Below are 111,487 nucleotides of genomic sequence, written 5' to 3'. Positions count from 1 at the left end.
CTGGAAGCCGGTCCACTACCTGACCAACGTCTCGATCTCGGTCGGCGCGGTGATGGAGCCGGCCGGGATGGAGCGCGGCATCGGCATCATCACCTCAGCCTACCTCAAGGACGAGACCGATCCCGCCTGGGCGCAGGATGCCGGCATGAAGGAGTGGCGCGGCTTCATGGCGAAATACATCCCAGACGGCGACCTGAAGGATGCCGGCTACACCTTTGGCTACAGCGTGGCGCAGACCGTCATGCAGGTGCTGAAGCAGTGCGAGGGGGATTTCAGCCGCGAGAACATCATGCGGCAGGCGACCAGCCTAAAGAGCTTCGCCCCTGCCACCGTCCTGCCCGGCATCACGGTGAACACCACCGCCACCAACTATCACCCGATCAAGCAGCTCCAGCTCGCCCGCTGGACCGGCAAGACCTGGGAACGCTTCGGCGGCCTTATCGAAGGCGCGGATGTCTGATGCAGGCGGCGCGGGGCCTCCGCCCCGCGCCCCGTCCTTCAGCGCGCCGTGTAGCCGCCATCCACCTGCCAGCAGGCGCCGGTGACGAAGCCGGCGCGGTCGGAGCACATCCAGACCACCGCCTCGGCGATCTCCTGCGGTGTGCCCATGCGCGCCATCGGCACCCGTGCCATCAGCTGCTCGCCGCGCCGGCGCATGGTTTCCTCGGTCATCGGCGTCTCGATATAGCCGGGGCAGACGGCATTGACCCGGATGTTCTCCGGTGCATGGTCCACCGCCGCGGCCTTGGTCAGCCCGACGACCGCGTGCTTGCTCGCCACATAGGCCGCCGAGCCACCGGAGCCGATGAGGCCGAGGATGGAGGCTGTGTTGACGATGGCGCCGCCGCCCTGCTGGCGCATCTGCGCCACCTCATGCCGCAGGCAGCGCCAGACGCCGTGCAGGTTGACATCGATCAGGTCGAGCCAGGAGGCCTCCTCCAGATCGGCGGCGAGGACGCCAGCCGAGTTGAGCTGGTAGGGCGCGACCCCGGCATTGTTGAAGGCGCAGTCGAGGCTGCCGAAGGCCTCCACCGCCGCGGCGACCATCGCCGCCACCTGCGCGTCCTCCGTGACATCGCAGGCGATGGCGACGGCTTGGCCGCCGGCCTCCTCGATCGCCGCGACGGTGCCCTTCGCCGCCTCCAGGTTGCGGTCCGCCGCCGCCACCCAGGCGCCCTCGCGGGCGAAGGCGAGCGCCGCGGCGCGGCCGATGCCGGAGGCGGCGCCGGTCACCAGCGCCGACTTGCCCTCGAGCAACCCCGCCATCGCCTCAGCCCCCCGCCCAGTGATGCGCCAGCGCCAGCGCCGCCTGGCGCAGCGCCAGATCGGCCGCCGGGATGAACTTGCCCATGGTAAGGAAGGCGTGGATCTGGTCGGCCATGTGGACATGCGTCACCCGCACGCCATCCGCTTCCAGCCGCTTCGCGTATTCCATGCCCTCATCCACCAGCGGGTCGTAGCCGGCGGTCATGACATAGGCGGTGGCGACGCCTTTCAGGCTTGGCACGCGCAGCGGGCTCGCCTGCCACTCCACCCGCCGCGCCGGGTCCGGGGTGTAGTAATTGATGAACCAGCGCATGGTCTTGTCGGTGAGGATCAGCCCCTCGGTGAAGCGCTGATAGGCCGGGCGCTCGCCGGCCATGTCGGTCGCGGGATAGAGCAGCATCTGGAAGCCGATCTTCGGCGCGCTGCCGTCGCGCGCCATGATGGCGAGCACCGCGGCGAGGTTGCCGCCGGCGCTGTCCCCGCCGACCGCGATGCGCGACGGATCGACGCGCAGCGTCCCGGCATTCTCCGCGACGAAGCGCAGCGCCGCGGCACAATCCTCGACCGCCGCCGGATACACATGATCCGGCGCCATGCGGTAATCCACCGCGATGACGCAGCAGCGCGCCGCATTGGCCAGCAGCCGGCAGGGCTGGTCGTGGCTGTCGAGATCGCCGATCACCCAGCCGCCGCCATGCAGGTAAAGCAGGCAGGGCAGCGCCTCGCCGGCGAGGGTGCCGGCGCCGCGATAGCGCCGCAGCCGGATCTCGCCGAGCGGGCCGGGGCAGGTGAGATCCTCGAGCTCGGCGACCTCCTCCGGCTCGGGCGCCAGGACGGCGCGCGACTTGGCCGTCGCCTCGCGCGCCTCGGCCGGCGTCAGGTCCTGGATCGGCGGCCGGCCGAGTTCCTTGATGAGGTTGAGAACGGTGACGGCACCGGGATCAAGCGGCATCGGGTCATCCCACCCAGGAGAGTATGGCGTCCGCCACCTTATCCGGTCTGTCGAGTTCCGCGAGATGCCCCGCGCCCTCGATCAGCACCGTCTCGTTCGGGCCGCCGAGCCGCGCGGCGATGCGCGCGGCATAGCTTTGCGGCATCACCCGGTCCTCGCTGCCCCAGAGCAGCAGGGTCGGCGCCTTCACCAGGGGTAGGCGCTTCTCCAGCCGGGTATTGCCGAGCGGCCAGAAGATGCGCGCCGCCGCTTCGTTGGCGCGGGTCTGCTCGATCGGCCATTCGATGCTGTTGGCACCCTCCGGCATCGCCTTCAGCGCCTTCCATACGTCCGGATCGGCGCACATCAGGCCGGGCACCGCATCGGCGCGCTGCGCCCAGGGATCGGTCGGCGGGTCGCTCTCCTCGAACAGGCCGAAGGGTGCGATGAGGGCGAGGTGGCGCACGCTCTCCGGCCAGAGCGCCGCCATCTCGGCGGCCATGGAGGCGCCGACCGAGCTGCCGGCGAGATCGGCGCCGTGCAGCCCGGCCGCCTGGATCACCTGCCGCACCGCCAGGACCCAGTCGAGATGCGTGTCGAGCACGGTATGGCCGCGGTCGCCGCCCGGGAAGCCGGGCAGCGATGGCACGATCACCGTCCGCCGCTCGGCGAGCCGGTCGAGGAAGGGCACCCAGCGCGGCAGCCCGCCGAAGCCGGCGAGGAAGCCGAGCGGCGCGCCGCTTCCCTTGCGCCAGATGCGGGTGGGGAAGCCGTTTATGTCGACGGTCGAGACCTCGGGTCCGCTCATGCCTCCGGCCCTCTCACTCGGCCGCCAGCTTCGGCGAGAAGGCGGGCAGCGCCGCCTGTTCCGCCGCCGCCATCGGCTGCGGCCACCAGCGATCCTCCCATTCGGCGAAGCGCGTGCGCAGCCGCGGCATCACCGTCTCGGCGAAGATGCGCGTGTTGTACTGGGTCAGCTCCTTGCCCATGTTGCCGAACTGCATGAGCAGCATGAGATGGCCGACATGCAGGTCGTCGGCGAGGGCGTTGAGCTGCTCCAGTACCTCGTCGGGGCTGCCGATGACGACATAGCCGCGATCGACGAAGTCCTGCGTCGTCATGCCGCGATTGGTCTTGTCGCCCTGGATCAGGGTTTGCGCATTGGCCGCCTTGCGCACCTGGCTCTCGAGCCCGGCGCGCTGCGTCGCCTCCGTGCTGTAGCCGGCGGGCGCGGCGAAGCGCGGGTCGATGTGCAGGCAGCGGTTGAAGAAATACTCCGCCGGCTCGGTGTAGAGGTCGAGCGCCTGCTGCCGGGATTCCGCCACCGCCACCACCTGGGCGAAGCCGGCGCGATAGGGGTTCCGGTCCTTGCCGAGGCGCGCCATCTCGGCCCAGAAGCCGTCCATGGTCGCCTTGCCCGCCTTGTATCCGTAGTAGCTGAGGTAGCAGTAGACGTAGTCCATCTGGGCGCACCACTGCCAGGTCTCGACGCTGCCGCCGCCGGGGATCCAGATCGGCGGATGCGGCTGCTGCACCGGGCGGGGCCAGATGTTGACGTAGCGCTGCTGGTTGTAGCGGCCGTTGAAGGCGAAGGTGTCCTTCTCCGTCCAGGCGCGCAGCACCAGGTCATGCGCCTCCAGATACCGCTCGCGTAGCATGGACGGGTTCTGGCCATAGGCGAAGCAGGTGTCCATCGGCGTGCCCACCGGGAAGCCGGCGATCAACCGGCCGCCCGAGATCACGTCGAGCATGGCGAACTCCTCGGCCACCCGGGTCGGCGGGTTGTAGAGGGCGAGGCTGTTGCCCATGACGCAGATCGGCACCTGCGTGGTGCGCCGGGCCAGGGCGCTGGCGATGAGGTTCGGGCTCGGCATCAGCCCGTAGCCGTTCGAGTGGTGCTCGTTGACGCAGATGGCGTCGAAGCCGCAATCGGCGGCGTATTCGAGCTCGTCCATGAAGTCGTTGTACATGTGGTGGGCGCGCTTCGGATCGAACAGCGTGCTGTGGATGTCCACCCAGACCGAGGGATGCTTCTGCCGGAAGTCCTCCGGCAGCTCGGTATAGGGCATCAGATGGAACCACATGAGCTTCATGGACGGCCTCCGGTCATGGGCGCTGCTCGCCCTTGCGGGGGCGCGCCTTCTGCGGAAAGCCTAGCCTGCTACCGGATCGCAGGGGAAGGGTCCGCATGGCGCGCAACCAGCGGCGCATCCGGCGCGTCTGGCGAGATCGGCGGCAGGAGGGAAGACCCCGTGAGAGTCAGGCATCGCGGCGCAGGTATCGCGCTCCTCCTCGCAGCCCTGCCTTGCCTCTTCGGCGCCGCCGCCCGGGCCGAGACGCCGCCGCAGCGCTGCGCCCGCGCCGGCACCGATGATGCGACGCGCACCATCCCGGCCTCGCTGGTGCCGGCGGCGCAGCGCCTCTTCGACATCACCGCGCCGGCCGAGGCGGTGCAGCGGCTGACGCTCTATCGCTGCATGGATGGCAAGGTGCTGCTCTGCACCCTCGGCGCCAACCTGCCCTGCGGCAAGGCCAATCGCGCCCGCAGCCTACCGGGCGCCAGCCAGTTCTGCCGGCAGAATCCCGGCGCCGATGTCATCCCGGCCTTCGCCACCGGCCATGACACCCTCTATCGCTGGCGCTGCCAGGGCGGCGAGGCGGTGCCCGGCGAGCCGGTGGAGGCGTTGGATGCGCGCGGCTTCATCGCGCGCTACTGGACGCCGCTCGATTGAGGCGGCCGGCCGGGCCGCTCAGCCGCCCGCCTGCTCCTCCTGGCTGCTGACCACCACCGGCTCCAGCATCGCCTCGGCCTCGCGCTTCAGTCGACGATAACTGCGGGCCGAGAAGAACAGCATGGCCACGTAGAGCAGCCCGGCCGCCGTCAGCGCCGCCCAGGGCTCGGTCAGCAGCACCGCCACATAGGCGCCGACGCCGAGCAGCAGCGGCAGCACGTAATCCGCGCGGATCTTGAAATTCTTGAAGCTCCAGGCCGGCAGGGTGGAGACCATCAGCCCGCCGACCACCACCAGCAGCACGCCCGAGAGCAGCGGGTGCCGCGTCACCGCAGCAAGCCCCGGTAGGTCCCAGCCGCTGAAGGTCAGCGTGGCGAAAAGCGGGAAGAGCGCCAGCCCCGCCCCGGCCGGCGCCGGCACGCCGGTGAAAAAATTCTGCGCATAGGTTGGCTTCGGCGCCGGCTCGGCCAGCGGCGTGGCCGGCGGATCGACCAGGGCGGCGTTGAAGCGCGCCAGCCGCAGCGCCGAGCAGACGGCAAACAGCAGGCAGGGCGCGAAGCCGATGCCGCGCGCCTCGTGCAGCGTCCACATGTAGAGGACCAGAGCCGGCGCCACGCCGAAGCAGAGGAAGTCGGACAGGCTGTCGAACTCCGCCCCGAAGCGGCTGGTGCCCTTCAGCATCCGCGCCAGCCGCCCGTCCAGCCCGTCGATCGCGCCGGCGACGACGATCAGCGCCGCCGCCTTCTCCCATTGCGCATCCAGCGCCACGCGGATGGCCGAGAGCCCGGCGCAGAGGCCGAGCATGGTGAGGATGTTCGGTACCAGCCGGTTGAAGGACGGGCCCTTGTAGCGCGGCCGCGTCCGCGGCCGAAGGCGTCGCAGCCGTCCCCGCAGCCCCGGCGCCCGGCCCGCGGCGGGCCGGCCGCTGCCGCTCATGACGCCGGCCGCTCCGGCGCCAGGTCCGCGATCACCGTCTCGCCGCCGATCATGGTCTGCCCCTCCGCCACCAGGGGACGAACGCCCTCGGGCAGGTAGAGATCGGTGCGGCTGCCGAAGCGGATGATGCCGAAACGGTCGCCGGCCTGCACCGTATCGCCCTCGCGCAGGTCGCAAAGGATGCGCCGCGCGATCAGCCCGGCGATCTGCACCACCGCCATGTCGCGGCCATCGGGCAGCCGCAGGGCGATGGCGTTGCGCTCGTTGTCCACACTCGCCTTGTCGAGCGAGGCGTTGATGTACGTGCCGTGGCGATAGGCGATGCGCGTCACCACCCCCTCGGCCGGCACCCGGTTCACGTGCACGTCCATGACCGAGAGGAAGATCGCCACCCGCCAGCGCGCCGCCGGGCCGAGGCCGAGCTCCTCCGGCGGCACCGCCGGCTGGACGCTGACGACATGCCCATCCGCCGGGGCCAGGACCAACCGTTCCCGCTCCGGCGGCACCCGGTGCGGGTCGCGGAAGAAATACAGGCAGAACAGGGTGAAAAGGAGGCCAAGCCAGAACAGCCAGCCGCCCAGCAGCCAGCCGCCGAGCACCGCGACCGCGAGGCCGCCATAGATAAAGGGCCGGCCTGCCGGATGCGGCGGGGCCAGCACCAGCCGCAAACTGCGTCCGATCGCCATGATGGCGGTTTATGGTGTCTTCATCCCGGCGCGGCAAGCTGCCGCCGCCATGGAGCTTCTGACCCTCGGTCCCTTTGCCGTCACGCGCGACGGCGCCCTGCGGCCCCGCGAGGCAGGCCCACCGCCGGCCTTCCGCTTCCGCTGGCGCGGCCGGCCTTGCGAGGCGGCGGTGGAGGCGGATGGGCTGCGGCTGGTCGCCATCGCGGGCCGCATTCCCTCGACCGCCGAGCGCGGCGCCGACCGCGGCACGGCCTTCCGAACCATCGCCGCGCTGCCCGGCCTGCTGCCGCCGGGCTGGCGGCTGCGGCTGCTGCCCGATCACCGCATCCAGGTCGAGCTGGAAACGGTGGTGGCCTCGACCGCGACCAGCATGATCGCCGCCATGGTGCATTTCGTGCTGGCGCTCGATCCCTGCCTCGACCGGCTGGACTCCAACGCCCCGCCCGGCGCTCAGGGCAGGCTGAACACCTGACCGGGATAGATGCGGTTGGGGTCGCGGATCTGGTCCCGGTTCGCGGCATAGATCACCGTGTACCGGGTCCCCTGCCCATAGGTCCGGCGGGCGATCCGCCACAGATTGGCGCCCGGCTGCACCACCAGCCGGCCATCCGCGGGTGCCCCCTCCGCCAGCCGGTCGCGCTGGAAGGGTAGCTCGATCCGCGCCACCACCGCGCCGGCCTGCGCCAGCTGGTCGACCCGCAGCATGTGGCGGCCATAGGCGGGCTGCGCCGCCGGGCTGAGCGCCCAGCGCCCGGCCAGGTCGGCCTCGGCATCGCCGGCATGGACGGTCCCGACATAGACCCGCAGCCGGGCGCCGGGCGGCGCGCTGCCGGAGAAGCGCATCGCCCCGGCCTCGTCGTAATCAACCAGGTCGAGGCCGAGCCGCTGCCGTCCGGGCGCCGCCTCGGCCGGCAGTTGCAGCGGGCGCGGCGCGACGCCCGAGGCGGCCGCCGGCGGCAGCAGCATGGCCATGGCGCCGGTGGCATCCGGCACCGCCTCGGGCGGCCGGAGGCTGGCCGGCCGCGAGGCCGGGGCAGCCAGTTGCGGCTCCGGCACCATCAGCAACAGGGTGTCGCCCGAGCGCACCGGATCGCCGCCCGGGCTGCGGGCGACCAGGGAAAGCTCCCGCGGCCCCGGCGGCAGCGGATCGCCCGGCAGGATGACCCATTCGCCACGAGCATCGGCGCGGGTCCGGCCGAGCTCGCGCTCGCCATCCAGCAGCCGCACCTCGGCCCCGGGCGGCGCGCTGCCGGCGGTGACCAGCATGCCGCGGGCGCCCAGGCGCGCCACATGGAAGCGCGGCGCGACGGTGGCGGCCGGAACAGGCACTGCCTCAACCCTGAGGGGAAGAGATGCCACTGCCGTCGCGGCATCGGCCCGAAATGTCACAGGCATGGGGCGCGGCTTCGGACCTTCGGTCGTCTGGAAGCCCGGCAAGACGTTCGTCGTCAGCAGCCAGGCCAGGCCGGCCGTCGCAGTCACGGCCAAGCCGGCGAGGCCGACCCGCCCAAGCCTCATCGCCCCCGTCATCGCTCCTTCATCGCCGGCGATCACATCGCGCAGCCGGGATGCGCCGGTCCATCCCGGGACCCTCTCGCCGATGCGGCCGGCGCAGACAAGCGAGCCGATCCGGTCAGGCGGCCAGGATCCGGCCCGCGCACGGCGCCGCACGGCAGCATCCCATGGTACCGCAACCGTCGCGGCCGCCAAGTGAAGAGCTGCACCGGCGCCCCCTGCATGACCAGTGCCGGCGCCGCTATGCTGCATCGCCGGAGAAGCGGGAGCAGACGCGATGGACGATCAGGCGCTGGTCCAGGTGAAGGTCTGGGACGGCTGGGTCCGCCTGGTGCACTGGGGGATCGTGCTGCTCCTCGGCCTCTCCTGGCTGAGCGCCGAGAAGGGCTGGATCGATCTCCACATCCTCTCGGGCTGCACCGTGCTGACCCTGGTGCTGTTCCGCATCGCCTGGGGCTTCCTCGGCTCGGAGACGGCGCGCTTCCGGTATTTCCTGCGCTCGCCGCTGACGGCGCTCCGGCATCTCGCGCATTTCCCCCGGCCGGAGCCGGATCACAGGGTCGGCCACACTGCCGCGGGCGGTTGGATGGTGCTGGTGCTGCTGGCCCTGCTGCTGGTGCAGCCGCTGACCGGCCTGTTCTCGGCCGAGGAGCCGGAATTCAGCTATGGCGCCCGCGGCCCGCTCGCCGACCTGGTCTCAGCCGAGACCTGCGAATGGCTGACCGGGCTGCATGCGGCGAATTTCAACCTGATCCTGCTCGCGGCCGGGCTGCACATCCTGGCCGTGCTCGCCTATCGGCTGGTCAAGCGGCACGACCTGGTGCGGCCGATGCTGCGGGGCTGGAAATGGCTGCCCGCGGGCATGGCCTCGCCGCGCTTCGGCTCGCCCTGGCTGGCCACGGCGCTGCTCGCCCTGGCCGCCCTCGCCGTCTATGGCGTGACGCGGCTGGGCTGAGCGGGCGTCCCCGCCAACAGCCTCGGACGCCGGACGCGAACCTCCGGTCCGCTGGTGTCAACGGGCGCGGAAGGGCCGGTGGCAGGTACCGCAATATTGCGGGCCGAGCGCCTTGTACATCGTCGCAAAGCCCACCTTGTCGTCCTCGGCCGCCGCCTGCTTCATCTTCGCCAGCTGGCCGAGCAGCGCCTGATCGGTCGCCTCGAACTTGCCGAAATCCTGCCAGATGGCCGGCAGCGCCTTGGTGTCGCCGGTATCCGATCCGGGCGGGAAAAGCGCCGGCAGGCCGCGGAACCAGGTGATCATGTCGTCGATCCGCGGCTCGAGCGATTTCACCTCGCCGCCTGTCTCGACCACCGGCTTCATCGCCTCCATGTGCTGGCCCATGCGCTTCAGCCCGGCCCGGCGCTGGGCGATCACCTCGGCCGTGCCTGCAGCGCTCCCTTGGGCAAGCGCCGCCCCGGCGAGGGCCAGCAGGCCCAGCGCGACCAGCATCGTCGTCCTGCGAATCATCCTGACCCCCGTTCGATGCCACCATGTTCGGGGATTCACCTGCCCTGGCAAGCGAAGCTTTCGCCATGTTCGGGCCAGGAGGTGGACCAGGCGCGGGAAGGCAGCCGCTCATAGTCTGGTGCGATTTTCGCCCCTAACGCCTGCGGGCCAACAGGATCCATGCCAGGATGCCCCTTCCCTCGGAGAGCCTCATGCCCCAGCACATCCGTTCCGTCGCCGTCTTCTGCGGCACCCGCGCCGGCACCGATCCCTCGCATCTGGAGGCGGCGCGGCAGCTCGGCGCCGGCCTCGCCGCCCGGAACATGACCCTGGTCTATGGCGGCGGCGGCGTGGGGCTGATGGGCGCGGTGGCGCAGGGTACGCTGCGGGCGGGCGGCCAGGTGCATGGCGTGATCCCGGAATTCCTCACCCGCGTCGAGCGGCCCTGCGCCAACCTGACGCAGTTCGAGGTGACCAGCAGCATGCACACCCGCAAGACGCGGATGTTCGAGCTGGCGGATGCCTTCATCACCCTCTCGGGCGGGCTCGGCACGCTGGACGAGACGGTTGAGATCATCACCTGGCGGCAGCTCGGCCTGCACGACAAGCCGGTGATCATCCTCGACATCAACGGCTGGGCGCAGCCCTTCCTGGCGCTGGTCGAAAGCCTCATTGACCAGGGCTTCGTCGATGCGAGCAACCGCCGCCTCTACGCGGTGGCGCCCGACGTACCGGCGGCGCTCGGCCTGTTGCAGGCGGCGCCGCTGCCGGAAACGGCGGCGCCGGCGGAAAGGCTCTGACCCCCCATTGCCCCGCATCGCCGCCGGGTCTATATCGCCGCTCCCGCAGGGCCGATGCGCCGCGCGGCGCCCGACCGACGGAGCGTAGCTCAGCCTGGTAGAGCACTGTGTTCGGGACGCAGGGGCCGGAGGTTCGAATCCTCTCGCTCCGACCAAGTCGGGTATACCGGAAGCCCCGCCAGCCCTGCTGGCGGGGCTTTTCGCGTCCGGGGGCGGGACGGGCCGGCAAGGTGCCGTGGCAGCCTGAAGCGGCCGGCGAAACTGTCGCTGCCTGTTGTCCTGCCGCGGCTTCGCCGCGGCGGGCTGTGACGGATTTCGGGCAGAAGGGGACTCCATGGGGTCCCCGCAAAGCCGCGCAGCGGTTTTGCGGGGAGCTTAGCGCTGGCCCGCCGCCCAGAACATCAGCCAGCGCGCCGGCAGCGCCCAGACCGTGCCGGCGATGACGAAATAGAGCGCCTGCAGCACCCAATGCGTCCCGGCGAGCTGGTCGGCCAGAGTGACCGCCAGCCCGACATAGAGCACGAAGCCCAGCAGGCCGAGGGGGACGGCGATGGCGATGCGCGACATGCCGCGCCAATGCCCCGCGCGCATCAGGCTGGCAAGCGGCGGCCGCCCCGCCGGTTGCCGAGGCCCGCCGCGGATGCTTTTAGTCTCCGCTGCCCGCAGCGCCGCCCGCCGGTCCGGGCACCGCCGCCACAACGCCGCAGGACCGGCCATGACCGACACCCAGGACGAACTCGACCTCCGCGACCATATCCGCGGCATCCCGGACTTCCCGAAGCCCGGCATCCTCTTCTACGACATCTCCACCCTGCTGCGGCACGGCCCGGCCTGGCGCGCCGCCATGGCCCGGCTCGCGCGGCTGATCCGCCCGCACAAGCCGGACCTGCTCGCCGGCATCGAGAGCCGCGGCTTCCTCGTCGCCGCACCCCTCGCCCTCGAGCTCGGCCTCGGCTTCGTCATGCTGCGCAAGCCGCGCAAGCTGCCGGGCGCGACCGTCGGGCTGGACTACGCCCTCGAATACGGCACCGACCGGATCGAGATGCAGGCGGATGCGGTGCAGCCTGGCCAGCGCGTGGTGCTGCTCGACGACCTGCTCGCCACTGGCGGCACGATGGCCGCCGGGATCGGCCTGCTGCGCCAGGCCGGTGCCGAGGTGCCGGCCGTCGCGGCGCTGATCGAGCTCACCTTCCTCAAGGGCCGGCAGAAGCTGGACGTGCCCTGCGAGACCCTGCTGCAATACGACGACTGACAGGCTTGGCCGCCGCCATCGCAGCCGGACGCAACGCCATGCCGGGGAAGGAGACCGCGATGCCTGCTCGTCCAGACCCGTCCCGGCGCGACTGGATGCGGTCGGGTCTCGGCCTGCTCGCGGCCGGCGCCTTCGGCGGCCCGGCGGCGGCGATGCTGCCGGCGGCGGCGACGCTGCTGGTCCCGGGGCCGGCGGGCGGCCCGCTGGCGCGCATCGCGCATCCGCTTGGCGAAGCCCTGGCGCGCGGCGCCTCCACTGCGGTGCGGCTGAACGAGATGGTGCTCGGCGGGCCGGACGGCGTCACCGCCGCCAACCGCTTCGCCACGGAGGGCGCGCCGGATGGCCGCACGCTGCTGCTGCTGCCGGGCGCTGCGGCCCTCGCCCGCTTGGTGGGCGACCCGCGGGCGCGCTACGACGCCGCCGGCAGCCTGCCGGTCTGCGCGGTGCAGGGCACGGCCGTGGTCGTCGGCCGCACCGGCTTCGCCGGGGCCGGGGCCTCGCCGCGCCTCGGCTTCGCCGCGCCCGACATGGCCGGGGCGGCAGCGCTGCTCGGGCTCGACCTGCTCGGCCTGCATGCAAGCCCGGTGATCGGCCTGGCCGGCCTGGCGCCCGAGGCCGCGCTCGCCCAGGGGCTGGCCGAGGCGGTGCTGCTGACCGGCCCTGACCTTCCCGCCCGCCTCGCCGCCGCCGGCGCCCAGCCCTGGTTCACCCTCGAGCCCGCCGGGGCGCGCGACCCGCTGCTGCCCGCCGTGCCCTCGGTCCATGACTATGCGCTGGACGGTCCGCTGGCGCTGCGCGCGGCGCTGACCGCCGCCGCTGCCTGCGCCCGGCTGCAGGCGGCGCTGGTGCTGCCCGCCCTCACCCCCGCCAATCTCGTCGCCGCCTGGCGCAGCGCCGCGCAGCGCTGGGTGGAGGACGAGACACGGCAGGGCTTGGCGCCGGGGCTGCGGCCCCTGGCCGGCGCCGATGCCGCGCCGCTGGTCGCCGCCCTCAGCCCGCCGCCGGGCGCGACGCTGGCCTACCGCGAATGGTTGATGAAGCGGCTGAACTGGCGGCCGGATTGAGCGCGGTCCCGGCGCGCCGGCAGGCAGGCGGCGATCAAGGGGCCGCGTGCCGGGCGGCGAGCGCGGCGAGTTCCTGCAGCGCCGCCGCGGCCTCGGCACGGACCCGCGGCACCATCTGCTGCGGCGGCACGCCGGCACGGGGATCGAGGGCGATGCGCGCGGCCCGCTCCAGCGCCACCGCGCCGACCGCCGCGGCGGCGCCCGCCAGGTTGTGCGCGGCGCGGCGGTAGGCCTCGGCATCGCCGGCCCCCGCCGCCTGATCGAGCTCGCCCGCGAGGCGGCTCAGATCCTCCTCGAAGGTCTCCAGGATGCGCCGGAAATCCTCGGCCGGCAGGTCACGGGCCAGTTGCTCGGCGATGCTGGGATCGAGTGCGGTCACGCCCGCATGGGTGGCATCCCGCATCGCACCGGTCAATCGCGACGTATCACCCGTCGTTCAGCGCTGCGCCCAGGGGGTGCGCTGCCACAGGGTGCGGTACTCCCCCTCCTGCGCCCGGAGCCGCTTGAACCAGGCCTCGCCCGGCTCCCAGGCCGGTTCGGTGAAGCGGTCCTCGAGCTGCTTCACGAATTCCGGGTCGCGCGCGATATCCGCCGTCGCCTCGCGCAGCCGGGCCAGAATTGCGGACGGCGTGCCGGCGGGCGCGACCACGCCGCGCTCGGAGGCCATCTCCACCGGGATGCCAAGCTCCTTCAGCGTCGGCACGTCGCGGCGGAAGCGGCTGCGCTCGGCGCCGGCCTGCGACAGGATGCGGAGGTTGTCCGGCACCTGCAGCACGGCGCCGATATTGAGCCCCATGCTGTCCACCTGCCCGCCCAGCACGGCGGTGCGAAGCTGGGGATCGCCCTGGAAGACCACATGCGTCATGCGGATGCCGGTCGCGGCCTGCAGCAGCACCAGTTGCAGGTGGTCATCCGTACCGACGCCGGGCGAGGCGTAGGTGAGCTGCTCCGGCCTGGCGCGCGCGGCGTCGAGCAGCTCGGCCAGGCTGCGATAGGGGCTGTCGGCGCGGACGGTGATGGCGCTCGGGTCCCGCACCAGGTTGCCGAGCGGGGCGAAGTCGTCGAGCTTGAACTGCGCCGCCCGCTCGATCGGGATGGTGATCAGGCTGGGGAAGTTGGTGGTGCCGAGGGTGTAGCCATCCGGCTTGGCGCGCGCCGCCGCGGCCAGCGCCAGCTCGCCGCCGGCGCCGGGACGGTTGGTGACGACGACGGTGCCGCCGATCCGCTTCTCCAGCGCCCGGGCATAGCTGCGGGCATCCAGATCGGTGCCGCCGCCGGCGACGAAGCCGACCTGGATCTCGATCGGCTTCTCCGGCCAGCGCGGCTGGCCGAGCGCCGGGGTGGCGAGCGGGGCGGCGAGCAGGCCGGCACCGCCGGCGAGCAGGGCGCGGCGGGTCGCGGCGCCGCTCATGCCGCCTTCCCCTCATTCGAGTCGCGCCAGGCGATCAGCCGCCGCAGCCCCTCGCGCATATCCACTTCGGGCTTCCAGCCGATCGCCTGGAAGGCCGCCTCATGCGCGATGCGGAAGGCGCCGCCGCTGGTCAGCCGCACCTTGCCCGGCTCGTTGCCGACGAAGCGCGGCGCCAGCCCGCCGCCGGCCAGCTCGGTGACGAGCTGGACGAGCTCGAGCGTGGTGGTCGGCGCCGGGCCGGAGGTGTTGACCGCGACATCGGTCGCCGCGCTCTCGAAGGCCATGCGGTTGGCGCGGGCGAGGTCGCCGACATAGACGAAATGCTTGGTCTCCGAACCGTCGCCGAAGACCTCCGGCGGCTCGCCGCGCCGCACCTTCTCCAGCGTCTCGATGATGTAGAGCGCGTTGGCGGCGCGGTAGTGCTGCCGCTCGCCATAGACCGTGGAATAGCGCAGGACCACGTAGTCCTGGCCCCATTTGCGGAAGGCGTCGCGGCAGAGCTGCTCGCCGATGATCTTGCTGGCGCCGTAGAGGATGGCGGCGGGCGGGGCGCCGGCGCTGTGGAAGGGCGTGTCCTCGACCAGCTCGCCGGCGACGCCCGGCCCATAGCCATAGGTGGCGTTGGAGGAGGCGAAGACCACCTTCCCCACCTTGTTGGCGCGGCAGGCCTCGAGCGCGTTCTGCACGCCGCGGATGTTGACGTCGAGCCCGCCCCAGGGGTCGCGGTCCATCGAGAGGGTCATGTAGGCGGCGAGCTGCAGCACGCCGGCCATGCCCTCGGTCGCGCGCAGCAGGTCGGCGATGCGCATCACGTCGCCGCGGATCAGGCGCAGCCGCGGATGGTCCTTCAGATGCGCGATGGCGGCGTCCGAGCCGAAGGCGAAATTGTCGAACAGCACCACCTCGGCCGCGCCGTGGTCGAGCAGCTCGCCCGCCGTCGCGGAGCCGACGAGGCTGGCGCCGCCGACGATGCAGAAGCGGTTGCCGCGGATGGGGACGGCGGGGGTTCCTGGCATGATTCACTCCCTCAGGCTGGCGCGCATCCAAGCGCGGGCGGCGACGCGGCGCCAGGGGGTGTCGGCGTGAGCCGGGGAGTGGCCGCCTATGCCTGCCGGGCGGCGAACGGTACCGCCAGGCCGATGACGCGCCGCCGGGGCGGCGGCGGCGGGGGTGGCGGCAAGGGCTCGGTGCTGCCGGCGATGAAGAGTCCCATGCGGTGCAACGCCGCCCGCGCATCCGGCCGGTCGGGCAGCGTGCTCCAGGCTGCGACCAGGATCAGCGCCACGACCAGCGGCTCGAAGGGCGAGCCGGCGCGGCAGAGCGGCAAGGCCCAGGTGCCGCGGAAGGGCCAGAGCAGGCGGAGCCCGGCCGGGGTCAGCAGGTCGCCGAGCAGATGGCTGAGATAGCCGGCGACCAGCGGCTCCGCCCAGCGCGCCGGCAGCACTCCCTGATGCAGCAACCAGCCGCAGCCGAGCAGCGCCAGCAGGGAATGGGTGACGCCGCGATGCCCGAACAGCGCCGCCACCAGGTCCGAGACCGGCCGCAGCCGCCGCCCTACCCAGCTCTTCGGATGGTCGATATCCGGCAGCAGCCCGCCGGCGACGGCCAGGGCAAGCGCCTCGGCATCGAGCGGCGGGCGGCCGAGATGCGGCGCGACCGCGATCCAGGCGGCGGCGCCGAGGGCGACATGCGAACCCGCCAGCATGGCGGTGGGAACCTTCCTGCCCGGGCGCGCCGGGCCGGGCGCCATCGATAGGGATCAGCAAGCGGGGCGCCCGGCGTGCTATTCCGCGCCTTTGGCGGGATAACATGAGAACGCGCCTGAAGATTCCTCCGCAACGCGCGGATTGTCCAATCTTTTCCTGAAAAGCTCAGCCGCGTTCCGGGGCGATCCGCTCGAAGGCGAGGATCCTGGCCAGGAAAGGCTCGGGCAGCGGCACCGGCTTGTGCTCGCCGAGGGTGACGTTGACATAGACCATCCGCGCCCCGACCAGCAGCTGCCGCTCGCGGAAGCAGCCCATCCGGAAGGTCAGGCTGGTGCGGCCGAGTCGGGCGACGCGGGCGGCGAGCGTCAGCGCGTCGTCGTAGCGGCCGGAGCCGCGGAAATCGAGGGCGGCATGCGCGAGCACGATGTCGCAGCCATGGCTGCCGAGACCCTCGGGATGCTTGAAGGCGATGGCGCGCATGTATTCCGACAGGGCGACGTCGAAATAGGTCAGGTAATGCGCGTTGAAGACGATGCGCTGCGGATCGAGCTCCGCCCAGCGGACGCGCAGGGGATGGGTGAAGGCGAATTCCTCGAGCCGGGCCGGTGCATCGGACATGCGGGCAGCATAGGGCGGATCGGCACCAGGCGCAGCGAGGCAGCGGGCAGCGCCCCGCCTCAGCCGCCGGACAGCGCGCCGAGCGCGGCGAGGAAGCGCGCCGCCGCCAGCTCCGGCGGCCAGGGGCGCCAGGGCGCGAAATCCGGCTCGCCGCCATGCACGGCCTGCAGCGGGTCCGCCTCCACCACCGCGGCGCGGATGCCGAGCGTCCCGCGCACCTCGGCCCGCGTCCAGCCCGCGACATGCACCGCCTCGGCGGCGGCGAGGGCGATGTCGCAGGCCTTGTGCAGCCGCTTCGCCTCCGGCGTCCAGGCCGGCAGGGCGTAGCGCCGCGCGACGGCGGTGCCGAGCCGCTCCTGCAGCGCTGCGAAGCCGGCGCCGAGGAAGGGCTTGAGCGGCGAGATGCAATCGAAGCCGAGCAGCCCCTCCTCGGCATCGTGCAGCAGCTCGCGCCGCGCCTCCGCGCGCGTCAACCCGCCGCGCGCCCGGGCCCGGCGCAGCGCCAGCACGGCGAGGGAGTGCTGCGCGACCGAGAGCGGCGCGCCCGGCCAGATGGAATGGCCGCCCCAGCGAAAGGTGCGGGCGAGGCCGATCGCCAGGTCCTCGTCGGTCCAGTCGAAGGGCGTCGGCGACAGCAGGTCGAGCCGCCGGCCTGAGGGCAGCCGCACCCAGGCGCGGGCCTCGCCCGGGGCGGCCCGCCCCGCCTCCGCGGCGTCAGAAGCGCGGCGTGGCGAGGTCGATCTCCTGCGTCACCGCGAGATCCTCGCTGAACCAGGCGGCGATGCCGGCGCGGCGCTCGCCCAGATAGTCCGGCCGGCCGGCGGCATCGAGCCGCATGGCGAGGTCGTGGCCGGGGATGAGCAGCGTTCCAGGCGCCTGCCGCCACAACCCCCAGATGCGTTCGAGGCTGGCATGGCTGGCGGCGGCATCCATGGTCATGTCGGTCGCCATGGACAGCATCTCGGCCCGGTTCTTCGCCGCATCGCCGCTGAACACCACCGGCACCTCGTTGCCCGTCAGGCGGTAGACCAGGCAGCCCGGCGTGTGGCCGGGGCAGAGATGCGCGGTAAGGCCGGGCAGGAAGGCCTCGCCGTCCTCCAGCAGGTGCAGCCGCGGATGCTGCGCCAGGTCGCGCACATAGAGCTCGGGCAGCGGATTGAAGCCGGCCGGCACGCTGCGCGCCCAGTCCATCTCCACCCGCCCGATCCAGATCCGGGCCTTCGGGAAGAGCGTGTAGTTGACCGCGTGGTCCCAGTGCGCATGCGTCAGCACCACATCCGTCACGCTCTCCGGCGCGCATGCGGCGGCCTGGAGCTGGCGGGCGAATTCCGGCCGCACCGCGAAGGCGCCGACATCGATCAGGATGGTCCGGCCCTCGCCGCGCAGCAGGGCGATGGTGCTCCAGCCCAGGCCGCCATGGCAGAGCGACTTGCCGGGATAGCCCTGGATCAGCACGTCGAGCCGGTACATCGCATCCTCCTCCCGCTGGCCTCCCGCGGGACCGGCAGGGTCGCGGGGCGGCCGGGCGCCGTCAACCGTGCGGCAAGGGCTTTGCTGCATCGCAGCAGGGTCGTAAGGGTCGCCATCATGGAGTCGTCCCGCGCCCTGGCTGGCCTCGGGCTCATGCTCGCCGCCACCACCGCCTTCGCCGGCATGGGCGCCTGCTTCCGCCTCGCCATTCAGGATGGGCTGCCGCTGCCCCTGCTGCCCTTCGCGCGCGGCGCCTTCACCCTGCTGATCCTCTCGCCCTGGCTGCTGCGGCAGGGCCCCTCGGCGCTGGCGACGCGGCGCCCCTGGGGCCACGCGCTGCGCTGCGCCGCCGGCATCGCCAGCTTCATGCTCTACCTGCTCGCCATCGCCTGGATGCGCCTGGCGGATGCGGTGGCGATCATGCAGGCCAAGCCGCTCTGGGCGCTGCCGCTCGCCGTCCTGCTGCTCGGCGAGCGGCTGCGGCGGGAGCGGGTGCTGGCGGCGCTGCTCGGCTTCCTCGGCATGCTGGTCATCGCCCGGCCGGAGGGGGCGATGAGCGAGACCGCCCTGCTCGGCACCCTCGCCGCGGTCGCCAGCGGCATCACCGGGGCGCTGGTGATGATCGCCATGAAGCGCATGGCGGGGACCGAGCCGCCGCCGCGCGTTGTCGCCTGGTACGGCATCAGCTCGGTGCTGGTCTGGGGGCCGGTCTCGGCGCTGGTCTGGGATTCCCCCTCGCCGCTCGCCCTGCTCTGCCTGCTCGGCGGCTCGGGGCTGGCGGTGGCCGGCGACCTGCTGCTGCAGGCCGCCTCCCGCCGGGCCGAGATCGGGCTGCTGGCGCCGGTCGACTATGCCGGCATCCCGATCACCGCCGTCTTCGCGCTGCTGCTCTTCGGCGAGCAGCCGGGCTGGAGCCTGGCGCTCGGGACCGGGCTCATGCTCGCCGCGACGCTCTGGCTGGCGCAGGGGCTGCACCGGCGGCGATGAGGCACCTCAATCGATCCGCAGTCCCATCTTCCGGATGATCGCCCCCTCATCGGCATAGAGCTTGCGCGCGAAGCCGGCATACTCCTCCGGCCCCATGTAGCGCACCGGCATGTCGTAGCGCTCGAGCGTCTCCACATGCTTCGGGTCGAGCAGCGCCTCGCGGAAGACGTCGTGCAGCACCCGCACGATGCCGGGATCGATCCCCTTCGGGCCGACGATGCCGTAGGGGCTGTCGGCCACGATGTCGATGCCGACCTCGCGCAGCGTCGGCACCTCCGGGAAGCGCTTCGCCCGCTCGGCGGTCCAGACCACCAGCAGGCGCAGCCGTCCCTCCTGCACCAGCTGCGCCCAGCCGGTGCTGTCGGCATTCGCCACCACCTGGCCGCCGAGCACCGCCTGGGTGTTGTCGGCGCCGCCCTTGAAGGGCACGTGCAGCCACTCGATCCCCTCGGCCTGGGCGATCCGCTCCATGGTGATGTGCAGCGTGCTGCCGACGCCGGGCGTCCCGTAGGTCACCTGGCCGGGATTGGCCTTGGCATGGGCGAGGAATTCCTGCCAGCTCCGCCAGGGCTGGTCAGCCCGCACCACCACGCCGAAGACATAGCCGGTGAGGTGGATGATGTAGGTGAAGTCGGCGATCGGGTCGAAGCTCGGCCGCCGCGTCATGACCGGCAGGCGGAAGGCGCTGATCGGCATCTGCCCGACCAGCGTGCCATCGCCGCTGCGCTCCTGCGCCATCATCTGGGCGCCGAGCGTGCCCGTGGCGCCGGGACGGTTCTCGACCACCACCGGCTGGCCGAAGCGCTTCGAGGCGATCTCCGACAGCACCCGGAACTGCGTATCGGCGGAGCCGCCGGGCAGCCAGGGCACCACCAGCCGGATCGGCCGGTCGGGGAAGCCGGATGCGGCGAGGGCGGGGCTCGCCAGCGTGGCCGCGCCCAGGGCGAGCAGGCCGCGCCGACGGTGAAGCAGGGTCATTCTCGGGACTCCTCCGGACTTTGTCCCGAGACTGCGCACGCCGCGGCGCAGGTGCAACCCATCAAGGCCCCGAAATGATGCCGCCCGTCGCTGCCCGTTGCCCGGCCGAGGCTTTGCCTCGGCCGGCTGTGACGGATCTTGGAACAATGGGCCGATCGGGGCCCCCGCGGCGTCGCGCAGCGACGTCGTGGGGATGATCAGAGCGCCCGGAAGAAGTACTCGCCCAGCGTCTTGAAGCCGATGCGGAACAGCACGACGGTGTCCGCCGGATAGAGCGTCGCCGTGGTCGGGTCCTGGGCGAAGCGCTTGATGAAGCGGCCCTCCAGGATGAAGCACTCGTCCTCGTAGCCGGCGAAGCCCTGCATCAGCACCCAGCGGCCGATGCCGAGATCGTATTTGGCCGCGAAGCCGGCGCGCCAGTATTCGTTGATCCTGCCGGCGATGCCCGCCGAGACCTCGTCGCGCGAGCGCGAAGCCGTCCGCCCGACCGTGTCGGAGGTCAGGTAGGGCAGCGGCACGGAATAGAGGTAGCCGGCCGAGAAGGTGATGCCCTTGACGGTCAGGTTCGCCGTGGTGTCGGCCAGCTGCCGGTTCAGCGGCTGGTCGCCCTTGGTGCGGACGCGCCCGATCGTCTCGAACCAGGAGACCGGCGCGATGCGCAGCCGCGCCACATAGGCCGAGGCCCGCTCGTCGAGGCCGGAGCCCGGATAGGGGTTGGCATCGCGGAAGTCGTTGTCGAACCTGTAGGAGCGCCCGACCAGCCCCTCCACCTGGCCACCATTCGGAAAGTCCCAGGCGCCGCGCAGCGCGGCATCCACCCGGCTGCCGCCCTCCTGCCGGTCACGGCCGTTGAAGCGGTTGAGCGCGAAGAGGTTGGCGTCGGTGAACTCGAAATCGACGCTGTCCTCGTTCGGGACGCTGCGCTGCGGGCCCATGCGCGGGCCGGTGACGAACTGCACCCGCGGCTCGATGGTCTGGGTGCCGTACTCGCCGGCGGAACGGACGAAGGGCATGCGCCAGTCGACGGCGGCGCGGATGTTGCCGACGCCGCGCGTGCCGTTGGCGTCCGGCAGGTTGGTCGGCGGCTCCTGCTGGCCCGAGGCGCGGTAGCCGATGGCATCCGCCTGCAGCTTGAAGGTCCAGACCCCGCCGAGATTGTCGATCTCCGGCCGCTCCCAGCGGGCGCGGGCCGCGATGCGCTGCGACTGGCTGCCGATGTCGCGGTAGATGCCGAGCAGCCCGGCATCGAGGGTGAGGAAGCCGCCGAACACCTTCTCCCGCGGCGCCCGCTCGGCATAGATGTTCGGCAGGACATAGGGCACCTGGCGGGTGTCGTCCGAGGTGCGCAGGCCCTGATAGGCGCGGGCATCGAGGCGGACATAGCCCTGGGTGTCCCAGAAGCCCTCGGTATAGACCTGGCTGGTCAGCACCCGCCGGTATTCGTATCGGAAGGTGCGCAGGTAGATCTCGCTGCTGGCTCGGTTCAGGTCGAAGCCGGCGCGCCAGTTCTCGTCGACGGTGAAGCGGCCCTTGAGGAAGATGTGGCCGGCCAGCTCTTCCTTGCCGCCGGTATCCTTGCCGTTGAGGCCGCCGATCGAGGCGCTGCCCAGGATCTCGCCGCTGTTAAAGAGCTTGCGGTATTCCAATCCGAGATTGGGATACTGGCGGGAGGAGAGGATGGGCGTGATGGTGAGGTCGGAGCTGTCGTCGATCGCCCAGAAGTAGGGCGTCTCGAAGAAGGCGCCGAGGAAGCGAGTATAGCCGACGGTCGGGAAGAGGAAGCCCGAGGCACGCGGCGTCGAGGGATCGGGGTGCGAGAGATAGGGCGTGTAGAGCACCGGCACGCCGAAGAAGCGCACCGTGGCGTCGCGGTAGGAGATGCGCAGCGCGTCCTTGTCCTGCGTCGCGCGGCGCGCCTGCACCTGCCAGAGCGGCGGCGCGGTCGGGTCGTCCTTGCACAGGTCGCAGGAGGAATAGACCACGCGGCCGAGCTCGTTGATCGTGCCGCCGGTGCGCCGGGCGCCGTTCGCCGCCATCTTGCCGTTGGCCGCGAGCAGCGCCCGCACCCCCTCCAGCACGCCGTCGCGGAAACGGTCCTTCAGCTCGGCGGACTCGGCGAAGAGCACCGTGCCGTCCGGCTCGAGCAGCTGCACATGGCCGCGCGCGGTGGCGACGCCGGTGTTGCGGTCGTAGGTGAACTCGTCGGCCCGCATCAGCCGCTCGCCCTGCCAGGCCTCGACCTTGCCGCGGGCGATGACGAGGCCCTTCTCGCGGTCGTACTCCACCTCATCGGCGGTGAAGGTGACCGGGGCGTTGGTGTCCTGGCGCGGGCCGCCGCCCGTCAGGCCGGCGAAGGGCTCGACCCGCTGCGCCGCCGGCTGGCCGAGCGAGGGGGCCGGCGTCGGGTCGCGCGGCGTCACGCTCGGCTGGTCGATCTGCGCCAGCGCCCGGAGGGGCAGGCCGAGCAGCAGCGGCAGGGCGAGGGCGCAGGCGGCGCCGACGCGCCGCCGCCGCCGGGAAGCGGCAGGGCTCATCCATCCTCCAGGTGCAGCAGCAGGGCGAGGGCGAGCAGCAGCCCGGCGATGGTCGGCGCCCAGGCGGCGAGCTCCACCGGCAGCGTGCCGGCCTCGCCGAACTCGCTGGTGATCTTGTCGAGCACGAAGAGCGCGAAGCCCGCCGAGACGCCGGCGCCGATCATCTGCGCGACGCCGCCGCGGCGCGAGGGGCGCATGGAGAAGCCGGCGGCGAGCAGCGCCATGGCGGCGGCGAGCACCGGCAGGGCGAGCAGGCTCTGGAAATGCAGCTGGTGCCGCACCGCCGAGAAGCCCGCCGCCTCCAGCACCGCGATGAAGCCGGGCAGCGCCCAGAAGGAGAGCGTATCGGGCGAGGCGAAGCTGTTCTCGATCCGGTCCGGCGTCAGGTCGGTGGGAAAGGACAGCGTCTCCCGCGGGCCGGCGCTGCGGTCGGCATTGAAGGTGACGCTGTCCTCGAGCACCCAGCGCCCCGGCAGCAGCCGGGCGCGCGGCGCCTCGATCCGCGCCAGCGGCCGGTCGCCCGCCGAGAGCCGCCAGAGGCTCACATCGGTCAGGGTGAACTCGCCCGGCCGCTCGTTCGGCCGACCCGCCGCGGCCGGCCGGCCGGAAAGGATGGCGACGCCCTGCGGATCGAGGCCGCGATCGGCCTGGCGCAGCCAGAGCCGGCCGCCGGCGATGGCCGTCAGCCCGGCGCTCGCCCGCAGATAGGCGTAGTCCAGCCGCTCGGCCCGGGCGAGCATCGCCGAGGAGAGGGGCGAGACCGCCATGGTGCCGATGACGCCGAAGAGCAGCGCGACGATCAGCGGGCCGGAGAGGAAGCCCCAGGCCGAGATGCCGGCGGCGCGCGCCACCACCAGCTCCGAGGAGCGGGTGAGCCGCCAGAAGGCGAGGATGCCGCCGAGCAGGATGGCGAAGGGCAGGATCTGCAACGCGACGAAGGGCAGGCGCAGCCCGGCGATGGTCGCCACCAGGGCGAAGCCGGCATCCGGCCGCGCCGCGGCCCGGCGCAGCAGCTCGATGAAGTCGAAGAGTGAGATGAGCAGGGTCAGCCCGGCCAGCATGGCGAAGGTCGCCCCGAGGAACCGGCGCGCGACATAGAGCGAGAGGGTGGCGGTGATGGTCATGCCGCCCCCGCCGCCGGCCGACGCGGCCGGCGCAGATGCGGCAGGCCGGGCATGCCGCCGATCACCCAGGCCGAGACCAGCCCCGGCGCCAGGGCGTTGACCCAGATCAGCGGGATCACCGCATTCTGCCGGGCGGCGAGGTTGCCGGTCATCAGCCCGATCGCCAGCAGCGCCACCACCACCATGATGCCGGTGAAGAGTCGCAGGCCGCCGCCATGCCGGCGGAACTGCCCGGTCAGCGCGGTCGCCAGCGCCACCAGCCCGAAGCCGATGGCGTTGAGCGGCGAGGCCAGGCGCTGATGCGCTTCGGCCCGGAAGCGGCGCAGGTCGCGTTCCGGCACGTGGTCGGCCGGGTCGGGGTGCAGCAGCTCGTCGATCGTGCGCTCCTGCGCGTTGCGGTAGCGGTCCGTCTCCCCCCCGGCACCTCGGGTGGTGCGCGCCAGGTCGACGCTGTTCTCGCTGAAGGAGAGGACCGAGAGGCGCGTGGTCGCCGGCGTCCCGGGCGGCGCGCCAGCGGGCGGCGGCACCCGCTCGACCTGCTGCCGCTCGCCGTTCTCGAGCGTGACGCGCGGACCGTTCGGGCCCGGGGTGATGCGTCCGGCCTCGGCCAGGATGGTGACCGGCGCCCCGGGCTCCCGCGCGTCGTGGATCAGGATGCCGCGCAGGGTGCCGTCCGGGTCGCGGTAGCGGGCATAGACGGTCAGGTCGTCGCCGACCGAGGAGAAGACCCCCTCCTGCACCAGGATGGCGGCGAGCTGGTTGCGGATCTCGTACTGCCAGGCGCGGAAGGCGGCCTGGCTGGCCGGGACCAGCCAGAGGTTCAGCACGTAGCAGAGGATCATGGCGAGCCCGGCCAGGGCCATCGCCGGCCGGGCGAGCCGCCATTGCGAGAGGCCGGCGGCGCGCATCACCACCAGCTCCCGGTCCGCCGCCAGCCGGACATAGACGAAGAGCGTCACCACGAAGGTGGTGATCGGCAGGATGACGGCGAAGAAGCTCGGCAGCAGCAGCCCGGTCAGCTCGATGAAGACCATGAAGGAGAGGCCGCGGTCGAGCACCAGCTCGATGAAGCGCAGCGACTGCGTCAGCCAGACCAGCGCCGCCAGGCCGATGGTGACGGCGAGGAGGGCGACGGAGAGCTGGCGAAAGATGTAACGATCGAGCCGGGTCATGGGGTTGGCGGCACCCTAGCGGCGGCGGGGGGCGGCGGAAAGCGCCGCCGCCCGGGTCGCGGCAGGGATGTGCCGGGTGTGGCGGCGCTGCGGCGCCCTGGCCATGGCTTGGGGCAAGGCCTTGGGGATGGACAAGACCCTGCCCGGAGGTGTCGAGTGGCTGAGCAGGTCGACACGACCGCGGGGCGAAACGTCTGGGTTGGTGGATCGGCGAATGAGCGAGGTGCTGACCCTCGGGCAGATGCTCGGCGTGCAGGCGCGCCTGCAGGGCGAGCGGATCGGCGCCCGCGACCTGGACCGCAGCATGACCTTCCGCCAGTGGGAGGAGCGCGCGAACCGGCTGGCGAATGGGCTGCTGGGCCTCGGCCTGGCCAAGGGCGACCGGGTTGCGGTGCTCGCCTACAACCGGATCGAATGGGTCGAGATCTATGCCGCGACCGCGAAGGCCGGCCTGGTCGCGGTGCCGATCAACTTCCGCCTCGTCGGCCCGGAGATCCGCTTCATCCTCGAGGACAGCGAGGCGGCGGCGCTCATCGTCGAGACGCCGCTGCTCGGCCCGGTCGAGGAGATCGTGGCGGATCTGCATCTCGGCCCGGACCGGCTCATCCATCTCGGCGCGGGTCCGGCGCCGGCGGGCTGGCAGGGCTACGAGTCGCTGATCGCGGCCGCCGCCGATCCGCCGCCGGCGGTGACCGTCCTGCCGCAGGACCCCTGGTGCCTGATGTACACCTCGGGGACCACCGGCAACCCGAAGGGGGCGATCCGCGGGCATCGCGGCATGGCCATGCTGGCGATGATGACGCGGGTGGAATTCGGCCTGCGCCGGCGCGACGAGGCGCTGCTGGTCATGCCGATGTGCCACGCCAATTCGCTGAACTTCTTCTCCGCCTTCCTCTATGGCGGCTCGGCTGTCGGCGTCTTCTCGCGGCCGAGCTTCGATCCGGGGCTCTGCCTCAGGACGCTGGCCGGCACCGGCGCGACCTTCACCTCGCTGGTGCCGACGCATTACGAGATGATGCTCGACAGCCGCGCCGCGCTGGCCGGCCAGGATTTCGGCCGGGTCGAGAAGCTGCTGGTCTCCTCCGCCCCGGCGCGGGCCGAGACCAAGCGGGCGGTGATGGAGATGTTCCCCAATTCCGGCCTCTTCGAGCTCTACGGCTCCACCGAGGCCGGCTGGGTGACGATGCTGCATCCGGACGAGCAGTTCGACCAGCTCGGCTCGGTCGGGCGCGAGGTGGTCGGCTCGGCGCCGATCCGCCTGCTCGACGATGCGGGGCGGGAGGTGCCGGATGGCGAGCCGGGCGAGCTCTATTCCCGCAGCCCCTACGCCTTCGACGGCTACTGGCGCCTGCCGGAGAAGACGGCCGAGGCCTATCGCGGCGACTACCTGACCGTCGGCGATATCGGGGTGCGCGGGCCGGGCGGCTTCATCCGGCTGCTCGACCGCAAGAAGAACATGATCATCACCGGCGGCGAGAACGTCTATCCCTCCGAGGTCGAGGCGCTGCTCGCCGCGCATCCGGCGGTGCGCGACGCCATCGTCATCGGCCTGCCGGATGCCCGCTGGGGCGAGCGGGTGCATGCCGCGGTGGTGCTGCGCGAGGGGGCGAGCCTGACCGAGCAGGCGCTGCTGGACTGGAGCCGCGGCCGGCTCGCCGGCTACAAGCGCCCCCGCTCCGTCTCCTTCCTCCGCGAGGAGGAGGTGCCGCGCAACGCGACCGGCAAGGTGCTGCACCGGGTGCTGAAGACCCAGCTCGCCGCGGGCGCTGGCGAGAGCGGCGGCGGCAGGCAGCCATAGGCGTCCGCGCCTGACGACACCGAGGGAGGGCAGCATGGCGATCGATCCCGACAGCGTGGCCGGCCTGATCGCGCGGCTGCTGAAGCGTCGCGGCGTGGAGCGCGTCTTCGCGCTCTGCGGCGGCCACATCATGCCGATCTGGATGCGGCTCGACGCCGAGGGCATCCGCATCGTCGATGTCCGCGACGAGCGGGCGGCGGTGCACATGGCGCAGGCGCATGCCGAGCTGACCGGCCAGCTCGGCGTCGCCCTCGTCACCGCCGGGCCGGGCGTCACCAACGCCATGACCGGCATCGCCAACGCGCATGTCTCGCGCGCGCCGGTGCTGGTGCTCTCCGGCACCAGCCCGCAGCCGCAGGAGAATCGGGGCGGGTTGCAGGATTTCGATCACACGCAGCTGCTGCGCCCGATCACCCGCTACGCCCGCACGGTGCGCGAGCCGGCGCTGGCGCTGGCCGAGCTGGACGAGGCGATCGCCCGCGCCTTCGGCGAGGCTGGCGAGCCGGGCCCCGCCTATCTCGACGTCCCGACCGACACGCTGCGCGCCCCGGTGCCGAAGCCGCTGCAGCGCGAGGAGCACCTGCGGCCGAAGCCACGGCCCCTTACCCTGCCGGATCCGGCGCGCATCGCCGAGGCGGTGGAGCTGCTCTGGTCGGCGCGGCGCGTGCTGGTGATCTCCGGCCGCGGCGCCCGTGGGGCGGGGCCGGAGCTGGTGGCGCTGCTCGACCGGCTCGGCGCCGCCTATCTCGATACCGGGGAGAGCCGCGGTCTGGTGCCGGATGCGCACCCCTCGGTGGTCGCCGCCATGCGCGGCGCGGTGATGGGCGATGCCGACCTAGTGCTGACCGTCGGGCGGCGGCTCGACTTCCAGCTCGCCTACGGCTCGCCGGCCGTCTTCGGCGAGGCGCGCTTCGTCCGCATCGGCGAGGTGCCGGGCGAGCTGCGGGACAACCGCCGCGGCGAGGTGGAGCTGCTGGCCTCGCCGGCCGCGGCGCTGCGGGCGCTGGTCGAGGCGGCCGGCAACCGCACCCCCGCCCTCGACCGCGGCTGGGCGGCGAAGCTCCGAGCCGGGCACGAGGCGCGGGCGGAGAAGCTGCGGCAGGGCATGGCGGCTGCGCCGAACGGCAGCGACGGCCGGCTGCACCCGAACCGCGTGCTGGCCGCGCTGCAGGAGGCGATGGGCGAGGAGGCGATCGTCGTCACCGATGGCGGCGACTTCCTCAGCTTCGCCCGCGTCGGCCTCTCGGCGCCCGCCATGCTCGATCCGGGTCCCTTCGGCTGCATCGGCATCGGCGTGCCCTATGGCATCGCCGCCAGCCTCGCCTTCCCCGAGCGGCCGGTGGTCGTCGCCACCGGCGACGGCGCCTTCGGCTTCAACGCCATGGAGATCGACACCGCGGTGCGGCACAAGGCGCCGGTGCTGATCGTCGTCGCCAATAACGGCGCCTGGCAGATCGAGGTGCACGACCAGGAGGTGACGCATGGCAAGGTGGTCGGCACCCGGCTGCAGTTCAGCGACCACGCCGCCATGGCGCGCGCCTTCGGCATGCATGCCGAGCGGGTGGAGACGGCCGATCAGCTCGGCCCGGCCATCGCCCGCGCCATGGCCAACCGGCCGGCGCTGATCGACGCGGTGGTGACGCCGGAAGCGGTCTCCTCCGATGCCAAGACCGGCCTCGCCTGGGTGCCCGACCTGCAGCCGCTGGCCGCCTGGGACGCGGCGGAGCGGCGCTGGCGCGCCGGAGGTTAGGCGCTGCTCTAGACCATGATCCGCTCACACAGGTTCGCGGATCATGGTCCAGTCCGTTGTTTGATCGCGTGATTCACGCTTTAGCTTGGCAGCACCTTGCCCGGATTCATCAGGCCCTGCGGATCGATCGCCGCCTTGATCCGGCGCATCAGCTCGAGCTCCGCGCCGCCGCGCCAGTCCTCCATCATGTCAGTCTTCAGCCGGCCGATGCCGTGCTCGGCGGAGAAGCTGCCGCCGAGATCGCGCACCACCGCGTTCACCGTCTCCATGATGTCGTGGCTGCGGGCGAGGAAGGCGGCGGCGTCCATGCCCTCCGGCTGCTCCAGGTTCATGTGGATGTTGCCGTCGCCCATATGGCCGAAGGGCACCGGGCGGATGCCGGGGATCAGCGCCCGGCAGGCCTCGGAGGCGCGGCGGATCAGCTCCGGCGCGCGTGAGACGGGCACCGAGACGTCGTTCTTCACGCTCGCGCCCTCGCGCTTCTGCGCCTCCGGATGCTCCTCGCGGATGCGCCAGAGGGCGGCGCGCTGCGTCTCGCTCTCGCCGATCGTCGCATCCAGCACCTCGCCGGCCTCGAGCGCCTCCTCGAGCACCGCCTCCATCAGCGTCCGCAGCCCGGCCTCGGGCCGGGAGGAGGCGAGGTCGACCAGCACGTAGTGGTCGTGGCCCGGCAGCGGCGCGCTGCCGCCGCCGATATGCGTCGCATAGAAGCCGACGCCCGTGCCCGACATGTATTCGAAGGCGCGCACCGCGCTCTCGTCACGGTCGCGGAAGCGGCGGAAGAGGGCGAGCGCCGCATCCTCGTCCTGCACCGCGCAGAAGGCGAGCTCCGTCTCCCGCGGCCGCGGGAACAGCCGGAGGACGGCCGCGGTGATGAAGCCGAGCGTGCCCTCGGCGCCGACGAAGAGGTGGCGCAGCGCATAGCCCGTATTGTCCTTGCGCAGCCGCCGGAGGCCGTTCCAGACCTGCCCGTCCGGCAGCACCACCTCCAGCCCCAGCATCAGCTCGCGCGCATTGCCGTAGCGCACCGTGGTGTTGCCGCCGGCATTGGTGGACAGCACGCCGCCCACCGTCGCCGTGCCCTCGGCGCCGAGCGAGAGCGGGAACAGGCAGCCTGCCTCGGCCGCCACCTCCTGCGCCGTCTTCAGCACCAGCCCGGCCTCGACCGTCATCGTCATGTCCAACGGGTCGATGTCGCGCACGCGGTTCAGCCGGGCGAGCGAGACGATGATCTGCCGGCCGCCCTCATCCGGCGTCGCGCCGCCGACCATGGAGGTGTTGCCGCCCTGCGGCACCAGCGGCAGGCCGGCCGCGGCGCAGAGCCGCACCGCCTCGGCCAGCTCCTCGACCGTGCCGGGGCGCAGCAGGCAGGGCGTGCGGCCGTGATAGAGGTTGCGCCAATCGGCGAGATGCGGTTCGAGATCCGCCGCTTCGGTCAGCAGCCCGCGCGGGCCGAGCAGGCTGGCGAGGCGGTCGAGCAGGCCAGCGGGCAAGGGGGCGGGCAAGGGGGAGGACGGGGGCTGATCGTCGGGCATGCCCGACTCCTGAGCCGGAAGCCGGCCAGGGTCAATTCTCGCGGCATATTAGATGACACCGGGCCAGGGCTTAGGGCATACAGGCGAAATGAAGTGCCACGCACCCCGATTTTCGGTTGTGCTCACCCTGCTGCTCTCGTTGCAGTGGGCGACGGCCTTCGCGCATTGCCTCGCCGCCCTGGCCCCGTCCGGCGGCCCCGGCCATGCGATCGAGATCTGCTCGGCCGACGGCATCCGCACCCTGCTGGTTGGTGAGGACGGGCAGCCTGCATCGCCCGCGCCGCACCATCACGACAGTTGCCCGCTCTGCCCCGGCAGCGTCTCGCCGGCGCCCGAGGCGCCCGGTCTCGCCGCCCGGATGCTGGTCTGGCTGCTGTCGCCGCCGCCGCGTCTCGCCGGGCTGCCGCCCGCCGCACCCCGCGCCCCGCCGCAGCAACCGCGCGCACCGCCCCTCGCCTGACAGCCGCCTCGTCGCGCCGCCACCCGGCGCCTCGCCCTGTCAGGAGAACACCCCATGCCGTCCTTCCCGCGCCTCGCCGGCGCGTTGCTCGCCAGCACCCTGCCCGGCCTTGCCCTGGCCCAGACCCAAATCCCGACTCAGGCCCAGGCCGAACCCGCCACGCTGCTCTCGGACGCGTCCAGCAGCCCCGTGCTCACCCTGCCCGAGACCGAGGTGATCGGGCGGGCGCCCGGCTCCCTCACCGTCCCATCGGTCGCAGACCAGCGCGCGCAGATCGAGCAGGCGCCCGCCGCCGTCCGCTTCCTCGATTCGGAGCAGTTCGAGAACCGCCGCGCCTTCAATCTGCGCGACATGCTGCAGGAGACGCCCGGCGTCTTCGTGCAGGAGCGCTACGGGCAGGAGCTGCGGCTCTCCGTCCGTGGCTCCGGCATCGCCCGCGGCTTCCACCTGCGCGGCATCGAGGTGCTGCAGGACGGCATTCCGGTGAACCTGGCCGACGGGTCGGGGGATTTCTACCAGATCGACCCGCTCGCCATCCGCAGCGTCGGGGTCTATCCGGGCGGCAACGGCCTCGCCTTCGGCGCCTCCACGCTCGGCGGCGCCATCAACTTCACCACTCCGACGGCCTATACCGCCGAGGCGGCGAACATCCTGCGCGCCGAGGCCGGCACCTTCGGCACCTGGCGCCTCTCCGGCCAGGTCTCGCGCAATTTCGGCGATGCCGATGCCCTCGCCAACTACTCGCATTTCTCCACGGATGGCTGGCGGCAGCACAGCCGCGGCCAGTACGACCAGTTCAACGGCAATGTCGGCTACCGCCTCTCGGACAATGTCGAGACGCGCTTCTATGCCGGCGTCTACATCACCCGCCAGCAATTGCCCGGGGCCCTCACCCTCTCCCAGGCGCTGACCACGCCGACCATGGCGAACCCGGCCCAGGTCGCGCAGAACCAGGCCCGCAACGTCTGGGCCGAGCGCTTCGCCAACCGCACTTCGGTGCGGCTGGAGGCCGGGCAGATCGACATCGATTCCTGGATCATCCACAAATCGCTCTACCACCCGATCTTCCAGGTGGTGGACCAGGACGGGCTGACCTGGGGCATCGCGCCGCACTGGTCGCACAGCTTCACCATCGGCGGGCTGCGGGACGAGATCATCCTGGGCGGCCGCTACTACGCCGGCAACAACGACGCGCTGCAATACGTCAACCTCCGCGGCTCCCGCGGCGCGCTCACCGCGAACGGCGTGCAGAGCGCCAGGAATTACGAGCTCTTCCTAGAAAATCGGCTCTGGGTCGCGCCCTCCCTCGCCCTCGTCGCCGGCGCCAAGGCGCTGCGCAACGACCGCGACTACGAGAACCGGCTGAACGGCCAGCGCTACAGCCGCACCTATGACGGCTTCAACCCGAAGCTCGGCCTGCTGTGGCAGCCGCGGACGGAGCTGCAATTCTTCACCAACATCACCCGCAGCCAGGACGTGCCGGACTTCTCAGACCAGTTGCAGACGGTCGGCATCCGGCCGGTCTGGGTGCCGCTCGACTCGCAGCGCGCCTGGACGGTCGAGCTCGGCACGCGCGGCCGCTTCGACCGCGGCGGCTGGGACGTGACGCTGTTCCGCAGCAACCTGCGCGGCCAGCTCCTGCAATATTCGTTGAATCCCTCGATCCCGGCCAACACCTTCAATGCCGGCACCACCGTCAACCAGGGCGTGGAACTCGCCGCGCGCTACGATCTGGCGCAGGGGCTGTTCGACACAGGGGACCGGCTGACCCTCGGCCAGGTCTGGACCTTCAACGACTTCCGCTTCCGGGGCGACCGCCAGTACGGCGACAACCGCATCGCCGGCCTGCCGCCGCATGTGCTGCGGACCAGCCTCGCCTATGCGCAGCCGGACCGCTTCTTCCTGCGCCCGGCGCTGGACTGGGTGCCGCAGGGGGCCTGGGCGGACTACGCCAACACGCTGCGCGGCAACAGCTACATCAAGCTCGGCCTGGAGGCGGGGGTGACGGTGGCGCCCGGCATCACCCTCTTCCTCGATGCCCGCAACCTGACCAACAAGCGCTACGTCTCCGACGTCTCGACCATCATCAACGCCCAGGCCCCGGGGGCGAACACGGCGGTCTTCTATCCCGGCGAAGGCCGGAGCCTCTATGTCGGGACCCGTTTCACCTTCTGACCGGGCCGCGGGAGGCCGGCCCCCGCAACCGGCACCGGCGCCCGGCCGCTTGTAGCCGCCCTTGCGGTTGGCTACAGCGGAAAGGTCCGGACCCGGACACCTTCCGCCGCCCCTCGCCGCGGCCGGGGCCGCGGTCCCGCCGCTGGAACGAGAGACAGCCCCGCGCGGCCACCCCAGGCGCCGCCAAGGCGGCGGTCGGGGAGGATGCATGCTGACGCTGCTCGCCTATTCCATGGTGCTGGTCTTCATGGTGCTGATCATGACGGACCGGCTCTCGGCGCTGCTGGCGCTGATCCTCGTCCCCGTCGCCTTCGCCCTGCTCGCGGGCTTCGGCGGCGAGATCGGCAAGATGGTGCTGGACGGGATCCGCAACCTGGCGCCGACCGGCGTGCTGCTGCTCTTCGCCATCCTCTATTTCGGCATCATGATCGATGCCGGGCTCTTCGACCCGGTGGCGCGGACGGTGCTGCGCTTCGTCGGCGGCGACCCGGTGAAGATCGTGATGGGCACGGTGGTGCTCGCCTCCATCGTCTCGCTCGATGGCGACAGCTCGACCAGCTACCTCATCACCACCACCGCCATGCTGCCGCTCTACCGGCGGCTCGGCATGCGGCCGCTGACGGCCGCCTGCGTCATCATGCTGGCGGCGGGCAATATGAACCTCACCCCCTGGGGCGGGCCGACGGCGCGCGCCGCCAGCGCGCTGCATGTCGATGCCAATGCGCTCTTCGTGCCGCTGATCCCGACCATGGTCGCCTGCTTCGGATTTGCCCTCTTCGTCGCCTGGGTGCTGGGGCGGCAGGAGCGGGCACGGATCGGCGTCGCCAACCTGCCGGGGCTGGACGAGGTGCCGGCGCCGACCGGGGGCGTGGTCGATACGGTCGAGCCGCTGCCGCCGGAGCGGCGGCCGCATCTGCTCTGGGTGAATTTCGGCCTGACCGTGGTGCTCATGGCCGGCCTGCTGCTCGGCATCCTGCCGCTGCCGTTGCTCTTCATGATCGGCTTCGCGGTGGCGACGGCGATCAACTACCCCAACCTCGCCGAGCAGAAGCGGCGCATCGCCGCGCATGCGCCGAACGTGCTGGCGGTGGTCTCGCTGATCTTCGCCGCCGGCGTCTTCACCGGCATCCTCTCCGGCACCGGGATGGTGGAGGCGATGGCGCGCAGCGTCACCGCCATCATCCCCGACAGCGCCGGCCGCTTCGTGCCGCTGATCACGGCGCTGGTCAGCATCCCCTTCACCTTCCTGATCTCCAACGACGCCTTCTATTTCGGCATCCTTCCCATCCTGGCCGAGGCCGGCAGCAATTTCGGCCATGGTGCCGAGGCGATCGGCCGCGCCTCGCTGGTCGGGCAGCAGGTGCATCTGCTGAGCCCGCTGGTCGCCTCGACCTATCTGCTGGTCGGGCTCTGCGAGGTGGATTTCGGCGCGCATCAGCGTTTCACCCTACCCTGGGCGCTCTGCGCGGCGATGGTGATGCTGCTCGCGGGCGGGCTGGTCGGCGCCTTCCCGCTGTTCTGACACGCAGCGCGGCCCTCAGCCGAGCAGCAGCAGCCCCAGCACGCCGCCGCCCGCCAGCACCCAGAGCGGGCTCCAGCTCGTCCGCCAGACGAAGAGGGTGGAGGCGGCGACGATGACGAGCGGCAGCAGGCCGAACTGGCTGGAGGCCTCGGCCATCACCAGCCCCGCCGCCAGCAGCAGCCCGACCGCGATGGGCACCAGCCCGGCCTGCGCCGGCTTCAGCCAGGCGGCGCCGCGCAGCCGGTGCAGCAGCCCGGCCATGCACCAGGCGAGGATCGCCGAGGGCAGCAGCATGCCGAGCGTCGCCATGGCCATGCCGCCCCAGGCGGCGACGCGCCAGCCCATGACGCTGGCGACCAGGATGTTCGGCCCCGGCGCCGCCTGGGCCAGCGCATAGAGCTGGGAGAAGGTGGCGTCGTCCATCCAGCCGCGCAGCTCGACGAGCTGGCGGTGCATCTCCGGCAGCACCGCATTGGCGCCGCCCACCGCGACCAGGGACAGGATCGAGAAGGTGACCAGGATCTGCAGCAGCAGCGCCATCAGGAGGTCGCCTTGCGCAGGATGAGCCCGGCCCGCCAGAGCGAGGCGGTGATGGAAAGCGGCGCCAGGGCCAGCACGATCAGCGGCAGGGAGAGACGGAGCCAGGCGGCGCAGAAGGTGGCGACGAGCAGCAGCAGCACCGCCTCCGGCGCCAGCTTCAGCTTGCCCGCCATCTTGCAGGCGGTGCCGATCACCATGCCGGCCGCGGCGGCGGCGATGCCGGCCATCACCGGCCTGACCTCCGGCAGCCGGCCGTAGCGGTCATAGAGCAGGCAGAGCGCGATCAGGATGATCAGCGGCGCGCAGTAGATGCCGGCGGTGGCCAGCAGGGCGCCGGGGAGGCCGTGGAAGCGCCGGCCGATCATGACCGCGGCATTGCCGACATTCGGCCCCGGCAGCACCTGGCCGAGCCCGAGCACCTCGGCGTATTCGCGCTCGGTGAGCCAGCGCCGCTCCTCGACGATGACCCGCCGCGCCCAGGCGGCGACGCCGCCGAAGCCGAACAGCCCGATCTTCACATAGCCAAGGAAGAGATCGGGCCGGCTGGGCGTCACGGTCGCGGGCGGGCTGGAATCGGGCGCTGCGGGCAAGGCATGTGTCTCCGGTCGCCCGGCCCCTGGGGCCCGGCCTGCGATTCGCATCGGCGGGGTCGGTGGGACGGCGGGGCCAATCCTGCCGGGGGCCGTCCCGCCGCCATGCTCGCCGGAAAGCGCCGGGGCGTCCATCACCCCCCCGGCGCCGGACTCAGCCCTGGCCGAGGGCCGGGCCGTGCGGGTCGTTATGGACCCGCCGCAGCCGCCAGCCGAGGCTGATGAGCAGGATGCCGGCGACGACCGCCTCGATGCCGACGATCCAGATCAGCGCCAGCAGGCCGGGGCCGGGATTCACCAGCAGCCAGAAGCCGAAGAACACGCTGACCGCCCCGAACAGCCCCATCAGCACGCTTTTCAGGCGGAAGGCGAGGACGAGGCGGAAGGCGCCGATCATGATGCTCCAGATGCCGGTGATGAAGACCAGCATCATCGCCGAGAGACCGGGCAGGAAAAGGATGGCGGCGGCCGCGGCGAGGGAGGCGATGCCGTCCAGCCAGAACCAGAAGCCGTGCCGCTCCGGCGGGCCCTTGACCGCCTGATAGAGGGTCGAGACGCCGTCGATCGCCATCCAGGCCGCGAGCATCCCGAGCATGAAGGCGAGGCCCATGCCGGGGGCGAGGAAGGCGAGGAGGCCGAAGAGGATGGCCACCACGCCCCGCAGGACGAAGACCCACCAGCCCCGGGCCATCAGGCGGATGAGCGGGAATCGCCCCGGCGGCGCGCCCGGGATGGGGCTCGGCGTTGCCGTATCGGTGCCAGACATCGGTTGGTCTCCTCGGCTGCGTGGCCAGGACAGCGGATCGCGGACGGGCAGGGATTGCCCTGGCGCAGGAGCTCCTCGCCCGCGGATCACGGCCCTCGGTGGCCTGGCCTCCGGGACATGGCCGCCCTCCGCTGTAGAACGCCCGCGCGGGAGGCGGCCAGTGAGAAGAATGTTGCGAAGAACGTCCCAGGGCATGATCCGGAGCCCGTTTCGGTCGCGCGAGCCGCAGGTGTCGATGATCTTGCGGGCGGCGACACCGCCCTTGGGGCGCCTGCGCCGCGCACCCGCCGCCCGACGCGGCAGGACGAGGATGATTCTTTCCGCCTGATGGCGAGCAAGCAACGATCAGTGCCGGCGCATGTAAGAGGTCGTGCTGCGCCGCCACGAACGGAGCACTGTGGTCCCTGGGCAACATGAGTCGGCTTCGGCGGCGGCTGCCGCGACTTTGCCCTCTTGCTGCCCTCCCGAGCACCCAACCTCTCGCAAAACTTCATTTGTCTAAGTGATGCGAGCGTGTGTCATGCCGCACAGCATCGTGTAGGCGGACCTGCGAATATTCGTTGGCAGATCGCACAGGAGATCGCGTATCCAGTATCACAAGTTGAGCGGTGATGCTTTTTTTAAGCGTCTGCGTGCAACGTCCTGGATCGCCCATGAAGGAGAGTGCCATGACCATCGCCCGCCCCATCCTGATCGTCGAGGACGACGAGGCCCTGCGTGCCAGCCTGGCGGAACAGATCGCCATGGAGGGTGATTTCATCGTCGACGAGGCGAGCTCGGCGGCCGAGGCGATGGCCAAGCTCGCCAATGCCGAGACCCGGTACGATGCCATCCTGCTCGATATCGGCCTGCCCGACGCCGATGGCCGCGATGTCTGCGCCCGCCTCCGCCGCGACGGCCAGCGCATGCCGATCATCATGCTGACCGGCGCCGATGCCGAGCAGGACGTGGTGCGGGGCCTCGACAGCGGCGCCAACGACTACATCGCCAAGCCCTTCCGCCTCTCCGAGCTTCTCGCCCGGCTCCGCGCCCAGCTCCGCGTGTTCGACAACTCCGAGGACGCGACCTTCACCATCGGCCACTACCTGTTCCGCCCGAGCGTGCGGCTGCTGGTCGATCCGGCGAAGAACCGCAAGGTGCGCCTGACCGACAAGGAATGCCGCATCCTGAAGTACCTGCTGCGGGCCAATGCGGCGCCGGTGAACCGCGCCACGCTGCTCGCCGATGTCTGGGGCTTCAACAGCGGCGTCACCACCCACACGCTGGAGACGCACATCTATCGCCTGCGGCAGAAGATGGAGGCCGATCCGGCGAACCCGCAGCTCCTGCTCACCGATCGCGGCGCCTACCGGCTTGAGCCACGGGCCGGCGAACGTCTCGCAGCCTGAGACGTTCTGCGCGCCTGTCGTATCTATTAGGCGCGATTAAAATTTTTGTGATACACCGCCGGACGTAGCGGCTCGGCGGGACGGCCCCCCCAGGAAGGCCATCCCGATCCGGCCGCGGGTCCGGAGTACGGAGTTGCAGACAGACGCGGCGGTCAAGGTCGGCAGGCCAGCCTGGTGGATGCACCGGGCCGGGCTTGTCATGACGGCCGCCCTGGTACTGCTCCTCTGGCTGCTCGTCCATATCGCCGTGCAGTCGGAGTTCCGCCGGGCGGCGAAGGCCGGCTGGCAGAGCTCGGCCACCCTCGCCCGCACCCTGGAATCGAGCGTCGCCGGCCGGCTGCGCGGGATCGAGAGCATCCTCCGCTTCGGCGCCGCGCTGCATGCCCGCGACGCCGCCGGCTTCTCCATCCCCGCCTGGCTCGGGATCGATCCGGATCCTGACATCCTCGATGCCGCCATCCTCGGCCCCGATGGCCGCATCCGCCTCTCCCGCTCGGCGCTGTCCGCCGATCCAGCGACGCTGCGCGACCGCTCGATCGTCACCGCCATCCTGGCCGATCCGCAGCAGGACAGGCTGGAGGTCGGCGCGCTGCATCCGACCGGCAACGGCCGGACGGCCCTCGACATCGCCTGGCCGATGCGCGACGCCGCGGGCGGCTTCGTCGGCATCATCCTGGTCAGCCTCGACAGCGCCGCCTTCACCCGCCTCTACCGCCAGCTCGAGCTGCGGGATGCGGTCATCGCGCTCTTCGGGCTGGATGGCGCGCTGCGCGCCCGCGTCCCCCGGCCGGTCAGCCTGGTCGGCGCCGTGGTCCCGCCGGCCAGCATCGCGGCCTTCCGCGCCGGTGCGACGGAGACGACGCGGCGTGCGGTGGGCCCGTTCGACGGGATCGACCGCTTCTTCGCCTATCACCGGGTCGAGGGGCGCCCGCTCATCGTCGCCGTCGGGCTCGCCGCCGATTCGGTGCTGGCCCCGGCCCGCGAGGAGCAGCGCGAGCTCATCGCCGTCGGCGCCCTCGTCACCTTCGGCATCGCCGCCATCTGGCTGACCGTCCTGCATTTCCGCCGGCAGGAGGCGCGCTCGCGGGCGCAGCTTGAGGCGGTGATCTCGCATGTCGGCCAGGGGATCATGATGATCGATCCCGGCCGCCGGGTGGCGGTCGCCAACAGCCAGGTCGCCGAGATGCTCGACCTGCCGCCGGCGCTCGTCGTGCCCGGCCGGCGGATCGAGGATATCGTCGACTGGCAGGCCCGCGCCGGGGAGTTCGGCGGCGGCCCGGCGCCCCACACCCATATCGACAGCCTCGGCGGCCCCGGCTCCCCGCCCTTCGTGACCGTGCGGAGCCGGCCGGATGGCCGCATCCTCGAGATCCGCACGAATTACGCCAGCGACGGCAGCCATGTGCGGACCTTCACCGACATCACCGAGGCGCGGCACGGGGCCGAGGCCCTCGCCGCCGCCCGCGACCGGGCCCTGGCGGCCGAGGCGGCGATGACGGCGGCCTTCGAGAGCGTCCCGCATGGCGTGATGCTGGTGGATGCCGAGAACCGCGTGCGGGTGATCAACCAGGCCGCGATCGACCTCGCCGGGCTGCCGCCGGAACTCGCCCGGCCCGGGACCTCGATCGAGGACATGATCCGCTACCAGAACGCGACCGGCGAGACCGATCCCGACAGCGAGGAGATCCGGCGCTCCTGGGACGCCATCCAGAACCGGACCGAGTCCGGCCTCGCCTATCAGCGGGTGAAGCCGGATGGCCGCGTGGTGGAGGTGCGGACGACCTTCCTCGCGGACGGACGCTTCATCCGCACCTTCACCGATGTCAGCGCGCATCACGCCGCGCTGCGGGCGGAGGCGGCGGCGCTCGACGAGGCGCTGGTCGCCCGCGCCGCCCTCGCCGCAGCCTTCGAGAATGCGCCGATCGGCATCGCCTTGGTCGATGCCGGGCAGCGCCTGGCCTTCATCAACGGCGTGGCGATCGAGCTGCTGGACCTGCCGCCGGCGCTGACGCAGCCGGGCACGCCGATGCCGGAGATCCTGCAGCATGCGATCGGCCCGGCCGGGGAGGACGATGCCCGCCCCATGCCGGCAGCCACGGAGCCGGCCGCCCCGGCCGCGGAGGCGGCCAGCGAAGCCGGGGCCAGCGAACCCGCCCCCGTCATGCGGCGGACACGCCAGGGCCGCATCATGGAGCTGCGGGTCCGGTCCCTGCCCGATGGCCGCACCCTGCATACCTTCAGCGACGTCACCGCCCGCCAGGTCGCCCTGCAAGCGCAGCAGGCGGCGCGGCTGGCGGCCGAGGCGGCGCTCCGCAGCCGCACCGAATTCCTGGCGATCGTCAGCCACGAGCTGCGCACGCCCCTCAACGCGGTGATCGGGCTGACCGACGTGTTGCTGGCGCACGACCCCCGGCCCGACCAGGTGGCGGACCTGCAGATGGTCGTCGAGGCAGGGCGGCAGCTGCTCGGCCTGGTGGACGACATCCTCGACGTCACCCGGCTCGAGCGGGGGCGGCTGGTGCTGCGCGAGGGGGTCTTCGATCCGCGCGCGACGCTGGCCGACATGGCCCGGCTGATCGCCCCCCGCGCCAGGGCGAAGCGGCTGGATTTCGTGCTGCTGCTCGATCCGGGCCTGCCGCAGGCGGTCGTCGGCGACGAGGAGCGGCTGCGGCAGGTCCTGCGCAAGCTGCTGGACAACGCCGTGAAGTTCACCGATGCCGGCCGCATCTCGCTGGAGGCGGCGGCGCTCGAGGAGGATGCCGCGGGCTGGCGGCTCGGCATCGTCGTGGCCGATACCGGCATCGGCATCCCGCCGGAGACCGAGGCGCGGCTCTTCGAGCCCTTCTCCCAGGCCGACAGCTCGGTGGCGCGGCGCTTCGGCGGCCTCGGCCTCGGCCTGGCGATCAGCCGGATGCTGCTCGAGAGCATGGGCGGCAGCATCACCGTGGAGACGGTGCCGGAGATGGGCAGCCGCTTCCGCATCATGCTGCCGCTGCGCCGTCCCTGCGCCGCCCGCGCCGCGCCGGAGACGCTGATGCGACGCTCGGCCGCCGGCGGCTGAGCCGGGCGGGCGCAGCGTGCGGCCCCGAGGCGTCCGGTTTGTCAGCGATGTCGTGCAGGAGGGGGGATGGTGGAGCTGAGCGGGATCGAACCGCTGGCCTCGTCATTGCGAACGACGCGCTCTCCCAACTGAGCTACAGCCCCGTGCCATCGCCCCGCGGCTTGGGGTCCGCGGGGAGCGGCGATATGCCCCAGCCCGCCCGGCAGGTCAAGCGTGCCGCGGCGATTTCCCCGCCGGACCGGTCCGGCCGGTGCGGATCGGGGGGGGCGTGAGCACCCGAATGCCTGCCGCAGCCGTGGCGCGCTTGTCGCAACCCGGCTGCGTCACTAGGTTGCGCCGGCGTTTCTGGCGGGACCGGCGATGTTTCTCGACGTGGTTTTCTTCCTGGCGAGCGCGGTGCTCGACCTGCTGTGGTGGGCGGTCCTGCTCGCGGTGATCATGCAGATGCTGATCCAGTTCGGCGTGCTCGACACGCGGAACCGCCTGGTCTGGACGATCGCCGATTTCCTCTATCGGGTGACCGAGCCGCTCTTCGGCCGCATCCGGCGGGTGCTGCCGAATTTCGGGCCGCTCGACCTCTCGCCGCTGGTGGTGCTGCTGCTCATCACCGCCTGCAAGATGCTGCTCGCCGCGACCGCCAACGCCCTGCTGCGGAACGGGATGTACTTCTGAGCCATGTGGTGGCGGGCCCGCGCCGACGGCGTCACGGTCCGTATCCGGGTGCAGCCGCGGGCGCGGCGGGCCGGGCTGCAGGGCTTCGTCCCCGGGGCCGATGGGCCGCGGCTTAAGATTTCGGTGACCGAAGCGCCGGAGGATGGCCGCGCCAACCGTGCGGTCTGCGCCGCCCTGGCCCGTGCCCTGGGCATGCCGCCCTCGGTCGCAACGGTTGAACAGGGGGGCGCAGGACGGGAGAAGGTGGTCTTCGTGGCCGGCAACCCGGAGGCGCTCGGCGAAAGGCTGGAGGCGCTGGTATGAACTCCCCCGCGACGGGGCGCATCATCGATGGCAAGGCAGTGGCGGCGCGGCTGCGTGAGCAGCTCGCGGCACGGATCGCCACCCTGCCCTTCCGGCCCGGCCTGCGCGTGGTGCGCGTCGGCGAGGATCCGGCGAGCGGCGTCTATGTCCGAAACAAGGACCGCGCCGCCGCCGCCGCCGGCTTCGACAGCGCCACCATCCACCTGCCGGCCGATTGCCGGGAATCCGACCTGCTCATGCTGGTCGAGGATCTCAACATCGACCCGGCGGTGGACGGCATCCTGGTGCAATTGCCGCTGCCGCCGCAGATCCGCCCGGACAGGGTGATCGCCGCCATCGATCCGGCGAAGGATGTCGACGGCTTCCATCCGGTGAATGCCGGCCGGCTCGCCACGCAGCAGCCCGGCCTCGTCCCCTGCACGCCGAAAGGTGTCATGCACCTGCTGCGCGAGGCGGGAACACCCCTGCGCGGCGCCCGCGCCGTGGTGCTCGGCCGCAGCCAGATCGTCGGCCGGCCGATGGCGCAGCTTCTCCTCGCCGCCGATTGCACGGTGACCATGGCGCATTCCCGTACCCGCGACCTGCCCGGCGAGTGTCGGCGGGCCGAGATCCTGGTGGCCGCGGTCGGCCGACCGGGGCTGGTGCGCGGCGACTGGATCGGCGAGGGGGCGGTGGTCATCGATATCGGCATCAACCGCGGCGCCGATGGCAAGCTCGTCGGCGACGTCGCCTTCGCCGAGGCCTTGCCGCGAGCGGCGGCCATCACGCCGGTGCCCGGCGGGGTGGGGCCGATGACCATCGCCTGCCTGCTCGAGAACACGCTGGAAGCGGCGCTCGCCCGCCGCAGCCATGCCATGGGCCTGTCGGAGGGGCTGTCGCACGGGCCAGCCAACCGATGAAGCTCTACCGGCTTCTGCGCCTGCTGGGCGCGGTGGCGTTGCTCGCCGCGGCGCTGATGGCGCTGCTCTGGCTGCCAAGCCCGACCATCCCGGAATGGCTCCGCATCGCCGGCCTCGCCGTGCCGGCCCTGCTGCTGCTGCTGCTGAGCCGCGCCCTGCGACGGGCCCAGAAGACCTCGGGCTGACGCCGTTCGGCGACGGCACTGCCGCCGCCTTCGCAGAGATATGGCAACGATCCAGGCCGGCGCGGTCGGGTCGACCGCCGCCCGGACTGCCAGCGGGCGACGCAAGCGCCGGCTGAAACGGGCCGGATCGCGACCGTTGCGGCCCAGGAAATTGCAGATAATCCACAAAATAATTGAATCGGGTAGGGAGCAAACCAGGGTCGGAATCATTAGATGGGCTGCGGATTGTTGTCGCTTGCCCTTCCCCCAACCGGGCAGGCGCAACTGCCCTGCCGACCGTCCCCCCCCAAAGCGCCGGTAGGGCCGGCCCCCTGCTTTCCCCAAAGCAGGGGGCTATCCCCCTTCCCGATGGCTATCGGGCAGGCCCGTATCAGCGGCGAGGCGCAGCGCCTTTCATCACCGCCGCCATGGCGCGGTCGCGCGGATCGGCACTCGACGCCAGCCCGGCCTCCGCCCCCGCCCGATCGGCCGCGTCCCGGTTCTGGCTGAGCTTGCGCTTGCCGATTAGCCGCTCGATCCGCAACGACACGCCGAGGATGCCCTTGAGCTGCCCGGCGACGAAGGCCGCCGGCGCATCCTCCACTGACCAGGGCCGCGGCTGCGCCGCCTCCTGCCGCTCGGTGAGGAGCGAGACGATGGCGTGCAGCCGCGCCGGCTCGTCGATCATCTCGACCGTGCCCTCGACATGCACGGCCTCGTAATTCCAGGTCGGCACCACCCGGTGATGCTCGGCCTTCGATGGATACCAATTGGGCGAGACATAGGCTTCGGCGCCGCGGAAGATGGCGAGCGCCCGGCCGGCCTCGCGCAGCGCGGCGGCATGCGGGTTGGCGCGCGCGAGATGGCCGAGCAGGACGCCCTGCTCCTCGATCAGCAGCATCGGCAGATGCGTCACGTCCGGCACGCCGGTGGCGCCGTTGGAGACGAGCAGCGCCAAGCGGGCCTCGCGGATCAGGCCGTAGAGGATATCCGGGCGGTCTTCCCGGAAGGCGGGCGGGTTGTACATGCGGCGCAGCCTGCCCGAGCCAGGGATGGCTCCGCAACGGCGGCTACAGCGGAGCAGCGTTCAAGATTGAACGCTGCTCCACTATCATCTGTTGCTTCCAGAGTAGATCCACGCATCCGGGCGTTCACGCCCTCTCGCGATCTGCTCCAGCATGGGGCGGGGTTGCGCCCGCCGCGGAACTTCAATCCCAGGTCCTGGACCTGGCCGGCGGCTCAGGTCTTCGAATCGCGCTCGGTCCGTTCCGCGGCGCGCTCGGTGGCCTCACGATCATCGATCGGCCGGCCCTTAGGACGTGCGTCGCCCGCGGCCTGATCGGGCCCGGCTTCGCCGGAGGCGTCCTGGCCCTTCTCCTGCGGCGTCCAGCCCGGCTCGCCGGTTCCCTTGCCGTGGTCCTTCGGAGGCGTCGGCTTCGCCATATCCCTCTCCGTCCTTTGGTCGGCGGAACGCGGGGGAGGAAGGGGCAGTTCCGGATCAGCGCAGTCCCGCCGCCGGCGCTTCGGGCGGCCCCGCCGCCGGCGCTTCAGGCGGCAGCGCCTCGAGATAGGCCCGCACATAGGGCGCCATGGCGGGGTCGCGCAGCGCCATGGCGGGATGCTGGAAGCCGGCCTCGACCACCTCGCGCCGATCGGGGCGCAGCACCGGCTCCGCCGCCAGCCTCGCCTCGAAGACCTGCACGTGATCGAGGCACCCCTCGAAGCGCAGCGTCACCTCGCGGGCGAGGCGCAACCGCTCCGGCGGCAGGTCGAGGCCGGTCTCCTCGCGCAGTTCGCGGCAGGCGGCGAGGACGGGTGCCTCGTCCCGGCGCAGCCCGCCGCCCGGAAAGGTCGCGCCCGGCCGGTAGGACTGGCGCAGGATCAGTACCCGCGGGCCGCACCAGAGGGCGACCACCACGCCATGCCGCTCCGGACGCCGCAGCGCCCACCAGAGCCGGGCCGCCGGGTAGGCCAGACGGTAGGCCAGCCGCCAGGCGGCATCGGCGAGGGGGCGGGGCGCCTCGGGCAGCGGGTCGCCGGCGCTCAGAAGGCGCGGCCGGCGACCGTCTCGCCGATCGCCGGCACCACCGCCCCGACCAGCGTGCGGATCAGCGCCGCCTGGTCGCTGCCCTGCCGGTCGCAGGAGAGCACCGCGGTCCAGATCACCCGGCCCGTCGCCCGGTCCCGCAGCTCGACGCTGCCGGTCAGGCGTTGCGGCGGCGCACCGCCGCGCCGGCGGGATGAGGACCGGGGCGAGGAGAGGTCGCGCATCCAGGACAGGTCGTCGCCATCCGGATTGTTGTCGGCGTCGCGGAAGCTGAAGGGGTCGTTGCCACTGCGCCCGCCGCCCGGCGTCGAGAGGCCGCCGCGCCAGGAGAGCCGGTGCGTCGCCGGCTCGCCGAGGCGGTAGCCTGCCCGCCGCAGCGCCGCCTCGGTCGCGTCGCGCAGCGCCCGGCCAGTGGCGTCGTCGTTGCGGAGCGCGATGCCGAGCACGGCACCATGCGGCAGCGGCGCCAGCGTGGTCGCCGAGAGGTGGCCTGGGCAGGCATTCTGGGCGAGCGCCGCGCCCGGCCCGAGCAGCGCCGCCAGCAGGCCGGCGGCGGCCATCCGGCGCATCAGAGCCCGCCGCCCTTCCGCCCGGCCATGGCGCCGAGGCGCAGCCGCAGCGCGTTCAGCTTGATGAAGCCCTGGGCGTCGAACTGGTCGTAGGCGCCCTGGTCCTCCTCGAAGGTGACGTGCTTCATCGAGTAGAGGCTGTTGGGCGAGCGGCGGCCGGTGACGATGGTGTTGCCCTTGTAGAGCTTCAGCCGGACCTCGCCGTTGACGCTGTGCTGGCTGGCATCGGCCATGGCCTGCAGCATCCGCCGCTCCGGGCTGAACCAGAAGCCGTTATAGACCAGCTCCGCATAGCGCGGCATCAGGCTGTCCTTCAGATGGGCAGCCTCGCGGTCGAGGGTGATGCTCTCGATGGCGCGATGGGCGACATAGAGGATGGTGCCGCCCGGCGTCTCGTAGCAGCCGCGGCTCTTCATGCCGACGAAGCGGTTCTCGACCAGGTCGAGGCGGCCGATGCCGTTGGCCTTGCCAAGCGCGTTCAGCTCGGTCAGCAGCGCCGCGGGCATCAGGCGCCGGCCGTCGATGGCCACCGCATCGCCGCGCTCGAAGGCGATGGTAATCTCGGTCGGGATGTCGGGCGCGTCCTCGGGGCGGATGGTGCGCTGCCAGACCATCTCCGGCGGCTCGTCCCAGGGCTCCTCCAGCACCTTCCCCTCGCTGCTCGAGTGCAGCAGGTTGGCGTCCACGGAGAAGGGCGCCTCGCCGCGCTTGTCCTTGGCGATCGGGATCTGGTGCTGCTCGGCGAACTCGATGAGCTTGGTGCGGCTGGTCAGGTCCCATTCGCGCCAGGGGGCGATGACCTTCACCTCCGGCTTCAGGGCGTAGTAGCCGAGCTCGAAGCGCACCTGGTCGTTGCCCTTGCCGGTCGCGCCATGCGCTACGGCATCGGCGCCGACCTGCTCGGCGATCTCGATCTGCCGCTTGGCGATCAGCGGCCGGGCGATGGAGGTGCCGAGGAGGTACTGGCCCTCATAGAGCGCGTTCATCCGGAACATCGGGAAGACGAAGTCGCGGGTGAATTCCTCGCGCAGGTCGTCGATGAAGATGTTCTCCGGCTTGATGCCGAGGAGCAGCGCCTTGTCGCGGGCGGGGCCGAGCTCCTCGCCCTGGCCGAGATCGGCGGTGAAGGTCACCACCTCGCAGGCATAGGTGGTCTGCAGCCATTTCAGGATGACGCTGGTGTCGAGCCCGCCGGAATAGGCGAGGACCACCTTCTTCACGTCCTTCACGCGCATCGGGATCTTCCTTGGTCGGCCAGGGGGCGTTCCGTGGGAGCGCCCCCTGGCCCGTAAGCGAGGGGGTGTCCTGCCCCGTCATGGCCCGACGGACAAGGGGGCTTGCGACAACAGGCTTATTGCCAACGGTCCCAGCGATGTGGTTTCATCACTTTTATGGGATATCGCATACTATTGTATTTTATCCTGTGCATTGCCGGACCGGTCCTCGCCCGGGCCGAGCCACCCCGCATCCCCGTCCTCGATGCCGGGGCCGTGCCCTTCCTCAACGCCGAGGGGCGCGAGGACTATGCCCGCTTCCTGTTGCAGGCGACGCCGCGGGCCTTCGCCCTCAGTCCTGACGGGGCCTGGGGCTGGGCGGCGGCCCTGCCGGATGCGGCGGCAACGGCGGCGCGGGCGCTGGAGCTGTGCGGCTCCTGGGGCGGTAGCGGATGCAAGATCTATGCCAAGGATCTCGCCGTGATCTGGCCCGGCCGGGAAAGCCCCGGCCCGTCGCCGCCGCCCACCTGGCCGGTCGCCGCCGGACCGGGTTGGTCCCTGGTCCCGGATGGCCGCTTCCTCTGGCAGGGGTCGGGCACCGCCCGCGGCGCCTATGTCTGGGCGCATGGCCGCGCCGCCGGTGGCCAGGACAGCCGCGGCAGCCAGCCGCAGCCGCATGTGCGCGTCTTTAACAATGTCGGCTACGACGTGCTCCGCTTCGACCGCGACCCGGCCGCCGACGAGACCGACATCGCCGCCGGATGGCTGCGCGGCGCGCTGCGCAGCCTGCGCGAGCAGGGCTATGCGCGGATCGTCGTCGGCGGCCAGTCGCGCGGCGCCTGGAACGCCCTGCAGGCGCTGGACACGCCCGGTCTGGTGGATGGCGTGGTGGCCATCGCCCCGGCGGCGCATGGCGCGACCGGCAGCCCGGCCTGGGCCTGGGCGCTCGACGACCTGCGCGAGGTCGTCACCGCCGCCCGCAGCCCGGCGGCCCGGGTGGCGATCGTCAATTTCGCGCAGGACGAGTTCGATCCCGATCCGGATGGCCGCGCCGCCCTGTTCCGGAGGCTGCACGCCCCGCAGGTCGGCGCGCTGTTCTTCCTCGACCGCCCGGCCGAGGTGACCGGGCATGGCGGCGGCGCGGAGTCCCGCTTCACCCTGCGCTACGGCGCCTGCCTGCTCGACTTCGTCGAGGGGCGCGGCACGGGCTGCGGCGAGGCCGCGCCGGCGCGGCACGAGACCGAGGCGGTGCTGGCCGCCACGGCCTCGGGCGGTTAACTCGCGCCGCCCGCGGCCGCATCAGCGCCGCAGCCAGGCCGCCAGCACCTGGCGCTCCTCGATCGGCATCCGGGTGATGTTGTTCGGCGGCATCGCCTGGCTCAGCACCGCCTGCACCCGGATCGCCGCCGCCTCGCGGGCGATATGCTCCGGGCTGTCCAGCCGCACGCCCTTCGGCGGCGTGGCAAGGCCGGCCCAGAGCGGCTCGGCCGCGTGGCACATGGCGCAACGGCCGGTGACGATCTCGACCACCGCCTCGAGCGGCATGGCGACGCCCGGCGGCAGGGTGCCGGCCGGCGCCTCGGCGGCGGCGAGGCCGAGCCGTTCCCGCCCGAGCGGCGAGGAGGTGAGGCTGACCAGTGCCGCCAGCAGCACGCAGGCCGCCGCCACCGCCCAGCACCACCAGGCATTGCCGCGGCCGCTATGGCGCAGGTTGTAGAAGACGCGGATCACCGCGCCCGCGATCAGGATCAACCCGGTGATGACGAAGGCCCAGCGGGTCGACCACAGGATCGGGTAGTGGTTCGCCAGCATCAGGAACAGCACCGGCAGCGTCAGGTAGTTGTTGTGCGTGCTGCGCGTCTTGCCGGCCTTGCCGAGCGCCGGTTCGGGCGTCTCCCCCCGCAGCAGCGCGGCGACCACCTTGCGCTGGTTCGGGATGATGACCATGGCGACGTTGCCGGCCATCCAGGTCGCCATCACCGCGCCGGTGTGCAGCATGGCGCCGCGGCCGCTGAAGACCTGCTGGAAGAGGAAGGCGAGCAGCACGACGAAGGCGAAGCCGATGGCGCCCAGCATCACCTCGTTCTGCCCGATCGGCGAGCGGCAGAGCAGGTCATAGGCCACCCAGCCAAGCAGCAGCGCGCCGATGCCGATCGCCGCCGCGGTGACCGGGCCGATATCGGCGATGGCGGGGTCGATCAGGTAGAGCTCCGAGGCGCCGTAATACAGCCAGGCCAGCAGCGCGAAGCCGGAGAGCCAGGTGGTGTAGGCCTCCCATTTGTGCCAGAGCAGCTCGGGGGGCAGGTCGGCCGGCGCCACCAGCCATTTCCGCACCTGGTAGAAGCCGCCGCCATGCACCTCCCAGAGCTGGCCGCCCTTGCCCGCCGGGATGTCGGGCGCCGGCTTCAGGGCGGCATCGACATGCATGAAGTAGAAGCTGGCGCCGATCCAGGCCATGCCGGCCAGAACGTGCAGCCAGCGCAGCAGCATGCCGCCCCATTCGTGGATGTACGGGTCCATCAATGCACCGCTTCCTGGCTGCGCGCCGCGGCGGCCGCCTCCGCATGCGCCGCCTCCGCCGGGCGGGCGCCGTTGAAATAGAGGTTCAGCACCAGCGCCATCAGCGCCGAGAGCAGGATGCCGGAGTCGAGGATCGGCGCCAGGGCATGCGGCATGGCGCGGAAGAATTGCGGCGCGACCAGCGGGATCAGCCCGAAGCCGATGGAGATGGCGACGACGTAGAGGTTGTGCCGGTTGCCGGCGTAGTCGACGCCCGAGAGGATGCGCACGCCGGTCGCGGCCACCATGCCGAACATGACGACGCCGGCGCCGCCGAGGACGAAGAGCGGCACGCTTTCGACCAGCGCGCCGAGCTTCGGCATCAGCCCCATCGCCAGCATGATCGTCCCGCCCGCCGCGGTGATGTAGCGGGAGGTCACGCCGGTGACGCCGACCAGCCCGACATTCTGCGAGAAGCTGGTATAGGGGAAGGTGTTGAAGATGCCGCCGATGACGGTGCCGAGCCCATCGGTGCGCAGGCCACGCGTCATCGCCGCCTGATCCGGCGGCCGGCCGGTCATCTCGCCGAGGGCGAGGAACATGCCCGCGGATTCGATCATCACCACCACCATGACGATGCTCATCGTCAGGATCGCCACCGGCTCGAAGACCGGGATGCCGAAGGCGAAGGGCAGCACCAGGTCGAACCAGGGCGCCGCGGCCACCTTGGCAAAGCTCATCCGCCCGATCGCCCAGGCGGCGGCGCAGCCGAGCACGATGCCGACCAGGACGGAGATATTGGCGAGGAAGCCGGCGGCGTATTTGGTGATCAGCAGGATCAGCACCAGCACCGCCGCCGCCATGCCGAGATGCAGCGGCTCGCCATAGCCCGGCAGGGTCGGCGCCGGCGCCCCGGCCGCCCAGTTGACGCCGACGCGCATGAGCGAGATGCCGATCATCAGGATGATCGTGCCGGTGACGACGGCCGGGAAGAGCGGCAGCAGCCGGCTGACGAAGGGCGCGATCAGCATGGTCACCACGCCGGCCGCGATGACCGAGCCGAAGATGCCGAGCAGGCCGAGATCGGGGTTGCTGGCCATGGCGACCATCGGCCCGACCGCGGCGAAGGTCACGCCCATCATCACCGGCAGGCGGATGCCGAAGGGGCCGAGGCCGACGGACTGGATCAGCGTGGCGATGCCGCAGGCGAAGAGGTCGGCATTGACCAGCATCGCCACCTGTTCCGGCGGCAGCTTCGCGGCACGGCCGATGATGAGCGGCACGGCGACGGCGCCGGCATACATGACCAGCACGTGCTGCAAGGCGAGCGCCAGCAGCTTCGGTGCCGGCGGCACCGTATCGACGGTTTCGCCCCGTTCCGACAAATCCGGGTCCCCTCGCTTGCCGCCGCGCGGGCTCCGGCGCCCTTCCCTTTCCCTTCTGTTACGCCGTGGCGCATCGGCGGGGCAAGGGCGGTCTGCGCTCAGGTCTCCAGCCGCACGCCCGTGCGCTGGACGATGCCGCGGAACTTCTCCACCTCGCGGGCGAGGAAGGCCCGGGCATCCTGCGGTGAGTTCGGCCGGTCCCAGGCCTCGACGCCGGCGGTGAGCAGCCGCTCGCGCAGCCCGGCCTCGGCCAGGGCGGCGTTGAGGCCGCGGTTCAATGTCGCCTGGATCTCGGCTGGCATGCCGGGCGGGCCGAGCAGGATGTTCCAGGTGGTGAGGTCGTAGCCGGCGACGCCGCTCTCGGCGAGGGTTGGCAGGTCCGGGAAGGAGGGGAAGCGCCGCTCGCCGGTCACCGCGATGCCGCGCACCATGTCGTCGCGGATCTGCTGCGCCGCCGAGGCCAGGACGGCGATGCCGAACTGCCCCTCGCCCTGGAAGATCGCCGTCAGCATCTGCCCGCCGCTGCGATAGGGCACGTGCACGAAGCGGGTGCCGAGGTCGAGCGCCAGCATCTCGCAGGCGAGGTGCGGGATGGAGCCGACGCCGGAGGTCGCGTAGGTGTAGGTGTCGGGTGGCGCCGCCCGCAGCGTCGCCACCACCCCGGCTGCGTCCTTGGCCGGGAAATCCTTGTTGACGACCAGCACCAGCGGGGCGAGGCCGATGACGCCGAGATGCGAGAAGTCGCGCAGCGGGTCGTAGCGGGTGCCGCCAACCAGCGCGCTCGGCGCGATGGCGTGCGAGGAGCTCTCGACCAGCATGATGGTGTAGCCATCCGGCGCCTGCCGGCGCAGCCAGTCGCTGGCGACCATGCCGCTCGCGCCCGGCCGGTTCTCCACCACCAGCCGCGTCTGCGGGCCGAGATGCTCGGCCAGCCGGTCGGCCAGCAGCCGCGCCGCGATATCGGTGGAGCCGCCGGGGGCGAAGCCGGTGGCCATGGTGATGACGCGGTCAGGAAAGGCCTGCACGGCCGGCGCCGCCAGCAGCGTCAGGGCGGAGAGGGTCAGGGTGCGGCGGCGCATCGCGGGTCCTTCCAGGGAAATGTCGTCATACCAACGGACCGGTCCCCTAACCGGTCCGAGGCCCCGAACGGGGCCCGCAGCTTATGCTGCGAAGCCAAGCGAGCCGGAGGCTTGCGCCCGGCGTCTGCGGGCGATCGATATCAGCCCGGCGGCATGGCATCGGCGGGCGTGCGGCCGATCACCGGGCCCATGAGGCCGAGATCGATGGCCGCGCGGGTGACGGCGGCGGCGAAGCCCGGCGCGGCGGCCAGCGCCGCGAGGCGCAGCCGGGCCGCCGGCTCGGCCACCAGCCGCGCCAGCGCCGGCCCGTCCTCCGGCAGCGGCAGGCTCGGCCGCACCGGCCCGCGCTGCGGCGCCAGGCCGAGCAGCAGCCGCTCCACCACCCGGCTGTCGAGCGAGATGGCGGTGCCGCAGGTCATGGCGAGATCCGGCTCCGGCCAGGCGAGGCGCAGCCCGACCAGCGCCCCGGGGGCGCGGCCGCGGGCGAGGTGGTTGTCCCAGATCACCAGCGGCGCGCCTTCGGGGAAGGTCTCGGCCGCGACGCCGCCCTCCGCCAGCGGGCCGGTGATGCGGTAGAGGCCGAAGCGGGCGCCCATCAGGGCGTCCAGCATCCGCGCCTCCTCGCTCCCCGGCAGCGGCGGCTCGGCCCGCGCCTGGCGCTCGATCGCGCGGCCATGGCCGCCGAGCGGGTCGAGCACGCCGAGATCGAAGACCGCGGCGAGTTGCATCGCATCGGCCGGCCGCACCTGCTTGCCGTCCCAGAGCGAGAGGGCGCGCGCCTGGCTGCCGAGGGAGGCGAGCGGGATGCGCTTCGAGGCCTCGGTCAGCAGTTGCCGGCGGAGGCCGGCATAGCGCGCATAGCGGGCAGCCGGGGTGTCCCCCTGCATCGCCTCGTCCGTCAGTTCGGCACCGTGACGCCGAGGCCGCGGGCGCAGCGGACGATGCTCTCCCAGGTATCGGGCTGCAGCGGCACGCCCTTGGCGAGGCGCTCGGCGCGCAGCCGCGCCTCCGGCTCGCCGGGCGCCAGCACCTCGCCGCCGGCGGTGTCCGGTCGGCAGGACTTCACCCAGGCGACATAGTCCTCGGCCGCCTGCCGGAAGCCCGCCTCGGTGCCGAAATGCCGTGGCGAGATGAAGATGGAGAGCATGCCATTGGCGATGCGGCCGCGGGCATCGACCGGGCCGGAGCAGCCGCCGCCGGTGAAAGCGCCGGCCAGCAGCTCGCACATGAAGGCCAGCCCCGAGCCCTTGTGCTCGCCGAAGGCGCGGATGGCGCCAAGGCCATTGGCTGGGTTGCGCGGCCCGATCGGTGGGTACTCGCCATAGAGGGTGTGCGGATCGGCCGAGAGGCGGCCATCCGGCTCGACCAGCGCATCCTGCGGCAGCGGCTTGCCGCCGTTGGAGGCGACCAGCACCTTGCCCTCGGCGACGCGGGAGGTGGCGAAGTCGAGCAGCACGGGCGGGTCGGTCGGCACGCCGATGCTGAAGGGGGCGGTGGAAAAGCGCCGCTCGGTGCCGCCGAAGGGCGCGACGAGCACGCTGCCGGCGACGTTGACGAAATGGATGGAGATCAGCCCGGCCTCGATCGCCTGCTCGGCATAGGAGCCGACGCGGCCGATATGCCCGGCATTGCGCAGCGCGACGACGGCGGTGCCGTGCTGCCGCGCCCGCTCGATCCCCATCGCCGTCGCCTGCGGCGCGACGGTCTGGCCGAAGCCGTAATGCCCGTCGAGCAGCGCGAAGGCGCCGCCATCGGTCACCACCTCCGCCTGCTGGCCGGCGACGACATAGCCGGCCTGCTGCCATTCGACGTAGCGCGGCACGCGGACCACGCCATGGCTGTCATGGCCGGCGAGGTTGGCGCCGAGCAGGTGGTGGGAGATCCGGCCCGCCTCGGCCGCATCGCAGCCATTGGCGCTGAAGATGCGGGTGACGAGATCCTCGAGCGTGTCGGCGCCGATCAGCACCGGGGCATTGGTGTCCATGGGGTCCCCAAGGGTACGAGCGGGGCGCGCTGGCGGCCCGCCCCAGTCGGGAGAAGTCAGATCGGGAGAAGTCAGATCACGCGATCGGTCTGCGGATCGATCAGATGCATCTGGCCCATATCGGCGGCCAGCGGCAAGGCCCGGCCCGGCTCGGCTGGCACGCTCGGATCGATGCGGGCGACGACCTCCGCGCCCTCGAGCCAGATATGCGCCAGCGTCTCCATGCCCATCGGCTCCACCACCTCGGGCGTGAGCTTGAGATGGGCGAGGTTCGGCCGGTGGTCGTTCGGGCGCACCTCCGTCAGGTGCTCCGGCCGGATGCCGAAGAGCACCTCCTTGCCGGCATGCCCGGCATAGCGCTTGGCGCGGGCCTCCGGCACCGGCAGGCTGATGCCGCCGGGCAGCACGATGTTCAGCGCCGCGCCGCCATTGGCGAGCTTCGCCGGGATGAAGTTCATCGCCGGACTGCCGATGAAGCCGGCGACGAACTTGGTCGCCGGCTTGTGGTAGAGCTCGGTCGGCGGGCCGACCTGCTCGATGACGCCGTGGTTCATCACCACCACGCGGTCCGCCAGGGTCATCGCCTCCACCTGGTCGTGGGTGACGTAGACGGTGGTGGTCTTGACGGTCTGGTGCACCTTCTTGATCTCGGTGCGCATCTGCACCCGCAGCTTGGCGTCGAGGTTCGACAGCGGCTCGTCGAACAGGAACACCTTCGGGTCGCGCACGATGGCGCGGCCCATGGCGACGCGCTGCCGCTGCCCGCCCGAGAGCGCCTTAGGCTTGCGGTCGAGCAGCATGCCGATATCGAGGATGCGGGCCGCATTCTCCACCCGCCGGCGGATCTCCTCCTTCGGGAATTTCCGCAGCATCAGCCCGAAAGCCATGTTGTCGTAGACCGACATGTGCGGATAGAGCGCGTAGTTCTGGAACACCATGGCGATGTCCCGGTCGCGCGGCGGGATGTCGTTCACCACGTTGCCGCCGATCAGGATCTCGCCCTTCGAGATTTCCTCGAGGCCGGCGATCATGCGCAGCGTCGTCGACTTGCCGCAGCCGGACGGCCCGACGAGGACGACGAATTCGTGGTCGGCGATGTCGAGGTCGATCCCCTTCACCGCCTGCACGCCGCCCTCGTACTCCTTGACGATGCGGTTCAGCTTGACCTGTGCCATTGCGTTCCTCCCCAGGCCCGGGCGGCCATCATCCCTTGGTGGCGCCGGCGGTGAGGCCGGCGATGTAGTAGTCCATCAGAAAGGCGTAGACGATCACCGGCGGCAGGGCCGCGAGCAGCGCGCCAGCCATGAGCTGCCCCCAGGCGAAGGTGTCGCCGCGGATGAGCTGGCTGACGACGCCGATGGTCAGCGGCATCTCGTCCGGCCGGGTGATGAAGGCGGTGGGATAGACGAAGGCGGCCCAGGAGACGGTGAAGGCGAAGATCGTCGCCGCGATGATGCCCGGCAGCGCCACGGGGATGAAGATCTTGGTCAGCATCTGCATCCAGTTGGCGCCGTCGATCAGCGCCGCCTCATCCAGCTCCTTCGGGATGGAGGCGAAGTAGCCGATCATGATCCAGGTGCAGAAGGGCACGGTGAGCGTCGGATAGACCAGCACCAGGCCCCAGGTGGAGTTCAGCAGCCCGAGCGCGCCGACGATCTGGTAGAGCGGGATGAAGAGCAGCGTGTCCGGCACCAGGTAGGTGAGGAACACGCCCGTCGCCAGCACCTGGCTGCCGAAGAACTTCATGCGCGCCAGCGAGAAGGCGGCGAAGACCGAGATCACCATGGTCAGCACCACCACGCAAACCGTGACCTTGATGCTGTTGAAGAAGAAGCCGCGGAACATCGGGTCGCTGATCAGCGCCCAGTAGTTGTCGAGCGTCGGATTGCGGACGATCCAGGGCGTGCCCACCGGGTTCGAGATCTCGGCGCTGGTCTTCAGGCTGGTGAGCAGCATGTAGAGCGGCGGCGCCAGCATGACGATCGCGGCGACGATCAGCGAGATATAGGCCGTGATCAGCGCCCAGCGCCGCTCCTTGCGGAGCGAGCCGATGCGGCGGCCGAGGCCGGGGATGGCGGCGGAGGGGGTGGCGGCGGTGGCGGACATCAGGCCATCTCCCGGTTGCGCTGGTTGACGCCGCGAAGGATGAAGAAGGCGACCACCGCCAGCAGCGGGAACATGAACAGGCTCACCGCGGCGCCGCGCGGGATGTTCCCCGAGAGCACGCCGACCTGGAAGGCGTAGCTGGCGAAGACATGCGTCAGGTCGCGCGGCCCGCCATTGGTCAGCACCCGGACGATGTCGTAATTGGCGAAGGTGACGATCAGGCTGAACAGCACGGTGATGCTGATGATGTTGCGCATCATCGGCAGGGTCACGAAGCGCAGCCCCTGCCAGCCGGTGGCGCCATCGATCGCCGCCGCCTCGTAGAGCTGGTCGGGCACCGATTTCAGCGCCGCCAGGTACATGATCATGAAGAAGGGCGTGCCGGCCCAGACATTGACGATGATGACCGAGGCGCGGGCCCACCAGGGCTCGCCCAGCCAGGGCACGGAGGGCGCGCCGATGGCGTTGAGCAGCCAGTTCAGGCTGGAATAGCTGGGATCGAACATCCACCACCAGCCGAGGGTGGACAGCGCCGGCGGCACCACCCAGGGCAGCAGCAGCAGGCCGCGCCAGATCCGCTGCCCCTTGGTCGGGATGTGGTGCAGCATGTGCGCCAGCCAGAAGCCGAGCAGCGCCTTCAGCACCACCGCGCTGATGGCGAAGATGCAGCTCTGCCAGATGACCATCTGGAAGGTCTCGGAATCCAGCAGGATCTGGAAATTGCCGAGGCCGATGAACTCGGTCATCCGCCGGTTCAGGGTGGAGAGATAGATGGCGTAGCCGGCCGGCCAGGCGACCAGCCCGGCGATCACCGCGATCAGCGGCAGCGCCATCAGGAAGGCGATGGTCGAGCGCCGTCTGGCGATCCGCTGCAGGCTGAGGCGCGGCTGCGCCGGGGCGGCGGCCGGCCCGGCGGCAGTCACTGTGGTGGCATCCAGCGCCATGGAAGCCCTCTCCCTGTTTGGTGCTTGGGCAGCGCCGGCGGCGCCCCCGCGCCGCCGCAGCCTTTGGTCGGGATCAGGCGCCGCGAGCAAAGCCCGGGCGCCTGTTCCTGCCGAGCGGAGCTATGGCGCAAGGAGGGCCGGCATTCAATTCCGATCCGCCGCGCCAGGCCCCGCGACGACCTCAGCCGAGGCGCATGTTCTTGATCTCGCGCTCCAGCCAGCCGAGCGCCTGGTCGACCGACTCGCCGCCCTGGGCGACGCGGGCGATGACCTTGGTGTTCAGCGCCTGCACGTACATCTGCGAGGCGAGATCGGCCGGCGCCGGCGAATAGGCGATCGAGTACTTCGCCTGGTGGTGCGGCTTCAGCGGGTAGTTGTAGATCGTCCCCACCGGCGGCCCCTGCGTCGTCCAGACCTTGAAATCGGCCATGCTGGCGAAGGGCGGGATGTCGTAACCACCGCTGGTGTCGGTGGTGAACTCGGCGCTCTCGCGCTGGCTGAGGAACTCGAGCAGCGCCTTGGTCGCCGTCTTGTTCTTGCCGAAGGCCCAGACGCCGGTGGTGAAGGGCAGGTAGGCGCAGAAGCGGCCGGCGGGGCCGGCGGGCATCGGCACGGTCCAGCACTTCTCCGCCACCTGCGGCGCATCCCGCTTGGCGACCGCCCAGGCCGAGGGCGGGTTGAAGACGAGGGCCGAGCGGCCGGAGATCAGCGCCCGGTTGTTCGAGGCATCGTCCCAGGCCCAGACATCGTTCGGCAGGAATTTCGACAGCCGCACGGCATAGTCGATCACCTGCTTCAGCTTGTCGTTGCCCTTGATCGTCGGGTTGCCCTTCTCGTCGGTGATCTGGGCGCCGTAGCTGAGGAAGAGCGCGCCGATCCAGTCCACCGCGTCGCTGAACTGGCCCATCGGCAGGCCGAAGGGAACATTCGCCTTGTGGCAGGCCTCGGCCGCCTTGAGGAAGGTGTCCCAGGTCCAGGTATCGGCGCCCGGGCCCTGCTTGGCCTCGGCCGGCCACATGGCGCGGATATCGATGCCGGCATGCTCCTGGAACAGGTCGTAACGCACGCAGGCGGGCTTGGCCTGGGTGCCCGAGGTGGCCGGCACGCCGCGCCACTTGCCACCATGTTTGGCGAGGTACTCGGCGATCGGATTGATCGGGCCGTATTTGGCGACCAGCCGCTGGATCACGTCATCGACCGGCTCGAGCTGATCGGCATAGGCGCCGACATCCCAGGGCGTCAGCGAGATCGCGTCATGCCCGTTGCGCGACTGCGCCTGCGCCGCGGCGGTGAGCTGAAGCTGGTTGCCGGTGGTGTTGATGAAATCGAGCTGGACGTTGACGCGGTTCTGCTCGCCCCATTTGGCGCAAAGTTGCTTCAGCGCGTCGTTGCCGCCGGGCACCCAATGGTCCCAGAAGGCGATGCGGATCGTGCCGCCCGTGCCCTGCGCATGCACCATGGGGGCGCCGAGCGCGCCCACGGCCACCACCCCGGCGCCGGAGCGCAGCACGCCGCGCCGGCCCATCCGATTGCCTGCCATCTTGGTTCTCCCAGAGAGGCGGGAAGCCCGCCCGACATGCCTCATCCGAGCCTGTTCCGGCTCTGCTGCGCAACATGACCCGACCCGGATCGGCTGACAACGGCTCCCGGCGACGGGATGCCGCCGCAGCCGGGCACATCCACGCCAGCCGCCGGCCAGCCGCGATCCGCGGGCCGTCCACGCCGTCAGGGAAACCGCGGCGTGGCGCGGGGCGGTGGCGAAACACTTCGTATCACGAAGCCTGCGGCGGCATCGCGCCGCGCCGCCGATCGCTCCGGGTAGTGCCGGGAGGATGCAAGGCTGCCGCACGACCCTGTCGCGCCGCCATTCGACCGCCCGCCGCCTTCGCGGGCCGGATGCTCAGGCCTCGGCGCCCTCGTCGCGCAGCAGGCTCTCGACCATGGCCGGCGGCACCTCGCCCGCCGTATAGGCCTCGCCCGGCCCGTGCAGCAGGACGAAGCGGAGCGCGCCGTCGCGCACCTTCTTGTCCTGGCGCATTCGCCCCATCAGCGCCGCCGCCGAATAGCGGCGCGGCAGGTCGCGGATCCGCGCCGGCATGCCGCAGGCCTCGAGATGCGCGATCACCCGGCCGGGCAACTCCTGGCTGCACTGGCCGAGCCGGGCCGAGAGCGCGGCGGCGAGGCCGAGCCCGACGCCGACTGCCTCGCCATGCAGCAGAGCGCCGCCATAGCCGCTCTCGGCCTCCAGCGCATGGCCGAAGGTATGGCCGAGATTGAGCAGGGCGCGGCCGCCCTCGGCGCTCTCCTCCCGCTCGTCGCCGGCGACCACGGCGGCCTTCAGGCGGCAGCTCTCCAGCACCGCATGCGCCTGCGCCGCGGCATCGCCGGCGACCAGCGCCGCGCCATGGCCCTCGCACCAGCGCCAGAGCGTCTCGCCCGAGAGCAGCCCGTGCTTGGCCACCTCGGCATAGCCGGCGCGAAGCTCGCGCCCCGGCAGGGTGCGGAGCGTCGCCATGTCGGCGATCACCAGCCGCGGCTGGTGGAAGGCGCCGACCAGGTTCTTGCCGAGCGCGAGGTTGACGCCGGTCTTGCCGCCGACGCTGGAATCCACCTGGGCCAGCAGCGTGGTCGGCACCTGCACGAAGGGCAGGCCGCGCAGCGCCACGGCCGCCGCGAAGCCGGCGAGGTCGCCGACCACGCCGCCGCCGAGTGCCACCACCGCCGTGCGCCGGTCCGCCCCGGCCGCCAGCAGCTGCTCCAGCACCGATTGCAGGCAGGCGAAGTCCTTGCTCGCCTCGCCGGGCGGCACGGCGATCTCGGCGAGGATGGCGAAGCCCGCCTCCTCCAGCCCTGCGCGCAGCGCCGGCAGGTGCAGCGGCGCGACCGTCTCGTCCGTCACCACCACCACCCGGCGGCCCGGCAGCACCGGCGCCATCAGCCCGCCGGCCCGGGCCAGCAGCCCTTCCCCCACCAGGATGTCGTAGCTGCGCTCGCCGAGCGTCACCGGCAGGCGGGCCGGCGGCTGCCAGGCCTCGATCCCCTCCTGCACCCGCCGCGTGGTCGTCTCGGGGCTCTCATCGGTGCAGTGGATCACGAGGTCGGCCTCGGCATAGAAAGGGTGGCGGATCGTCATCAGCCGCTGCAGCACCTCCGCCGGATCGGCGTTGAGGAACATCGGCCGGTGCTCGCGGCCGGCGACGCGGCGCAGCAGGGTCGGCAGCCGACAGCGCAGCCAGACCGAGACGGCGCCGGACTGGCGGATAGCAGCGCGGGTCCTGGCATCGGCGAAGGCGCCGCCGCCGGTCGCCAGCACCACCGGCGGGCCGGCCAGCAACCGGCTGATGACGCGGCGCTCGCCGTCGCGGAAATGCGGCTCGCCGTAGCGGGCGAAGATCTCGGTGATCGGCAGGCCGGCGGCCGACTCGATCTCGTTGTCGGCATCGAGGAAAGGCAGGCCGAGGCGCAGCGCCAAGCGGCGCCCGATGGAGGACTTGCCGGAGCCCGGCATGCCGACCAGCACGATGCTCCGCCCCCGCAGCCAGGCGGGCCCGGCCGGCAGGATCGCCTCCGGCCGCAGCAGGTCGGTTGCCAGGGCAATGCCCGCAACGGTTCCAGGTGAGGCAGGGTCACCGGGGCCGGATGGTGCGCGGGCGTTAACAATGTTGCGTGACACGATCCCTAAGGCTAGCACACCGCGGCTCTCGCGCGAGGACCCCGCCCGCAATGTTCCAACGGCCCGTATTGCTGATCGCCGTGATCCTCGTGGCCCTGGTCGTGGCCGGGCTGCTGGCGGTCGGGGCGTTTCCGCCCGCTGTCTCGCCGCAACCGGTCGAGCGCGTGGTGCCGAACGACCGATTCCAGACCCGCTAGAGCGGCACGTGCCCGGGCTGCGGCAGGCGGCGGGCCGGCGCGGGTCGCCGCCCGCGCCACGGTAGGACCGCCCCCCGCATGGCCGCCCATCTGCTCGACGCCTTCCTCGAGATGCTCAAGGCCGAGCGCGGCGCCGCCCGCAACACCTGGACGGCCTACGAGACCGACCTCAGGGACTTCTTCGACTTCTGTGGCCGCGAGGGCACGCCGCCCGCCATGGCCGGCGCGCCGGTGCTGCGCGCCTATCTGCGGCGCCTCACCGATCTCGGCCTGCGGCCGCGCACCGCCGCGCGGCGGCTCTCGGTGCTCCGGCAGTTCTACCGCTTCCTCGCCCGCGAGGGCCTGCGGCCGGACGACCCGACCGAGCTGCTGGAAGGGCCGAAGACCCCGGCTGCCCTACCCAAGGCGATCGCCGAGGCCGAGGTGGAGGCGCTGCTCGCCGGCGCCGCCGCGCTGCCCGGGCATCGCGGCCCGCAGGCCGTGGCGGCGATCGAGCTGCTCTACTGCTCCGGCCTGCGGGCGAGCGAGCTGGTCACCCTGCCGGCGGCGGCGCTGCGGCCGGATGCGCCGCTCGTCGCGGTGCATGGCAAGGGCGGCAAGGACCGGCTGGTGCCGATCTCCGCCCGGGCGCGGGAGGCGGCGGTCCAGGCCCGCGAGGCGCTGGCCGCGACCGGCCGGAAATCCGCCCAGGACGCCCGGGCGCTGCGCTGGATGTTCCCGGCCCGTGCCGCCGCGGGGCACATGACGCGACAGGCGCTCGGGCTGCTGCTGAAGGATGCGGCGCTGGCCGCCGGGCTCGACCCGAACCGGGTCAGCCCGCATGTGCTGCGGCATTCCTTCGCTAGCCACCTGCTCGCCCGCGGCGCCGACCTGCGCAGCCTGCAGCTGCTGCTCGGCCATGCCGACATCGCCACCACCCAGATCTACACCAAGGTGCTGGAGGAGCGGCTGCGGGCACTGGTCGAGGCGCATCACCCGCTGGCCGAGGGGCCGGCGGGGGACGGGCCCGCGGCCGAGGCCTGACCGGCGCCAAGGAAGGGGCCGGACGAGGTAGGGCCCTGGCCGCGGCTTCCTCCCATGGCGCTTTTCCGCTAACCCCGGCGCCTGAGGACCCGTCCTGCGGCGCCACGGCGCCGCGGCGGGAGATTCTTGCGATTCGCCCAGGCCCCGCGCCGGGCCACAGGGACGCGATGCGCCACTTCCTGGACTTCGAAAAGCCGATCGCCGAGCTCGAGGGCAAGATCGAGGAGCTGCGCCGCACCACGGATGCCGGCGGCATCGACGTGGCGGAGGAGGTCGCCAAGCTGCGCGACAAGGCGCAGACCCTGCTCAAGACCACCTACGCCAAGCTGACGCCCTGGCAGAAGACGCTGGTCGCCCGGCATCCGGACCGGCCGAAATGCCTCGACTACATCCGGGCCCATATCGAGGAATGGACGCCGCTGGCCGGCGACCGCGCCTTCGCCGACGACGCGGCGGTGGTCGGCGGCCTCGGGCGCTTCCGCGGTCGTGCGGTCGCGGTGCTCGGCACCGAGAAGGGCGCCGATACCGAGAGCCGGGTGGAGCATAATTTCGGCATGGCGCGGCCGGAGGGCTACCGCAAGGCGCGGCGGATCATGGAGCTGGCCGGGCGCTTCGGCCTGCCCATCCTCTCCTTCGTCGACACCGCCGGCGCCTTCCCGGGCATCGAGGCCGAGGCGCGCGGCCAGGCCGAGGCCATCGCCCGCTCCATCGAGGCGGGGCTGGACGCGCCGGTGCCCTTCGTCGCCACCATCATCGGCGAGGGCGGCTCGGGCGGCGCCATCGCGCTCGCCGCCGCCGACCGCGTGCTGATGCTGGAGCACAGCGTCTACTCGGTGATCTCGCCCGAGGGCTGCGCCAGCATCCTCTGGCGCGACGCCGCGCAGGCCCCGGCCGCGGCCGAGGCGCTGAAGCTCACCGCCGAGGATCTCCGCCGGCTGAACCTCGTCGATGCCGTGGTGCCGGAGCCGATGGGCGGCGCCCATCGCGACCCGGCGGCGACGCTGAAGGCGGTGGGCGACCGGGTGTGGGACAGCCTGGAGCCGCTGCTCGCCTTCGACGGCGCCACGCTGCGGGCGCGGCGGCGGGAGAAGTTCCTGGAGATGGGCCGGCACGGCGTCGCCTGAGGCGACGGTCCGGCGCCGCTGCCCGCAGGACGGAGCGGCGATGCAGCGGTGACCCGGCAGCACATCCCCGACCTCTCCGCCCGCCAGCTCCTCGCCGTGCTCACCGTCGCCGAGCAGGGCAGCTTCGTCGCCGCCGCTGCCACCCTCGCCTGCTCGCAGCCGGCGCTGACCCGGACCATCCGCCGCGTCGAGGACCTCCTCGGCGCCGCGCTGTTCGAGCGCACCACCCGCCGCGTGCGGCTGACCGCGGCGGGGCGCGAATTCCTGCCGGTCGCGGAGCGGCTGCTGCACGAGCTCGGCCTGCTCGCCCGCAGCCTGCGCGAGATCGCCGCCGAGAGCCGCGGCCAGGTGGTGCTGGCCTGCATCATGTCGGCGGCGACCGGGGTGCTGCCCGGCCTGCTCGGCGCCTGGAGCGCCGCCCGGCCGGGGGTCGAGCTGCATGTGCGCGAGGGCGTGCACGGCCATGTGCTGGCCGAGGTGCAGGCGGGATCGGCGGATATCGGCCTCACCTATGTCGATGCGCTGCCGGAGGGACTCCTCGCCGAGCCCCTCGGGCGCGAGCATTTCGTCGCCGTCGCGCCGCCCGGCCATGCCCTGGCCCACCCCGGCGCGCCGGTGACGCTGGCGGCGCTCGCCGAGGAGCGGCTGATCGCCTTCCCGCCCGAGTCCCACACCCGGCGCATCATCGAGGCGGCGGCGGCAGGTGCCGGCCTCACCCTCCGCCCGCGGCTCACCGTGATGCAATTCGCCACCATGCTGCGGCTGGTCCGCGCCGGGGCGGGACTGGCCATCGTGCCGGCGACGGCGGTGGCGGGATCGGCCGGCGAGAGCCTCGCCGTGCTGCCCCTGGCGCCGCCGGGGCTGAGCCGGCGGGTCGGGCTGGTGACCCAGGCGGGCCGGGTTCTGTCGCCGCCGGCGGCCGGGCTGATGGGCGCGCTGCGGGATGGCTGGCCGGGCGGGGCATTGATGCAAAATATGGAATAAACTTCGGCAACAAGCCGGACTTGGCATAGGTTGTCGCCCTGCGCATGCTTCCCGGACAGCGGCCCCAGGCCGGACCGCCCGAAGGCAGGGGAGCGACGCCATGTCCGCCACCAAGGAGATCACCGGGCACCACGCGGTCGAGCCGGGCACCGACCTCGTCGAATACTACTTCGCCCGCGGCTGGACGGATGGCCTGCCCATCGTGCCGCCGACGCCCGAGAAGGTGGCGGCCTTCGTCGATGCGCTCGGCGGCGAGCCCGATGCGGTGGAGGGCAAGGTCGCCCCGCGCTGGGGCGTGCTGACGCGCGAGGTGCTCGCCATCAACGCCGTCATGGCCGGCTGCCGGCCCGATTACGCCCCGGTGCTGCGGGCGGCGATGCAGGCGCTGATGGATGCGGCCTTCAACCTGAACGGCGTGCAGGCGACGACGCATATGGCGGCGCCGCTGGTCATCGTGAACGGGCCCGTCGCCCGCGCGATCGGCATGAATGGCGGGGCCAGCGCCTTCGGCCCCGGCAACCGCGCCAACGCCACCATCGGCCGCGCCATCCGCCTGGTGCTGCTCAATGTCGGCGGGGCGCATCCGCCCGATCTCGACAAATGCACGCTCGGCAACCCGGCCAAGTACAGCTACGCCATCTGCGAGAACGAGGCGGACAGCCCCTTCGCCCCCTACCATGTCGAGCAGGGCTGGGCGCCGGAGGCGAGCACGGTCTTCGCCATGGCGGCCGAGGCGCCGCACAGCGTCACCGACCACCAGTGCAACGACCCCGAGGGCATCCTCGACACGATCTGCTCGGCGATGAGCACCATCGCCACGAACAACGCCGTGCTCTCCGGCCATTGCGCGATCGCGCTCGGGCTCGAACATGCGCGGAGCATCGCCAAGGCCGGCTGGACCCGCAGCGACATCCGCCACTATCTCTGGATGCACAGCGGCAACGCCTTCCGGCTGATCACCCGCGACCATCGCTACGGCCGCGTCTACAACCGCAACCTGCCGAAATGGTACAAGCGGGACCCGGACAGCCGCATCCCGATCGTCCCCTCGCCCGACAACATCCATCTCTTCGTCGTCGGCGGCGATGCCGGGCGCTTCTCCGCCTTCATCCCCGGCTGGGGCCATATGAACACGCCGGTGATGAAGCCGGTCTTCGCCGATGCGGCGCTGCCCGAAGGGCCCGACTGCGCCGGCGGCGTCTGCGCGATCTGAGGGAGGGAACGCCATGCTGCTCCGGGTGGATGACGCCAGGGCCTTCGTCTTCGACCCGCGCGGGCGGGTGGAGAGCGCGGCGACGCCGCGCGCCCCGCGGCGACCGCGGCTCGACGGGCTGCGGCTCGGCGTGCTCGACAACAGCAAGTGGAACGCCAACAAGCTGCTGCGCGGCGCCGTCGCGGCGCTGGGCGAGCGCTTCGCCTTCGGCGCGGTGAATTACTACGTCAAGCACAGCTTCTCGAAGGATGCGGCGCCGGAGCTGATCGAGCGCATCGCGGCGGAGAACGACATCCTACTCACCGCCATCGGCGATTGCGGCTCCTGCTGCTCCTGCTGCGTCCGCGACAGCATCGCGCTGGAGCGCCGCGGCCTCGCCGCCGCCTGCATCATCACCACGGAATTCGCCCGCGAGACGGAGCTGACCCGCGCCGCGCTCGGCATGCCGGCGCTGCAGCCGGTGGTGATCGACCATCCGGTGAGCTCGATCACCGCCGAGGAGGTCGCCGCGCGGGTGCGGCAGATCGAGACCCAGGCGGCAGCGGTCTGGACCGGCGGCGAGACCGCGGCGCGGAGCTGAACCCGGCGGACCTTATGCCGACAGACCGGTCGCTTGATCGGTCCGAGGCCCCGAACGGGGCCTGCCGCCAGCGCGGTGAAGCCTGGACCATGATCCATTCACCCTGGTTCACGGACCATGGTCCGGGCCGTTGTTCGATCGCGTGAGTCTCGCCTTCGGTGAGTCCACCTCAGGCGATCACGCTCTAGCAAACCGGAGGTTTGCGCCCGGCGACTGAGGGCATTGAATGAGGGCCTTCAATGAAAGACCCGGCCGGCGTCGATCACCACCGTCTGGCCGGTCATGGTCTCCGACCGCGCCATGGTCACCACCATCTCGGCGCAATCCTCCTTGTCCGCCGCCCGCTTCAGCAGCGCGCCGGAGGCCGAGCGCTCGATCTGCGACGGGCTGAGATTGGCTGTCGCCCGCGTGCCCTCCAGCAGCCCTGGCGCCACGCAATTGACCAGCACCTCGGGCGCCAGGGCGACGGCCATGCAGCGCGTCAGATGGATCAGCCCGGCCTTCGAGACGGCGTAGGCGATGGAGGAGCCCTGCGGCCCGAGCCCGGCGACGGAGGCGATGTTGACGATCCGTCCCCGCCCCTGCGCCTTCATCACCGGCGCCACCGCCTTGGTGAGGCGCATCGGCCCGGTGAGGTTCACCGCCATGATCCGCTCCCAGAGCTCGATGGTCAGCCCGTCGAGATCGGTGAAGGGGACGGATTTGTTGTAGGCGGCGTCGTTCACCAGCAGGTCGATGCGGCCATGGCGCTGCCGAACCGCATCGACCAGGGCGGCGACCGAGGCCTCGTTGGTGATGTCGCAGCGATGCGCCACCGCCTCCACCCCATATCGCGTGGCGAGCTCGCCGGCCACCGCCTCGGCCTCGGCGCGGCTCTCAGCATAGACGACGGCGACATTCGCCCCCGCGCGCGCCAGGGCGTGGCAGATGCGCTGCCCGAGCCCGCCATTGCCGCCCGTCACCACGGCGACCGCCCCCTTGAGCTCCATGGCCCATCCCTCCCTGTGGAAGCCGCGAGACTGCGGCCTCCCCAGGGCAACGGGCAAGCCGCTGCCTCAGCCCGAACCCAATGCGAGGGCCGCCGCGACACGTTGGGCGAAGCCGGCCGGGTCGCGCGGCGGCTCGCCGTCCTGGATGCGGGCGAGGTCGAAGAGCAGCCCGGCCACCTCGCCCAGCTCCGCCTCGGCCTCCGGCCCGGCGAGGCGGCGGAGCAGCGGATGCCGCGGGTTGACCTCCAGCACCGGCAGGCCGGTTCCCATCTCGCGCCCGGCGCGGCGCAGCAGGCGCTGCAGCTGCAGGTCCGGCCCATGCTCCGGCGCGGCGAGCACGGCGGCGCTGTCCACCAGCCGGTCCGTCGCCCGCACCGCCGAGACGGAGTCCTTCAACGCCTCCTGCAGCCGCGGCAGCAGGGCGGTGAGATCGGCCGCCTCCCCGGCAGCGCCGCCCTCACCGAGCTTCGAGAGGTCCACCGTGCCCTGGGTGATGCTGCGGATCGGCTTGCCCTCGAAGGCGTCCAGCCGCTCCGGCCAGAAGGCGTCGATCTGGTCGGTGAGCAGCAGCACCTCGACGCCGCGGGCGCGGAACCCCTCGAGCTGCGGCGACTTCGCCAGGGCGGCGGGGTCCTCGCCGACCAGGACATAGATGTGCTCCTGCCCCGGCTTCATGCGGGAGACGTAGTCGGCGAGCGAGGTCCAGCCCTCCTGCCCCCCCTCCTGCGCTGACGAGCGGAAGCGCAGCAGCGCGGCGACATCCTGCCGGTGCTCGGCATCCTCCCAGACGCCCTCCTTCAGGATGGGGCCGAAATTCTCCCAGAACTTGGCGTAGTCCGCGGCATCCTTGGCACGGCTCTTCAGCTCGGAGAGGACGCGGGAGGTGACCGCGCGGCGGATGCGGGCCAGCACCGGCGTCGCCTGCAGCATCTCGCGCGAGACGTTGAGCGGTAGGTCCTCGGTATCCACCACGCCATGCACGAAGCGCAGCCAGGGCGGCAGCAGCGCCGCCTGGTCGGTGATGAACATGCGCCGGACATGCAGACGCACCCGGCTCTCCCGCTCGCCCTCCACCGCCTGGAAGGGCTTCATGCCGGGGATGAAGAGCAGCGCCGCGAAGTCGAGCGCCCCCTCGGCGCGCCAGTGCAGCACCGCCCAGGGCGTGTCGAAGACATGGCCGAGATGGCGGTAGAACTCGGTGTAGCTCTCCTCGCTAACCTCGGCCTTCGGCTTGCGCCAGAGCGCCGTGCCCTCGTTCGCCGGCTCGTCCTTGCCGTCATGGGTGACGAGGATCGGGATGGTGATGTGGTCCGCCCATTTGCGGATGATCGCCTGCAGGCGGAAGGGCTCGAGGAACTCCTCGGCCTCCGGCTTCAGGTGCAGCACCACGTCGGTGCCCGGCTCGGCGCGCGTGGCGGGGGCGAGGGTGTAGTCCCCCTTCCCCTCCGAGGCCCAGGTCCAGGCCTCCTCCGTCCCGGCGCGGCGGGAGGTGACCTCCACCCGCTCGGCCACCATGAAGGCCGAGTAGAAGCCGACGCCGAACTGGCCGATCAGGCTCGGCCGCTCCGCCGCCGGCCGCTCGGCGAGGGCGCGGGTGAAGGCGAGGGTGCCGGAGCGGGCGATGGTACCGAGATGCTCGGCCAGCTCCGCCTTGCTCATCCCGATGCCGGGATCGGAGATGCGCAGCGTGCGGGCCGGCTTGTCCGGCACGATGCGCAGGGCCGTCTCCGCCGGCATGCCGAGCGCCGGCTCGGTCAGCGCCTCGAAGCGGCGCCGGTCCACGGCATCGGCGGCGTTCGCCACCAGCTCGCGGAGGAAGATCTCGCGCTCGGTGTAGAGCGCATGCACCACCAGATCGAGGAGGCGCCCCACCTCGGCGCCGAATTCGTGCCGCTCCAGGGTCTCGCCCATTCCCAATTCCCCCATGCGTTGCGGTCAGGCAGCGGCCGATATGCGCGTGCGGCGAGAGGCTTTCAACGCCCCGGCATCGCCATGGGAAGGGCTTGTGTTCGACTGATCTTAGATATATCTAATTACAGTCTTAAGAGGAAAACCCCAGACATCATGCGTTTCCACCTTCCCCACCCCATGCATCCCCATCACGGCCATGGCCGGCGCTTCGCCCGCCATGAGCGCGAAGGCCATCCCTTCGGCCGCGGCCCGCACGGGCGCGGCGGCCGGGGCGGTCTCGGCCGGCTCTTCGCCCATGGCGACCTGCGCCTCGTCATCCTCGACCTGATCGCGCAGAAGCCGCGGCACGGCTACGAGCTCATCAAGGCGATCGAGGACCAGGCCGGCGGCGCCTACAGCCCCAGCCCGGGCGTCATCTACCCGACGCTGACGCTCCTCGAGGAGCTCGGCTACGTCACCACCGCGCCCGAGGAGGGCGGCGTGAAGAAGCTGCACAGCATCACCGCCGAGGGGCAGGCCTTCCTCGCCGCCAACCGCCCCGCCGTGGAGGCGCTGCTCGCCCGCATGGCGGAGGCCAGCCGCCTGCATGCCGGCGGCCAGGCGCCGCAGATCCTGCGCGCGATGGAGAACCTGAAGCTCGCGCTCCGCATGCGCCTCGCGCGCGGCCCGCTCACCGCGGCGCAGGCCGATGCGGTCGCCGCGGCGCTCGACGCCGCCGCCCTCGCCGTGGAGCGCAGCTGATGCCGGCGCCGCAAAGCCAGGGAGCGCAAGACCAGGGGGCGCCAAACCAGGAGGCGAGCGCCGAGGCCCGCGTCCCGACCGCCATGGCGGGCCGCTACCTCACCCAGCTCTGCAAGCATTTCGGCCACCGGGTGCCGACCGGCATCGAGGACGGGCGCGGCTGGATCGCATTCCAGGGCGGGGGCTGCACGCTCGAGACCGATGGCGACAGCCTCGTCATGCGCATCGCCGCCGAGGACGCGGCCTCCCTCGCCCGGCTCGAGGAGGTGGCGGCGAGCCATCTCCAGCGCTTCGCCTTCCGCGAGACGCTGCAGATCGCCTGGCAGCCGGTTGGCTGATGCCGGGCGCCCGACGATCGAGGAGCAGGACAGTGCAAGCGTCCTGCACCCGGCCTGAGACCAACGGCATGAATGCTCCATGCATGCCGAGCGTCCGAATGGGCGCCGCTGGTGGCGGCCATTGGCGCGCCTCACGCCGCGACGCGGCGTAGCCAAGGGTTGCGGAGCAACCCGCCCGGCGATCGAGGAGCTGTTGATGGGTCACCATCAACGGCCGTTGGCATGAGACGCCTCAGGCCACCAGCGCCGGCCGCCGCTGCCGCCAGGGCGTCGCCCGCTCATAGGCGTCGCCGGCCCGCAGCACCGTCGCCTCGTCGAAGAGGTGGCCGACGATCTGCAGGGAGAAGGGCATGCCCTCGGCATCGAAGCCCATGCAGAGCGCGAGCGCCGGATTGCCGCCGACATTGAAGGCGGTGGTGTAGCTGCGCCTGGTGAACAGCGTCTCCGGCGGCACCGGCTTCAGCACCTTGGCCGGCTCGCCGGTCGGCAGCATCAGCACGTCCACTTCCGCCAGCGCCGCCTGCATCCGCCGCGCCAGCGTGCTGCGCTGGCGCATGGCCTGGACATAGGTCTCGGCCCGGACGAGCCCGCCGGCGATGATGCGGAAACGGAGCGAGGCGCCGAACAGCTCCGGCGTCTCGCGGAGCTGCCGCGCATGGATCGAGAAGAGCTCGGCGACCGCGATGATCTTCTTGCAGTCCTCGTAATCCTGCAGCGGCGGCAGCGAGACCGGCTGCACCGTCGCGCCGAGCCCGCGGAACACATCGAGCGCCGCGTCGAGCGCCGCCCGGGTCGGCGCCGAGGCGGGCAGCTCCTCCTCGATCCAGCGCCAGGGCACCCCGATGCGCAGGCCGCGGACATCGCCGGTCAGCGCCGCCCGGTAATCCGGCACCGGCCGGTCGGCCGAGCCGGGATCGCGCGGATCGTGCCCGGCGACGATGCCGAGCAGGATCGCCACATCCTCCACGGTCCAGGCCAGCGGGCCGGCATGGTCGTGCGAGAAGCAGTTGGGCAGCACGCCGCGGCGGCTGACGCGGCCATAGCTCGGCTTCAGCCCGGCGATGCCGTTGGCCGCCGCCGGGCCGCGGATCGAGCCGCCGGTGTCGGAGCCCATGGTCGCCAGCACCATCCCCGCCGCCACCGAGGCGCCGGAGCCGGAAGAGGAGCCGGCCGGGTCCTTCTCCAGGTCCCAAGGGTTGCGGCAGGGCGGGAAGAGCACGTCCCAGGAGGGGCCGCCATGCGCGAATTCCCAGGTGGCGGACTTGCCGAGCAGCACGCCGCCCGCGGCCGAGAGCCGTTCCTGCGCATCGCAATCGCGTTCCGGCACATGGTCGGCAAGCTGCTTCGACTGCGCGGTGGTGCGGATGCCCCGCGTCTCGAATATGTCCTTGAGGTTGTAGGGGATACCATGCATCGGGCCGCGATAGCGCCCGGCCATGATCGCCGCCTCGGCCGCCTTCGCCTCGGCGAGCGCCCGCTCGCGCGTCAGGGTGACGAAGCTGCAGAGCCGGTCGTCCACCGCCTCGATCCGGCGCAGGCAGTCGGTCAGCAGCTCGACCGGCGAGAGGTCGCGCGTCTCGATCCGTCGCGCCGCCTCGGCGAGGCTCAGGAAGCCTGGCATGCCTCAGCCCTCCCCGGTGAAGCGGGCGGGATCGAAGATATGCGCCGGCTCATCGGCATAGGGTCGCGCCTGCGGGATGCGGGCGGCCATCTGCGCCACCTGCCGCCAGGCGGCGAGCAGCTCCGCCCGGTAGGCCTCGGGAAGCTGGTCGAGCCCCGCCTGCTTCGCCAGCACGGTCAGTTCCTCGGGGGTGGTGTCCTCGGACATGGATTTCCTCCTCGGGAGAGTGGCAACGGTCAGGTGCGGATCGCCGCCTCGGCGGCGGTGAGCGCGTGCGGCGGCATCAGCCGATGTCCACGGTGGTGAGGTCCTGCGACCAGCTCTGCGCCTGCACGAAGCCCCGGAGCCGCGGTCCGAGGGCGCGCGGGTTGAGGTCATGCACGATGAAGGCCCAGAGCGCCTGGTCGACGAAGCCGGCATGCAGTTCGCCCAGCAGCATGTCCTGCTTCTCCGGATCGAACTCCACCTCGCAGCGCGCCGCGAGGTCGTCCAGGCGGGCATCCTTGAACCAGCCCCAGTTCAGCCCGACCGGCGGCGCCCGCTTCGACCAGATCGCATCGATGATCGAAGAGGGCTCGGCCGAGCCGAGCGAGTTGTTCAGCCCGTGCATGCCGCGATTCTCCGGCGCCGCGGCGCCGGAACGGCGGCGGCCGCGCAGCGCCTCCCATTCCAGCACCTCGAAGCGGAGGTTGATGCCGACCTCCTCCAGCCCCTGCTTGATCGCCTCGTTCATCGGCAGGGGCTGCATCTGGCCGGAGCCGCTGGTCGAGATCAGCACCGTGGCGTTGCAGGGGTTGCGCGGCCCGTAGCCGGCGGCCTGCAGCAGCCGCTTCGCCTCGCGCGGGTCGTGCCGCGCCTGGAAGCCCGGCACGCCGAACCAGGGATCGGTCTTCGGCACGACGCCGCTCGCCGCCATGGCGGTGCCGCCGAGGAGAGAGACCAGCCCCTCGCGGTCGATGCCGAGATTGACCGCCTGGCGGACGCGCACGTCCTTGAACGGACTGTCCGGCAGGCAGCTCAGCAGATAGGGCCAGACATGCGGATAGGGGTTGGTGACGATCTGCATCCCGGCCTGGCGCAGCCGCGGGATCAGGTCCGGCGAGGGCGCCTCCACCCAGTCCACCTGGCCCGCCAGCAGCGCCGCGGCGCGGGTGAGCGCATCCGGCATCGGCTGGATCACCATCCGGTCGCAGCGCGGGATGCGGGCGCGCTCCCAGTATTGCGTGTTGCGGGAAAACTCGATCCGCTCCCGCGGCGCCACCTTCTCCACCTTCCACGGGCCGGTGCCGGAGGGGTTCAGCGCGAAGCGCTCCCAGCTCCCGCCCAGCTCGCGCCAGCGCGCCGGCGAGGACATGAAGACCGAGACCAGCTTGTAGGGCAGGTTCGCATTCGGCTCCCGGGTCACGATCTCGACCGTCGAGCCATCCACGGCGCGGTAGCCGGCGATGGGCGCCACGAAGGTGGCGGCCTGCGCCGCCTGGGCGGAATCGAATTGCGGCGCCGCCTTGTTCATCACCTTGTCGAGGTTCCAGACCACCGCCGCGGCATCGAATTCCGAGCCGTCATGGAAGGTGACGCCCTGGCGCAGGTGGAAGGTCCAGCGGTTGCGGTCGGCCGGATCGGTCTCCCAGCGCTCGGCGAGGCCCGGCCGCAGCCGCGCCTTGATGTCGCCGCGCGACAGGTCCCAGGCGGTCAGCGCGTCATAGGCGGTGATGCCCATGAAGCGGATGCCCTCCGCCCCCTGGTTCGGCTGGCCGGTGGTCGAGGGGATGTCGGCGGCGGTCATCGCCACGCGCAGCACCTTCTCGGCGGCGGTGGCGGCGCGCGGTAAGGCTCCCGCGAATGGCAGGGCGGCGAGGCCCGTGGCGAAATGGCGTCGATGCATGGACAGCCCCCGGCGGCTGGGTGGGGCCGTGTGGATGCTGCCGGCGTCTCCTTATGGCGGGAGCCTTTCACCTGTCATGTTGCGCCGCAATAGGTGCGCGGCGAGCGAATCGATTGACGCCGCCGCCCGGCCTCAGCCCGTGCCTGGCGCGATCCCCTCCAGCCAGGTGACGATCGCGGCCGCGCCCGCATCCGGCGTGCCGATCGCCCTGTCGCCGAGATAGCTGGCCCGGCCGAGGCGCGGCCGCATCTGCGCGGTCGCCGCCGCCCCGTCCTGCGCCGCCTGCACCGCCGCGGCCCAGGCCGGCTGCGGCGCCTGCCCGGCCGCGAGCCCCTTGGCGAAGGCCGCCGCCGCCGGCTGCAGCGCATCGAGCATGGTGCGGTCGCCGGGCTTCGCCCCGCCAAGCTCGGCGATCGCCGCCACCGCCGCCTCCAGCGCCCGCGCCCAGTCGGCCGGCTGCGGCGCGCCTTCCGGCAGGCTGCGCGCGGCGCGCAGCAGCGCCGTCGCATAGAAGGGGCCGGAGCTGCCGGCGATCGCCCGGCGCAGCGCCTCGCCCATGGCGGTGAGGGCGCCGCGGGCATCCCGCCAGGCACCGTCCGGCAGGGCGCGGATCGCCGCGGCGCCGCGCGTCATGCTGAGGCCGAGATCGCCGTCGCCGGCGGCACTGTCGAGCTCGGTCAGCCGCGGCTCGGCCCGCTCCAGCGCCGCCGCCGCGGCCAGCGCCGCCCGCCGCACTACCGCGCCGTCCAGCCCCGGCCGGCCCGACGCCGGCGGCGCCGCCTCCGCCGTCGCCGCGCGCACGACCTGCCGCTCCGCCGGGATGCGGCCGCTGCCGGGCCAGGCCGGCGCCGCGGTCGGCGCATCCAGCCGCGCCAGCCGCGCCGCATCCACCTGCATCACGGTAAGGGAGATGCCGGGCATCTCCAGCGCCGTCAGCAGGTTGCCGGCCCAGGCGCGCTCCACCATGAGGCCGCGGCCGCGCAGCACGGCGAGCGCCCGGCGCGCGACCACGGCCAGCTCCATCGGCGGCGTGCCGCCCAGCCCGTTCACCAGCAGCGCGACGCGGCTGCCGGCGCCGAAGCCGCGATCGGCGAGGATCGTCTCCAGGATCTCCTCAACCAGCGCATCGGCCGGTCGCATCGGGCCGCGGCGGACGCCCTGCTCGCCATGGATGCCGAGGCCGAGCTCGATCTCCTCAGCTCCCAGGGTGAAGCCCGGGCGGCCCGCCGCCGGCACGGTGCAGGCGCCGAGCGCGACGCCCATGCTGCCCATCGCCGCCGCCGCCGCCCGCGCCTCCGCCGCCACCTCGGCGAGCGGCAGACCCGCCGCGGCGGCCGCGCCGGCCACCTTGTGCACCAGCACCGTGCCGGCGATGCCACGGCGCCGCTCCGGCTCGACCGTGTCGCGCAGCGCCACGTCATCGGCGACGACGACCACCTCGGCCGGGATGCCCTCGGCCCGCGCCAGCTCAGCGGCGAGGCCGAAATTCAGCCGGTCGCCGGTGTAGTTCTTGACGACGAGAAGCGCGCCGCGCGGCCCGGCGGCGGCCCGCAGCCCGGCCAGCACGGCATCGACGCTCGGCGAGGTGAAGACGTCGCCGGCGACGGCGGCGTGCAGCATGCCGGTGCCGACATAGCCCGCATGCGCCGGCTCATGCCCGCTGCCGCCGCCGGAGAGCACGGCGACCTCCGGCCGGCCGGCGGGCGGCGGCAGGCCGGCGCGCACCACCACATCGGCCGCCTCCAGCAGCGCCTGGCCGGGGCAGAGATCGACCTGGCCTTCCAGCATCTCGCGCACCACGCCGCGCGGATCGTTCAGCAGCTTCTTCATGGCCTCCGCACCTTCCTCCCGCTCGCGCGACCGCCGCATGCTTGGCCAGCGACCAGTGGGACACAAGCCGGGAGGTCGCAAGCGGGGGCGGCTGCTGGCGCCGCCGCGAGGCTCACGCCAACGGACCGGGCGCTTGACTGGTCCGAGGCCCTGAACGGGGCCCGCGACTTATGTCGCGAAGCCAAGCGAACCGGAGGTTCGCGCCCGGCGTCCGAGGGGGCTGACGACGTGTTAACATCGGCAGCCGCTGGTATAGACTCGCCAAGGCAGCACGGGGAAGGCGCCGCGCCGGCGTGATCGACAAGCTGGAAATGCTGCTCGCCCTCGCCTCCGAACGGCATTTCGGCCGGGCGGCGGAGGTCGTCGGGGTGACGCAGCAGAGCTTCTCGGCGGGCATCAAGCAGCTCGAGGACCGGCTCGGCGTGCTGCTGGTGCAGCGCGGCTCCCGCTTCCAGGGCTTCACCGCCGAGGGCGAGAAGGCGCTGGAATGGGCGCGGCGCATCGTCGGCGATTCCCGCGCCATGCGGCAGGAGGTGCGGCGGCTCAGCCGCGGCCTCGCCGGGCATCTGCGCATCGCCGCGATCCCGACCGCGCTGCCCGTTATCGCCTCGCTGACCACGCCCTTCCACGCCCGGCATCCCGGCGTCCGCTTCACCATCCGCTCCACCACCTCGGCCGAGATCCTCAGCCTGCTGGCCAATCTCGAGGCGGATATCGGCCTGACCTATCTCGACAACGAGCCGCTCGGCCGCGTCACTGCCCTGCCGCTCTACCGCGAGAGCTACCGGCTGATCACCGCCGCCGAGGCGCCGCTCGGCCGGCGGGATGCCGTGACCTGGGCCGAGGCGGCGGAGGTGCCGCTCTGCCTGCTGACGCCGGACATGCAGAACCGCCGCATCATCGACGCGCATCTGCGCGCCGCCGGCACAGCGCCGGCGACGGCGCTGGAATCGAATTCCATGATCGTGCTGATGACGCATGTGCGAACCGGCCGCTGGGCCAGCATCCTGCCGACCGTCCTCGCCGAGTTGCTCGGCCTGACCGGGCATTTGCGGGCCATCCCGATCACGGCGCCCGAGGTCTCGCATGCGATCGGTCTTGTTGCATTGCAACGGGACCCGGCCCTGCCCCTGGTCAGCGCCTTCGTCGCCGAGGCGCGGGAGGCGGCGCTGGGCTTCTCCGGCGGCGAGGAGGTGCCGGTCTAGAGCAGATCGCGGGAGGGCATGAACGCCCGGACGCATGAATCTGCCGTGGAAACAAGGCACTACAGCGGAGCGGCCTTCAGTATTGAACGCAATCCGCTGTAGGCACTCCATCGCGTCTTTCGACCGGTTCTGCCTGTCGGGCGACCGATCTGCTTGATTGACCCGCCGCGCGACCCGGTCCCTGATCCGGCGAAGGGAGTCCGGGAAGGAAGACGTGCCGGATCACATGAACTGGGATGCCGCGCGTGCCATGGCGATCATCGCCGGGCATGCCGGGCGCGAGGGCGCGACATTGCCCATCCTGCATGGCTTGCAGGATGCCTTCGGCCATGTGCCGCAGGAGGCCGTGCCGCTGGTCGCCGAGGCGCTGAACCTTTCGCGTGCCGAGGTGCATGGCTGCCTTACCTTCTATCACGATTTCCGGCGGGAGCCGGCGGGCCGCCATGTGGTGAAGCTCTGCCGCGCCGAGGCCTGCCAGGCGGTGGGTGCCGATGCACTGCATGCCGAGCTGCGCGCCGCCTATGGCGTGGACTGGCACGGCACCACCGCGGATGGGCGGGTGACGCTGGAGCCGGTCTTCTGCCTTGGCCTCTGCGCCAACGGCCCGGCGGCGCTGGTCGATGGCGAGCCGGTGGCGCGGCTCGATGCGGCGCGCCTCGCGACGCGGCTGGAGCGGGCATGACCCGGCTCTTCCTGCCCCGCGACAGCGTGGCCGAGTCGCTCGGCGCCGGCGCCGTGGCGCGCGCGCTGTTGGAGTCCGCGCAACGCCGCGGCCAGCCGGTCACCCTCACCCGCACCGGCTCGCGCGGCCTGCTCTGGCTGGAGCCGCTGCTGGAGGTGGAGACGCCCGAGGGGCGCATCGCCTACGGCCCGGTCGGGCCGGAGGATGTCGAGGGCCTGCTCGATGCCGGGCTGCTGCAGGGGGCGCCGCATCCGCTCCGCCTCAGCCGGCCGGAGGACATGCCCTTCCTGGCGCGGCAGCAGCGCCTGACCTTCGCGCGCTGCGGCGTGATTGATCCGCTCTCCCTTGCCGAGTACCGCGCCACGGGCGGGCTGCGCGGGCTGGAAGCAGCGCTCGCTTTGGGCGGCGAGGCGGTGGTGGAGGCCGTCGCCGCCTCCGGCCTGCGCGGCCGCGGCGGCGCCGGCTTCCCGACCGGCATCAAGTGGCGCAGCGTCCGCACCGCCGAGGCCGCGCGGAAATACGTGGTCTGCAACGCCGATGAGGGCGATAGCGGCACCTTCGCCGACCGCATGCTGATGGAGGGCGACCCCTTCACCCTGATCGAGGGGATGGCGATCGCCGGCCTCGCGACCGGCGCGACCCAGGGCTACATCTATATCCGCTCGGAATATCCGCTGGCTTGGCGCAGCCTGAACGCCGCCATCGCCGCCGCCGAGGCGGCCGGCCTGCTCGGCGCTTCGGTGCTCGGCAGCGGCCGGGAATTCCGGCTGGAGGCGCGGCTCGGCGCCGGCGCCTATATCTGCGGCGAGGAGACCTCGCTGCTCGAGAGCCTGGAGGGAAAGCGCGGTATCGTCCGCGCCAAGCCGCCGATCCCGGCGCTGCGCGGGCTGTTCGGCCGGCCGACGCTGATCAACAACGTGCTCTCCTTCGCCGCCGTGCCCTGGATCCTGGCGCATGGCGCCGCCGCCTATGCCGAATGCGGCATGGCCCGCTCGCGCGGCACCATGCCCTTCCAGCTCGCCGGCAACATCCGCCGGGGCGGGCTGGTGGAGCTCGGCTTCGGCCCGACCCTGCGCGAGCTGGTGGAGGAGTTCGGCGGCGGCACGCGGAGCGGCCGGCCGGTGCGCGCGGTGCAGGTGGGCGGGCCGCTCGGCGCCTATTTCCCCGAGCGCATGCTCGACCTGCCGCTGGACTACGAGGCGCTGGCCGGGGCCGGCGGCATGCTCGGCCATGGCGGCATCGTGGTCTTCGACGACACGGTGGACATGGCCCGGCAGGCGCGCTTCGCCTTCGAGTTCTGCGCCGCGGAATCCTGCGGCAAATGCACGCCCTGCCGCATCGGCGCGGTGCGCGGCGTCGAGGTGATCGACCGGGTGATCGCCGGCCGGCAGCCGGCGCGCAACCTCGCCTTGGTCGAGGATCTCTGCGAGGTCATGCGCGACGGCTCGCTCTGCGCCATGGGCGGGCTGACGCCGCTGCCGGTGATGAGCGCGCTCACCCATTTCCCCGAGGATTTCGGCCGTGGCGCCGCGCCGCTGGCGGCTGAGTGAGGCGACGGCGATGGGCCTGATCCGCGAGACCGATTACGGCACCCCGCTGCGCAGCGCGGCGGAGAGCGTCACCCTCACCATCGACGGCCAAGCCGTCACCGTGCCCGCCGGCACCTCGGTGATGGCGGCGGCGATGCTGCTGGGCACGAAGATCCCGAAGCTCTGCGCCACGGATTCGCTGGAGCCCTTCGGCTCCTGCCGCATGTGCCTCGTCGAGATCGAGGGGCGGCGCGGCACCCCCGCCTCCTGTACCACCCCGGCCGAGGCCGGCATGGTGGTGCGCACCCAGGGCGAGCGGCTCGGCCGGCTGCGGCGCGGGGTGATGGAGCTCTACATCTCCGACCACCCGCTCGACTGCCTCACCTGCGCCGCCAATGGCGATTGCGAGCTGCAGGACACCGCCGGCCAGATCGGGCTGCGCGAGGTCCGCTACGGCATGGAGGGCGCCAACCATGTCCGGCCGGACTCGCCGCTCGCCCTGCCGAAGGACACGACGAACCCCTATTTCACCTACGACCCGTCGAAATGCATCGTCTGCAACCGCTGCGTCCGGGCCTGCGAGGAGGTGCAGGGCACCTTCGCCCTGACCATCGAGGGCCGCGGCTTCGACAGCCGGGTCTCCGCCGGCGGCACGGATTTCTTCGCCTCCGACTGCGTCTCCTGCGGCGCCTGCGTGCAGGCCTGCCCGACCGCGACGCTGATCGAGAACACGGTGATCGAGCAGGGGCAGCCGGAGCATTCGGTGGTCACCACCTGCGCCTATTGCGGCGTCGGCTGCTCCTTCAAGGCGGAGATGCAGGGCGACACCGTCATCCGCATGGTGCCCTGGAAGGCTGGCCGCGCGAATGAGGGGCATTCCTGCGTCAAGGGCCGCTTCGCCTGGGGCTACGCGCATCACAAGGACCGCATCACCCGCCCGATGATCCGCGCGCGGATCACCGATCCCTGGCGCGAGGTCTCCTGGGAGGAGGCGATCGCCCATGCCGCCGGGGAATTCCGCCGCATCCAGGCGCGCTACGGCCGGGACGCGGTCGGCGGCATCACCTCCTCGCGCTGCACCAATGAGGAGACCTACCTGGTGCAGAAGCTGGTCCGTGCCGGCTTCGGCAACAACAACGTCGATACCTGCGCCCGGGTCTGCCACTCGCCGACCGGCTACGGGCTGAAGGCAACGCTCGGCACCTCCGCCGGGACGCAGGATTTCCGCTCGGTGGACAAGGCCGATGTGGTGCTCGTCATCGGCGCCAACCCGACCGACGGCCATCCGGTCTTCGGCTCGCGGCTGAAGCGTCGGCTGCGGGCGGGGGCGAAGCTCGTCGTCATCGACCCGCGTCGGATCGACCTGGTGCGCTCGCCGCATATCCGCGCCGCGCACCACCTGCAGCTCCGCCCCGGCAGCAACGTCGCCGTGGTCAACGCCATGGCGCATGTCATCGTCACCGAAGGGCTGGTGAACGAGGCCTATGTGCGGGAGCGCTGCGAGCTCGGCGATTTCGAGGTCTGGGCCCGCTTCATCGCCGATCCGCGCCATGCCCCCGAGGCGGTCGAGCCGGTCACCGGCGTACCGGCGGCCGAGCTGCGCGCGGCGGCGCGGCTCTATGCGACGGGCGGGCGGGCGGCCATCTATTACGGCCTCGGCGTCACCGAGCATTCGCAGGGCTCGACCATGGTGATGGCGATGGCCAACCTCGCCATGGCGACCGGCAATGTCGGCCGCGAGGGAACGGGCGTGAATCCCCTGCGCGGGCAGAACAACGTCCAGGGCTCCTGCGACATGGGCTCCTTCCCGCACGAGCTGCCGGGCTACCGGCACGTGGCGGACGACGCGACGCGGGAGGCCTTCGAATCGCTCTGGGGCGTGCCGCTCGAGGCCGAGCCGGGGCTGCGCATCCCGAACATGCTGGACGAGGCGGTGGAGGGCCGCTTCAAGGGCCTCTACGTCCAGGGCGAGGACATCGCCCAGTCCGACCCCGACACCCAGCACGTCACCGCCGGGCTGCGCGCCCTCGAATGCCTCGTCGTGCAGGATATCTTCCTGAACGAGACGGCGAAATACGCGCATGTCCTGCTGCCCGGCTCCTCCTTCCTCGAGAAGGACGGCACCTTCACCAATGCCGAGCGGCGCATCAACCGCGTGCGCAAGGTGATGCAGCCGCTCGGCGGCCTGGCGGACTGGGAGGTGACGATGGCGCTCTCCAACGCCCTCGGCTACCCGATGTCCTACAGCCATCCCTCCGAGATCATGGACGAGATCGCCGCCCTGACGCCGAGCTTCGCGGGGGTCAGCTACGCCAGGCTCGATGCCCTCGGCTCGGTGCAGTGGCCCTGCAATGCGGAGGCGCCCGAAGGCACGCCGATGATGCATGTGGACCGCTTCGTCCGCGGCAAGGGCAAGTTCATGATCACGGAGTTCGTCCCGACCGAGGAGCGCACCGGGCCTCGCTTCCCGCTCATCCTCACCACCGGCCGCATCCTCTCGCAGTACAATGTCGGGGCGCAGACCCGCCGCACCGAGAACAGCCGCTGGCATGCCGAGGACGTGCTGGAGATCCACCCCTTCGATGCCGAGGCGCGCGGGGTGCGCGACGGCGACCTGGTCGCGGTGGAGAGCCGCTCCGGCGACATCGCCTTGCGGGCGCGGATCACGGAACGGGTGCAGCCGGGCGTGGTTTACACCACCTTCCACCACGCCAAGACCGGAGCCAATGTGATCACGACCGACTATTCCGACTGGGCGACCAACTGCCCGGAATACAAGGTCACCGCCGTGCAGGTGCGGCGGACCAACCGGCCCTCCGACTGGCAGGCCCGCTTCTTCGAGGAGGACACCGCCCTGACCCGCCGCGCCCCGCCCGCCCCGGCTCATGCCGCTGAGTGACGACCTGCCGGCGGCGCTGCCGGCTGGCGCGGTCTCTGTCGAGGCGGTGACGCTGCCCTTCGGCGGCCCCCCGCGGCCCGGCCAGCGCCTGGTGCCCGAGGAGGTGCCGGTCAACATCACCTACGCCACCGTGCCCTATGCGGTGATGATGGCGACGCCAGCCGATCTCGAGGATTTCGCCTATGGCTTCAGCCTGACCGAGGGCGTGATCGCCGGCGCCGCCGATATCCGCGCCGTCTCCATCGAGGCCGAGGCGCGCGGGCTGCGGCTGCAGGTCGATCTCGTCCCGGCCCGGCTGCACGCGCACCTGGCCCGCCGCCGCTCCATGGTCGGCCGCACCGGCTGCGGCCTCTGCGGCATCGAGGATCTGGACGACCTGCCGCAGGCCGCCTCCCCCATGGGCCCGGCGCCGGCGCTCTCCCTCGCCGCCCTCCGGCGCGCGCTCTCGGCGCTGGAGACGCGCCAGGCGCTCGGCGATGCGACGCGCGGCGCGCATGCGGCGGGCTTCGCCACCGCCACGGGCGAGCTGGCGCTGCTGCGCGAGGATGTCGGCCGGCACAACGCGCTCGACAAGCTGGCCGGCGCCATGCTGCGCGACAGGGTCCCGGCGGGCGAGGGCTTCGTCATCGTCACCAGCCGCTGCTCCTTCGAGATGGTGGAGAAGGCGGCTGCCATGGGCGCCCGGGCCCTCGTCGCCATCTCCGCCCCCACCTCGCTCGCCCTCGAGCGCGCCCGGCAGCACGACATGATCCTGCTCGCCATCGCCCGCCGCGACGCCGTCACCGCCTTCCACGGCGCGGAGCGGCTGCGGGCCGAGGGGGATGCGGCATGAGCGCGAAGCCCGAGAAGCTCATCCGCATGGCCAACCAGATCGCCGCCTTCTTCCGCGCCTATCCGGAGGCGGAGGCGGTGGCCGGCACGCGCGAGCATATCCAGGCCTTCTGGACCCCCGGCATGCGCCGCGCCCTGGCCGGGTTCTGCGCCGCCGGCATGCCGGGGATCGATGCCGTGGTGGTGGCGGCGATGCGGGAGGGCGACCTCGCCGGCAGCCCGATCCACCGCGAGGTCGCGGGGCCCGAGACGCTCGGGCCGATGGAGAGCGATGCCGGCTGAGGGCGGCGGCAGCCTGGCGCGGCCGCCGCGCGCCACCCCGTCCGCCGCCTCCCGCCTCTCGGTCACCGAGGCGCGGCGGCGCGTGCTGGCCCTTGCCGGCCCGGTCGCGGGCAACGAGACCCTGCCGTTGGACGATGCGGCGGGCCGGGTGCTGGCGGAAGACCTGCTTGCCGCGCGCGACATGCCGCCCTTCGACACCGCGGCCATGGACGGCTTCGCCATCGGCGCCGAGGCGCTGGACCGCGACCCATCCCTGGCGCTGCGCCACCGCGCCGCGATCGCGCCCGGCCAGCCGGATGCGCGGCCGCTCGCCCCCGGCGAGGCGGCGCGCGTCCTGACCGGCGCCGCGGTGCCGCCCGGCAGCGCCGCCGTGATCTTCGAGGAAGCCTGCCGCCTGGAGGCAGGGCGCGTGGTGCTGCTGCGGCCGGTGCGGCGGGAGCAGCACATCCGCCGCCGCGGCGAGGATGCGGCGGCGGGCGCGGTGATCCTGCGCGCCGGCGCGCGGCTGGGCGCGGCGCGCCTCGCCCTCGCCGCCGCGGCGGGCGCCGGCAGCGTGGCGGTGCGGCGGCGGGTGCGCATCGGCATCCTCTCGACCGGCAGCGAGTTGCTGCCGCCCGGCGCTGCCGGTTCCGCCGGCACCATCCCCGATGCCAACCGGCCGATGCTGCGGGCGGTCCTCGCCGATCCCTGCGTGACGCTGCACGACCTCGGCATCGCCCGGGACGAGGACGCGGCCGTCGCGGCTTGCCTGGCGGCGGCGGGCGATCTCGACCTGGTGGTCTCCAGCGGTTCCGCCGCCGGCAGCGAGGCGGACCGGCTGGCCCCGGCCATCCGCGCCCTCGGCGGCACGGTTGAGCGCCTCGCCCTGGCCCAGCGCCCCGGCAAGCCGCTGTTGCTGTCCCGGCTTGGCGCCCTGCCGCTGCTCGGCCTCGCCGGCAATCCGGTGGCGGCGCTGGTCGGGGCACTGCTCTATGCCCGGCCCCTGGTCGAGCAGTTGGCGGGGCGCGTCCCGGCCCCGCTGACCGGGCAGCCGGCGCGGCTGGCCGAGCCGCGCCCGGCCGGCGAGCGCACTGAATTCCTGCCCGCCCGGCTGGCCGGCGAGGCGGATGGGCTGCCCCTGCTCGCGGTGCCGCGGCGCTTCGGCTCGGCCCGGCTCACCCCCTTCGCCGAGGCGGATGGGCTGGCCGAGCTCCGGCCGGGTGGCGAGGTGCGGTTCCATGGTTTCGGGACGCTGGCGGGCGGATGAGCCGCGCCCGGCTGCGACCGGCGCGCAGGATATGCGATAGGAACAACGCGGGAGACGGAGCCAGCCATGCCCAGCCAGACCCCACGCCTCACCGACCTCGCCCATGGCGGCGGCTGCGGCTGCAAGCTCGCCCCCTCGGTGCTGCAGAGCCTGCTCGCCGACCAGCCGGCGGCACGGCCCTTCAGCCAGCTCCTGGTCGGCGCCGAGACGGCCGACGACGCCGCGGTCTGGCAGGTGAATGACAACCTCGCGGTCATCGCCACCACGGATTTCTTCATGCCGATGGTCGATGACCCGGAGGATTTCGGCCGCATCGCCGCCACCAACGCCATCTCCGACATCTACGCCATGGGCGGCAGGCCGATCATGGCCCTGGCGATCCTTGGCATGCCGATCGGCAAGCTGGAGCCGGCGGTGATCCGCCGTATCCTCGCCGGCGGCGCCGCAATCTGCGCCGAGGCCGGCATCCCGGTGGCCGGCGGCCATTCCATCGATTCGCCCGAGCCGATCTACGGGCTGGCGGTGATCGGCCTCGGCCATCCCGACCGCATCCGCCGCAACACCGGCGCCCGGCCGGGCGACGCGCTGATCCTGACCAAGGGGATCGGTGTCGGCATCTATTCCGCCGCCATCAAGAAGCACGAGCTGCCGGAGGCCGATTACGCGGCGATGCTGCGCTCGACCACCCTGCTGAACCGGATCGGTGCCGAGCTCGCCGAGGAGCCGGCGGTGCATGGGCTGACCGACGTGACCGGCTTCGGCCTGCTCGGCCATGCGCTGGAGATGGCGCGCGGCTCGGGCGTGTCGCTGTCGGTCCGCTTCGAGGATGTGCCGCTGCTGCCGCGCGCCGCGGCGCTGGCGCGGCAGGGCTTCGTAACCGGCGCCTCGCAGCGCAATTGGGCGAGCTATGGCGAGGCGGTCGCGTTGCCGCCAGAGTGCCCGGACTGGCAGCGGGCGCTGCTGACCGATCCGCAGACCTCGGGCGGCCTGCTCATCGCCTGCGACGGCGCGGCGGCGGAGGGGCTGGTGGCGCGGATCACCGCCGCCGGCTACCCCGCGGCGCGGCGCATCGGCAGCGTCACGGCCGGATCGGCGCGCATCCAGGTGGAATGAGCAACGCCGCGGTCACGCGGCCGGCGCTGCGGCGTTGGGCGTGTGACACCGCCGCAACCGGGGATGCCTCGCATGCTGGTTCGAACCACCCTCATCGGCCTCGTCGCCGGCCTCGCCCTGGCCATGCCGGGCTTCGCGCAGCAGCAGCCGGCGCCCGCGGCGTCCAAGGGCTGTCCGCCCGGCGCCCAGGCCGAGGCGGCGACGCCGCCCGCGCGCAACAGCCGGGACGGCACCGCCCCGGGCAATGCCGGTTCGACGGGCTGGAGCGGCGGCACCGGCGGCTCGCAGATCGGCACCAACCCCCAGGGCGCCGTCAGCTCCTCCAGCACCTGGCAGCCGCCGACCGCCCGCGGCCTCGACCCGCTGGCGGCGCCGGTCCGGGCGGAGCGCTGCTGATATCTTGTGCACGAAGGTTTCACCGTCGTGCCCCTCGAATGCCGGGCGCCGCGTCCAGCGGCTTGGCTCCGCCGCACTCGCGCGGCGTCCGTTCGGACGCTTGGCCCTGCGGGCCGGTCGGAACCTCGTGCGCCCGGCATGAGCCGGGTAGCACGCCGGCATCAATGGTCCCGCGGCTCGATGCGCAGCCGCAAGCCGTCGCGGTTGAAGAACTCTCCCTCGCCCACCAGGGAGCGGTCCTCGTGCAGCTTGCGCGTCAGCGCGGCGAGGCGTTCCCGCGCCACCCGGTCCTCGACCAGCCCCTCGCGCCCGGCCCGGTAGAAGACCGCGCCGGACCAGGGCACCCCGGCCCCGGCGAAGAGCGCGAGCATCTCCGGCCAGCGGGTCTCGTCGCCCATTACGTGCAGATGCGCCGCCCGTAGCGGCTCGACCGTCCGCTCGGTGATGTCGAGCAGCACGACGAGCATCGTGAAGGGCCCGACCGCGGCGAAGGTCGCGGTGAGCCAGTCGTCGAAATCGGTGTCGCGGGCCGCGCTCATGGCGCCTCCGGCGCTGGCGGAAGAGAATGGGAGTCGAACCCACCCGGGACAGCCTCACTGCCCCACCCGGATTTGAAGTCCGGACGCCCCACCGGGAGCGAATCCCTTCCAAGCGCCTGATCGCCGAACAGGTCGGCGCGGTGCGGGTTCATGCGCCGCAGATCGCCCCGGCGCAAGGTAACGCCGTGGCGGTCGAAGAAGTCGAGGATCTGGATCGCCACCTTGCGGCCATTGTCCATGCGGTCGCGGAAGGCGGCGGCGGTGAAGACCCCGTCCGGCGCCCCGCGCGCCACGTCCTGGGCGATCGCCACCATCTCCGCCGTGGTGCGTCGGTCGAAGAAGTGGTCATGCGCCACCTGGTCGACGCGGCCGAGCCGGGCGCAGGCCTTCAGCAGCCGCCGCACCTCCGTCTCCGGCACATCGAGATCGCCGGCGAGGTCGCGCACGCGCGGCGGCCGGAAGCGCGCCGCGCCGCCGAGCCGCGGCAGGATGCGGGCGAAGAGCGCCTCATCCGCCGGATCGAGCCGCACCGCATGGCCCGGCAGGCGGACGAAAGCCCCCTCCAGCACCAGCGCGCCCTCGCGCGTCAGCCGGGTCAGCGCGGCGAGGAAGGCCGGACCCGGCAAGCGCGGCGTGAGCAGCAGGCGCAGCCGCTCCCGGCCCAGGCCCTGCTGGTCGGGGGTCTCCTCGTGGAAGCGGGCAAGCGTCGCGGCGAGGTCGCGCGCCAAGCCCTCCCAGCCGGAGCGCGACAATGCGTGCCGCAGCCCGCCGGCCTCCAGGATGACGGGATCTTCCGCGGCGGCCAGCGCCGCCTCCTCACCCTCCGCCAGCGCATGGTCGCGCGCGAAGCCGGTGAGCTCGACCAGTCCGGGCGGCGTGGCGAGCAGCCGCGCCAGCGCCTCGCCAGGATTCGACGCGGCCAGGGCCTCGAGTTGGGCGAGGCGTTCCGGCACCTGGCGCCGTCGCGCCGGCGCCCGCAGGTCGAGGAAGCGGCCGCCGCCGATGGTGTGCTGCGCCGAGACGTCGCGCAGGACGAAGCGGTCGCCCACCGCCGCGGCGATCGGCCGGTCGAGCACGAGTTGCACCAGCCCCTGCCCGCCCGGCTGCACCGCCTCGCCGAGCGGCACCAGCCGGACGCCGGCCTCGGCGCTGGCATGGTGCAGCCGCGCCGGGAACCAGGTGCCGACCGGCTTCGGGGCGCTGCCGAGCAGGCGAAGCCGGGCATCGATCCGGTCGGTCGGCGCGTGCAACGCCGGGTCGAGCACCATGTCGCCGCTGGCGATGGCGTCCCGGCCGATGCCCTCGCCGGCGAGGTTCAGCGCGCAGCGCTGCCCCGCCACACCCCGCTCGGCCGGGCGGTTCTGCGCATGGATGGAGCGCACCCGCGCCGGCAGCCCGCGCGGGCTCACCACCACCGCCTGGCCGGTGGCGACGGCGCCGGAGAGGACCGTGCCGGTCACGACGGTGCCGGCCCCGGCCAGGGTGAAGCAGCGATCCACCGCCAGCCGGAAAGCGCCGCCGGCGGCACGCGCGCCGGTCTCGGCGGCGAGGCATTCCAGCGCGGCCCGCAGCGCCGGCATCCCCTCGCCGCTGCGGACCGAGACCGGCAGGACCGGCGCCGCGCCGAGCCCGGTGCCGGCCAGGGCGGCGCGGATCTCGCCCGTCACCGCCGCACGCCGCGGCGCATCGGCGAGGTCGGCCTTGCTGAGGACGACGAGGCCGCGGGCGATGCCGAGCAGGTCGAGGATCGCCAGATGCTCGAGCGTCTGCGGTTTCACCCCGTCATCGGCCGCGACGACCAGCAACGCGGCGTCGATGCCGCCCGCCCCGGCCAGCATGGTATGGACGAAGCGCTCATGCCCCGGCACGTCGACGAAGCCGATCACCGGGCCATCGGGCCGGGTGGCGAGATAGGCGAAGCCGAGCTCGATGGTGATGCCGCGCGCCTTCTCCTCCTTCAGCCGGTCGGTGTCGATGCCGGTCAGCGCCTGCACCAGCGCCGTCTTGCCGTGGTCGATATGGCCGGCGGTGCCGATGATCATGCCGTCACCTCCGGCAATGGCGCCGCCGCGCGCGCCGCGGCCTCCGCCTGCCCCGCCGCGTCGAGCCCCGCCCGGGCGGGGCCGAGGAAGGGTCGGGCGAGTTGGCTGCCGCCCGCCTGGGCCCGCAGCAGCCAAGTGAGGGCCGCGACCGGATCCGCCGCGATGCCGGCGCCGAGATGCAGCGCGGCGCCGAGCATGGCCTGGCCATCGGCATCGCCGCGCGCGGCCGCCTGCCGCCACCACCGCACCGCCATCGCCGGATCGCGCGGCACGCCCATGGCATGGTGGTGCAGCATGCCGAGCCGCGTCATGGCGGCGGCGATGCCCTGCGCCGCGGCCGCCTCGGCCCAGCGCCGCGCCTCGGTCGGATCGGGCGGCATTACCTCGCCCTCGAGCAGCATCCAGCTCAGCATGTCCTGCGCCAGCGCGTCGCCGGCCTCGGCGGCGCGGCGGTAGAGCGCGGCGGCGCGGGCGAAATCCGTCTCGATCCCCGCCCCGCCGCGCAGCAGCAGCCCGGCAAGGTTGCGCTGCGCCGGCGGATAGCCCGCCTCTGCCGGCGGGGTGAGCCAGCGCAGCGCCAGCCTGGCATCGGCCGGCACGCCGAGCCCCTCGGCGAAGCAGGCGCCGATATTGCACTGGGCCCGCGCATCGCCGGCCCGCGCCGGCCCCTCCCACAGGACAAGCGCCGCCGCATGGTCGCCGCGCCGGAAGGCCGCCATCGCCGCCGCCATCGGGTCGGGTGTCGGGGCGCGGCGCAGCCGGTCAAGCCAGCCCATATCGCCTCGCGAGATGCCCGAGGCTGCCGAGGAAGCCCGCCTCCTCCTCCAGGCAGCGCAGGTCGAGCAGCAGCGCCCCGTCCTGCAACCGGCCGAGCACCGGGCGCGGCAGGTCGCGCAGCGCCGCCACCAGCCGCTCGAGCTCCCGCCCGCGTGGCGCCGTCACCCGCAGCCCGGCGCTCGGCAAGGTGTCAAGCGGCAGGGCGCCGGAGCCGATCTGGCTACGGCAGTCGCAGGCCTCGGCGCCGAAGCCGGGCGGCAGCAGCGCCGCCACGCGTGGTGCGAGGCGGGCGGCCAGGGCGGCGATCTCCGCCGTGTCGCGCGCCAGCAGCCGCAGCGTCGGCAGCCGCGCCGCCAGCCGGTCCGGATCGCGGTAGAGCTGCAGGGTCGCCACCAGCGCGGCGAGGCGGATCTTGTCGAGCCGCAGCGCCCGCTTCATCGGGTTGCGGTTGATGGCGGCGATGAGGTCGCGCCGCCCGAGGATGAAGCCCGCCTGCGGCCCGCCGAGCAGCTTGTCGCCGGAGAAGGTGACGAGATCGGCGCCCTCCGCCACCACCTCGCGCACCGTCGGCTCGCGCTGCAACCCATGCGGCGCGAGGTCGATCAGCGTGCCCGAGCCGAGGTCGTTCAGCAGCGGCACCCCGGCCTTGCGGGCGATGCCGGCGAGCGCGGCGCCGCCCACCGCGGCGGTGAAGCCCTCGATCCGATAGTTCGAGGTATGGACCTTCAGGATCAGGCCGGTCTCCGGCCCGATCGCGGCCTCGTAGTCGCGCGCATGGGTGCGGTTGGTGGTGCCGATCTCGACCAGCCGGACACCGGCCCGTGCCATGATGTCCGGCATGCGGAAGGCGCCGCCGATCTCGATCAGCTCGCCGCGCGAGACCAGCGCCTCGCGGCCGGCGCCGAGGGTGTTGAGGGCGAGCAGCACGGCGGCGGCGTTGTTGTTGACCGCCGTCGCATCCTCGGCGCCGGTCAGCTCGCATAGCAGGCTGCGCAGATGGTCGTCGCGCTCGCCGCGCCGGCCGGTGCCAAGGTCGAACTCCAGCGCCATCGCCTCGCGCATCGCCGTGGTGGCGGCCTCGATCGCCGCCTCGGCCAGCAGGGCGCGGCCGAGATTGGTGTGCAGCACGGTGCCGGTGAGGTTGAAGACGGGGCGCAAGCCCGCGGGCTGCCGCGCCGCCAGCCAGTCCCGCGCCCGGGCGAGGACCGCCGCCTCCACCGTGGCCGCGCCGGTGCCACCCTCGGCACGCAGCCCGGCCAGCGCCGCCCGGATCGCGGCGGTGACCTCGGCACGGCCATGCGCATCGATCAGCGCGGCGCCGTCGGGCGTCGAGAGGACGCGGTCCACCGAAGGCAGGGCGCGCAGCGCGGCCTTGTCCGGCATGGGGTCAGTAGCCGATGAGGAAGGGGTCGAAGCCGGCGCGGCGGTACTCGGCGCCCTGCATCAGCAGGTCGAGGCCGAGGCTGCCGACATCGTCCGCGAGCGGGTCGAGCGCCGGGTTCCGGTCCTGGTAGAGGATCTTCACCCAGCTCCGGCAGGCATCGCAGGTCTCGGCCTTGATGGTCGCATCCTCGCCCTCGGGCGCGCGGTAGCCGATGCCCTTGGTCGAGTTGCAGGCGAGGCATTTGATGCGCACCTCGTTCCACGCCGTGCCGCAGAAGGCGCAGGCGGCGTAGCGCGCGCCCTCGGCGCCGGGGCGACCGGTGACGAAGGAGGCGACGGGCGGCCCGCCGCAGACCGGGCAGAGCCCGGTCCCGACCGGCACCAGCCGCGCCGCATCCAGCACCGCGGCCTGGCGCACGGCCTGCACCTGCAGCGCCGCCGAGAGGAAAAGGTGCTGCGGCAGCGCATCGGCCGGGATGGCATCGGCAAGGACATTGCCGAGCATGGCGGCGCGCTCGGCAGGATCGGCCACCCGCAGCGCCGCCAGCGCCGCGGCGGCGGGCGCCGGCATGGCGAGGTCGGCGACCGCGTCGAGGAATTGCGTGACCAGGCCCGTCAGGTCGGCCGCACCCACCATGGCATGGCGGTCGAGCGGCGGCATGGCGGCGCTCCGGGCCCTCTCGAGCTGGGCCGCGGGCGGCGGGGGCAGCGGCGGCAGGCTGGAGGCGAGCGCCTGCTGCCGCGCGCTCAGCCCGGCGAGGAAGCGCAGATAGGGGGCGAGAGCGGAATCGGCCGCCAGAACCTCGAAGCGCTCGGCGCGTCGGCGAAAGTGCGAGGCCGGATCGGGCAGCAGGGCGAAGGGCGCCTTCGCCAGACGTCCGATCGCCGAGGGGTCGGGCTGCGGGGATTGGAATGCGGACATGTCACCTCGACGGGCCGGACCGGCCACGACCGGAGATTGCGCTATTTGGCCGGCTTGGTCTTCCGCTGGCCGGCCAGCTCGCGCAGCCATTTGCGGTGGTGGCGCCAGGCCCAGCCGCCGGTGACGGTGCCCCGCGTCATCGCCCGCAGCGTGCCGCGCGTCCAGATCGCGGCATAGACATGCAGGATGAAGATGCAGATGATGAGCACCGCGGCGATGGAGTGGACCAGCACCGCGACCCGCTGGGTCTCGATCGTCGTCGCCGTCTCGAAATACCGGTCCCAGATGACGATCCCGGTGCCGATCAGCACCAGGATCAGGAAGGCCATGCTCCAGAAGATGAATTTCTGGCCGGCATTGTACTTGCCGAGCTCGGGCAGGCTTTCCTCGTTGCCGGCGACCACGTCGCGGATGCGCGACAGCCAGACGACATCCGTGCGCTCCGGCAGGTTGGCGCGCCAGAGCTGGAAGAAGAAGACGAAGAAGCTCGCGAAGAGCACCACGCCGATCCAGGGATGGAAGGCGCGGGTGTTCTGGCCGCCGCCGAAGAGATCGCTCAGGAAGAAGAGCGAGGGATGGAACATGGCGAGGCCGGAGAGGGCGAGCAAGATCAGGCTCAGCGCCGTGATCCAGTGGTTGAGCCGGGCCAGCGGGCCGTAGCGGCTGACCGTGACCGGATGGCCGGGATGCACCTCGTCGCCAGGCTGGGCGTAGCGCGGCATCAGGCTGTCTCCCTCGACCCGCCGGGCGGGGACTCGACGAGCTGCTCGGCATGCGCCTCGTCCTCCGGCGCGACCCGGTTGGGCCGGGCGAAGAGCCCGTGCACCACGCTGCCCGCGGCGAGCAGGCCCATGGCGGCGAGGCCGACATATTTGGTCAGCCCCTTCCAGGTCTGCACGATGGGCGAGATGCGCGGATCGTCCGGCAGGCCGGCATAGATATGCGGCTTGTCGGCATGGTGCAGCACGTACATGACATGCGTGCCGCCGACGCCGGGCGGATCGTAGAGCCCGGCATTGCTGTAGCCGCGCGACTTCAGGTCCTCGATGCGGCCGGCGGCATGCGCCTTCATGTCCTCCTTGGTGCCGAAGACGATCGCCTGGGTCGGGCAGGCCTTGGCGCAGGCCGGCCCCTGCCCCACCGCGACGCGGTCCGAGCAGAGGGTGCACTTGTAGGAGCGGTGATCGGCCTTGGAGATGCGGGGGATGTTGAAGGGGCAGCCCTTCACGCAATAGCCGCAGCCGATGCAGTTCTCATGGATGAAATCGACGATGCCGTTCGTGTACTGCACGATGGCGCCGGGCGCCGGGCAGGCCTTGAGGCAGCCCGGATCGGCGCAATGCATGCAGCCATCCTTGCGGATGAGCCATTCGAGACTGTCGGTCTCCGGGTTCACCCATTCGGTGAAGCGCATCAGGGTGAACATGTTCTCCGTGAGGTCATGCGGGTTGGTGTAGACGCCCACATTCTCCCCGATCGCCGGCGTGGTGTCGTTCCACTCCACGCAGGCCGACTGGCAGGCCTTGCAGCCGATGCATTTCGAGACGTCGATCAGCTTCGCCACGGGCGTGAGCTGCCGCTCGGGCGGCGGCAGGCTCTCGGTCGCCGAGCGGCGCACCAGGTCGCCCGGCCCGAGATTGCTGATCATCGATTGCGTCGGCGGGTTGCTGACCGCCGTGCGCGGGCTGTCGTTCATGCCACCACCCCCGCCGGCGGCGTGCTCGGCTCGATATTGACGAGGAAGGCCTTGTAGCCGGGCGTCTCGATATTAGCCTCGCCGACGAAGGGCGAAAGCGAGTTCGGCCCGAACCCCTTCTTCGCCGCGCCGACGAAGCCCCAATGCAGCGGGATGCCGATCACATGCACCACCTTCCCGTCGCAGCGGAGCGGCCGGATGCGCTTGGTGACCACCGCCTTGGCCTTCACCGAACCGCGCTTCGACCATACCCGCACCCAGCCGCCGAGCGTGATGCCCTTCTCCGCCGCCAGCTCCTCCGAGATCTCGACGAAGAATTCCGGCTGCAGCGATGCATTCACCCGGTTGTGCTTGGTCCAGTAATGGAAATGCTCGGTGAGACGGTAGGAGGTCGCCGCATAGGGGAATTCCTCCGAGGTGCCGAACTGCGCCACGTCGCTCTCGAAGATGCGTGCCACGGGATTGCCGCGCATCTTCGGGTTCAGCACGTTCGGCACCGGCGATTCGAAGGGCTCCATATGCGCCGGGAAGGGTCCGTCGCGCATCATACCCCGGCTGAACAGCCGCGACACGCCTTCCTGGTTCATGATGAAGGGGCCGACCTCCCCGGGCTTCGCATTCGGCGCGATGTCCGGCACGTCGTAGCCGGTCCATTTCGTGCCATCCCATTCCAGCAGCTTGCGGGACGGGTCCCAGGGCCGGCCCTGGAGATCGGCGGAGGCGCGGTTGTAGAGCGTCCGCCGGTTCAGCGGCCAGGCGAAGGTCCAGCCGAGATAGGCGCCGGTCTCGTCCGGGTCGTGGTTGTCCCGGCGCGCCATGTTGTTGCCGGCCTCGTTGAAGCAGCCGGAATAGATCCAGCAGCCGCACATGGTCGAGCCATCGTCGCGGAGCTGCGAGAAATTCACCACCTGCTTGCCGGCCGGCACGAGGACCTTCGCGGGGTCGCTCGGGTCGGTCAGGTCACGCAGCGCCCGGCCATTGATCTCCTTCGCCAGCTCCTCCGGCTCCGGCTCGTTCGGGTCGTGGTACTCCCAGGACAGGTTCAGGATCGGGTCTGGGAAGGCGCCGCCTTCCTTGCGATAGAGCTCGCGCATGCGCAGGAAGATCTGCGCCATGATCCAGGTGTCGTGCTGCGCTTCGCCGGGCGGCGAGCCGCCGGCCCAGTGCCATTGTAGCCAGCGCCCCGAATTGGTGAGCGAGCCCTCCTCCTCGGCGAAGCAGGTGGTGGGAAGCTGGAACACCTCGGTCTGGATGGCGCGCGTATCGACGTCGTTGAACTCGCCATGGTTCTCCCAGAACCGGGCGGTCTCCGTCTCCAGCGGGTCCATCGTGACGAGGAATTTCAGCTTGGACAGCCCAGCCGTGATCTTGCCCCGGTTGGGGAAGGCGAGCACCGGGTTGAAGCCCTGGCAGATATAGCCGTTGACCCGCCCGGCATTCATCAGCTCGAACATGCGCAGCACGTCGTAGGCCGGCACGTCGAGCTTCGACAGGTAGTCATAGGCCCAGTCATTCTCGGCAGTGGCAGCGTCGCCCCACATCGCCTTCTGGAAGCTCACCATGAACTTCCGGTAGTTCTGCCAGTAGCTGGTCTGCCCCGGCCGCAGCGGCTTGAACTGCCGGGACTTCATATAGGTCTCGAAATCCGCCTCCTGCTCCGTCGGCATGTTGAGATAGCCGGTGAGAAGGTGCGACATCAGGCCGAGATCGGTCAGGCCCTGGATGTTCGAATGCCCGCGCAGCGCGTTCATGCCGCCGCCGCGCACGCCGATATTGCCCAGGATGAGCTGCAGCATCGCCATGGCGCGGATGTTCTGCGCCCCATGCGAGTGCTGGGTCCAGCCGAGCGCGTACATCGAGGTCATGGTCCTGGTCGGCGAGGAGCACTCGCCGATCATCTGCGCCACCTTCAGGAATTTCTCCTTCGGCGTGCCGCAGATGCGCTCCACCATCTCGGGCGTGTAGAAGTTGACATGCTGCTTCAGCAGGTTCCAGACACAGCGCGGGTGCTGCAGCGTCGGGTCGGTCACGGCATAGCCGTCCTCGCCGATCACATAGTCCCAGCTCGAGCGGTCGTAGTCGCGCTTCTCCTCGTCATAGCCGGTGAATAGCCCGTCCTGGTAGCCGAAGCCGTCCTTGACGATGTAGGAGGCGTTGGTGAAGGCCTTGGTGTACTCCCACTGGACCTTGTCGTTCTCCATGCACCAGCGGATCAAGCCGAGCAGGAAGGCGATGTCCGTGCCCTGGCGGATCGGCGCGTAGAAATCCGCGACCGAGGCCGTGCGGGTGTAGCGCGGGTCGACGACGATGAGCCTGGCGCCGCGATGCGCCTTCGCCTCCGTCACCCATTTGAAGCCGCAGGGGTGCGCCTCCGCCGCGTTGCCGCCCATGACGACGACGAGGTCGGTGTTCTTGATGTCGGTCCAGGCATTCGTCATCGCACCACGACCAAAACTCGGGCCCAAACTGGACACCGTGGGGCCGTGTCAGACGCGCGCCTGGTTGTCGAAGCCGACGATCCCGAGGGCCTTGGCGACCTTGAAGGTGGCCCAGGCGGTCTCGTTGGTGGTGGCGGAGGCGGCCAGCATGCCGGTGGTGGTCCACCGGTTCACCGGCGTTCCGTCCTTGTTGCGGGCCAGGAAATTCGCGTCGCGGTCGTCCTTCATCAACCGCGCGATACGATCCAGCGCCGCATCCCAGGAGATGCGCTCGAACTTGTCCGAGCCGGGGCGGCGCACCATCGGGTATTGCAGCCGCGTCGGGGCGTGGACGAAATCCTTCAGCGCGGCGCCCTTCGGGCAGAGCGTGCCGAGATTGGTCGGGTGGTCCGCATCGCCCTCGATATGGATGATGTCGGCCCGCTCACCCTTCCGGAGATCGCCCTTGGCATAGATGATGACGCCGCAGGCGACCGAGCAGTAAGGGCAGGTGTTGCGGGTCTCGGTGGTGTTGGCCAGCTTCATCGGCCGGACATGCGCCGCGACCGCCGCTTCGGCCTCGCCAAACCCCATAGCGGCCAGGGAGGTGCCGGCGGCGGCGGCGCCGGCTCCCTTCAGGAGTCCTCGCCGCGATACTTGGATGTTCATGCGATCTCCCCGGCTCGAAGCGCTGCCACGGATGCAGCCCACGACGTATGATTCCGCACATACAGTCATCTCAGAATGTGCAAGCGAGCGCCAGTTTTCCAGTTGCGGGCGACCGGCCGGTCTGGCGAGTTCGTGAAGTGTCGGCCTCCGCCTGGACGCGGCCGGCGGCCGGCGCCACCCTGGCGCGATGCCACCCTGGACCGTCGCCTCGGAGACCGGGCGCCTCACCGAGGTCCTTCTCTGCCCGCCTGACCACTACCGCTGGATCCCGAGCAACGCGATCGCCCGCCGCACCCTGGCGGCGGGCCGGCAGCCGGACCTGCAGGGGCTGCAGGCGCAGCACCGCGAGCTGGTGGGGGCGCTGGAGCAGGCCGGGGTCCAGGTGCACCGCCTGCCGCCCGAGCCGCACCTGCCCTACATGGCCTATACCCGCGACAGCGTGGTGGTGACGCATCGCGGGCCGGTGCTCTGCCAGCTCGAGCGGCCGCAGCGCCGCGGCGAATACGCCCCGCTACTGGACTGGCACGCGGCGCAGGGCTCCCGCTTCTGGCGCAAGAGCTCGGCCGGGACGTTGGAGGGGGGCGATGTCCATATCCTTCGCCCCGGCCTCGCCGTGATCGGCGCCAGCGGCGGCCGCACCGACCTGGCCGGGGCGGAGCAGTTGGCCGGTTGGCTCCGCACCGAGGACTGGGAGGTGCGGATCGAGCCCTTCGACGAGCATTTCCTGCATCTGGACGTGCTGTTCTGCATGGCGGCTCCCGGCCTCGCCGTCGCCTGCCTGGAGGCGCTGCCGGAGGAATTCGCCGCTTGGCTCGGGGCGCATGGCGTCCGTTGCCTCCCCGTGTCCTACCGCGAGACCATGCGCCTCGGCTGCAACATCCTGGCCCTCGGCGGGGACCGCGTGATCTCCGCCGCCGAGAGCCGGGACCTCAACGCCGCGCTGCGGGCCGAGGGGCTGACGGTGCTGGACCCGGCGCTCGCGCTCTTCACCGCCGGCGGCGGCGGGCCGCACTGCCTGACCTGCCCGCTCGCCCGGGAGGACTGAGACCGGCGCGGCGGGCGGGGCCGGGCCGCGCAGGCCGGCATTTCCCGCCCCGCGCCGCCATGCTACCCGGAGGCGAGCGCGAGGAACCGCCATGAACACGATCGCTCCCCGTCCCGCCGACGCCGTCATCGCCGCCCTGCGCGAATTCCTCGGCGACCGCCTCTCCACCGCCCAGGCGGTGCGCGAGCAGCATGCCCGCGGCGAGGACCAGACCCCGCCCACCCTCCCCGATGCCGTCGCCTTCGTCGAGAGCACGGAGGAGGTGAGCCGCATCCTCGCCCTCTGCCACCACCATGGCGTGCCGGTGGTCGCCTTCGGCGCCGGCACCAGCCTGGAGGGGCATGTGAACCCGGTGCGCCGGGGCATCTCGCTCGACCTCTCGCGCATGACGGCGGTGCTTGAGGTCAATGCCGAGGACATGGACTGCCTGATCGAGCCGGGCGTGACGCGACAGCAGCTCAACGACTTCCTGCGCGACCAGGGCATGTTCTTCCCGGTCGATCCGGGCAGCGTCTGCACCATCGGCGGCATGTGCGCGACGCGCGCCTCAGGCACCAATGCGGTGCGCTATGGCACGATCCGCGAGAACGTCCTCGGCCTCGAGGTGGTGCTGGCCGATGGCCGGGTGATCCAGACCGGCGGGCGGGCGCGCAAGGGCGCCAATGGCTATGACCTGACGCGGCTCTTCATCGGCTCCGAGGGCACGCTCGGCATCATCACCAGGATCCGGCTGCGCCTGCACGGCATCCCGGAGGCGATGAGCGCCGCGGTCTGTCAGTTCCCGGACCTCGCCGCGGCGGTGAACACCACCATCGTCACCATGCAGTCCGGCATCCCGGTCGCCCGCATCGAGTTGCTCGATGCCGACCAGATGGAGGCCTGCATCCGCTACTCGAAGCTCGAGGGCTTCCGCAACACGCCGACCCTCTTCCTGGAATTCCACGGCACTGCCGCCGCGGTCGCCGAGCAGGCCGAGGCGGTGCAGGCGATCGCCGCCGATTTCGGCGGCGAGGGCTTCACCTGGGCGACGGATACCGAGACGCGCAACCGCCTCTGGCAGGCGCGACACGACGCCTACTGGGCCGGCATGGCGCTCAAGCCTGGCTTCCGCGGCATCACCACCGATGTCTGCGTGCCGATCTCTAAACTGGCGGATGCCATCCTCGGCGCCAAGCAGGATGCGATCGAGGCCGGCTTCACCACCTGCATCGTCGGCCATGTCGGCGACGGGAATTTCCACCAGATCATCCTCTTCGACCCGAACGACCCTCGGGAGCTCGACAAGGCCTGGGAGCTGGACCGGAAGATCGTCGCCCGCGGCCTGTCGCTCGGCGGCACCTGCTCGGGCGAGCACGGCGTCGGCATCGGCAAGCGGGAATTCCTCGAGACCGAGCATGGCGCCGAGGCGCTGGCGGTGATGCGCAGCATCAAGACCAGCCTCGACCCGAAGGGCATCCTGAACCCGGGCAAGATGTTCCGGAACTGACGCAAGACCGTTGCGGCCGCCACCGGCAGCCGCGGCCAGGGGGGAAAGCGTGCCGTCATTGCGCGGCCCCGAGCTGCCGATCCTGGCGCTCGCACTGGGCCATGTCTTCTCCAACGCCGTGCGCACCCTGCCGGCGATCGCCGCCGATGTGCTCTCGCGCGATCTCGGCCTGACGCCGGACAGCCTGGCGGCGCTGACCGGCGCTTTCCCGGCGGCCTTCGCGCTGGCCATGCTGCCGGTCGGCATCGGGCTCGACCGCTGGGGGGTGCGGCGCACGGCGCTGGTGCTGCTCGGCATCGGCGCGCTGGGCTGCGTCATGGCGGCGCTCGCCACCGGGCCGCTCGGCCTGCTGGTCGCGCAATGCGTGCTCGGCATCGGCTGCTCCGGCGCGCTGATGTGCCCGATGACCTATGCGGCGCGCGCCATGGACGGGCACCGCTTCGCCCTCTGGTCCGGCATCATCCAGGCCTTCGGCAATTCGGGCATGCTGCTCAGCGCCTCGCCGCTCGCCCTGCTGGTGGAGTGGCAGGGCTGGCGGGCCGGCTTCTGGGCCTCGGGCGGGCTGGCGCTGCTGGCCCTCGCGGCCGTCGCGCTCACCGTGCGGCCCTCGCCGCGGGCGGGCGCCGTCTCGCGCTCGCTCTGGCAGGACACGCAGGAGATCCTGGCGATCGCCGCCTCGCCGCGGCTGCGGCCGCTGATGGTCATCGCCTTCGCCAGCTTCGCCGCGGTGCTCGGGGTGCGCGGCCTCTGGGGCGGGCCCTGGCTGATGGAGGCGAAGGGCCTCAGCCGGGTGCAGGCGGGCAATGTCCTGCTGCTGGTGGCGCTGGCCCTGGTCATCGGCCCGGCGCTGGCCGGGGTGGTGCAGCGGCTGGTCGGGCGGCCGGTGCTGCTGCTGGCCGGCAGCCATCTGGTTGTCGCCGGGCTGATCCTGCTGCTGCCGGCGGGCGGGCCCGGCGGCTGGCTCTCGGCCATGCTCGGCGTCGCGGCCCTGCCAGCCGGCTTCGACGCGACGGTGATGGTCGTCTTCGGCCTCGTCATCTCCTTCCAGATCCTGGTCTTCGCCCAGGTGCGCGCGGCGGTGCCGCCGGAGCAGACCGGCCGCGCCCTCTCGGCCAACAACGTCGCCTTCTTCGGCGGCGCGGCGGTGCTGCAGGCGGTCTCCGGCCTCGCCGCGCGCTGGGGCGGCATCGGCGCGGCGCTCTCGAGCTTCGCGGTGGCGCTGGCGGTCTGCGCGCTCGGCTATCTCTGGCTGCGGCGGGCGGGGCGCTGAGGCAATCGCGGCCGCTCCGGGCGGCTCAGTGGAAGAGCCTGGGCAGCCAGAGCGACAGGCCGGGGATGTAGGTGACCAACCCGAGCACCACCAGCATGGCGAGGTAGAAGGGCCCGCTGGTCTTGGTCGCGTCCCACATCGAGACCTTGCCGACCGCGCAGGCGACGAAGAGCGCCGGGCCGACCGGCGGCGTGATCAGCCCGATGCCGAGATTGACGATCAGCACCACGCCAAACTGCACCGGGTCCATCCCCAGCGCCTTCACCACCGGCAGGAAGATCGGCGTGCCGATCATGATCAGCGGCGCCATGTCCATGAAGGTGCCGAGCACCAGCAGGATGACGTTGATCAGCAGCAGGGTGAGGATCGGGTCCTCGGTAATGCCGCGCATGAAGGCGACGGTCTGCGCCGGCACCTGCAGCAGCGCCATCAGCCAGCCGAAGGCGGTCGCCGTGCCGATGATGAGCATGACCATGCCGGTGGTCCGCACCGCCCCGCCCACCGCCTCCAGGAAGCCCTGCCAGCGCAGGCTGCGATAGACCAGCACGGTGACCAGCAGCGCGTAGATCACCGCGACACAGGCGCTCTCGGTCGCGGTGAAGATGCCGCTGCGGACGCCGGCGAAGATGATGACGATCAGCATCAGCCCCGGCAGGGCGCCGACGGCCAGCCGCAGCAGCGCCGCCCAGCCCGGGAAGGCCTCGCGCGGATAGCCGCGGCGGATGGCGACCAGCCAGGCGACGACCATCAGCGCCAGCATCATGACGAGGCCGGGGATGATGCCGGCGGTGAAGAGATCGGCCACGCTGATCGCCCCGCCGGCGGCGATGACGTAGAGGATCATGTTGTGGCTCGGCGGGATCAGCAGGTCGATCAGCGCCGCGTTCGCCGTGATGTTCACCGCATAGTCCGGCGCATAGCCCCGTGCCCGCATCTGCGGGATCATGACGCCGCCGACCGCGCTGGCATCGGCGACCGCCGAGCCGGAGACGCCGCCGAACAGCGTCGCGGCGACGATGTTCACCTGCCCCAGCCCGCCGCGCAGATGCCCGACCATCGCGGCCGCCAGCGCCACCAGCCGGTCGGCGATCTGGCCGCGCAGCATCAGGTCGCCGGCGAAGACGAAGAAGGGGATGGCCAGCATGGAGAAGACGTTCATGCCGGAGGAGAGCTGCTGGAACACCACCACCGGCGGCAGGTCCATGTAGAGCACGGCGGCAAGCGTCGCCGCGCCGAGCGCGAAGGCGACCGGCGTGCCGATCAGCAGCAGCAGCGCGAAGCTGCCGAGCAGGACGGTGAGTTCCACGGAGGCGTCCTTCTGGCTGACGGTGCCGGGATCGCCCGGCGTGCCGCTTCAGGCGTCGGTGAGATCAGGCGTCGGTGAGCAGGGTGTGTTCCGGCATCCCGGCCGGCGCGTGGCCGGTCACGGCATGCGAGAGCAGTCGCTCCAGGCCGAACAGGGCAATCAGCAGCCCGCCGAGCGCGAGCGGCAGGTATTCCACCGTGCCGGGCAGGCCGAGGGTGGGCAGCGTCGCGTCCCAGACCTCGAGCGCCAGGTCGGCGCCGTACCAGGCCATCGCCATGCCGAAGAGGGTGACAGCGAGGTCCGACAGCACCTGGAACAGCCGAGCCAGCGGTGCGGGCAGCACCTCGCGCAGCGTGTCGAAGCCCATATGGAAGCCCTCGCGCACCCCGGCCGCGGCGGCGCCGAGGATCACCCAGCCAAGCAGCAGCAGCGCCGAGGCCTCGGCCCAGGCCGGCGTGTCGTTCAGCACGAAGCGGCCGAAGACGCCCCAGGCGACGACCAGCACCATGGCCACCATCGCCAGGCCGGCGATGAGGATGGCGCCGCGCGCCACCAGGGTCAGCACCCCGCCGACGCTCCGATGCAGCGCCCGCATGGCGGTCAGGCCGCCCGGATGCGTTCGACCAGCGCCTTCAGCTTCGCATCCTTGACGAACTGGTCGTAGACCGGCTGCACCAGCCTGGCATAGGCCGCCTTGTCCGCCTCGACGATCTGCGCGCCGCCGGCGACGACCTTGGCCTGCGCCTCCTCCTCCATCGCCACCCAGAGCTTGCGCATATGCGGCACGCTCTCCTTCGCCGCCTGGCGGACGATCTCCTGGTCGGGCTTGGCCAGCTTGTCGTAGCTGCGCTTGCTCATCGCCAGGATCTCGGGCGAGAGGCTGTGCTCGGTCCTGGTGTAGAACTTCGCCACCTCGAAATGGCGCGAGGTGTAGTAGGTGGGGACGTTGTTCTCGGCGCCGTCCACCACCCCGGTCTGGATGGCGGAATAGACCTCGCCGAAGGGCAGCGGCGTCGCATTGGCGCCGAAGGCACGCATCAGCGCCACCCACATGTCGCTCTGCTGCACCCGGACCTTCAGGCCCTTCAGCGCCTCCGGCTCCTGCACCGCGCGGGGCTTGGTGTAGAAGCAGCGCGCGCCGCTGTCGTAGTAGGCGAGCGTCACCAGCCCGTGCGAGGTGGTGTCCCGGCCGATATCCTCGCCGATCGGCCCATCCATCACCGCCTGCATATGCGCGGTGTCGCGGAACAGGAAGGGCAGGCCCACCACCAGCGTGGCGGGGACCAGGTTGTTCAGCGGCGCGGTGTTGACGCGGGTGAAGTCGATGACGCCGAAGCGGGTCTGCTCCAGCGTGTCCTTCTCCTCGCCGAGCTGGCGGGAATGGAACATCTGGATCTTGATGCGGCCGCTCGTGCGCTCCTCCACCAGCCGGCCCATCAGCTTGACGCCCTCGATGGTCGGATAGCCATCGGGGTGGATGTCGGCGGCGCGGAGCGTGATGCCAGCCGCCGCTGCGCGGTTCGCCAGCCAGGGGGCGGTCAAGGGGGTGAGGGCAGCGCCGAGCAAGGCCCGGCGGGATGCGTTGATCGTCATCGGACCTTATCCTCCTGCCAGGCGCGATCTTTCGCCGCCCTGGCCCTGACGAACTGCTATAGCAGATGGCAGAAGCCGCCGGAAGCGGCGTCTCACCCTACTCGGCGGCGTCGCGCCGCAGCAGGCCCCAGCCGGCCAGCAGATCGCGCAGCGCGGCGGCGGAGCCGGGCGGCAGCGGCCAGGCGGCCGGCGGACGGGCCGCCCCGACATCGATGCCGGAAAGGGCCAGCGCCGCCTTCACCACGGCGACATTGGCGCCGTTCTGCTCCTCGGCCCGCAGCGCCTCGAAGCCCTGGATGGCGGCGATCTCGGCATTGGCGCGGGCGAAGTCGCCCGCCCGCAACGCGGCCAGGATGGCGACGGACCGCTCCGGCAGCAGGTTGATCAGGCCCGAGGTGAAGCCCTGCGCCCCGAGCGCGGTCATCGGCGGCGCCCAGGGCTCCGCCAGGCCGCAGATGAAGGAGACCCCTGGTCCGGCCCGGCGGATCGCCTGCGCCAGCACCATGAGGTTCGGCGTTGCCCATTTCACCCCGACCACACCGGGAATCCGTGTCAGCGCCTCGATCGCCGGCAGGCCGATGCCGTCGTTGCGGAGATAGAGCACGACCGGCAGCCCGGCCGCCTCGGCGATCTTCGCGACATAGGCGACGACGCCGCGCGGCGCGACGAAGGGGTCGGGCGGCTGGTGCACCATGACGGCATCCACGCCATCGGTCCGGGCGCGGCGCGCCAGGGCGCAGGCCTCGCCAAGGCTGCGGCCGACCCCGGCGACGACCGCGGCGCGACCGCCGACCAGCGCCGGTACCTCGGCCTGCATCCGCTCCGCCTCGGCGAAGGCAAGGCCATAGAACTCGCCGGTATTGCCGTTGACGGTCAGGGCATCGACGCCGGCCGCCGTGGCGCGGACGATGATCGGCGCGAGGCGCGCGGGGTCGATCCGGTCATCGGCCGCCATGGGCGTGACCAGGATGCCGGAGATGCCGGTCAGCGCGGTGCGCAGCCGGTCGGGGGGCAGGGTCATGCGGGCGGCGTCCTCTTCTCCGGAATTCGGTTGTCCGGGCTTCGCGGCAGCAGGCCGCCGATCTCGAGCGAGCGCAGGACATGCGCGCGCATGCGCGCCTCGGCCGTCTCGGGATCGCGGGCCTGTAGGGCGGCGAGGATGCCGGCATGTTCGCCGAGCGCGCGCGGCAATTCCGCCGGGCTGGCGTTCAGCGCACGGACTCGCCCGAAATGATCATAGGCGCGGAGCGCGGCGAGGGAGCGGATGAGGAAGGGGTTGTCCGTCGCGGCATGGATCAGGGCGTGGAAGCGCTCATTCGCCTCCGAGACGCGCTCCGGCCGCCCAGCCTCGGTCGCCAAGCGCATCGCGGCGAGTTGCGCCGCGAGGGCCGCCAGCGCCTCGGCATCGGCGCGTTCCGCGGCCAGCGCCGCCGCGGCCCCTTCCAGCGCGGCGCGGATCCGGCCCATCTCGGCCTGCCGCGCCGGGCCGAACTCGGCCACCACCGTGCCACGGCGCGGCAGGGTGATCACCATGCCGTCCTGCTCGAGCCGCCGCAGCGCCTCCCGCACCGGCTGGGCGGAGATGCCGAGCGCCAGCGCCAGGCTGCGTTCGGAAATGCGGCTGCCGGAGGTGAGGGCGCCCTGGACGATGGCGTCGCGCAGCCGGCGATAGGCGCGCTCGGCGAGTGAGAGCGTGTCCTCCTCGGCCAGCCTTTCGACCGGGTGGGGTGCGGTGGCGCTCATACAACTGCCATATCAGATGGCAAGAGGTGAAGGAACCCACGCCGTCGTGCGAAACCCTCGACAGCCGGATTGTCTAAAGCCAGACAGGCAGAGTGGGAGGCCAGCATGGCCGAGGATATGGGCGAGACGCCCGACGGGGATGACGGCTTCATCCTATGGGAAGGCTGGATGTTCGGGGCGGTGATGTTTCCCGTCGCCCTGGAGCAGATCCGGCAATACCCGCCGGGCAACGACAACCAGCCCGAGGATTAGCGCGGTGCCAGTAGCGCGGTGCCCTGGCGCCCGCTTGCCGCCATGGCGCGGCGGCGCCAGCATCCGACCATGCAGCACATTGCCGATGCCGCGGCCGCCCTCGCCAGCGGCCGCCTCTCCGCCGCCAGCCTGGTCGATGCCGCGCTCGACCGCATCGCCGACCCGTCCGGCGAGGGGAAGCGCGCCTTCACCGCCCTGCATGCCGATGCCGCCCGCGCCGAGGCGCGTGCCATCGACGCGCTGCGCCATGCCGGCCGCGCGCCGAGCCCCTGGGCCGGCATCCCGGTCACCGTGAAGGACCTCTTCGACGAGGCCGGCCATCCGACCCCGGCGGGCTCGGCCGTGCTGCGCGACGCGCCTCCCGCCGCGGCGGATGCGCCGGCCGTCAGGCGCCTGCGACGCATGGGCTTCGTGGTGATCGGTCGCACCAACATGACGGAGTTCGCCTTCTCCGGCCTCGGCGTGAACCCGCATTACGGCACGCCGCGCAGCCCCTGGGACCGGGCGACCGGGCATATCCCGGGCGGCTCCTCCGCCGGCGCGGCGGTGGCGGCGGCGGATCATATGGGCTTCGGCGGTCTCGGCACCGATACCGGCGGCTCCTGCCGCGTGCCGGCGGCGCTGTGCGGCGTGGTCGGCTTCAAGCCGACGGCCCGCCGGGTGCCGATCGCCGGGGTGCTGCCCCTGGCGCCGAGCCTCGATTCGGTCGGTCCGCTCGCCCGCAGCACCGCCTGCTGCGCCCTGCTCGATGCGGTGATCAGCGGCGAGGAGATGCCGCAACCCCTGCCGCAGCGCCCCGTCGCCGGGCTGCGCCTGGCCCTGCCCCGCGGCACCTTCCTCACCGAGGACATGGACCAGACCGTCGCCAATACCTTCCAGCGCGCCCTGGCCCGGCTGGCGGCGGCCGGCGCGCGCATCGAGATGCTGGACATCCCCGAACTCGCCGAGCTGCCGGTGGTGAACGCGACCGGCGGCTTCGCCGCCAGCGAGGCCTGGGCCTGGCACCGCAGGCTGATCGCGGAGCGCGGCGATGCCTACGACCCACGGATCCTGGCGCGGATCCGCCGTGGCGAGCGCATGTCGGCGGCCGAGTATCTCGACCTCCTCGGCCACCGCGCCCGGCTGATCGCGGCCGTCGCGCGCCGCACCGCCCCCTTCGATGCGCTGCTGACGCCGACCTGCCCGATCGTGCCGCCGAGCCTGGCCGAGGTGGAGCCGGAGGAGGGCTACAACCGCATCAACCTCCTCCTGCTGCGCAACACCTCGGTTGGCAATTTCCTCGACCGCTGCAGTATCAGCCTGCCGATCCACCGTCCCGGCGAGGCACCGGTCGGGCTGATGCTCACCGGCGAGACGATGGGCGATGCCCATCTCCTCGCGGTGGCGCAGGCGGTGGAGACGGCGCTGGCGGCGTGACCCGCCGCCGCGCGGGTGCTCAGGGCAGGATGTAGTCGCCCCAGAGCGTGACCGAGGCGACGCCGAGCAGGGTGATCGATTCGCCTGCCGCGAAATGCAGCACGGTGTTCGCCCCGGCCTGGGTCACGCTCATCCCGGGCAGCGCGGCATGGAAGGCCGAGAGCACCAGCCGGTCGGCGCCGGTGCCGAAATCGGTGACCACGACATTGCCGCAGCCGGGGGCCAGGACGAAGAGATCCGCCCCCGCACCGCCGGTCAGGGTGTCGCTGCCTGCCCCGCCCTCGATCCAGTCATCCCCGGCGCCGCCATCGAGACGGTTGGTGCCGGCATTGCCGAAGAGGCGGTTGTCCAGCGCATTGCCGGTGCCGTCGATATTGGTGGTGCCAGTGAGGATGAGCTTCTCCAGATTGGCGCCCAGCGTGTAGTTGATGCTGCTGCGGACGACATCCAGGCCCTGGCCGGCGAGCTCGACCACCAGGTCGCGCGCATCGTCGACGATGTAGCTGTCGTCCCCGGCGCCACCGCTCATGGTGTCGGCGCCGCTGCCGCCATCGAGCTGGTCATTGCCCGCGCCGCCGACCAGCGTGTCGTTGCCGCCATAGCCATAGAGGCGCGAGCCGGCGGCATTGGCGGTGAGGCGGTTCGCCAGCTCGTTGCCGGCACCGCCGATCATCGCCGTGCCGGTCAGCACCAGGTTCTCGAGATTGGCGCCGAGCGTATAGCCGATCGCGCTGCTCACCGTATCGGTGCCCTGCCCGGCCAGCTCCACCACCCGGTCGCCGAGGGCATCGACGATATAGGTGTCGTTGCCGGTGCCCCCGGCCATGGTGTCGTTGCCCGCGCCGCCATCGAGATAGTCATCCCCAGCGCCGCCATCGAGGCGGTTGGCGCCGGCATTGCCGAAGAGGCGGTTCGCCAGCTCGTTGCCGGTGCCGTCGATATTGGCGGTGCCGGTGAGGATGAGCTTCTCCAGATTGGCGCCCAGCGTGTAGGTGATGGCGCTGCGGACGAGATCGCCGCCCTGATTGGCGAGCTCGACCACCATGTCGCGCGCATCGTCGACGAAATAGGTATCGTCGCCGAAGCCGCCGATCATCAGATCGGCGCTGCTGCCGCCGTCGAGCTGGTCATTGCCCGTGCCGCCGATCAGCGTGTCCTCGCCGCCATAGCCATAGAGGCGCGAGCCGGCGGCATTGGCGGTGAGGCGGTTCGCCAGATCATTGCCGGCGCCGCCAAGCGCCGCGGCACCCGTCAGAACCAAATTCTCGAGATTGGCGCCCAGCGTGTAGCCGATTGAGCTGCTCACCATATCGGTGCCCTGCCCGGCCAGCTCAATCACCCGGTCACCGAGATTGTCGACGACATAGCTGTCATCGCCGGGGCCGCCCAGCATCCGGTCCTTGCCGAGGCCGCCATCGAGGGTGTCGTTGCCGGTGCCGCCAAGGAGGTAGTCGTCGCCGGCCAGACCCAGCAGCGCCGCGTGCCCCGCCTCCGCCACCAGCCGGTTGTCGAGCGCATTGCCGGTGCCGGTCAGCGTCCCGGTGCCGGTCAGCATCAACGTGTGCAGGCCGTCCGGCAGCACGGCGCTCACGGCGCTGACCAGCGTGTCGCTGGTATCGACATGCGCGGCGACGGTCTCGGCCGAATAGGCGTAAGCCCGGACATAGTCGATATACATATCGGCGCTGGCCCCGGCCGCCGCCGTCGCATTGCTGACGGCGAGGTTGAGCAGCATGTACATCGGGACCTGCATGTCCGCGGGCGTCAGGGTGCTGGCGACCTCGACGCCGTCGATATACCAGCGGATCTCGTCCGGCAGCCAGCTCACGGCATATGTGTGGTAGCCCGAGGCGATGTCGGGGAAGGCAACCGGGATGCTGACCGAGCTCCGCGTCGTGCCATTGCTGGTATGGGCGGTGACCTGGGCGGTCGGGTCCCCGGTGCCGAAGCTCTCCAGGATGTCGAGCTCCGGCGGCCAGCCGCCGGTCGCCGGCAGCATCCAGAAGGCGGGCCACCAGCCCGTGCCATCGGGGATGTCGATCCGCGCCTCGAAAAACCCGTAGAGCTGGCTGAAGGCTCCCTGGCTGGTGATCAGCCCGGAATTATAGGGCAGGCCCAGCGCATTCTCGCCGGGCGAGGCGGTGATGACGAGGGCGCCGTCCTCGAGGCGGAAGGGCGACTGGCCAAGCGTGGCATCGGTGAAATACTGCTGGTCGCCATTGCCCGGATAGGCCCTGTCGCCGCCCGTATAGGTGGTCCGCCAGCCCTCGCTGCCGTCCACCGACCAGGCAAAACTATCGAATTCCTCGGCGAAGGTCAGCGTCAGCGCGGCCGGATCGGCCGGCAGCAGGAAGTCGCTCGCGGAGAAGTCGGCGATGCTCCGGTCCAGGAAGGTGATGCCCTGCCCGCCGCCGAGATCGAGCTCCACATTCTCGCCGTTCTGCCGCAGTGCGGCGAGGACGGCCGCTGCGGTGGCGAAGCCGTCGAAGGCGGCGAGGTGCAGGCGGTCGGTGCCGGTCTCGAAATCGGTGATCACGTCCCAGCCGCCACCGGCTAGGAACTGGAAGACATCGGCGCCGCTGCCGCCCGTCAGCAGGTCGGTGCCGCCGCCGCCGTTCAGGATCTGCGCGTAGTCCCCGCCCTCGATCCGATTGTTGAGCTCGTTGCCACTGCCATAGCCGCGATCGGCCAGGACGATCAGGTTCTCGACAGCCTCCGGCAGCGTGAAGGCATCGGCCGTTGAAATGACCGTATCGATGCCTTCATCGACCAGTTCGTGGACGAAATCGTAGTGGTTGCCGACCTGATAGCTGTCGTCCCCGGCGCCGCCCTCGAGCGTGAGACGGGAACTGATATCGGGCCCGGCCAGCCCATCATCGGCCGAGGTGCCGGTGATGAGGCGCGCCTCCTGCCCGCCGATGATCCACTGCATCGGCGTTCCGCTCTGCGGCAAGGCCAAGGCCGTGAGAAGAGCCGCGTCAGGCACGCTGGTATTGGCGTCCGCCATAACGTCACCCCGAGCGGTAAGCCCCGCTGCCCCCCGACGGGTCAGGCAGGCTTCCCCGTTTTGCTTCGTTAATAACGGGTCGAACATCTTATGGTGGCAAGGCATGGGGCTTCACAACTTAGAGTGGTAACGCAACGAACAGCAGGGGTGACGCCGTACCGGGCGTCGCCATTGCCGTCCCGGCGATGGAGATCGGGATGATCGGGAGATGGAGCTGGCGGAGAAGGCCGGATCGATCGGCGGGCGTGCCATCGCAGCGTTCGACAGAAAGGCCCCGCGGGAAAGCATTGCTCGATTGTAAGCGCCCTCACATCTCCCGTTGAGGCGGCTTGGGCGATCCTCAGTCCGTCGTCCTGATGCCCTCCGGGGTTCGGACGGACGGCGTTCGGCGGCGGCTATTTCCCGGCAAGCCGTCGCCAGACTGGCCGCCTTCGGGCAGCCAACGGGCCGGCTGGATTCGTCCGGCCGGCCCGTTCTTTTATCGGCTGCGCTGGCTCACCTGTGCCTCCAGCAGCGCCAGCAACCCCTCCAGCAGGCGGGTCGGCGTCGGCGGGCAGCCCGGGATGATCAGATCCACCGGCAGCGCCGCGGCGACGCCGCCTTCCACCGCATAGCTGTCCTTGAACAGCCCGCCATCCACGGCGCAGTCACCCACCGCCACCACCCAGCAGGGGTCCGGCGTGCAGGCGCGGGCGCGCAGCAGCGCCTCGCGCAGGTTGCGCGTCAGCGGCCCGGTGACGAGCAGCACATCGGCATGGCGGGGCGAGGCGACGAAGCGCAGCCCGAACCGCTCCAGATCGTAGATGACATTGCCGAGGGCGTTGATCTCGAGCTCGCAGGCATTGCAGCTCCCGGCATCCACCTGACGGATCGCCAGGCTGCGGCCGAGCCGCTTCTGCGCGCTCTCCTCCAGCCGCAGGGCGAGCGCCTGCACCACCTCCGGCGAGACGGCGGGCGGCGGGTCGGTCAGCGGCCGGCCGACCAGGTTGCGGGCGAGCTTTGGCCAGAGCATCAGCCATCCTCCGGGGCTGGCGGCGCCGGCGCATGGAAGGTCAGCCGATTGCCGAAGGGATCGATCACGCTGAGCGCGCGCTCGCCCCAGGGCTTCGCCTCGATCCCCGGCCGCGCATGGCGGTAGCGGGCGCCTGCCAGCGCCGCATGCAGCGCCTCCAGCCCACCCTCCCCCGACACATGGATGCGCAGCGCCGCGCCCGGGCAGGCATCGCCGTGATGCTCGCTGAGATGCAGCACCAGCGCGCCGCGCGAGACCTGGGCGTAGAGCGGCAGGTCCGGCGCGAAGCGGTGCTCCCAGTCCCAGCTCATGCCGAGGAAGCCGACATAGAATTCCCGCGCCTTCGCCACGTCGAAGATGCGCAGCACCGGCAAGGGCGGGGAAAGGGCGATGGTCACAGATCGACCCCGCTATAGGAGCAGTTGAAGCTCTTGTTGCAGAGCGGGAAGTCCGCGACGATGTTGCCCTCGATCGCGGCCTCGAGCAGAGGCCATTGCAGCCAGGACGGATCGCGCGGGAAGGCGGCGCGCAGCAGCCCGGCCTCGTCGAGCGCCACCCAGTGCAGGCACTCGCCGCGGAAGCCCTCGATCAGTCCGATGCCCTCGCCGCCACGGCGCGGCAGCGACACGGTCAGTTCGCCCGCGGGCAGCTCATCCAGCAGCGCGCGCACCAGCCGCAGCGATTCGCCGAGTTCCGCGACGCGGATGCGGACCCGCGCATCGACATCGCCCTGGTCGCGCACCGGCACCTCCGGCGGCAGCCGGTCATAGGGCTCGTAGGGCGCGGCCTTGCGGGCATCGAAGCCGCGCCCCGCGGCACGGCCGACATAGCCGCCGGCGGCAAAGCGCGCGGCGAGCGGCGCCCGCAGGATGCCGGTGCCGACGACGCGATCCTGCAGGCTGGCATGGCCCTCATAGACATCGAGCAGGCCGGGGATCGCCGCCTCCACCACCGCGAGCGCGGCGAGGATCGCCTCGGCGCCGCCGGGCGCCAGATCCGCGGCCACGCCGCCCGGCACCACGCAATCCATCATCAGCCGATGCCCGAAGGCGGCCGCCGCGGCGCGCAGCACGCCCTCGCGCAGCACGCCGCATTGCGCATGCGGCCAGGCGAAGGCGGCGTCGTTGCAGACGAAACCCCAGTCGTTCAGGTGGTTGTGGATGCGCTCCAGCTCGGCCATCACGCCGCGCAGAGCCACGGCGCGCGGCGGCGGCACGACCACGAGCGCCGCCTCCACCGCCCGCGCGAAGGCCCAGCCATGCGCGACGGTGCTGTCGCCGGAAAGCCGCGCCGCGAGCTTCGCCGCCGCCGCCGGCGGCTTGCCCAGCATCAGGCCGATGAGCCCCTTATGGACATAGCCGAGCCGCTCCTCGAGCCGCGCGACTGTCTCGCCCTGGACGTGGAAGCGGAAATGCCCGGGCTCGATGATGCCGGCATGCACCGGCCCGACCGGGATCTGGTGCACCCCCTCGCCCTCCACGCCGAGGAATGCCGGCTGCGGCGGCGGGGCGGCATTCGCCTCCGGCCGGGCGGCGAGCGGCGCCGCAATGGGCCAACGGCCATGGTCGAGCCAGGGCCGGAGATCGACGGCGCCCTCGGCCACATGCCCCCAGAGGTCATGCAGCATGCGCTCGAACCGCACGGCGCCCGGCCGCGCCGGCGAGAGCGCGGGGAAGCGCCCATCCGCCGCCGGGCAGGAGGCGAGCAGCATGGCGGCCTCGGCCTCGAGCCAGAAGGCGGCATGCACCATGCCGGGCTCGCCCCACATCGCCAGCAGGGCCGGATCGGCCTCCGCCGCCAGGGCCTCGGCCATCGTGCCCCATTGCGGCCGGGTCAGCAGGAAGCGCGGCCGGGGGCGGCAATCCTGCGGCGCGCCGCGCCGGATGATCTCGACAAGGCTCATCCCGGAATCCTCGCCGCGGCGGCGAGCAGGCTGGCGAAGGGCGCGGGGAGCGCGATGCCGAGCAGCAGGGCGAGGCCGAGATGCACCCAGACCGGCCCGAGGGTGGTGCGCGCCGTCCAGCCCGGCGGCGGCGCGTCCCCGCCCGGCGTCGGATCGCCGAGGCAGAGCGCCTGCAGCATGTGGACCTTCGCCGCCGCCGCGGTCAGCAGGCCGAGGCCGAGCGGCAGGATCAGCCACCAGCGCGAGGCGGCGGCATCGGAGACGATGAGGAACTCGCTGGCGAAGAGCGCGAAGGGCGGCAGGCCGGCGACGGCGGCGATGGCGAGCGCGAGCGACCAGCCGAAGGCCGGATGGCTCGTCGCCAACCCGCCGATCGCCGCCGTCTTCTGCGAGCCCTTGAGCTGCGCCGCATGGCCGACGCCGAAGAAGACGGCCGACTTGCAGAGGGAGTGGCCGAGCATGTGCAGCAGCCCCGCGAGGTTGGCGGTGGCGCCGCCGAGGCCGAAGGCGAGCGCGGCGAGGCCCATATGCTCGATGCTCGACCAGGCGAAGAAGCGCCGCGCGTCGCGCCGCCGCCAGAGCGCGAAGGCGGCGAGCAGCAGCGAGGCCAGGCCGAAGGCGATGAGGAAGGGTCCGGG

Annotated in this window: 104 protein-coding genes, 3 tRNA genes and 1 pseudogene (2 of these 108 running past the window's edge); 43 read left to right on the top strand and 65 right to left on the bottom strand. The window is 71.8% G+C overall.

Going from position 1 to position 111,487, the window contains the following annotated elements; all coding sequences use genetic code 11:
* A protein-coding gene (locus HJG45_RS10025) for an ABC transporter substrate-binding protein (protein ID WP_171611990.1) crosses the window boundary here: on the top strand, positions 1-460 show its 3' end. The gene continues 746 nt to the left of window position 1, outside the view; 460 of the gene's 1,206 nt are visible here — the last part of the coding sequence; its start codon lies off the left edge, out of view; it ends in the stop codon at positions 458-460.
* A gap of 38 nt (positions 461-498) precedes the next feature.
* Here the strand turns inward: HJG45_RS10025 and HJG45_RS10020 are convergent, their stop codons facing one another.
* Genes HJG45_RS10020 through HJG45_RS10005 form a run of 4 tightly spaced genes read right to left on the bottom strand, consistent with a single transcriptional unit; the run spans position 499 to position 4,290 of the window.
* Entirely contained in the window at positions 499-1,266 is a 768-nt protein-coding gene (locus HJG45_RS10020; protein WP_171611989.1) for a glucose 1-dehydrogenase, read from the bottom strand.
* Positions 1,267-1,270: 4 nt separating this feature from the next.
* Entirely contained in the window at positions 1,271-2,218 is a 948-nt protein-coding gene (locus HJG45_RS10015) for an alpha/beta hydrolase (RefSeq protein ID WP_171611988.1), read from the bottom strand.
* 4 nt (positions 2,219-2,222) lie between these two features.
* Positions 2,223-3,005 carry an alpha/beta fold hydrolase gene (locus HJG45_RS10010; protein WP_171611987.1) on the bottom strand — a complete coding sequence of 261 codons (783 nt, stop codon included), beginning with the start codon at positions 3,003-3,005 and terminating at the stop codon, positions 2,223-2,225.
* A gap of 13 nt (positions 3,006-3,018) precedes the next feature.
* The gene (locus tag HJG45_RS10005; RefSeq protein ID WP_171611986.1) at positions 3,019-4,290 is read right to left on the bottom strand and encodes an LLM class flavin-dependent oxidoreductase; all 1,272 of its coding nucleotides are present in this window, start codon (positions 4,288-4,290) and stop codon (positions 3,019-3,021) included.
* Between the two features lie 159 nt (positions 4,291-4,449).
* Between HJG45_RS10005 and HJG45_RS10000 the strand changes: the two genes are divergently transcribed.
* Positions 4,450-4,929, top strand: a complete 480-nt coding sequence (locus HJG45_RS10000) for a hypothetical protein (protein ID WP_171611985.1) — start codon at positions 4,450-4,452, stop codon at positions 4,927-4,929.
* 18 nt (positions 4,930-4,947) lie between these two features.
* On the opposite strand, the gene HJG45_RS09995 is transcribed toward HJG45_RS10000, so the two are convergent.
* Complete coding sequence (locus tag HJG45_RS09995; RefSeq protein WP_171611984.1) at positions 4,948-5,865, bottom strand: phosphatidylcholine/phosphatidylserine synthase; 918 nt, start codon at positions 5,863-5,865, stop codon at positions 4,948-4,950.
* Positions 5,862-6,551: a phosphatidylserine decarboxylase gene (locus HJG45_RS09990; RefSeq protein ID WP_171611983.1), complete on the bottom strand. Its 690-nt coding sequence runs from the start codon at positions 6,549-6,551 to the stop codon at positions 5,862-5,864. The genes HJG45_RS09995 and HJG45_RS09990 overlap by 4 nt, the downstream gene beginning before the upstream one ends.
* 49 nt (positions 6,552-6,600) lie before the next feature.
* Between HJG45_RS09990 and HJG45_RS09985 the strand changes: the two genes are divergently transcribed.
* Complete coding sequence (locus HJG45_RS09985; protein ID WP_171611982.1) at positions 6,601-7,023, top strand: hypothetical protein; 423 nt, start codon at positions 6,601-6,603, stop codon at positions 7,021-7,023.
* Here the strand turns inward: HJG45_RS09985 and HJG45_RS29405 are convergent.
* On the bottom strand, positions 7,002-7,880 hold the full coding sequence (locus HJG45_RS29405) for a LysM peptidoglycan-binding domain-containing protein (protein WP_171611981.1): 879 nt from the start codon (positions 7,878-7,880) through the stop codon (positions 7,002-7,004). The two genes, HJG45_RS09985 and HJG45_RS29405, sit on opposite strands and share 22 nt — an antisense overlap.
* A gap of 463 nt (positions 7,881-8,343) precedes the next feature.
* Between HJG45_RS29405 and HJG45_RS09975 the strand changes: the two genes are divergently transcribed.
* Complete coding sequence (locus HJG45_RS09975) at positions 8,344-9,021, top strand: cytochrome b/b6 domain-containing protein (RefSeq protein ID WP_171611980.1); 678 nt, start codon at positions 8,344-8,346, stop codon at positions 9,019-9,021.
* A gap of 57 nt (positions 9,022-9,078) precedes the next feature.
* On the opposite strand, the gene HJG45_RS09970 is transcribed toward HJG45_RS09975, so the two are convergent.
* Positions 9,079-9,516, bottom strand: coding sequence for a cytochrome c (locus HJG45_RS09970; protein WP_171611979.1), 438 nt, complete (start codon positions 9,514-9,516; stop codon positions 9,079-9,081).
* Positions 9,517-9,725: 209 nt separating this feature from the next.
* Between HJG45_RS09970 and HJG45_RS09965 the strand changes: the two genes are divergently transcribed.
* Positions 9,726-10,313 carry a TIGR00730 family Rossman fold protein gene (locus HJG45_RS09965; protein WP_171611978.1) on the top strand — a complete coding sequence of 196 codons (588 nt, stop codon included), beginning with the start codon at positions 9,726-9,728 and terminating at the stop codon, positions 10,311-10,313.
* Positions 10,314-10,391: 78 nt separating this feature from the next.
* Positions 10,392-10,468 (top strand) — tRNA-Pro (locus HJG45_RS09960).
* 220 nt (positions 10,469-10,688) lie between these two features.
* Here the strand turns inward: HJG45_RS09960 and HJG45_RS09955 are convergent.
* Positions 10,689-10,880, bottom strand: coding sequence for a DUF2842 domain-containing protein (locus HJG45_RS09955; RefSeq protein WP_171611977.1), 192 nt, complete (start codon positions 10,878-10,880; stop codon positions 10,689-10,691).
* A gap of 148 nt (positions 10,881-11,028) precedes the next feature.
* Here HJG45_RS09955 and HJG45_RS09950 point away from each other — a divergent pair, with 148 nt between their 5' ends.
* On the top strand, positions 11,029-11,565 hold the full coding sequence (locus HJG45_RS09950; RefSeq protein ID WP_171611976.1) for an adenine phosphoribosyltransferase: 537 nt from the start codon (positions 11,029-11,031) through the stop codon (positions 11,563-11,565).
* Between the two features lie 59 nt (positions 11,566-11,624).
* Complete coding sequence (locus tag HJG45_RS09945) at positions 11,625-12,629, top strand: hypothetical protein (RefSeq protein ID WP_171611975.1); 1,005 nt, start codon at positions 11,625-11,627, stop codon at positions 12,627-12,629.
* 34 nt (positions 12,630-12,663) lie between these two features.
* On the opposite strand, the gene HJG45_RS09940 is transcribed toward HJG45_RS09945, so the two are convergent.
* The 7 genes from HJG45_RS09940 to HJG45_RS09910 all read right to left on the bottom strand — a co-directional run bounded on the left by HJG45_RS09940 (position 12,664) and on the right by HJG45_RS09910 (position 17,834).
* Positions 12,664-13,008, bottom strand: coding sequence for an Hpt domain-containing protein (locus HJG45_RS09940; RefSeq protein WP_171611974.1), 345 nt, complete (start codon positions 13,006-13,008; stop codon positions 12,664-12,666).
* Between the two features lie 57 nt (positions 13,009-13,065).
* Complete coding sequence (locus HJG45_RS09935) at positions 13,066-14,040, bottom strand: tripartite tricarboxylate transporter substrate binding protein (protein WP_171611973.1); 975 nt, start codon at positions 14,038-14,040, stop codon at positions 13,066-13,068.
* Positions 14,037-15,056: an NAD(P)-dependent oxidoreductase gene (locus HJG45_RS09930; protein ID WP_171611972.1), complete on the bottom strand. Its 1,020-nt coding sequence runs from the start codon at positions 15,054-15,056 to the stop codon at positions 14,037-14,039. The genes HJG45_RS09935 and HJG45_RS09930 overlap by 4 nt, the downstream gene beginning before the upstream one ends.
* Positions 15,057-15,142: 86 nt before the next feature.
* On the bottom strand, positions 15,143-15,745 hold the full coding sequence (locus HJG45_RS09925; RefSeq protein WP_171611971.1) for a metal-dependent hydrolase: 603 nt from the start codon (positions 15,743-15,745) through the stop codon (positions 15,143-15,145).
* A 166-nt stretch (positions 15,746-15,911) separates the two neighbouring features.
* Positions 15,912-16,364: a thioesterase family protein gene (locus HJG45_RS09920; RefSeq protein WP_171611970.1), complete on the bottom strand. Its 453-nt coding sequence runs from the start codon at positions 16,362-16,364 to the stop codon at positions 15,912-15,914.
* Positions 16,365-16,423: 59 nt separating this feature from the next.
* Positions 16,424-17,032 carry a phosphohydrolase gene (locus HJG45_RS09915; RefSeq protein WP_171611969.1) on the bottom strand — a complete coding sequence of 203 codons (609 nt, stop codon included), beginning with the start codon at positions 17,030-17,032 and terminating at the stop codon, positions 16,424-16,426.
* A gap of 46 nt (positions 17,033-17,078) precedes the next feature.
* Positions 17,079-17,834, bottom strand: coding sequence for an MBL fold metallo-hydrolase (locus HJG45_RS09910; protein WP_171611968.1), 756 nt, complete (start codon positions 17,832-17,834; stop codon positions 17,079-17,081).
* 117 nt (positions 17,835-17,951) lie between these two features.
* On the opposite strand from HJG45_RS09910, the gene HJG45_RS09905 reads away from it, so the two are divergent.
* Positions 17,952-18,821, top strand: coding sequence for a DMT family transporter (locus HJG45_RS09905; protein WP_171611967.1), 870 nt, complete (start codon positions 17,952-17,954; stop codon positions 18,819-18,821).
* Between the two features lie 6 nt (positions 18,822-18,827).
* Here the strand turns inward: HJG45_RS09905 and HJG45_RS09900 are convergent, their stop codons facing one another.
* The 4 genes from HJG45_RS09900 to lptF form a co-directional block, all read right to left on the bottom strand.
* Positions 18,828-19,799, bottom strand: a complete 972-nt coding sequence (locus tag HJG45_RS09900; RefSeq protein ID WP_171611966.1) for a tripartite tricarboxylate transporter substrate binding protein — start codon at positions 19,797-19,799, stop codon at positions 18,828-18,830.
* Between the two features lie 197 nt (positions 19,800-19,996).
* Positions 19,997-22,333, bottom strand: a complete 2,337-nt coding sequence (locus HJG45_RS09895; protein ID WP_171611965.1) for an LPS-assembly protein LptD — start codon at positions 22,331-22,333, stop codon at positions 19,997-19,999.
* Positions 22,330-23,457: an LPS export ABC transporter permease LptG gene (gene lptG, locus HJG45_RS09890; RefSeq protein ID WP_171611964.1), complete on the bottom strand. Its 1,128-nt coding sequence runs from the start codon at positions 23,455-23,457 to the stop codon at positions 22,330-22,332. The genes HJG45_RS09895 and lptG overlap by 4 nt, the downstream gene beginning before the upstream one ends.
* Entirely contained in the window at positions 23,454-24,629 is a 1,176-nt protein-coding gene (gene lptF, locus HJG45_RS09885) for an LPS export ABC transporter permease LptF (RefSeq protein ID WP_171611963.1), read from the bottom strand. Before lptF ends, lptG begins: the two co-directional genes overlap by 4 nt.
* Before the next feature lie 214 nt (positions 24,630-24,843).
* Between lptF and HJG45_RS09880 the strand changes: the two genes are divergently transcribed.
* Together HJG45_RS09880 and HJG45_RS09875 are read left to right on the top strand one after the other, a co-directional pair.
* Positions 24,844-26,427, top strand: coding sequence for a class I adenylate-forming enzyme family protein (locus tag HJG45_RS09880; protein ID WP_171611962.1), 1,584 nt, complete (start codon positions 24,844-24,846; stop codon positions 26,425-26,427).
* Between the two features lie 34 nt (positions 26,428-26,461).
* Positions 26,462-28,177, top strand: coding sequence for a thiamine pyrophosphate-binding protein (locus tag HJG45_RS09875; protein WP_171611961.1), 1,716 nt, complete (start codon positions 26,462-26,464; stop codon positions 28,175-28,177).
* A gap of 80 nt (positions 28,178-28,257) precedes the next feature.
* Here HJG45_RS09875 and HJG45_RS09870 read toward each other — a convergent pair whose 3' ends face one another.
* Complete coding sequence (locus tag HJG45_RS09870; protein WP_171611960.1) at positions 28,258-29,712, bottom strand: FAD-binding oxidoreductase; 1,455 nt, start codon at positions 29,710-29,712, stop codon at positions 28,258-28,260.
* Positions 29,713-29,830: 118 nt separating this feature from the next.
* On the opposite strand from HJG45_RS09870, the gene HJG45_RS09865 reads away from it, so the two are divergent.
* From HJG45_RS09865 to HJG45_RS09855, 3 genes are all read left to right on the top strand, one after another.
* Positions 29,831-30,172 carry a DUF2946 family protein gene (locus tag HJG45_RS09865; protein WP_171611959.1) on the top strand — a complete coding sequence of 114 codons (342 nt, stop codon included), beginning with the start codon at positions 29,831-29,833 and terminating at the stop codon, positions 30,170-30,172.
* 54 nt (positions 30,173-30,226) lie between these two features.
* Positions 30,227-32,347, top strand: coding sequence for a TonB-dependent receptor domain-containing protein (locus HJG45_RS09860; RefSeq protein WP_171611958.1), 2,121 nt, complete (start codon positions 30,227-30,229; stop codon positions 32,345-32,347).
* Between the two features lie 208 nt (positions 32,348-32,555).
* Entirely contained in the window at positions 32,556-33,869 is a 1,314-nt protein-coding gene (locus HJG45_RS09855; RefSeq protein WP_171611957.1) for a CitMHS family transporter, read from the top strand.
* 15 nt (positions 33,870-33,884) lie between these two features.
* On the opposite strand, the gene HJG45_RS09850 is transcribed toward HJG45_RS09855, so the two are convergent.
* The 3 genes from HJG45_RS09850 to HJG45_RS09840 form a co-directional block, all read right to left on the bottom strand.
* Positions 33,885-34,409, bottom strand: coding sequence for a chromate transporter (locus HJG45_RS09850; RefSeq protein WP_171611956.1), 525 nt, complete (start codon positions 34,407-34,409; stop codon positions 33,885-33,887).
* Entirely contained in the window at positions 34,409-34,999 is a 591-nt protein-coding gene (locus HJG45_RS09845; RefSeq protein WP_171611955.1) for a chromate transporter, read from the bottom strand. Before HJG45_RS09845 ends, HJG45_RS09850 begins: the two co-directional genes overlap by 1 nt.
* Before the next feature lie 154 nt (positions 35,000-35,153).
* Positions 35,154-35,765 carry an HdeD family acid-resistance protein gene (locus HJG45_RS09840; protein ID WP_171611954.1) on the bottom strand — a complete coding sequence of 204 codons (612 nt, stop codon included), beginning with the start codon at positions 35,763-35,765 and terminating at the stop codon, positions 35,154-35,156.
* Positions 35,766-36,433: 668 nt separating this feature from the next.
* Between HJG45_RS09840 and HJG45_RS09835 the strand changes: the two genes are divergently transcribed.
* Both HJG45_RS09835 and HJG45_RS09830 read left to right on the top strand, forming a co-directional pair.
* Positions 36,434-37,153, top strand: coding sequence for a response regulator transcription factor (locus HJG45_RS09835; protein WP_171611953.1), 720 nt, complete (start codon positions 36,434-36,436; stop codon positions 37,151-37,153).
* Between the two features lie 133 nt (positions 37,154-37,286).
* On the top strand, positions 37,287-40,214 hold the full coding sequence (locus tag HJG45_RS09830; RefSeq protein WP_171611952.1) for a PAS-domain containing protein: 2,928 nt from the start codon (positions 37,287-37,289) through the stop codon (positions 40,212-40,214).
* Between the two features lie 67 nt (positions 40,215-40,281).
* On the opposite strand, the gene HJG45_RS09825 is transcribed toward HJG45_RS09830, so the two are convergent.
* Positions 40,282-40,357: transfer RNA gene (locus HJG45_RS09825), tRNA-Ala, on the bottom strand.
* 217 nt (positions 40,358-40,574) lie between these two features.
* Here HJG45_RS09825 and HJG45_RS09820 point away from each other — a divergent pair.
* The 4 genes from HJG45_RS09820 to HJG45_RS09805 are packed head-to-tail and all read left to right on the top strand — an operon-like array spanning position 40,575 to position 42,273.
* On the top strand, positions 40,575-40,886 hold the full coding sequence (locus HJG45_RS09820) for a YggT family protein (protein ID WP_171611951.1): 312 nt from the start codon (positions 40,575-40,577) through the stop codon (positions 40,884-40,886).
* Between the two features lie 3 nt (positions 40,887-40,889).
* Positions 40,890-41,189, top strand: a complete 300-nt coding sequence (locus HJG45_RS09815; RefSeq protein WP_171611950.1) for a DUF167 family protein — start codon at positions 40,890-40,892, stop codon at positions 41,187-41,189.
* Positions 41,186-42,088, top strand: coding sequence for a bifunctional methylenetetrahydrofolate dehydrogenase/methenyltetrahydrofolate cyclohydrolase FolD (gene folD / locus HJG45_RS09810; protein ID WP_171611949.1), 903 nt, complete (start codon positions 41,186-41,188; stop codon positions 42,086-42,088). The genes HJG45_RS09815 and folD overlap by 4 nt, the downstream gene beginning before the upstream one ends.
* Positions 42,085-42,273: a hypothetical protein gene (locus HJG45_RS09805; RefSeq protein ID WP_171611948.1), complete on the top strand. Its 189-nt coding sequence runs from the start codon at positions 42,085-42,087 to the stop codon at positions 42,271-42,273. Before folD ends, HJG45_RS09805 begins: the two co-directional genes overlap by 4 nt.
* 370 nt (positions 42,274-42,643) lie before the next feature.
* Here HJG45_RS09805 and HJG45_RS09800 read toward each other — a convergent pair whose 3' ends face one another.
* The 5 genes from HJG45_RS09800 to HJG45_RS09780 all read right to left on the bottom strand — a co-directional run bounded on the left by HJG45_RS09800 (position 42,644) and on the right by HJG45_RS09780 (position 46,103).
* A complete protein-coding gene (locus HJG45_RS09800) occupies positions 42,644-43,279 on the bottom strand; it encodes an FMN-binding negative transcriptional regulator (RefSeq protein ID WP_171611947.1) in 636 nt (211 codons plus the stop codon).
* Positions 43,280-43,491: 212 nt separating this feature from the next.
* Positions 43,492-43,695: a hypothetical protein gene (locus tag HJG45_RS09795; protein WP_171611946.1), complete on the bottom strand. Its 204-nt coding sequence runs from the start codon at positions 43,693-43,695 to the stop codon at positions 43,492-43,494.
* Between the two features lie 55 nt (positions 43,696-43,750).
* The gene (locus HJG45_RS09790) at positions 43,751-44,170 is read right to left on the bottom strand and encodes an NUDIX hydrolase (protein ID WP_171611945.1); all 420 of its coding nucleotides are present in this window, start codon (positions 44,168-44,170) and stop codon (positions 43,751-43,753) included.
* Between the two features lie 125 nt (positions 44,171-44,295).
* Positions 44,296-44,868, bottom strand: a complete 573-nt coding sequence (locus HJG45_RS09785; protein ID WP_171611944.1) for a hypothetical protein — start codon at positions 44,866-44,868, stop codon at positions 44,296-44,298.
* Complete coding sequence (locus HJG45_RS09780; protein ID WP_171611943.1) at positions 44,868-46,103, bottom strand: argininosuccinate synthase; 1,236 nt, start codon at positions 46,101-46,103, stop codon at positions 44,868-44,870. Before HJG45_RS09780 ends, HJG45_RS09785 begins: the two co-directional genes overlap by 1 nt.
* A gap of 174 nt (positions 46,104-46,277) precedes the next feature.
* Here HJG45_RS09780 and HJG45_RS09775 point away from each other — a divergent pair, with 174 nt between their 5' ends.
* Positions 46,278-47,360, top strand: a complete 1,083-nt coding sequence (locus HJG45_RS09775) for a S9 family peptidase (RefSeq protein ID WP_171611942.1) — start codon at positions 46,278-46,280, stop codon at positions 47,358-47,360.
* A gap of 21 nt (positions 47,361-47,381) precedes the next feature.
* Here the strand turns inward: HJG45_RS09775 and HJG45_RS09770 are convergent, their stop codons facing one another.
* The 10 genes from HJG45_RS09770 to aroB all read right to left on the bottom strand — a co-directional run bounded on the left by HJG45_RS09770 (position 47,382) and on the right by aroB (position 59,752).
* Positions 47,382-48,602 (bottom strand): urate hydroxylase PuuD, encoded by a 1,221-nt coding sequence (locus HJG45_RS09770; RefSeq protein ID WP_171611941.1) that lies wholly within the window; start codon positions 48,600-48,602, stop codon positions 47,382-47,384.
* Positions 48,602-49,966, bottom strand: a complete 1,365-nt coding sequence (locus HJG45_RS09765; RefSeq protein ID WP_171611940.1) for a nucleobase:cation symporter-2 family protein — start codon at positions 49,964-49,966, stop codon at positions 48,602-48,604. The genes HJG45_RS09770 and HJG45_RS09765 overlap by 1 nt, the downstream gene beginning before the upstream one ends.
* Before the next feature lie 98 nt (positions 49,967-50,064).
* Entirely contained in the window at positions 50,065-51,045 is a 981-nt protein-coding gene (locus tag HJG45_RS09760; protein ID WP_171611939.1) for a tripartite tricarboxylate transporter substrate binding protein, read from the bottom strand.
* Positions 51,046-51,185: 140 nt separating this feature from the next.
* Positions 51,186-51,932 (bottom strand): hypothetical protein, encoded by a 747-nt coding sequence (locus HJG45_RS09755; protein WP_171611938.1) that lies wholly within the window; start codon positions 51,930-51,932, stop codon positions 51,186-51,188.
* An 11-nt stretch (positions 51,933-51,943) separates the two neighbouring features.
* Positions 51,944-53,029 (bottom strand): malate/lactate/ureidoglycolate dehydrogenase, encoded by a 1,086-nt coding sequence (locus HJG45_RS09750; RefSeq protein ID WP_171611937.1) that lies wholly within the window; start codon positions 53,027-53,029, stop codon positions 51,944-51,946.
* A 71-nt stretch (positions 53,030-53,100) separates the two neighbouring features.
* Positions 53,101-54,204: an ABC transporter ATP-binding protein gene (locus HJG45_RS09745; protein WP_171611936.1), complete on the bottom strand. Its 1,104-nt coding sequence runs from the start codon at positions 54,202-54,204 to the stop codon at positions 53,101-53,103.
* Between the two features lie 28 nt (positions 54,205-54,232).
* Positions 54,233-55,135, bottom strand: coding sequence for a carbohydrate ABC transporter permease (locus HJG45_RS09740; RefSeq protein WP_171611935.1), 903 nt, complete (start codon positions 55,133-55,135; stop codon positions 54,233-54,235).
* On the bottom strand, positions 55,135-56,079 hold the full coding sequence (locus tag HJG45_RS09735; protein ID WP_171611934.1) for a carbohydrate ABC transporter permease: 945 nt from the start codon (positions 56,077-56,079) through the stop codon (positions 55,135-55,137). The genes HJG45_RS09740 and HJG45_RS09735 overlap by 1 nt, the downstream gene beginning before the upstream one ends.
* Before the next feature lie 181 nt (positions 56,080-56,260).
* Positions 56,261-57,619 (bottom strand): ABC transporter substrate-binding protein, encoded by a 1,359-nt coding sequence (locus HJG45_RS09730; protein WP_171611933.1) that lies wholly within the window; start codon positions 57,617-57,619, stop codon positions 56,261-56,263.
* A 360-nt stretch (positions 57,620-57,979) separates the two neighbouring features.
* Positions 57,980-59,752, bottom strand: a complete 1,773-nt coding sequence (gene aroB / locus HJG45_RS09725; protein ID WP_368040557.1) for a 3-dehydroquinate synthase — start codon at positions 59,750-59,752, stop codon at positions 57,980-57,982.
* A 50-nt stretch (positions 59,753-59,802) separates the two neighbouring features.
* Here aroB and HJG45_RS09720 point away from each other — a divergent pair, with 50 nt between their 5' ends.
* The 6 genes from HJG45_RS09720 to HJG45_RS09695 all read left to right on the top strand — a co-directional run bounded on the left by HJG45_RS09720 (position 59,803) and on the right by HJG45_RS09695 (position 64,873).
* Positions 59,803-59,949, top strand: a complete 147-nt coding sequence (locus HJG45_RS09720) for a hypothetical protein (RefSeq protein ID WP_171611932.1) — start codon at positions 59,803-59,805, stop codon at positions 59,947-59,949.
* A gap of 78 nt (positions 59,950-60,027) precedes the next feature.
* Complete coding sequence (locus HJG45_RS09715) at positions 60,028-60,972, top strand: tyrosine recombinase (protein ID WP_171611931.1); 945 nt, start codon at positions 60,028-60,030, stop codon at positions 60,970-60,972.
* A gap of 167 nt (positions 60,973-61,139) precedes the next feature.
* Positions 61,140-62,096 (top strand): acetyl-CoA carboxylase carboxyltransferase subunit alpha, encoded by a 957-nt coding sequence (locus HJG45_RS09710; RefSeq protein WP_171611930.1) that lies wholly within the window; start codon positions 61,140-61,142, stop codon positions 62,094-62,096.
* Between the two features lie 48 nt (positions 62,097-62,144).
* Complete coding sequence (locus tag HJG45_RS09705) at positions 62,145-63,080, top strand: LysR substrate-binding domain-containing protein (protein ID WP_171611929.1); 936 nt, start codon at positions 62,145-62,147, stop codon at positions 63,078-63,080.
* 100 nt (positions 63,081-63,180) lie between these two features.
* The gene (locus HJG45_RS09700; protein WP_217362887.1) at positions 63,181-64,293 is read left to right on the top strand and encodes a hypothetical protein; all 1,113 of its coding nucleotides are present in this window, start codon (positions 63,181-63,183) and stop codon (positions 64,291-64,293) included.
* A 13-nt stretch (positions 64,294-64,306) separates the two neighbouring features.
* Positions 64,307-64,873: a UGSC family (seleno)protein gene (locus tag HJG45_RS09695; RefSeq protein WP_171611928.1), complete on the top strand. Its 567-nt coding sequence runs from the start codon at positions 64,307-64,309 to the stop codon at positions 64,871-64,873.
* A gap of 236 nt (positions 64,874-65,109) precedes the next feature.
* Here the strand turns inward: HJG45_RS09695 and HJG45_RS09690 are convergent, their stop codons facing one another.
* The gene (locus HJG45_RS09690) at positions 65,110-65,862 is read right to left on the bottom strand and encodes an SDR family NAD(P)-dependent oxidoreductase (RefSeq protein WP_171611927.1); all 753 of its coding nucleotides are present in this window, start codon (positions 65,860-65,862) and stop codon (positions 65,110-65,112) included.
* A 66-nt stretch (positions 65,863-65,928) separates the two neighbouring features.
* Positions 65,929-67,773, bottom strand: a complete 1,845-nt coding sequence (gene htpG / locus HJG45_RS09685; RefSeq protein WP_171611926.1) for a molecular chaperone HtpG — start codon at positions 67,771-67,773, stop codon at positions 65,929-65,931.
* Between the two features lie 153 nt (positions 67,774-67,926).
* Here htpG and HJG45_RS09680 point away from each other — a divergent pair, with 153 nt between their 5' ends.
* The gene (locus HJG45_RS09680; RefSeq protein WP_171611925.1) at positions 67,927-68,514 is read left to right on the top strand and encodes a PadR family transcriptional regulator; all 588 of its coding nucleotides are present in this window, start codon (positions 67,927-67,929) and stop codon (positions 68,512-68,514) included.
* Positions 68,514-68,852, top strand: a complete 339-nt coding sequence (locus HJG45_RS09675) for a DUF2218 domain-containing protein (RefSeq protein ID WP_171611924.1) — start codon at positions 68,514-68,516, stop codon at positions 68,850-68,852. The genes HJG45_RS09680 and HJG45_RS09675 overlap by 1 nt, the downstream gene beginning before the upstream one ends.
* Positions 68,853-69,084: 232 nt before the next feature.
* Here the strand turns inward: HJG45_RS09675 and HJG45_RS09670 are convergent, their stop codons facing one another.
* The 4 genes from HJG45_RS09670 to HJG45_RS09655 form a co-directional block, all read right to left on the bottom strand.
* Entirely contained in the window at positions 69,085-70,473 is a 1,389-nt protein-coding gene (locus HJG45_RS09670) for an amidase (protein ID WP_171611923.1), read from the bottom strand.
* 3 nt (positions 70,474-70,476) lie between these two features.
* Positions 70,477-70,680, bottom strand: a complete 204-nt coding sequence (locus HJG45_RS09665) for a hypothetical protein (RefSeq protein ID WP_171611922.1) — start codon at positions 70,678-70,680, stop codon at positions 70,477-70,479.
* A gap of 76 nt (positions 70,681-70,756) precedes the next feature.
* Complete coding sequence (locus HJG45_RS09660) at positions 70,757-72,358, bottom strand: ABC transporter substrate-binding protein (RefSeq protein ID WP_171611921.1); 1,602 nt, start codon at positions 72,356-72,358, stop codon at positions 70,757-70,759.
* Between the two features lie 132 nt (positions 72,359-72,490).
* Entirely contained in the window at positions 72,491-74,188 is a 1,698-nt protein-coding gene (locus HJG45_RS09655) for a dihydroxyacetone kinase family protein (protein WP_171611920.1), read from the bottom strand.
* Between the two features lie 293 nt (positions 74,189-74,481).
* On the opposite strand from HJG45_RS09655, the gene HJG45_RS09650 reads away from it, so the two are divergent.
* From HJG45_RS09650 to HJG45_RS09610, 9 genes are all read left to right on the top strand, one after another.
* Entirely contained in the window at positions 74,482-75,393 is a 912-nt protein-coding gene (locus tag HJG45_RS09650) for a LysR substrate-binding domain-containing protein (protein ID WP_171611919.1), read from the top strand.
* 226 nt (positions 75,394-75,619) lie between these two features.
* Positions 75,620-76,075: a formate dehydrogenase subunit gamma gene (locus HJG45_RS09645; protein ID WP_171611918.1), complete on the top strand. Its 456-nt coding sequence runs from the start codon at positions 75,620-75,622 to the stop codon at positions 76,073-76,075.
* On the top strand, positions 76,072-77,625 hold the full coding sequence (locus HJG45_RS09640; protein WP_171611917.1) for an NADH-quinone oxidoreductase subunit NuoF: 1,554 nt from the start codon (positions 76,072-76,074) through the stop codon (positions 77,623-77,625). The genes HJG45_RS09645 and HJG45_RS09640 overlap by 4 nt, the downstream gene beginning before the upstream one ends.
* A 10-nt stretch (positions 77,626-77,635) precedes the next feature.
* Positions 77,636-80,503, top strand: coding sequence for a formate dehydrogenase subunit alpha (fdhF, locus tag HJG45_RS09635; RefSeq protein ID WP_171612142.1), 2,868 nt, complete (start codon positions 77,636-77,638; stop codon positions 80,501-80,503).
* Positions 80,490-81,335 (top strand): formate dehydrogenase accessory sulfurtransferase FdhD, encoded by an 846-nt coding sequence (gene fdhD / locus HJG45_RS09630; protein ID WP_171611916.1) that lies wholly within the window; start codon positions 80,490-80,492, stop codon positions 81,333-81,335. The genes fdhF and fdhD overlap by 14 nt, the downstream gene beginning before the upstream one ends.
* Positions 81,332-81,616: a formate dehydrogenase subunit delta gene (locus HJG45_RS09625; protein ID WP_171611915.1), complete on the top strand. Its 285-nt coding sequence runs from the start codon at positions 81,332-81,334 to the stop codon at positions 81,614-81,616. Before fdhD ends, HJG45_RS09625 begins: the two co-directional genes overlap by 4 nt.
* Complete coding sequence (locus HJG45_RS09620; protein ID WP_171611914.1) at positions 81,606-82,862, top strand: molybdopterin molybdotransferase MoeA; 1,257 nt, start codon at positions 81,606-81,608, stop codon at positions 82,860-82,862. The genes HJG45_RS09625 and HJG45_RS09620 overlap by 11 nt, the downstream gene beginning before the upstream one ends.
* Positions 82,863-82,928: 66 nt before the next feature.
* Positions 82,929-83,975, top strand: coding sequence for a selenide, water dikinase SelD (selD, locus tag HJG45_RS09615; RefSeq protein ID WP_171611913.1), 1,047 nt, complete (start codon positions 82,929-82,931; stop codon positions 83,973-83,975).
* 72 nt (positions 83,976-84,047) lie between these two features.
* Complete coding sequence (locus tag HJG45_RS09610) at positions 84,048-84,371, top strand: hypothetical protein (protein WP_217362886.1); 324 nt, start codon at positions 84,048-84,050, stop codon at positions 84,369-84,371.
* Positions 84,372-84,532: 161 nt separating this feature from the next.
* Here HJG45_RS09610 and HJG45_RS09605 read toward each other — a convergent pair whose 3' ends face one another.
* The 9 genes and pseudogenes from HJG45_RS09605 to fdnG form a co-directional block, all read right to left on the bottom strand.
* Positions 84,533-84,910 carry a hypothetical protein gene (locus tag HJG45_RS09605; protein ID WP_171611911.1) on the bottom strand — a complete coding sequence of 126 codons (378 nt, stop codon included), beginning with the start codon at positions 84,908-84,910 and terminating at the stop codon, positions 84,533-84,535.
* 14 nt (positions 84,911-84,924) lie between these two features.
* Positions 84,925-85,020 (bottom strand) — tRNA-Sec (locus tag HJG45_RS09600).
* 99 nt (positions 85,021-85,119) lie between these two features.
* Positions 85,120-86,952, bottom strand: a pseudogene (gene selB, locus HJG45_RS09595) (selenocysteine-specific translation elongation factor); the annotation flags it as partial.
* Entirely contained in the window at positions 86,949-87,671 is a 723-nt protein-coding gene (locus tag HJG45_RS09590; protein WP_254452429.1) for a tetratricopeptide repeat protein, read from the bottom strand. The pseudogene selB and the gene HJG45_RS09590, both read right to left, overlap by 4 nt.
* Before the next feature lie 43 nt (positions 87,672-87,714).
* Entirely contained in the window at positions 87,715-89,112 is a 1,398-nt protein-coding gene (gene selA / locus HJG45_RS09585; protein WP_171611909.1) for an L-seryl-tRNA(Sec) selenium transferase, read from the bottom strand.
* A gap of 4 nt (positions 89,113-89,116) precedes the next feature.
* Positions 89,117-90,034, bottom strand: coding sequence for a formate dehydrogenase accessory protein FdhE (gene fdhE / locus HJG45_RS09580; protein WP_171611908.1), 918 nt, complete (start codon positions 90,032-90,034; stop codon positions 89,117-89,119).
* A gap of 41 nt (positions 90,035-90,075) precedes the next feature.
* Positions 90,076-90,756 carry a formate dehydrogenase subunit gamma gene (locus HJG45_RS09575; RefSeq protein ID WP_171611907.1) on the bottom strand — a complete coding sequence of 227 codons (681 nt, stop codon included), beginning with the start codon at positions 90,754-90,756 and terminating at the stop codon, positions 90,076-90,078.
* The gene (fdxH, locus tag HJG45_RS09570; RefSeq protein WP_217362901.1) at positions 90,756-91,682 is read right to left on the bottom strand and encodes a formate dehydrogenase subunit beta; all 927 of its coding nucleotides are present in this window, start codon (positions 91,680-91,682) and stop codon (positions 90,756-90,758) included. Before fdxH ends, HJG45_RS09575 begins: the two co-directional genes overlap by 1 nt.
* Before the next feature lie 44 nt (positions 91,683-91,726).
* Positions 91,727-94,816: a formate dehydrogenase-N subunit alpha gene (gene fdnG, locus HJG45_RS09565; RefSeq protein ID WP_171611905.1), complete on the bottom strand. Its 3,090-nt coding sequence runs from the start codon at positions 94,814-94,816 to the stop codon at positions 91,727-91,729.
* A gap of 187 nt (positions 94,817-95,003) precedes the next feature.
* Between fdnG and HJG45_RS09560 the strand changes: the two genes are divergently transcribed.
* From HJG45_RS09560 to HJG45_RS09550, 3 genes are all read left to right on the top strand, one after another.
* Complete coding sequence (locus HJG45_RS09560; protein WP_171611904.1) at positions 95,004-95,861, top strand: dimethylarginine dimethylaminohydrolase family protein; 858 nt, start codon at positions 95,004-95,006, stop codon at positions 95,859-95,861.
* 91 nt (positions 95,862-95,952) lie between these two features.
* Complete coding sequence (locus HJG45_RS09555) at positions 95,953-97,347, top strand: FAD-binding oxidoreductase (RefSeq protein ID WP_171611903.1); 1,395 nt, start codon at positions 95,953-95,955, stop codon at positions 97,345-97,347.
* A 49-nt stretch (positions 97,348-97,396) separates the two neighbouring features.
* The gene (locus HJG45_RS09550; RefSeq protein ID WP_368040556.1) at positions 97,397-98,617 is read left to right on the top strand and encodes a nitrate/nitrite transporter; all 1,221 of its coding nucleotides are present in this window, start codon (positions 97,397-97,399) and stop codon (positions 98,615-98,617) included.
* A 25-nt stretch (positions 98,618-98,642) separates the two neighbouring features.
* Here HJG45_RS09550 and HJG45_RS09545 read toward each other — a convergent pair whose 3' ends face one another.
* From HJG45_RS09545 to HJG45_RS09525, 5 genes are all read right to left on the bottom strand, one after another.
* Positions 98,643-99,923, bottom strand: a complete 1,281-nt coding sequence (locus HJG45_RS09545; protein WP_171611901.1) for a TRAP transporter large permease subunit — start codon at positions 99,921-99,923, stop codon at positions 98,643-98,645.
* Positions 99,924-99,987: 64 nt separating this feature from the next.
* Positions 99,988-100,518: a TRAP transporter small permease gene (locus tag HJG45_RS09540; protein ID WP_171611900.1), complete on the bottom strand. Its 531-nt coding sequence runs from the start codon at positions 100,516-100,518 to the stop codon at positions 99,988-99,990.
* A gap of 5 nt (positions 100,519-100,523) precedes the next feature.
* Positions 100,524-101,516 carry a TRAP transporter substrate-binding protein gene (locus tag HJG45_RS09535; RefSeq protein WP_171611899.1) on the bottom strand — a complete coding sequence of 331 codons (993 nt, stop codon included), beginning with the start codon at positions 101,514-101,516 and terminating at the stop codon, positions 100,524-100,526.
* Positions 101,517-101,613: 97 nt separating this feature from the next.
* Complete coding sequence (locus HJG45_RS09530; protein ID WP_171611898.1) at positions 101,614-102,537, bottom strand: dihydrodipicolinate synthase family protein; 924 nt, start codon at positions 102,535-102,537, stop codon at positions 101,614-101,616.
* Complete coding sequence (locus HJG45_RS09525; protein WP_171611897.1) at positions 102,534-103,259, bottom strand: GntR family transcriptional regulator; 726 nt, start codon at positions 103,257-103,259, stop codon at positions 102,534-102,536. The genes HJG45_RS09530 and HJG45_RS09525 overlap by 4 nt, the downstream gene beginning before the upstream one ends.
* A gap of 105 nt (positions 103,260-103,364) precedes the next feature.
* On the opposite strand from HJG45_RS09525, the gene HJG45_RS09520 reads away from it, so the two are divergent.
* A complete protein-coding gene (locus HJG45_RS09520) occupies positions 103,365-103,511 on the top strand; it encodes a hypothetical protein (RefSeq protein WP_171611896.1) in 147 nt (48 codons plus the stop codon).
* A gap of 69 nt (positions 103,512-103,580) precedes the next feature.
* Positions 103,581-104,927 carry an amidase gene (locus HJG45_RS09515; protein WP_171611895.1) on the top strand — a complete coding sequence of 449 codons (1,347 nt, stop codon included), beginning with the start codon at positions 103,581-103,583 and terminating at the stop codon, positions 104,925-104,927.
* A 19-nt stretch (positions 104,928-104,946) separates the two neighbouring features.
* Here the strand turns inward: HJG45_RS09515 and HJG45_RS29195 are convergent, their stop codons facing one another.
* From HJG45_RS29195 to HJG45_RS09490, 5 genes are all read right to left on the bottom strand, one after another.
* Positions 104,947-107,859 (bottom strand): family 16 glycosylhydrolase, encoded by a 2,913-nt coding sequence (locus HJG45_RS29195; protein WP_171611894.1) that lies wholly within the window; start codon positions 107,857-107,859, stop codon positions 104,947-104,949.
* A gap of 553 nt (positions 107,860-108,412) precedes the next feature.
* On the bottom strand, positions 108,413-108,946 hold the full coding sequence (locus HJG45_RS09505) for an NADH-quinone oxidoreductase subunit B family protein (protein WP_171611893.1): 534 nt from the start codon (positions 108,944-108,946) through the stop codon (positions 108,413-108,415).
* Positions 108,946-109,344 carry a glyoxalase superfamily protein gene (locus tag HJG45_RS09500; RefSeq protein ID WP_368040555.1) on the bottom strand — a complete coding sequence of 133 codons (399 nt, stop codon included), beginning with the start codon at positions 109,342-109,344 and terminating at the stop codon, positions 108,946-108,948. Before HJG45_RS09500 ends, HJG45_RS09505 begins: the two co-directional genes overlap by 1 nt.
* Positions 109,341-110,849, bottom strand: a complete 1,509-nt coding sequence (locus HJG45_RS09495; RefSeq protein WP_171611892.1) for a hydrogenase expression protein HypE — start codon at positions 110,847-110,849, stop codon at positions 109,341-109,343. The genes HJG45_RS09500 and HJG45_RS09495 overlap by 4 nt, the downstream gene beginning before the upstream one ends.
* Positions 110,846-111,487 carry the end of a proton-conducting transporter membrane subunit gene (locus HJG45_RS09490; protein ID WP_171611891.1) on the bottom strand. It continues 798 nt past the right edge of the window, so 642 of the gene's 1,440 nt are visible here — the last part of the coding sequence; its start codon lies beyond the right edge, outside the window; the stop codon is at positions 110,846-110,848. Before HJG45_RS09490 ends, HJG45_RS09495 begins: the two co-directional genes overlap by 4 nt.

Source organism: Roseicella sp. DB1501 (assembly GCF_013112485.1).
GTDB lineage: Bacteria > Pseudomonadota > Alphaproteobacteria > Acetobacterales > Acetobacteraceae > Paracraurococcus.
This window is presented reverse-complemented; position numbering and strand designations above follow the sequence as displayed.

Bases quoted from the DNA above. Each gene is read 5' to 3' on its own strand.
- HJG45_RS10020 (WP_171611989.1), bottom strand. From the start codon at position 1,266: ATGGCGGGGTTGCTCGAGGGCAAGTCGGCGCTGGTGACCGGCGCCGCC.
- HJG45_RS10015 (WP_171611988.1), bottom strand. From the start codon at position 2,218: ATGCCGCTTGATCCCGGTGCCGTCACCGTTCTCAACCTCATCAAGGAA.
- HJG45_RS10010 (WP_171611987.1), bottom strand. From the start codon at position 3,005: ATGAGCGGACCCGAGGTCTCGACCGTCGACATAAACGGCTTCCCCACC.
- HJG45_RS10005 (WP_171611986.1), bottom strand. From the start codon at position 4,290: ATGAAGCTCATGTGGTTCCATCTGATGCCCTATACCGAGCTGCCGGAG.
- HJG45_RS09995 (WP_171611984.1), bottom strand. From the start codon at position 5,865: ATGAGCGGCAGCGGCCGGCCCGCCGCGGGCCGGGCGCCGGGGCTGCGG.
- HJG45_RS09990 (WP_171611983.1), bottom strand. From the start codon at position 6,551: ATGGCGATCGGACGCAGTTTGCGGCTGGTGCTGGCCCCGCCGCATCCG.
- HJG45_RS09985 (WP_171611982.1), top strand. From the start codon at position 6,601: ATGGAGCTTCTGACCCTCGGTCCCTTTGCCGTCACGCGCGACGGCGCC.
- HJG45_RS09975 (WP_171611980.1), top strand. From the start codon at position 8,344: ATGGACGATCAGGCGCTGGTCCAGGTGAAGGTCTGGGACGGCTGGGTC.
- HJG45_RS09970 (WP_171611979.1), bottom strand. From the start codon at position 9,516: ATGCTGGTCGCGCTGGGCCTGCTGGCCCTCGCCGGGGCGGCGCTTGCC.
- HJG45_RS09965 (WP_171611978.1), top strand. From the start codon at position 9,726: ATGCCCCAGCACATCCGTTCCGTCGCCGTCTTCTGCGGCACCCGCGCC.
- HJG45_RS09955 (WP_171611977.1), bottom strand. From the start codon at position 10,880: ATGTCGCGCATCGCCATCGCCGTCCCCCTCGGCCTGCTGGGCTTCGTG.
- HJG45_RS09950 (WP_171611976.1), top strand. From the start codon at position 11,029: ATGACCGACACCCAGGACGAACTCGACCTCCGCGACCATATCCGCGGC.
- HJG45_RS09945 (WP_171611975.1), top strand. From the start codon at position 11,625: ATGCCTGCTCGTCCAGACCCGTCCCGGCGCGACTGGATGCGGTCGGGT.
- HJG45_RS09935 (WP_171611973.1), bottom strand. From the start codon at position 14,040: ATGAGCGGCGCCGCGACCCGCCGCGCCCTGCTCGCCGGCGGTGCCGGC.
- HJG45_RS09930 (WP_171611972.1), bottom strand. From the start codon at position 15,056: ATGCCAGGAACCCCCGCCGTCCCCATCCGCGGCAACCGCTTCTGCATC.
- HJG45_RS09925 (WP_171611971.1), bottom strand. From the start codon at position 15,745: ATGCTGGCGGGTTCGCATGTCGCCCTCGGCGCCGCCGCCTGGATCGCG.
- HJG45_RS09920 (WP_171611970.1), bottom strand. From the start codon at position 16,364: ATGTCCGATGCACCGGCCCGGCTCGAGGAATTCGCCTTCACCCATCCC.
- HJG45_RS09910 (WP_171611968.1), bottom strand. From the start codon at position 17,834: ATGTACCGGCTCGACGTGCTGATCCAGGGCTATCCCGGCAAGTCGCTC.
- HJG45_RS09905 (WP_171611967.1), top strand. From the start codon at position 17,952: ATGGAGTCGTCCCGCGCCCTGGCTGGCCTCGGGCTCATGCTCGCCGCC.
- HJG45_RS09900 (WP_171611966.1), bottom strand. From the start codon at position 19,799: ATGACCCTGCTTCACCGTCGGCGCGGCCTGCTCGCCCTGGGCGCGGCC.
- HJG45_RS09895 (WP_171611965.1), bottom strand. From the start codon at position 22,333: ATGAGCCCTGCCGCTTCCCGGCGGCGGCGGCGCGTCGGCGCCGCCTGC.
- lptG (WP_171611964.1), bottom strand. From the start codon at position 23,457: ATGACCATCACCGCCACCCTCTCGCTCTATGTCGCGCGCCGGTTCCTC.
- lptF (WP_171611963.1), bottom strand. From the start codon at position 24,629: ATGACCCGGCTCGATCGTTACATCTTTCGCCAGCTCTCCGTCGCCCTC.
- HJG45_RS09880 (WP_171611962.1), top strand. From the start codon at position 24,844: ATGAGCGAGGTGCTGACCCTCGGGCAGATGCTCGGCGTGCAGGCGCGC.
- HJG45_RS09875 (WP_171611961.1), top strand. From the start codon at position 26,462: ATGGCGATCGATCCCGACAGCGTGGCCGGCCTGATCGCGCGGCTGCTG.
- HJG45_RS09870 (WP_171611960.1), bottom strand. From the start codon at position 29,712: ATGCCCGACGATCAGCCCCCGTCCTCCCCCTTGCCCGCCCCCTTGCCC.
- HJG45_RS09860 (WP_171611958.1), top strand. From the start codon at position 30,227: ATGCCGTCCTTCCCGCGCCTCGCCGGCGCGTTGCTCGCCAGCACCCTG.
- HJG45_RS09855 (WP_171611957.1), top strand. From the start codon at position 32,556: ATGCTGACGCTGCTCGCCTATTCCATGGTGCTGGTCTTCATGGTGCTG.
- HJG45_RS09850 (WP_171611956.1), bottom strand. From the start codon at position 34,409: ATGGCGCTGCTGCTGCAGATCCTGGTCACCTTCTCGATCCTGTCCCTG.
- HJG45_RS09840 (WP_171611954.1), bottom strand. From the start codon at position 35,765: ATGTCTGGCACCGATACGGCAACGCCGAGCCCCATCCCGGGCGCGCCG.
- HJG45_RS09835 (WP_171611953.1), top strand. From the start codon at position 36,434: ATGACCATCGCCCGCCCCATCCTGATCGTCGAGGACGACGAGGCCCTG.
- HJG45_RS09820 (WP_171611951.1), top strand. From the start codon at position 40,575: ATGTTTCTCGACGTGGTTTTCTTCCTGGCGAGCGCGGTGCTCGACCTG.
- HJG45_RS09815 (WP_171611950.1), top strand. From the start codon at position 40,890: ATGTGGTGGCGGGCCCGCGCCGACGGCGTCACGGTCCGTATCCGGGTG.
- folD (WP_171611949.1), top strand. From the start codon at position 41,186: ATGAACTCCCCCGCGACGGGGCGCATCATCGATGGCAAGGCAGTGGCG.
- HJG45_RS09805 (WP_171611948.1), top strand. From the start codon at position 42,085: ATGAAGCTCTACCGGCTTCTGCGCCTGCTGGGCGCGGTGGCGTTGCTC.
- HJG45_RS09800 (WP_171611947.1), bottom strand. From the start codon at position 43,279: ATGTACAACCCGCCCGCCTTCCGGGAAGACCGCCCGGATATCCTCTAC.
- HJG45_RS09795 (WP_171611946.1), bottom strand. From the start codon at position 43,695: ATGGCGAAGCCGACGCCTCCGAAGGACCACGGCAAGGGAACCGGCGAG.
- HJG45_RS09785 (WP_171611944.1), bottom strand. From the start codon at position 44,868: ATGCGCCGGATGGCCGCCGCCGGCCTGCTGGCGGCGCTGCTCGGGCCG.
- HJG45_RS09780 (WP_171611943.1), bottom strand. From the start codon at position 46,103: ATGCGCGTGAAGGACGTGAAGAAGGTGGTCCTCGCCTATTCCGGCGGG.
- HJG45_RS09770 (WP_171611941.1), bottom strand. From the start codon at position 48,602: ATGGACCCGTACATCCACGAATGGGGCGGCATGCTGCTGCGCTGGCTG.
- HJG45_RS09760 (WP_171611939.1), bottom strand. From the start codon at position 51,045: ATGCGCCGCCGCACCCTGACCCTCTCCGCCCTGACGCTGCTGGCGGCG.
- HJG45_RS09755 (WP_171611938.1), bottom strand. From the start codon at position 51,932: ATGCAGGGGGACACCCCGGCTGCCCGCTATGCGCGCTATGCCGGCCTC.
- HJG45_RS09750 (WP_171611937.1), bottom strand. From the start codon at position 53,029: ATGGACACCAATGCCCCGGTGCTGATCGGCGCCGACACGCTCGAGGAT.
- HJG45_RS09745 (WP_171611936.1), bottom strand. From the start codon at position 54,204: ATGGCACAGGTCAAGCTGAACCGCATCGTCAAGGAGTACGAGGGCGGC.
- HJG45_RS09740 (WP_171611935.1), bottom strand. From the start codon at position 55,135: ATGTCCGCCACCGCCGCCACCCCCTCCGCCGCCATCCCCGGCCTCGGC.
- HJG45_RS09735 (WP_171611934.1), bottom strand. From the start codon at position 56,079: ATGGCGCTGGATGCCACCACAGTGACTGCCGCCGGGCCGGCCGCCGCC.
- HJG45_RS09730 (WP_171611933.1), bottom strand. From the start codon at position 57,619: ATGGCAGGCAATCGGATGGGCCGGCGCGGCGTGCTGCGCTCCGGCGCC.
- HJG45_RS09720 (WP_171611932.1), top strand. From the start codon at position 59,803: ATGTTCCAACGGCCCGTATTGCTGATCGCCGTGATCCTCGTGGCCCTG.
- HJG45_RS09715 (WP_171611931.1), top strand. From the start codon at position 60,028: ATGGCCGCCCATCTGCTCGACGCCTTCCTCGAGATGCTCAAGGCCGAG.
- HJG45_RS09710 (WP_171611930.1), top strand. From the start codon at position 61,140: ATGCGCCACTTCCTGGACTTCGAAAAGCCGATCGCCGAGCTCGAGGGC.
- HJG45_RS09700 (WP_217362887.1), top strand. From the start codon at position 63,181: ATGTCCGCCACCAAGGAGATCACCGGGCACCACGCGGTCGAGCCGGGC.
- HJG45_RS09695 (WP_171611928.1), top strand. From the start codon at position 64,307: ATGCTGCTCCGGGTGGATGACGCCAGGGCCTTCGTCTTCGACCCGCGC.
- HJG45_RS09690 (WP_171611927.1), bottom strand. From the start codon at position 65,862: ATGGAGCTCAAGGGGGCGGTCGCCGTGGTGACGGGCGGCAATGGCGGG.
- htpG (WP_171611926.1), bottom strand. From the start codon at position 67,773: ATGGGCGAGACCCTGGAGCGGCACGAATTCGGCGCCGAGGTGGGGCGC.
- HJG45_RS09680 (WP_171611925.1), top strand. From the start codon at position 67,927: ATGCGTTTCCACCTTCCCCACCCCATGCATCCCCATCACGGCCATGGC.
- HJG45_RS09675 (WP_171611924.1), top strand. From the start codon at position 68,514: ATGCCGGCGCCGCAAAGCCAGGGAGCGCAAGACCAGGGGGCGCCAAAC.
- HJG45_RS09670 (WP_171611923.1), bottom strand. From the start codon at position 70,473: ATGCCAGGCTTCCTGAGCCTCGCCGAGGCGGCGCGACGGATCGAGACG.
- HJG45_RS09665 (WP_171611922.1), bottom strand. From the start codon at position 70,680: ATGTCCGAGGACACCACCCCCGAGGAACTGACCGTGCTGGCGAAGCAG.
- HJG45_RS09660 (WP_171611921.1), bottom strand. From the start codon at position 72,358: ATGCATCGACGCCATTTCGCCACGGGCCTCGCCGCCCTGCCATTCGCG.
- HJG45_RS09655 (WP_171611920.1), bottom strand. From the start codon at position 74,188: ATGAAGAAGCTGCTGAACGATCCGCGCGGCGTGGTGCGCGAGATGCTG.
- HJG45_RS09645 (WP_171611918.1), top strand. From the start codon at position 75,620: ATGAACTGGGATGCCGCGCGTGCCATGGCGATCATCGCCGGGCATGCC.
- HJG45_RS09640 (WP_171611917.1), top strand. From the start codon at position 76,072: ATGACCCGGCTCTTCCTGCCCCGCGACAGCGTGGCCGAGTCGCTCGGC.
- fdhF (WP_171612142.1), top strand. From the start codon at position 77,636: ATGGGCCTGATCCGCGAGACCGATTACGGCACCCCGCTGCGCAGCGCG.
- fdhD (WP_171611916.1), top strand. From the start codon at position 80,490: ATGCCGCTGAGTGACGACCTGCCGGCGGCGCTGCCGGCTGGCGCGGTC.
- HJG45_RS09625 (WP_171611915.1), top strand. From the start codon at position 81,332: ATGAGCGCGAAGCCCGAGAAGCTCATCCGCATGGCCAACCAGATCGCC.
- HJG45_RS09620 (WP_171611914.1), top strand. From the start codon at position 81,606: ATGCCGGCTGAGGGCGGCGGCAGCCTGGCGCGGCCGCCGCGCGCCACC.
- selD (WP_171611913.1), top strand. From the start codon at position 82,929: ATGCCCAGCCAGACCCCACGCCTCACCGACCTCGCCCATGGCGGCGGC.
- HJG45_RS09610 (WP_217362886.1), top strand. From the start codon at position 84,048: ATGCTGGTTCGAACCACCCTCATCGGCCTCGTCGCCGGCCTCGCCCTG.
- HJG45_RS09605 (WP_171611911.1), bottom strand. From the start codon at position 84,910: ATGAGCGCGGCCCGCGACACCGATTTCGACGACTGGCTCACCGCGACC.
- HJG45_RS09590 (WP_254452429.1), bottom strand. From the start codon at position 87,671: ATGGCGGCCTTCCGGCGCGGCGACCATGCGGCGGCGCTTGTCCTGTGG.
- selA (WP_171611909.1), bottom strand. From the start codon at position 89,112: ATGCCGGACAAGGCCGCGCTGCGCGCCCTGCCTTCGGTGGACCGCGTC.
- fdhE (WP_171611908.1), bottom strand. From the start codon at position 90,034: ATGTCCGCATTCCAATCCCCGCAGCCCGACCCCTCGGCGATCGGACGT.
- HJG45_RS09575 (WP_171611907.1), bottom strand. From the start codon at position 90,756: ATGCCGCGCTACGCCCAGCCTGGCGACGAGGTGCATCCCGGCCATCCG.
- fdxH (WP_217362901.1), bottom strand. From the start codon at position 91,682: ATGATCAGCAATCTCGGGCCGGGCGACCTGGTGCGCCGCTCGGCGACC.
- HJG45_RS09560 (WP_171611904.1), top strand. From the start codon at position 95,004: ATGCCACCCTGGACCGTCGCCTCGGAGACCGGGCGCCTCACCGAGGTC.
- HJG45_RS09555 (WP_171611903.1), top strand. From the start codon at position 95,953: ATGAACACGATCGCTCCCCGTCCCGCCGACGCCGTCATCGCCGCCCTG.
- HJG45_RS09540 (WP_171611900.1), bottom strand. From the start codon at position 100,518: ATGCGGGCGCTGCATCGGAGCGTCGGCGGGGTGCTGACCCTGGTGGCG.
- HJG45_RS09535 (WP_171611899.1), bottom strand. From the start codon at position 101,516: ATGACGATCAACGCATCCCGCCGGGCCTTGCTCGGCGCTGCCCTCACC.
- HJG45_RS09530 (WP_171611898.1), bottom strand. From the start codon at position 102,537: ATGACCCTGCCCCCCGACCGGCTGCGCACCGCGCTGACCGGCATCTCC.
- HJG45_RS09525 (WP_171611897.1), bottom strand. From the start codon at position 103,259: ATGAGCGCCACCGCACCCCACCCGGTCGAAAGGCTGGCCGAGGAGGAC.
- HJG45_RS09520 (WP_171611896.1), top strand. From the start codon at position 103,365: ATGGCCGAGGATATGGGCGAGACGCCCGACGGGGATGACGGCTTCATC.
- HJG45_RS09515 (WP_171611895.1), top strand. From the start codon at position 103,581: ATGCAGCACATTGCCGATGCCGCGGCCGCCCTCGCCAGCGGCCGCCTC.
- HJG45_RS29195 (WP_171611894.1), bottom strand. From the start codon at position 107,859: ATGCAGTGGATCATCGGCGGGCAGGAGGCGCGCCTCATCACCGGCACC.
- HJG45_RS09505 (WP_171611893.1), bottom strand. From the start codon at position 108,946: ATGCTCTGGCCAAAGCTCGCCCGCAACCTGGTCGGCCGGCCGCTGACC.
- HJG45_RS09495 (WP_171611892.1), bottom strand. From the start codon at position 110,849: ATGAGCCTTGTCGAGATCATCCGGCGCGGCGCGCCGCAGGATTGCCGC.